This window comes from Novosphingobium sp. B1, from assembly GCF_900176395.1.
Lineage (GTDB): Bacteria > Pseudomonadota > Alphaproteobacteria > Sphingomonadales > Sphingomonadaceae > Novosphingobium.
This window is the reverse complement of sequence record NZ_FWXL01000008.1, coordinates 1-109,720: the sequence shown is the minus strand read 5'-3', so window position 1 is coordinate 109,720 and position 109,720 is coordinate 1. Positions and strand designations below refer to the sequence as shown.

The 109,720-nt window shown below is 62.4% G+C and carries 121 protein-coding genes (1 of these 121 cut by a window edge); 75 read left to right on the top strand and 46 right to left on the bottom strand.

Annotation, left to right across the window (positions count from 1 at the left end):
- Nucleotides 1-923, bottom strand: partial view of an aspartate aminotransferase family protein gene (locus B9A23_RS15130; protein ID WP_084279928.1) — the 5' portion only. The gene continues 271 nt to the left of window position 1, outside the view; only the first 923 of its 1,194 coding nucleotides appear in the window; the start codon lies at nt 921-923; its stop codon lies beyond the left edge, outside the window.
- 171 nt (nt 924-1,094) lie between these two features.
- Complete coding sequence (locus tag B9A23_RS23455; protein ID WP_084279927.1) at nt 1,095-1,895, bottom strand: cold-shock protein; 801 nt, start codon at nt 1,893-1,895, stop codon at nt 1,095-1,097.
- 292 nt (nt 1,896-2,187) lie between these two features.
- Here B9A23_RS23455 and B9A23_RS15120 point away from each other — a divergent pair, with 292 nt between their 5' ends.
- From B9A23_RS15120 to B9A23_RS15110, 3 genes are read left to right on the top strand one after another with little or no spacing between them, the layout of a single operon-like run.
- Nucleotides 2,188-2,622 (top strand): protein tyrosine phosphatase family protein, encoded by a 435-nt coding sequence (locus B9A23_RS15120; protein WP_084279926.1) that lies wholly within the window; start codon nt 2,188-2,190, stop codon nt 2,620-2,622.
- Between the two features lie 19 nt (nt 2,623-2,641).
- The gene (locus B9A23_RS15115) at nt 2,642-3,085 is read left to right on the top strand and encodes a hypothetical protein (protein WP_254895138.1); all 444 of its coding nucleotides are present in this window, start codon (nt 2,642-2,644) and stop codon (nt 3,083-3,085) included.
- Complete coding sequence (locus tag B9A23_RS15110; protein WP_084279924.1) at nt 3,082-3,969, top strand: sterol desaturase family protein; 888 nt, start codon at nt 3,082-3,084, stop codon at nt 3,967-3,969. The genes B9A23_RS15115 and B9A23_RS15110 overlap by 4 nt, the downstream gene beginning before the upstream one ends.
- Before the next feature lie 3 nt (nt 3,970-3,972).
- Here B9A23_RS15110 and B9A23_RS15105 read toward each other — a convergent pair whose 3' ends face one another.
- From B9A23_RS15105 to B9A23_RS15095, 3 genes are read right to left on the bottom strand one after another with little or no spacing between them, the layout of a single operon-like run.
- The gene (locus tag B9A23_RS15105) at nt 3,973-4,785 is read right to left on the bottom strand and encodes a GDSL-type esterase/lipase family protein (RefSeq protein WP_084279923.1); all 813 of its coding nucleotides are present in this window, start codon (nt 4,783-4,785) and stop codon (nt 3,973-3,975) included.
- Complete coding sequence (locus tag B9A23_RS15100) at nt 4,785-5,984, bottom strand: serine palmitoyltransferase (protein WP_084279922.1); 1,200 nt, start codon at nt 5,982-5,984, stop codon at nt 4,785-4,787. Before B9A23_RS15100 ends, B9A23_RS15105 begins: the two co-directional genes overlap by 1 nt.
- Before the next feature lie 5 nt (nt 5,985-5,989).
- Nucleotides 5,990-6,229, bottom strand: coding sequence for an acyl carrier protein (locus tag B9A23_RS15095; RefSeq protein WP_039332481.1), 240 nt, complete (start codon nt 6,227-6,229; stop codon nt 5,990-5,992).
- Nucleotides 6,230-6,457: 228 nt separating this feature from the next.
- Between B9A23_RS15095 and B9A23_RS15090 the strand changes: the two genes are divergently transcribed.
- Nucleotides 6,458-6,994 carry a Pycsar system effector family protein gene (locus B9A23_RS15090; RefSeq protein ID WP_084279986.1) on the top strand — a complete coding sequence of 179 codons (537 nt, stop codon included), beginning with the start codon at nt 6,458-6,460 and terminating at the stop codon, nt 6,992-6,994.
- Between the two features lie 4 nt (nt 6,995-6,998).
- Here B9A23_RS15090 and B9A23_RS15085 read toward each other — a convergent pair whose 3' ends face one another.
- On the bottom strand, nt 6,999-7,361 hold the full coding sequence (locus B9A23_RS15085; RefSeq protein ID WP_084279921.1) for a response regulator: 363 nt from the start codon (nt 7,359-7,361) through the stop codon (nt 6,999-7,001).
- 55 nt (nt 7,362-7,416) lie between these two features.
- Between B9A23_RS15085 and B9A23_RS15080 the strand changes: the two genes are divergently transcribed.
- The 5 genes from B9A23_RS15080 to B9A23_RS15060 are packed head-to-tail and all read left to right on the top strand — an operon-like array spanning nt 7,417 to nt 10,671.
- The gene (locus B9A23_RS15080; RefSeq protein WP_139797501.1) at nt 7,417-7,692 is read left to right on the top strand and encodes a DUF3572 domain-containing protein; all 276 of its coding nucleotides are present in this window, start codon (nt 7,417-7,419) and stop codon (nt 7,690-7,692) included.
- A complete protein-coding gene (locus B9A23_RS15075) occupies nt 7,689-8,321 on the top strand; it encodes a hypothetical protein (RefSeq protein ID WP_084279920.1) in 633 nt (210 codons plus the stop codon). The genes B9A23_RS15080 and B9A23_RS15075 overlap by 4 nt, the downstream gene beginning before the upstream one ends.
- Nucleotides 8,318-8,785, top strand: a complete 468-nt coding sequence (locus B9A23_RS15070) for a RidA family protein (RefSeq protein ID WP_254895137.1) — start codon at nt 8,318-8,320, stop codon at nt 8,783-8,785. The genes B9A23_RS15075 and B9A23_RS15070 overlap by 4 nt, the downstream gene beginning before the upstream one ends.
- Nucleotides 8,757-9,533, top strand: coding sequence for a glycerophosphodiester phosphodiesterase family protein (locus B9A23_RS15065; protein WP_176218014.1), 777 nt, complete (start codon nt 8,757-8,759; stop codon nt 9,531-9,533). The genes B9A23_RS15070 and B9A23_RS15065 overlap by 29 nt, the downstream gene beginning before the upstream one ends.
- A 7-nt stretch (nt 9,534-9,540) precedes the next feature.
- Complete coding sequence (locus B9A23_RS15060; protein WP_084279983.1) at nt 9,541-10,671, top strand: GNAT family N-acetyltransferase; 1,131 nt, start codon at nt 9,541-9,543, stop codon at nt 10,669-10,671.
- Between the two features lie 3 nt (nt 10,672-10,674).
- Here the strand turns inward: B9A23_RS15060 and nusB are convergent, their stop codons facing one another.
- From nusB to hisG, 3 genes are read right to left on the bottom strand one after another with little or no spacing between them, the layout of a single operon-like run.
- Nucleotides 10,675-11,121: a transcription antitermination factor NusB gene (gene nusB, locus B9A23_RS15055; protein WP_084279918.1), complete on the bottom strand. Its 447-nt coding sequence runs from the start codon at nt 11,119-11,121 to the stop codon at nt 10,675-10,677.
- The gene (gene hisD, locus B9A23_RS15050) at nt 11,118-12,407 is read right to left on the bottom strand and encodes a histidinol dehydrogenase (RefSeq protein WP_084279917.1); all 1,290 of its coding nucleotides are present in this window, start codon (nt 12,405-12,407) and stop codon (nt 11,118-11,120) included. Before hisD ends, nusB begins: the two co-directional genes overlap by 4 nt.
- Entirely contained in the window at nt 12,407-13,078 is a 672-nt protein-coding gene (gene hisG, locus B9A23_RS15045) for an ATP phosphoribosyltransferase (protein WP_084279916.1), read from the bottom strand. The genes hisD and hisG overlap by 1 nt, the downstream gene beginning before the upstream one ends.
- 42 nt (nt 13,079-13,120) lie before the next feature.
- Between hisG and B9A23_RS15040 the strand changes: the two genes are divergently transcribed.
- Nucleotides 13,121-14,176, top strand: coding sequence for a DUF2332 domain-containing protein (locus B9A23_RS15040; protein WP_084279915.1), 1,056 nt, complete (start codon nt 13,121-13,123; stop codon nt 14,174-14,176).
- A 50-nt stretch (nt 14,177-14,226) separates the two neighbouring features.
- Nucleotides 14,227-14,946: an extensin-like domain-containing protein gene (locus tag B9A23_RS15035; RefSeq protein ID WP_084279914.1), complete on the top strand. Its 720-nt coding sequence runs from the start codon at nt 14,227-14,229 to the stop codon at nt 14,944-14,946.
- 3 nt (nt 14,947-14,949) lie between these two features.
- Here the strand turns inward: B9A23_RS15035 and B9A23_RS15030 are convergent, their stop codons facing one another.
- From B9A23_RS15030 to B9A23_RS15015, 4 genes are all read right to left on the bottom strand, one after another.
- Nucleotides 14,950-15,855 (bottom strand): alpha/beta fold hydrolase, encoded by a 906-nt coding sequence (locus B9A23_RS15030; RefSeq protein ID WP_084279913.1) that lies wholly within the window; start codon nt 15,853-15,855, stop codon nt 14,950-14,952.
- Nucleotides 15,852-16,670: an SDR family NAD(P)-dependent oxidoreductase gene (locus tag B9A23_RS15025; protein ID WP_084279912.1), complete on the bottom strand. Its 819-nt coding sequence runs from the start codon at nt 16,668-16,670 to the stop codon at nt 15,852-15,854. Before B9A23_RS15025 ends, B9A23_RS15030 begins: the two co-directional genes overlap by 4 nt.
- Nucleotides 16,671-16,779: 109 nt before the next feature.
- Complete coding sequence (locus tag B9A23_RS15020; protein WP_084279911.1) at nt 16,780-18,318, bottom strand: methyl-accepting chemotaxis protein; 1,539 nt, start codon at nt 18,316-18,318, stop codon at nt 16,780-16,782.
- Entirely contained in the window at nt 18,318-18,668 is a 351-nt protein-coding gene (locus B9A23_RS15015; protein ID WP_139797492.1) for a hypothetical protein, read from the bottom strand. Before B9A23_RS15015 ends, B9A23_RS15020 begins: the two co-directional genes overlap by 1 nt.
- A 158-nt stretch (nt 18,669-18,826) precedes the next feature.
- Here B9A23_RS15015 and B9A23_RS15010 point away from each other — a divergent pair, with 158 nt between their 5' ends.
- On the top strand, nt 18,827-19,654 hold the full coding sequence (locus tag B9A23_RS15010; RefSeq protein ID WP_084279909.1) for a 23S rRNA (adenine(2030)-N(6))-methyltransferase RlmJ: 828 nt from the start codon (nt 18,827-18,829) through the stop codon (nt 19,652-19,654).
- A gap of 3 nt (nt 19,655-19,657) precedes the next feature.
- Here the strand turns inward: B9A23_RS15010 and B9A23_RS15005 are convergent, their stop codons facing one another.
- The 3 genes from B9A23_RS15005 to B9A23_RS14995 are packed head-to-tail and all read right to left on the bottom strand — an operon-like array spanning nt 19,658 to nt 21,286.
- Nucleotides 19,658-20,548, bottom strand: coding sequence for a pirin family protein (locus tag B9A23_RS15005; RefSeq protein WP_084279908.1), 891 nt, complete (start codon nt 20,546-20,548; stop codon nt 19,658-19,660).
- Nucleotides 20,545-21,021, bottom strand: a complete 477-nt coding sequence (locus tag B9A23_RS15000) for an NUDIX hydrolase (protein WP_254895136.1) — start codon at nt 21,019-21,021, stop codon at nt 20,545-20,547. The genes B9A23_RS15005 and B9A23_RS15000 overlap by 4 nt, the downstream gene beginning before the upstream one ends.
- Nucleotides 21,014-21,286: a BolA family protein gene (locus tag B9A23_RS14995; RefSeq protein ID WP_084279907.1), complete on the bottom strand. Its 273-nt coding sequence runs from the start codon at nt 21,284-21,286 to the stop codon at nt 21,014-21,016. The genes B9A23_RS15000 and B9A23_RS14995 overlap by 8 nt, the downstream gene beginning before the upstream one ends.
- 40 nt (nt 21,287-21,326) lie before the next feature.
- On the opposite strand from B9A23_RS14995, the gene B9A23_RS14990 reads away from it, so the two are divergent.
- Complete coding sequence (locus B9A23_RS14990) at nt 21,327-21,917, top strand: J domain-containing protein (protein ID WP_084279906.1); 591 nt, start codon at nt 21,327-21,329, stop codon at nt 21,915-21,917.
- Between the two features lie 67 nt (nt 21,918-21,984).
- Here B9A23_RS14990 and B9A23_RS14985 read toward each other — a convergent pair whose 3' ends face one another.
- Nucleotides 21,985-23,589 (bottom strand): phosphoenolpyruvate carboxykinase, encoded by a 1,605-nt coding sequence (locus B9A23_RS14985; RefSeq protein WP_084279905.1) that lies wholly within the window; start codon nt 23,587-23,589, stop codon nt 21,985-21,987.
- A gap of 242 nt (nt 23,590-23,831) precedes the next feature.
- Between B9A23_RS14985 and B9A23_RS14980 the strand changes: the two genes are divergently transcribed.
- The 8 genes from B9A23_RS14980 to B9A23_RS14945 all read left to right on the top strand — a co-directional run bounded on the left by B9A23_RS14980 (nt 23,832) and on the right by B9A23_RS14945 (nt 29,751).
- A complete protein-coding gene (locus B9A23_RS14980) occupies nt 23,832-24,587 on the top strand; it encodes a response regulator transcription factor (protein WP_084279904.1) in 756 nt (251 codons plus the stop codon).
- 25 nt (nt 24,588-24,612) lie between these two features.
- Nucleotides 24,613-26,175 (top strand): sensor histidine kinase, encoded by a 1,563-nt coding sequence (locus tag B9A23_RS14975; protein WP_084279981.1) that lies wholly within the window; start codon nt 24,613-24,615, stop codon nt 26,173-26,175.
- On the top strand, nt 26,172-26,591 hold the full coding sequence (locus tag B9A23_RS14970) for an HPr kinase/phosphorylase (protein ID WP_084279903.1): 420 nt from the start codon (nt 26,172-26,174) through the stop codon (nt 26,589-26,591). The genes B9A23_RS14975 and B9A23_RS14970 overlap by 4 nt, the downstream gene beginning before the upstream one ends.
- Before the next feature lie 82 nt (nt 26,592-26,673).
- On the top strand, nt 26,674-27,591 hold the full coding sequence (gene rapZ / locus B9A23_RS14965; protein WP_084279902.1) for an RNase adapter RapZ: 918 nt from the start codon (nt 26,674-26,676) through the stop codon (nt 27,589-27,591).
- A 151-nt stretch (nt 27,592-27,742) separates the two neighbouring features.
- The gene (locus B9A23_RS14960; RefSeq protein ID WP_084279901.1) at nt 27,743-28,147 is read left to right on the top strand and encodes a PTS sugar transporter subunit IIA; all 405 of its coding nucleotides are present in this window, start codon (nt 27,743-27,745) and stop codon (nt 28,145-28,147) included.
- Nucleotide 28,148: 1 nt separating this feature from the next.
- Entirely contained in the window at nt 28,149-28,445 is a 297-nt protein-coding gene (locus B9A23_RS14955; RefSeq protein WP_084279900.1) for an HPr family phosphocarrier protein, read from the top strand.
- Nucleotides 28,446-28,485: 40 nt separating this feature from the next.
- Nucleotides 28,486-29,292, top strand: coding sequence for a TrmH family RNA methyltransferase (locus tag B9A23_RS14950; RefSeq protein ID WP_084279899.1), 807 nt, complete (start codon nt 28,486-28,488; stop codon nt 29,290-29,292).
- Between the two features lie 51 nt (nt 29,293-29,343).
- Nucleotides 29,344-29,751 (top strand): META domain-containing protein, encoded by a 408-nt coding sequence (locus B9A23_RS14945; protein WP_084279898.1) that lies wholly within the window; start codon nt 29,344-29,346, stop codon nt 29,749-29,751.
- Here the strand turns inward: B9A23_RS14945 and B9A23_RS14940 are convergent, their stop codons facing one another.
- Together B9A23_RS14940 and rmuC are read right to left on the bottom strand one after the other, a co-directional pair.
- A complete protein-coding gene (locus B9A23_RS14940) occupies nt 29,752-30,525 on the bottom strand; it encodes a hypothetical protein (protein ID WP_084279897.1) in 774 nt (257 codons plus the stop codon).
- Nucleotides 30,522-32,036 carry a DNA recombination protein RmuC gene (gene rmuC / locus B9A23_RS14935; protein WP_176218012.1) on the bottom strand — a complete coding sequence of 505 codons (1,515 nt, stop codon included), beginning with the start codon at nt 32,034-32,036 and terminating at the stop codon, nt 30,522-30,524. The genes B9A23_RS14940 and rmuC overlap by 4 nt, the downstream gene beginning before the upstream one ends.
- Before the next feature lie 148 nt (nt 32,037-32,184).
- Between rmuC and B9A23_RS14930 the strand changes: the two genes are divergently transcribed.
- Nucleotides 32,185-32,595: a four-helix bundle copper-binding protein gene (locus B9A23_RS14930; protein WP_084279895.1), complete on the top strand. Its 411-nt coding sequence runs from the start codon at nt 32,185-32,187 to the stop codon at nt 32,593-32,595.
- Between the two features lie 15 nt (nt 32,596-32,610).
- Here the strand turns inward: B9A23_RS14930 and def are convergent, their stop codons facing one another.
- Both def and recR read right to left on the bottom strand, forming a co-directional pair.
- Entirely contained in the window at nt 32,611-33,177 is a 567-nt protein-coding gene (gene def / locus B9A23_RS14925; RefSeq protein ID WP_084279894.1) for a peptide deformylase, read from the bottom strand.
- A 65-nt stretch (nt 33,178-33,242) separates the two neighbouring features.
- On the bottom strand, nt 33,243-33,839 hold the full coding sequence (recR, locus tag B9A23_RS14920) for a recombination mediator RecR (RefSeq protein ID WP_084279893.1): 597 nt from the start codon (nt 33,837-33,839) through the stop codon (nt 33,243-33,245).
- 52 nt (nt 33,840-33,891) lie between these two features.
- On the opposite strand from recR, the gene fmt reads away from it, so the two are divergent.
- The 4 genes from fmt to B9A23_RS14900 all read left to right on the top strand — a co-directional run bounded on the left by fmt (nt 33,892) and on the right by B9A23_RS14900 (nt 39,161).
- Nucleotides 33,892-34,794, top strand: a complete 903-nt coding sequence (gene fmt / locus B9A23_RS14915; protein WP_084279892.1) for a methionyl-tRNA formyltransferase — start codon at nt 33,892-33,894, stop codon at nt 34,792-34,794.
- A complete protein-coding gene (gene truA, locus B9A23_RS14910) occupies nt 34,794-35,546 on the top strand; it encodes a tRNA pseudouridine(38-40) synthase TruA (protein ID WP_084279891.1) in 753 nt (250 codons plus the stop codon). The genes fmt and truA overlap by 1 nt, the downstream gene beginning before the upstream one ends.
- Nucleotides 35,547-35,549: 3 nt before the next feature.
- Entirely contained in the window at nt 35,550-36,659 is a 1,110-nt protein-coding gene (locus B9A23_RS14905; protein WP_084279890.1) for a zinc-binding dehydrogenase, read from the top strand.
- 81 nt (nt 36,660-36,740) lie between these two features.
- Nucleotides 36,741-39,161 carry a putative bifunctional diguanylate cyclase/phosphodiesterase gene (locus tag B9A23_RS14900; RefSeq protein ID WP_084279889.1) on the top strand — a complete coding sequence of 807 codons (2,421 nt, stop codon included), beginning with the start codon at nt 36,741-36,743 and terminating at the stop codon, nt 39,159-39,161.
- A 23-nt stretch (nt 39,162-39,184) separates the two neighbouring features.
- Here B9A23_RS14900 and cobS read toward each other — a convergent pair whose 3' ends face one another.
- On the bottom strand, nt 39,185-40,165 hold the full coding sequence (cobS, locus tag B9A23_RS14895; protein WP_084279888.1) for a cobaltochelatase subunit CobS: 981 nt from the start codon (nt 40,163-40,165) through the stop codon (nt 39,185-39,187).
- Between the two features lie 79 nt (nt 40,166-40,244).
- Between cobS and B9A23_RS14890 the strand changes: the two genes are divergently transcribed.
- The 8 genes from B9A23_RS14890 (at nt 40,245) to B9A23_RS14855 (ending at nt 45,154) form a co-directional block, all read left to right on the top strand.
- Entirely contained in the window at nt 40,245-40,892 is a 648-nt protein-coding gene (locus B9A23_RS14890; protein ID WP_084279887.1) for a glutathione S-transferase family protein, read from the top strand.
- Between the two features lie 177 nt (nt 40,893-41,069).
- Nucleotides 41,070-41,699, top strand: coding sequence for a glutathione S-transferase family protein (locus B9A23_RS14885; RefSeq protein WP_084279886.1), 630 nt, complete (start codon nt 41,070-41,072; stop codon nt 41,697-41,699).
- Nucleotides 41,696-42,184: a VOC family protein gene (locus B9A23_RS14880; RefSeq protein ID WP_084279885.1), complete on the top strand. Its 489-nt coding sequence runs from the start codon at nt 41,696-41,698 to the stop codon at nt 42,182-42,184. The genes B9A23_RS14885 and B9A23_RS14880 overlap by 4 nt, the downstream gene beginning before the upstream one ends.
- A complete protein-coding gene (locus tag B9A23_RS14875) occupies nt 42,184-42,624 on the top strand; it encodes an SRPBCC family protein (protein ID WP_084279980.1) in 441 nt (146 codons plus the stop codon). The genes B9A23_RS14880 and B9A23_RS14875 overlap by 1 nt, the downstream gene beginning before the upstream one ends.
- Before the next feature lie 31 nt (nt 42,625-42,655).
- The gene (locus tag B9A23_RS14870) at nt 42,656-43,618 is read left to right on the top strand and encodes a Crp/Fnr family transcriptional regulator (RefSeq protein WP_084279884.1); all 963 of its coding nucleotides are present in this window, start codon (nt 42,656-42,658) and stop codon (nt 43,616-43,618) included.
- Nucleotides 43,618-44,532: a class II glutamine amidotransferase gene (locus tag B9A23_RS14865; RefSeq protein ID WP_084279883.1), complete on the top strand. Its 915-nt coding sequence runs from the start codon at nt 43,618-43,620 to the stop codon at nt 44,530-44,532. Before B9A23_RS14870 ends, B9A23_RS14865 begins: the two co-directional genes overlap by 1 nt.
- 43 nt (nt 44,533-44,575) lie before the next feature.
- On the top strand, nt 44,576-44,935 hold the full coding sequence (locus B9A23_RS14860) for a hypothetical protein (protein ID WP_084279882.1): 360 nt from the start codon (nt 44,576-44,578) through the stop codon (nt 44,933-44,935).
- 9 nt (nt 44,936-44,944) lie between these two features.
- Entirely contained in the window at nt 44,945-45,154 is a 210-nt protein-coding gene (locus B9A23_RS14855; RefSeq protein ID WP_084279881.1) for a hypothetical protein, read from the top strand.
- On the opposite strand, the gene B9A23_RS14850 is transcribed toward B9A23_RS14855, so the two are convergent.
- From B9A23_RS14850 to B9A23_RS14840, 3 genes are read right to left on the bottom strand one after another with little or no spacing between them, the layout of a single operon-like run.
- Complete coding sequence (locus tag B9A23_RS14850; protein ID WP_084279880.1) at nt 45,155-45,898, bottom strand: SDR family oxidoreductase; 744 nt, start codon at nt 45,896-45,898, stop codon at nt 45,155-45,157. It abuts the gene before it with no gap.
- A gap of 1 nt (nt 45,899) precedes the next feature.
- Nucleotides 45,900-46,352, bottom strand: a complete 453-nt coding sequence (locus B9A23_RS14845; protein ID WP_084279879.1) for a nuclear transport factor 2 family protein — start codon at nt 46,350-46,352, stop codon at nt 45,900-45,902.
- Between the two features lie 13 nt (nt 46,353-46,365).
- On the bottom strand, nt 46,366-46,755 hold the full coding sequence (locus B9A23_RS14840) for a nuclear transport factor 2 family protein (protein ID WP_084279878.1): 390 nt from the start codon (nt 46,753-46,755) through the stop codon (nt 46,366-46,368).
- 88 nt (nt 46,756-46,843) lie between these two features.
- Here B9A23_RS14840 and B9A23_RS14835 point away from each other — a divergent pair, with 88 nt between their 5' ends.
- The 16 genes from B9A23_RS14835 to B9A23_RS14760 all read left to right on the top strand — a co-directional run bounded on the left by B9A23_RS14835 (nt 46,844) and on the right by B9A23_RS14760 (nt 63,554).
- Nucleotides 46,844-47,701 carry a DUF8021 domain-containing protein gene (locus B9A23_RS14835; protein WP_084279877.1) on the top strand — a complete coding sequence of 286 codons (858 nt, stop codon included), beginning with the start codon at nt 46,844-46,846 and terminating at the stop codon, nt 47,699-47,701.
- Nucleotides 47,701-49,881, top strand: a complete 2,181-nt coding sequence (locus B9A23_RS14830) for a PQQ-dependent dehydrogenase, methanol/ethanol family (RefSeq protein WP_084279876.1) — start codon at nt 47,701-47,703, stop codon at nt 49,879-49,881. The genes B9A23_RS14835 and B9A23_RS14830 overlap by 1 nt, the downstream gene beginning before the upstream one ends.
- A gap of 10 nt (nt 49,882-49,891) precedes the next feature.
- The gene (locus B9A23_RS14825) at nt 49,892-50,389 is read left to right on the top strand and encodes a DUF3237 domain-containing protein (protein WP_084279875.1); all 498 of its coding nucleotides are present in this window, start codon (nt 49,892-49,894) and stop codon (nt 50,387-50,389) included.
- Between the two features lie 70 nt (nt 50,390-50,459).
- The gene (locus tag B9A23_RS14820) at nt 50,460-52,046 is read left to right on the top strand and encodes an FAD-binding oxidoreductase (RefSeq protein WP_084279874.1); all 1,587 of its coding nucleotides are present in this window, start codon (nt 50,460-50,462) and stop codon (nt 52,044-52,046) included.
- A gap of 1 nt (nt 52,047) precedes the next feature.
- A complete protein-coding gene (locus B9A23_RS14815; RefSeq protein WP_176218011.1) occupies nt 52,048-52,464 on the top strand; it encodes a c-type cytochrome in 417 nt (138 codons plus the stop codon).
- Nucleotides 52,464-52,835, top strand: coding sequence for a hypothetical protein (locus B9A23_RS14810; RefSeq protein ID WP_084279872.1), 372 nt, complete (start codon nt 52,464-52,466; stop codon nt 52,833-52,835). The genes B9A23_RS14815 and B9A23_RS14810 overlap by 1 nt, the downstream gene beginning before the upstream one ends.
- A gap of 270 nt (nt 52,836-53,105) precedes the next feature.
- Nucleotides 53,106-53,888, top strand: coding sequence for a glutathione S-transferase family protein (locus B9A23_RS14805; protein ID WP_084279871.1), 783 nt, complete (start codon nt 53,106-53,108; stop codon nt 53,886-53,888).
- A complete protein-coding gene (locus B9A23_RS14800) occupies nt 53,885-54,670 on the top strand; it encodes a glutathione S-transferase family protein (RefSeq protein WP_084279870.1) in 786 nt (261 codons plus the stop codon). The genes B9A23_RS14805 and B9A23_RS14800 overlap by 4 nt, the downstream gene beginning before the upstream one ends.
- A 3-nt stretch (nt 54,671-54,673) precedes the next feature.
- Nucleotides 54,674-56,239, top strand: coding sequence for an AMP-binding protein (locus B9A23_RS14795; protein WP_084279869.1), 1,566 nt, complete (start codon nt 54,674-54,676; stop codon nt 56,237-56,239).
- A 33-nt stretch (nt 56,240-56,272) separates the two neighbouring features.
- Nucleotides 56,273-58,381, top strand: coding sequence for a PQQ-dependent dehydrogenase, methanol/ethanol family (locus B9A23_RS14790; protein ID WP_084279868.1), 2,109 nt, complete (start codon nt 56,273-56,275; stop codon nt 58,379-58,381).
- A 45-nt stretch (nt 58,382-58,426) separates the two neighbouring features.
- Nucleotides 58,427-59,851, top strand: a complete 1,425-nt coding sequence (locus B9A23_RS14785; protein WP_084279867.1) for an aldehyde dehydrogenase family protein — start codon at nt 58,427-58,429, stop codon at nt 59,849-59,851.
- A gap of 82 nt (nt 59,852-59,933) precedes the next feature.
- Nucleotides 59,934-60,806, top strand: a complete 873-nt coding sequence (locus tag B9A23_RS14780; RefSeq protein WP_084279866.1) for an amidohydrolase family protein — start codon at nt 59,934-59,936, stop codon at nt 60,804-60,806.
- 22 nt (nt 60,807-60,828) lie between these two features.
- Nucleotides 60,829-61,290, top strand: coding sequence for a protein tyrosine phosphatase family protein (locus B9A23_RS14775; RefSeq protein ID WP_084279865.1), 462 nt, complete (start codon nt 60,829-60,831; stop codon nt 61,288-61,290).
- Entirely contained in the window at nt 61,287-62,036 is a 750-nt protein-coding gene (locus B9A23_RS14770) for an SDR family NAD(P)-dependent oxidoreductase (RefSeq protein WP_084279864.1), read from the top strand. The genes B9A23_RS14775 and B9A23_RS14770 overlap by 4 nt, the downstream gene beginning before the upstream one ends.
- Before the next feature lie 4 nt (nt 62,037-62,040).
- On the top strand, nt 62,041-62,817 hold the full coding sequence (locus B9A23_RS14765; RefSeq protein ID WP_176218010.1) for a glutathione S-transferase family protein: 777 nt from the start codon (nt 62,041-62,043) through the stop codon (nt 62,815-62,817).
- Nucleotides 62,817-63,554 carry an alpha/beta fold hydrolase gene (locus tag B9A23_RS14760; protein WP_084279862.1) on the top strand — a complete coding sequence of 246 codons (738 nt, stop codon included), beginning with the start codon at nt 62,817-62,819 and terminating at the stop codon, nt 63,552-63,554. Before B9A23_RS14765 ends, B9A23_RS14760 begins: the two co-directional genes overlap by 1 nt.
- On the opposite strand, the gene B9A23_RS14755 is transcribed toward B9A23_RS14760, so the two are convergent.
- Complete coding sequence (locus tag B9A23_RS14755) at nt 63,551-63,952, bottom strand: VOC family protein (RefSeq protein WP_084279861.1); 402 nt, start codon at nt 63,950-63,952, stop codon at nt 63,551-63,553. The two genes, B9A23_RS14760 and B9A23_RS14755, sit on opposite strands and share 4 nt — an antisense overlap.
- 75 nt (nt 63,953-64,027) lie before the next feature.
- Nucleotides 64,028-64,882: a formyltetrahydrofolate deformylase gene (purU, locus tag B9A23_RS14750; RefSeq protein ID WP_084279860.1), complete on the bottom strand. Its 855-nt coding sequence runs from the start codon at nt 64,880-64,882 to the stop codon at nt 64,028-64,030.
- Between the two features lie 137 nt (nt 64,883-65,019).
- Here purU and B9A23_RS14745 point away from each other — a divergent pair, with 137 nt between their 5' ends.
- The 3 genes from B9A23_RS14745 to B9A23_RS14735 all read left to right on the top strand — a co-directional run bounded on the left by B9A23_RS14745 (nt 65,020) and on the right by B9A23_RS14735 (nt 68,060).
- Nucleotides 65,020-66,417, top strand: a complete 1,398-nt coding sequence (locus tag B9A23_RS14745) for a vanillate/3-O-methylgallate O-demethylase (protein ID WP_084279859.1) — start codon at nt 65,020-65,022, stop codon at nt 66,415-66,417.
- 80 nt (nt 66,418-66,497) lie between these two features.
- Nucleotides 66,498-67,388, top strand: coding sequence for a methylenetetrahydrofolate reductase (locus B9A23_RS14740; RefSeq protein ID WP_084279858.1), 891 nt, complete (start codon nt 66,498-66,500; stop codon nt 67,386-67,388).
- Nucleotides 67,389-67,391: 3 nt separating this feature from the next.
- The gene (locus tag B9A23_RS14735) at nt 67,392-68,060 is read left to right on the top strand and encodes an alpha/beta fold hydrolase (RefSeq protein ID WP_084279857.1); all 669 of its coding nucleotides are present in this window, start codon (nt 67,392-67,394) and stop codon (nt 68,058-68,060) included.
- A 7-nt stretch (nt 68,061-68,067) separates the two neighbouring features.
- Here the strand turns inward: B9A23_RS14735 and B9A23_RS14730 are convergent, their stop codons facing one another.
- From B9A23_RS14730 to B9A23_RS23330, 6 genes are read right to left on the bottom strand one after another with little or no spacing between them, the layout of a single operon-like run.
- Complete coding sequence (locus B9A23_RS14730) at nt 68,068-68,691, bottom strand: riboflavin synthase (RefSeq protein ID WP_084279856.1); 624 nt, start codon at nt 68,689-68,691, stop codon at nt 68,068-68,070.
- A 12-nt stretch (nt 68,692-68,703) separates the two neighbouring features.
- Nucleotides 68,704-69,696 (bottom strand): bifunctional diaminohydroxyphosphoribosylaminopyrimidine deaminase/5-amino-6-(5-phosphoribosylamino)uracil reductase RibD, encoded by a 993-nt coding sequence (gene ribD / locus B9A23_RS14725; RefSeq protein WP_084279855.1) that lies wholly within the window; start codon nt 69,694-69,696, stop codon nt 68,704-68,706.
- On the bottom strand, nt 69,693-70,184 hold the full coding sequence (locus B9A23_RS14720; RefSeq protein ID WP_084279854.1) for a hypothetical protein: 492 nt from the start codon (nt 70,182-70,184) through the stop codon (nt 69,693-69,695). The genes ribD and B9A23_RS14720 overlap by 4 nt, the downstream gene beginning before the upstream one ends.
- Before the next feature lie 40 nt (nt 70,185-70,224).
- On the bottom strand, nt 70,225-70,995 hold the full coding sequence (locus tag B9A23_RS14715; protein WP_084279853.1) for a M48 family metallopeptidase: 771 nt from the start codon (nt 70,993-70,995) through the stop codon (nt 70,225-70,227).
- Nucleotides 70,988-71,431 carry a YcgN family cysteine cluster protein gene (locus B9A23_RS14710; protein WP_254895135.1) on the bottom strand — a complete coding sequence of 148 codons (444 nt, stop codon included), beginning with the start codon at nt 71,429-71,431 and terminating at the stop codon, nt 70,988-70,990. The genes B9A23_RS14715 and B9A23_RS14710 overlap by 8 nt, the downstream gene beginning before the upstream one ends.
- The gene (locus B9A23_RS23330) at nt 71,428-72,054 is read right to left on the bottom strand and encodes an SCO family protein (RefSeq protein ID WP_084279851.1); all 627 of its coding nucleotides are present in this window, start codon (nt 72,052-72,054) and stop codon (nt 71,428-71,430) included. The genes B9A23_RS14710 and B9A23_RS23330 overlap by 4 nt, the downstream gene beginning before the upstream one ends.
- Before the next feature lie 81 nt (nt 72,055-72,135).
- Between B9A23_RS23330 and B9A23_RS14700 the strand changes: the two genes are divergently transcribed.
- The 5 genes from B9A23_RS14700 to ssb all read left to right on the top strand — a co-directional run bounded on the left by B9A23_RS14700 (nt 72,136) and on the right by ssb (nt 76,251).
- On the top strand, nt 72,136-72,750 hold the full coding sequence (locus tag B9A23_RS14700; protein ID WP_084279979.1) for an ankyrin repeat domain-containing protein: 615 nt from the start codon (nt 72,136-72,138) through the stop codon (nt 72,748-72,750).
- A 10-nt stretch (nt 72,751-72,760) separates the two neighbouring features.
- Nucleotides 72,761-73,414, top strand: a complete 654-nt coding sequence (locus tag B9A23_RS14695) for a COQ9 family protein (RefSeq protein ID WP_176218009.1) — start codon at nt 72,761-72,763, stop codon at nt 73,412-73,414.
- A 68-nt stretch (nt 73,415-73,482) separates the two neighbouring features.
- The gene (locus B9A23_RS14690; protein ID WP_084279849.1) at nt 73,483-73,737 is read left to right on the top strand and encodes a FeoA family protein; all 255 of its coding nucleotides are present in this window, start codon (nt 73,483-73,485) and stop codon (nt 73,735-73,737) included.
- On the top strand, nt 73,734-75,593 hold the full coding sequence (locus B9A23_RS14685; protein ID WP_084279848.1) for a ferrous iron transporter B: 1,860 nt from the start codon (nt 73,734-73,736) through the stop codon (nt 75,591-75,593). Before B9A23_RS14690 ends, B9A23_RS14685 begins: the two co-directional genes overlap by 4 nt.
- 97 nt (nt 75,594-75,690) lie before the next feature.
- On the top strand, nt 75,691-76,251 hold the full coding sequence (gene ssb, locus B9A23_RS14680) for a single-stranded DNA-binding protein (RefSeq protein WP_084279847.1): 561 nt from the start codon (nt 75,691-75,693) through the stop codon (nt 76,249-76,251).
- 249 nt (nt 76,252-76,500) lie between these two features.
- Here the strand turns inward: ssb and B9A23_RS14675 are convergent, their stop codons facing one another.
- Together B9A23_RS14675 and acs are read right to left on the bottom strand one after the other, a co-directional pair.
- The gene (locus tag B9A23_RS14675) at nt 76,501-77,931 is read right to left on the bottom strand and encodes a methyl-accepting chemotaxis protein (RefSeq protein WP_084279846.1); all 1,431 of its coding nucleotides are present in this window, start codon (nt 77,929-77,931) and stop codon (nt 76,501-76,503) included.
- Between the two features lie 201 nt (nt 77,932-78,132).
- Entirely contained in the window at nt 78,133-80,082 is a 1,950-nt protein-coding gene (gene acs / locus B9A23_RS14670) for an acetate--CoA ligase (RefSeq protein ID WP_084279845.1), read from the bottom strand.
- 142 nt (nt 80,083-80,224) lie between these two features.
- Between acs and B9A23_RS14665 the strand changes: the two genes are divergently transcribed.
- From B9A23_RS14665 to B9A23_RS14620, 10 genes are all read left to right on the top strand, one after another.
- Nucleotides 80,225-80,647 carry a DOPA 4,5-dioxygenase family protein gene (locus tag B9A23_RS14665; RefSeq protein WP_254895134.1) on the top strand — a complete coding sequence of 141 codons (423 nt, stop codon included), beginning with the start codon at nt 80,225-80,227 and terminating at the stop codon, nt 80,645-80,647.
- Nucleotides 80,648-80,874: 227 nt separating this feature from the next.
- Nucleotides 80,875-81,597 (top strand): response regulator transcription factor, encoded by a 723-nt coding sequence (locus B9A23_RS14660; RefSeq protein ID WP_084279843.1) that lies wholly within the window; start codon nt 80,875-80,877, stop codon nt 81,595-81,597.
- Entirely contained in the window at nt 81,597-82,916 is a 1,320-nt protein-coding gene (locus B9A23_RS14655) for an ATP-binding protein (RefSeq protein WP_084279842.1), read from the top strand. Before B9A23_RS14660 ends, B9A23_RS14655 begins: the two co-directional genes overlap by 1 nt.
- A 106-nt stretch (nt 82,917-83,022) precedes the next feature.
- Complete coding sequence (locus B9A23_RS14650; RefSeq protein ID WP_084279841.1) at nt 83,023-83,718, top strand: carbonic anhydrase; 696 nt, start codon at nt 83,023-83,025, stop codon at nt 83,716-83,718.
- Nucleotides 83,715-85,244, top strand: coding sequence for a SulP family inorganic anion transporter (locus B9A23_RS14645; protein ID WP_084279840.1), 1,530 nt, complete (start codon nt 83,715-83,717; stop codon nt 85,242-85,244). The genes B9A23_RS14650 and B9A23_RS14645 overlap by 4 nt, the downstream gene beginning before the upstream one ends.
- 280 nt (nt 85,245-85,524) lie before the next feature.
- Nucleotides 85,525-86,364 carry a TorF family putative porin gene (locus B9A23_RS14640; RefSeq protein WP_084279839.1) on the top strand — a complete coding sequence of 280 codons (840 nt, stop codon included), beginning with the start codon at nt 85,525-85,527 and terminating at the stop codon, nt 86,362-86,364.
- A gap of 167 nt (nt 86,365-86,531) precedes the next feature.
- The gene (locus B9A23_RS14635) at nt 86,532-87,068 is read left to right on the top strand and encodes a 2Fe-2S iron-sulfur cluster-binding protein (protein WP_084279838.1); all 537 of its coding nucleotides are present in this window, start codon (nt 86,532-86,534) and stop codon (nt 87,066-87,068) included.
- Nucleotides 87,065-88,045 carry an FAD binding domain-containing protein gene (locus B9A23_RS14630; RefSeq protein WP_084279837.1) on the top strand — a complete coding sequence of 327 codons (981 nt, stop codon included), beginning with the start codon at nt 87,065-87,067 and terminating at the stop codon, nt 88,043-88,045. The genes B9A23_RS14635 and B9A23_RS14630 overlap by 4 nt, the downstream gene beginning before the upstream one ends.
- 3 nt (nt 88,046-88,048) lie before the next feature.
- Nucleotides 88,049-90,283 carry a xanthine dehydrogenase family protein molybdopterin-binding subunit gene (locus B9A23_RS14625; protein WP_084279836.1) on the top strand — a complete coding sequence of 745 codons (2,235 nt, stop codon included), beginning with the start codon at nt 88,049-88,051 and terminating at the stop codon, nt 90,281-90,283.
- A gap of 11 nt (nt 90,284-90,294) precedes the next feature.
- Nucleotides 90,295-91,377 (top strand): catalase family protein, encoded by a 1,083-nt coding sequence (locus tag B9A23_RS14620; RefSeq protein WP_084279835.1) that lies wholly within the window; start codon nt 90,295-90,297, stop codon nt 91,375-91,377.
- Between the two features lie 12 nt (nt 91,378-91,389).
- Here B9A23_RS14620 and B9A23_RS14615 read toward each other — a convergent pair whose 3' ends face one another.
- Nucleotides 91,390-93,660: an FdhF/YdeP family oxidoreductase gene (locus tag B9A23_RS14615; RefSeq protein ID WP_084279978.1), complete on the bottom strand. Its 2,271-nt coding sequence runs from the start codon at nt 93,658-93,660 to the stop codon at nt 91,390-91,392.
- A 617-nt stretch (nt 93,661-94,277) separates the two neighbouring features.
- Here B9A23_RS14615 and B9A23_RS23530 point away from each other — a divergent pair.
- The 3 genes from B9A23_RS23530 to B9A23_RS14600 are packed head-to-tail and all read left to right on the top strand — an operon-like array spanning nt 94,278 to nt 96,575.
- Nucleotides 94,278-94,508, top strand: coding sequence for a ribbon-helix-helix domain-containing protein (locus B9A23_RS23530; RefSeq protein WP_084279834.1), 231 nt, complete (start codon nt 94,278-94,280; stop codon nt 94,506-94,508).
- Nucleotides 94,505-95,671 carry a DNA cytosine methyltransferase gene (locus B9A23_RS14605; RefSeq protein WP_084279833.1) on the top strand — a complete coding sequence of 389 codons (1,167 nt, stop codon included), beginning with the start codon at nt 94,505-94,507 and terminating at the stop codon, nt 95,669-95,671. Before B9A23_RS23530 ends, B9A23_RS14605 begins: the two co-directional genes overlap by 4 nt.
- Nucleotides 95,661-96,575 (top strand): NotI family restriction endonuclease, encoded by a 915-nt coding sequence (locus B9A23_RS14600; protein WP_084279832.1) that lies wholly within the window; start codon nt 95,661-95,663, stop codon nt 96,573-96,575. The genes B9A23_RS14605 and B9A23_RS14600 overlap by 11 nt, the downstream gene beginning before the upstream one ends.
- An 87-nt stretch (nt 96,576-96,662) precedes the next feature.
- On the opposite strand, the gene B9A23_RS14595 is transcribed toward B9A23_RS14600, so the two are convergent.
- On the bottom strand, nt 96,663-97,013 hold the full coding sequence (locus tag B9A23_RS14595) for a hypothetical protein (RefSeq protein ID WP_084279831.1): 351 nt from the start codon (nt 97,011-97,013) through the stop codon (nt 96,663-96,665).
- Nucleotides 97,014-97,088: 75 nt separating this feature from the next.
- Between B9A23_RS14595 and B9A23_RS14590 the strand changes: the two genes are divergently transcribed.
- Genes B9A23_RS14590 through B9A23_RS14580 form a run of 3 tightly spaced genes read left to right on the top strand, consistent with a single transcriptional unit; the run spans nt 97,089 to nt 100,446 of the window.
- Complete coding sequence (locus tag B9A23_RS14590; RefSeq protein ID WP_084279830.1) at nt 97,089-98,660, top strand: recombinase family protein; 1,572 nt, start codon at nt 97,089-97,091, stop codon at nt 98,658-98,660.
- 2 nt (nt 98,661-98,662) lie between these two features.
- Nucleotides 98,663-99,556 (top strand): plasmid partitioning protein RepB C-terminal domain-containing protein, encoded by an 894-nt coding sequence (locus tag B9A23_RS14585; RefSeq protein ID WP_254895133.1) that lies wholly within the window; start codon nt 98,663-98,665, stop codon nt 99,554-99,556.
- A complete protein-coding gene (locus B9A23_RS14580) occupies nt 99,553-100,446 on the top strand; it encodes a plasmid partitioning protein RepB C-terminal domain-containing protein (protein WP_084279828.1) in 894 nt (297 codons plus the stop codon). Before B9A23_RS14585 ends, B9A23_RS14580 begins: the two co-directional genes overlap by 4 nt.
- A 1-nt stretch (nt 100,447) precedes the next feature.
- Here the strand turns inward: B9A23_RS14580 and B9A23_RS14575 are convergent, their stop codons facing one another.
- The 5 genes from B9A23_RS14575 to B9A23_RS14560 all read right to left on the bottom strand — a co-directional run bounded on the left by B9A23_RS14575 (nt 100,448) and on the right by B9A23_RS14560 (nt 105,675).
- A complete protein-coding gene (locus B9A23_RS14575) occupies nt 100,448-101,095 on the bottom strand; it encodes a recombinase family protein (protein WP_254895132.1) in 648 nt (215 codons plus the stop codon).
- Between the two features lie 98 nt (nt 101,096-101,193).
- Nucleotides 101,194-102,153 (bottom strand): hypothetical protein, encoded by a 960-nt coding sequence (locus B9A23_RS22325; RefSeq protein WP_139797490.1) that lies wholly within the window; start codon nt 102,151-102,153, stop codon nt 101,194-101,196.
- Nucleotides 102,154-102,357: 204 nt separating this feature from the next.
- On the bottom strand, nt 102,358-103,479 hold the full coding sequence (locus B9A23_RS22320; RefSeq protein WP_139797489.1) for a hypothetical protein: 1,122 nt from the start codon (nt 103,477-103,479) through the stop codon (nt 102,358-102,360).
- Nucleotides 103,480-103,814: 335 nt separating this feature from the next.
- Nucleotides 103,815-105,227, bottom strand: a complete 1,413-nt coding sequence (locus B9A23_RS22315) for a hypothetical protein (protein ID WP_139797488.1) — start codon at nt 105,225-105,227, stop codon at nt 103,815-103,817.
- Nucleotides 105,228-105,495: 268 nt separating this feature from the next.
- Nucleotides 105,496-105,675: a MerR family transcriptional regulator gene (locus B9A23_RS14560; protein WP_084279824.1), complete on the bottom strand. Its 180-nt coding sequence runs from the start codon at nt 105,673-105,675 to the stop codon at nt 105,496-105,498.
- Between the two features lie 237 nt (nt 105,676-105,912).
- On the opposite strand from B9A23_RS14560, the gene B9A23_RS22310 reads away from it, so the two are divergent.
- Complete coding sequence (locus B9A23_RS22310; protein ID WP_139797487.1) at nt 105,913-106,527, top strand: hypothetical protein; 615 nt, start codon at nt 105,913-105,915, stop codon at nt 106,525-106,527.
- Between the two features lie 367 nt (nt 106,528-106,894).
- On the opposite strand, the gene B9A23_RS14555 is transcribed toward B9A23_RS22310, so the two are convergent.
- The 4 genes from B9A23_RS14555 to B9A23_RS22305 form a co-directional block, all read right to left on the bottom strand.
- Nucleotides 106,895-107,377: a hypothetical protein gene (locus tag B9A23_RS14555; protein WP_139797486.1), complete on the bottom strand. Its 483-nt coding sequence runs from the start codon at nt 107,375-107,377 to the stop codon at nt 106,895-106,897.
- 21 nt (nt 107,378-107,398) lie between these two features.
- The gene (locus tag B9A23_RS14550) at nt 107,399-107,965 is read right to left on the bottom strand and encodes a hypothetical protein (protein WP_084279822.1); all 567 of its coding nucleotides are present in this window, start codon (nt 107,963-107,965) and stop codon (nt 107,399-107,401) included.
- Between the two features lie 178 nt (nt 107,966-108,143).
- Nucleotides 108,144-109,202, bottom strand: a complete 1,059-nt coding sequence (locus B9A23_RS14545) for a hypothetical protein (RefSeq protein WP_084279821.1) — start codon at nt 109,200-109,202, stop codon at nt 108,144-108,146.
- 337 nt (nt 109,203-109,539) lie between these two features.
- Nucleotides 109,540-109,677 carry a DUF3768 domain-containing protein gene (locus B9A23_RS22305; RefSeq protein ID WP_139797485.1) on the bottom strand — a complete coding sequence of 46 codons (138 nt, stop codon included), beginning with the start codon at nt 109,675-109,677 and terminating at the stop codon, nt 109,540-109,542.
- Nucleotides 109,678-109,720 lie beyond the last annotated feature (43 nt).

Genomic DNA, 109,720 nt, shown 5'->3' with positions numbered 1-109,720 from the left:
CGCAGCCGCTCACCCTTGGCGCGCACTTCGCCCAGGAATGCCTCGTTGGCGACAACATCAAGCACGGCCTCGCCGGCCGCCATCGCCAGGGGGTTTCCGCCGTAGGTGCTGCCATGCGTGCCGGCGACCATGCCGCGCGCGGCCTTCTCGGTCGCGAGGCAGGCGCCCATCGGGAAGCCGCCGCCAATGCCCTTGGCCGTGGCCATCACGTCTGGCGTGATGCCGTACTGTTCGTAGGCATAAAGCGTACCCGTGCGCGCGACGCCGCACTGCACCTCGTCGAAGATCAGCACGAGGTCATGCTCGTCGCACAGCGCGCGCAGGCCCTTCAGGAATTCTTCCGAAGCGTCGCGGATGCCGCCTTCGCCCTGGATGGGTTCGACAAGGAATCCGGCGGTATTCGGGCCCATCGCCGCCTTCGCGCCCTCAAGGTCGTCAAAATCGACGTACTTGAAACCTTCCAGCAGTGGCAGGAAGCCCTTGTGCATCTTCTCCTGATTGGAGGCGCTGATCGTTGCCATGGTGCGGCCATGGAAGGCGTTCTTGAAGGTGATCAGCTCATACTTGTGATCGTTGCCGGCTGCCGAGTGATAGGCCCGCGCCGTCTTGATCGCGCACTCGACCGCTTCGGCGCCAGAGTTTGTGAAGAACACGGTATCGGCAAAGGTCAGATCGACCAGCCGCTGGGCAAGGTGTTCACCCTGCGGACTGCCGTAGAGGTTCGACACGTGCATCAGCGTCGCGGCCTGCTTCTGAATCGTGCCGATGAGATGCTCATTCGAGTGGCCGAGCAGGTTCACAGCGATGCCGCTGGCGAAATCGAGGTAGCGCGTGCCGTCCTCGGAAATCAGGTGGCAATGCTCGCCTCGCACCGGACGCACGCCGCACCGGGGGTACACGGGCATCAGCGGGGTGATCGACATAGAGCTCTCCTGTTCAGTCACGAATGTTTCCGGATCACGCAACAATACTGCGTGCGCCAGATAGAAAAAGGGGAATCGACAAACGACAAATGGCGGCCCTTCAGGACCGCCATCTGTGCGCGTATGTGTTGCAGGCTGCCGGTCAGACTACCGGAAGCGTTGCAATCGGGATCAACCCTGAATCGGCACCAGGTTGACCGCCGAGTGCTTGCCTCGTCGATCGACCTCGAGGTCGAATTCCAGCTTGTCGCCTTCGTTCAGTTCGCGCAGGCCCGAGCGCTCCACGGCACTGATGTGCACGAACGCGTCCGGCTGGCCGTCGTCACGCGTGATGAAGCCGAAGCCCTTCATCGCGTTGAAGAACTTGACCGTGCCGGTTGCCTTTTCGCCGGTCAGCTCGCGCTGCGGCGCAGCGGGCTTTGCCGCGACGGGGATGACATCGCCAACGACCTGAAGGTCGGCAGCCGAGATCTTTCCACCACGATCGACGAGGTTGAACTCGAGCGTCTGGCCTTCAGCCAGGCCTTCGAGGCCTGCACGTTCAACTGCGCTGATGTGCACGAAAACATCTTCGCCGCCGTCTTCGCGCGAGATGAAACCGAAGCCCTTCTGGCCATTGAAGAACTTCACGACACCCTTGCCGGTGCCGACAACCTGGGCAGGCATGCCGCCGCCGCGCGGGCCGCCGAAGCCGCCACCGCCGCCGCCACGCGGACCGCCGCTGAAGCCGCCGCGATCACCGCCGCCGAAGCCGCCACGATCGCCACCGCCGAAGCCGCCGCGATCACCGCCGCCAAAGCCGCCGCGTCCGCCGCCGCCACCGAAGCGATCACCGCCTCCGAAGCCGCCGCGGTCACCATAACCGCCGCCGCCACCGAAACCGCCACCGCCGTAGGGATCGAAACCGCCCTCGTCGCCGAATCCGTCGCGCTTGTCTCTGCCGCGACCGCGCCGCCCTCTGTCAAAACCCATAGAAATCAATAGACCTTCAATCCGCCCCAACCTTCCCGGCACCGCAGGCCGGACGCGGGAGCCGGCGGCGCGACGAAGGAATCAGTACCGGACTCAATAGGCCGGACCTCACCTTTGCGCCCAAGACTATAGAGCAAAAACACAAGACCGCTAACGGAATCGACAGGTCAGCCACAATTCGTCCCGAAAACTGTGGCTTTTGTGTCCGTTTTCGCATTAGCGCGGCGCACACTTGCCCGGGGAAGCCGCATTGGGCAGAAGCAATTGCCCGCAGGTTATCAGGACTCGACCGATGTTTCGCAAGATTGACGACAAGACCTTTGCCAGCCCCCAGATCGGCCTAGCCGAAGTGGCCTATGCCAAGGCGCTGGGCATCGGCCTGATCATCAACAACCGCCCGGAAGGCGAGTCCGACGATCAGACGCCCGGCCCGCAGATCGAGGCGGCTGCCAAGGACGCAGGCATGGGCTATGTCGCGATTCCGGTCAGCCATGCGGGGTTCTCGATGCCGCAGGTCGAAGCCATGCAGCAGGCGCTGGCGCAGGCTGGCGATGCACCGGTGCTCGCCTATTGCCGTTCGGGCACGCGCTCGACCCTGCTCTGGGCACTGGCGCAGGCCCGGTCCGGTCTCAATCCCGATGAGATTGCCGAAAGGGCTGCAGGAGCCGGGTACGACATCGCGCCGATCCGCGCCACGGTCGACATGCTGGCCGCGCAGGTCGGCTGAACGCACCTTGGGGGAGGGGGTGAACGCGATACTCGCCAGCGTGCTGGCCAATCCGCAGGCCGCAAAGGCCATGCAACTGCTTGGCTCGCTTATCGCGATCCTCGTGCTGGCGTGGCTGGCTCGCCGGATCGGCCTGGGCGGTGATCCGCGCATCCAGGACGCTGACGAGGCGTGCGCCCTTGCCGAAGACGCGATCTGCGGCTTCGATGCGCGCGATGTGGTCGTTGACCGTGCCGGCATCGGCGCACTTGCTCGCGACACGCTCGGACGCGTCTTGCTGATCCGCCAGCATGGCAGCCACTTTGCCGCGCGCGAACTGACCAGCCATGCCGGCGTTCGCCTCGATGGGCGCTTCCTGACCATCGCCACTGACGATCGCCGCTTTGGCAAGGTCACGCTTGATCTTGGCGATCAGGCGCAAGTCTGGGCTGCCAGCCTGCGCCGTCTCGGAGCCGCGGCATGAAACCGATCGACGTCGTCACTTATGCCGTGCCGTTCTTCGTGGTCATGGTGCTTACGGAGATGATCTGGGCTGCGCGCCGCGCGCCGCAAAAGTACGAACCGCGCGACACGCTCACCAGCCTTGCACTCGGCCTCGGCAGCACTGTTGCCGGCGCGCTCACGGCCGGCACCGTTTTTGCGGCCGCCGTGTGGCTCTACGACCATCGCGTCGCGACTGTGCCATTCGCTTGGGTCGCGTGGATCGGCTGCTTCGTGCTTGATGACTTCAACTATTACTGGGCGCACCGCACCGGACACCGCGTCCGCTGGTTCTGGGCGAGCCACGTCAATCACCATTCAAGCCAGCACTACAACCTGTCGACAGCCCTGCGTCAGACCTGGACCGGCTTCTTTGCGCTGTCGTTCATCTTCCGGATCTGGCCTGCCTTTCTCGGCTTCCATCCGGCGATGCTGGTCACCGTGGGCGGCGCCAACCTGATCTATCAGTTCTGGATCCATACCGAGGCGGTCGGCCGCATGCCGCGCTGGTTCGAGGCGGTGTTCAATACGCCATCGCACCACCGCGTCCACCACGCCACCAATCCGCTCTATCTCGATCGCAACTATGCCGGTGCGCTGATCATCTGGGACCGCCTGTTCGGCACCTTCCAGCGCGAGCGTGACGATCTTGCGATACGCTATGGCATCGTCAAGCAGCTCGGCAGCTTCCACCTCCTGCATGCCGCATTCCACGAATGGCGGGGGATGCTGGCCGATTTCTGGCGCGCGCCGCTGCGCCACAAGCTTTCATACCTGATCCGCGAGCCCGGCTGGAGCCATGACGGCAGCCGCGACGGCTCCGATGCGATCCGCGCCCGCTGGCTCGAACGCCACGGCGCGGATTAGGCCTCAGCGCTTCCTGGGCGCGGCGGCTTTGGGATCAGGCTTCGCCGTGGTCAGCCTCTCCGCCTCGGCGATGGCCGCCTTGGCGATCGGCTCCATCACGGCATAGCCCTTCGCGTTGGGGTGGATCCCATCGGGCGCCAGATCGGGATTGATGCCGCCTTCGGCATTGACCAGCGCTGCATGATAATCGGCGTAGGCCGCGCCGCGCACCCTGGCGTAATCCTTCAGCCAGGCGTTTAGCGCCACGACCTGCCGCGCCGGTGCCAGGGCCGGCTTCCACGGAAACTTTGCGGCGGGCAGAATGCTGCCGATGACCACGGCAATTCCGTTGGCCTTGGCAAGATCCACCATCGCGGCGACATGGTTTGTGTACATCTCCGCGCTGTTGGGTCCGGTATTGCCGGCAAGGTCGTTGGTGCCGATCATGATGTGCACCACCCTTGGCCGCAGACGCACCACGTCCTGATAGAACCGCACCAGAATCTGCGGGCTGGTCTGCCCGCTGATCCCTCGGCCCACCGCACCTGCGACGAACAGCGTAGGTGCAAGCCCGACCCAGTTCTCGGTGATCGAATCGCCGATGAACACCACGCGCGGTGCCTGCGCGAGCTGCTTGTCGGCAGCTGCATAGCGGCATTCCCATGCCCAGTCATATTGCCGGACATAGGGATGCGCAAAGTTCAGCCCGCGCTGGTCGGCAGGGCATGGCTTTTCGATCATGCCTTCGCCCGGCGGCGTCACCACGACAGGTGCGGCATTCTGCGCAAGCGCAGGCATTGCCGCAAAAGCAAGCACACCGGCAATAATCGCCCGCATCAGATGATTCCCACGGCCTTTCCGGCGCGCTCGAACATGCCGATGATCGTCTCGACCTGATCGGCGGAATGTTCGGCGCAGAGCGAGCAACGCAGCAGCGTCATGCCCGCAGGCGTTGCCGGCGGACGCGCGAGGTTGACGTAGAGCCCCTCATGCAGAAGCGCTTCCCACATCGCCGCGCCGCGTTTCAGATCGGGCATGATTACTGCGATGATCGCGCTTTGCGGCTCGCTGGTACCAAGCTGGAAACCCTTGTCCCGCAAGCCCTTGTGCAGCGTCTTGGAGTTTTCCCACAAGTGCGCGCGCTTGTTTCCGGCATGCATCAGCTTGCGGATCGATGTTGCCGCAGTGTGCACCACGCTTGGCGGGAGCGAGGCGGTGAACACATAGGGACGGCACACCAGCCGCATGATCTCGAACTTGGGGTGGTTCGAAACGCAGAAGCCGCCAACCGTGCCGACCGACTTGGAGAAAGTGCCGATCACGAAGTCGACGTCTGCCAGGCAGCCCTGATCCTCGGCCACGCCACGCCCGTTGGGGCCGATGAAGCCCATCGAGTGCGCTTCGTCGACCAGCACCATCGCGCCGTGTTCCTTGGCGATGCGGATCATTTCCTTGAGCGGTGCGATGTCGCCCAGCATCGAATAAACGCCTTCGAGCACGACCAGCTTACCCGCGCCCTCTGGCACGCGCTTGAGGCGCTTTTCCATGGCCTCGATGTCGTTGTGCTTGAACGGCACCACTTCGGCATCGCCCATCTTGCAGCCGTCCCAGATCGAGGCGTGACTGTCGATGTCGAGGATGATGTAGTCACCCTTGCCGGCGATCGTGCTGATGATCCCGAGGTTGGCCTGGTAGCCAGTGGAGAACACCATGGCATGGTCCATGCCATAGAACTCCTTGAGCGCTTCCTCGCACAGCTTGTGTCCGGCGTAAGTGCCGTTGAGAACGCGGCTGCCGGTGGTGCCCGAACCGTAATCGTCCAGCGCCTGCTTGCCCGATGCGATCACATCGGGGTCGAAGGTCATGCCCATGTAGTTGTAGGTGCCGAGCAGGATCGTCTCGCGCCCGTTGCAGACAGCCACGGTGGGGCTGATCACCCGTTCCATGACAAGGTTGAACGGGTCTTCCACGCCACCGGCAAGCAGGGCGCGGCGCTGCTCGATCAGCGGATCGAACTTGCTGAAAAGGTCGGTCATCGGGCTTATCCCTGCAGCTTGGTCACTGCGTCGATCAACTGGCCGTACGTTTCGATCTCGGCCTGCTGGTTCATGCTGATGATGATGTCGAAATCGTCCTCGATCGCGGCGACAAAGTCCATCACAGTCAGGCTGTCCCATTCCAGATCGCCGGCAAAGGTCGTGGCCTCGGTGATCGCGATGCCCTTCTTGTTGAAGGGCTCGATCAGTTCGGCGATCTTTTCGGCAGTTGCAGCGCGATCCATCAATTCTTCTCCAATGGGCAGAGGTCCCAGTGCTCAGGCATGGCCCCTGCCAGACGATTGCGGCGGAAAAGCGGCCTTTGCCCCTGCTTGTCAAGAAGGCTCTCCCTGTGCCATCCCCGTCTTATCGGCAAAAGCCGCCAGCGGGGAGAGGCGATCTTGGGCGATAACGCAGCATCACCGGGGCCAGTGGCACAAGCTTCGCCCGAGATTCCCAAGGCAGCGCCTTCCATGCCGTCGCCTTCCGGATATTCGAACCACGCCATTCACCTCGTCCGCACTTCGCAACAGATCAACCTCACGCTCAGCCAGATGGCCGATGCCAAGGCCTCGATCCTGATGGGGGCGACCTTCCTGGTCTTCACGATATCGCTAGGGCAGGCGAAGAACGGCACGCTGCCATGGTCGCTGGGCGTGCTTGCGCTGTTCGCCTTCATTTCCGCGATGTGCGCGGTCTTTGCCGTACTGCCCTCGATCAGCAGCCCGAAGTCGGCCAGGCTCAATGATGGCAAGGCCAACAAGCTGTTCTTCGGCTACTTCACCCACATGGACGAAGGCGAATGGACCGATTCGATCCTTGATGAACTGCGCGCCGATGAAACCGTGTTCCGCACCATGCTCCACGATATCTACCAGAACGGGCAGGTGCTGCAGCGCAAGAAGTACAAGTACCTGGCCTATGCCTACAAGAGCTTCATGGCCGGCTTGTGCCTGACGGTGGTAACCTTCGCCATAGAGCACGCCCACAGCGTCGCCATGGCGATGTAAGCGTTCAGACCAACGCGTTGACCGCCACCATGAAGGGGCCGATCGATACTGGCTTGGCAAGGTAGCCTTCGGCACCGGCGGCCCGGATCGCTTCCTCGTCGCCCTTACCGGCATAGGCGGTAACGGCGAGGATCGGGATCGCCTTCAGCTCCTCGTCGGCCTTGATCGCCTCGATCAGGTCCATGCCCGAGATGTTGGGCAACTGGATGTCCATGATCACCAGATGCGGCATGAACAGGCGCGTCTTCTCGATCGCCTCCCTGCCGTCGGCCACTGGCTCCACCTCGAAGCCCTTGGCGCGCAACAGGTCGCAGAACAGCTTGCGGTTGAGGTCGTTGTCCTCGACAACCAGAATTCTTCTTGCCACTGACGCGCCTGTTCCCGAAAGCTTGCGCGCGCATCCTTATTGCCAGCAAAGGTCCCTGACAATCATCCGCGAACCTTCCTCCCCCGTCGATCCTTCCGCTTTGGCGTTGCAGGCGCTCGGCTGGGTCCTGTCGGACGGGGACCGCGCCGAACGCTTCCTGGGCCTCACCGGCCTGACGCCCGACGAACTTCGCGCAGGTCTCGGCGATCCGGCCATGCTCGGCGCCGTGCTCGATTTTCTCGCCAACCATGAGGCAGACCTTGTCAACGCGGCCTTCGCTCTCGACATCTCGCCTGAAACCCTGATTGCCGCCCGGAAGGAATTGTCATGAGTAGCCGCCCCCTGATCGTCAGCGATTGCGACGAGGTGCTGCTGCACATGGTCGCGCCTTTCCGCGACTGGCTGGGCGAGGAACAGGGTGTCACCTTCAAGATGGACAGCGCTGATTTCTCGAAGGCCATGCGCTATGCCAAGGATGGGGAGCTGGTGCCGCCGCAGGAAATCTGGAACCTGCTCAACAAGTTCTTCGATACCGAAATGTACCGCCAGCAGGCCATCGCCGGCGCTGTCGCCGGGATCAACGCAGCCGGTCAGGATGCCGATGTCGTCATCCTGACCAACCTCAACGATCACCGTCGCGACATGCGCGCGCGTCAGCTTGCTGATGTCGGCATCAATGCCCGCGTCTTTACCAACCAGGGGCCGAAGGGGCCGGCGCTCAAGGCCATCCTTGATGAATACAACCCCTCGCGCGCCCTGTTCATCGACGACCTGCCGCAGCATCACGATTCGGTCTCGCAACTGACCCCCGACGTGATCCGGCTGCACCTGTGCGGCGAACCGCTGCTAAGCCCGCATATCGACTGCGCTCACAAGGCCGGTCACGCCCACGCCAGGATTGACGACTGGGAAGCGGCGCTGCCATGGATCATGGCCCAAATTCATGGAGAAGACGCGTGACCGATACCGTTGAAGCAAAGCTTGCCGCCCTCGGGCATACGCTGCCGCAGGCCGCCGCGCCTGTCGCCGCCTATGTACCGACCGTGGAGGCAAACGGTCTGCTCCATGTCTCAGGCCAGTTGCCCTTCATCGATGGCAAGCTGGTCACCGGCCGCCTTGGCGAAGACGTCTCGATCGAACAGGGCACCGCTGCCGCACAGGCTTGCGGCCTGATGATCCTCGCCCAGGTCAAGGCTGCGCTGGGTTCGCTCGACCGGGTTGAGCGCGTGGTCAAGCTTGGCGCGTTCATCAGCTCGACCGGCACCTTCACCGATCAGCCCAAGGTCGCCAACGGCGCGTCCGAACTGATGGCGGCGGCCTTCGGCGATGCCGGCAAGCACGCCCGCAGTGCCGTCGGCGTGCCGGTCCTTCCCCTCGGTGCGGCGGTGGAAGTCGATGCTGTCATTGCTGTTCGCCCTGCTTGACCGCTTTCTGGTCCCCGCGCCGCCCGAGGCGCGGGTCGACTGGCTGCGCGGCAAGACCTACGCCCATCGAGGCCTGCACGGCAACGGCATCGTCGAGAACTCGCCCGCAGCCTTTTCGCTGGCCATCGAACGCGGTCTCGGCATCGAGTGCGACGTCCAGCGCACCGCCGATGGGCAGGCAGTGGTCTATCACGATTGGGACCTGGAACGCCTGACGGGGCGCAACGGCGCGGTCATTGATCAGCGCGCCGAAGACCTCGCCCGCGTCCCTCTTAGCGGCAGCACCGATACCATCCCCACTATCCGGCAGTTCCTCGATCAGGTGGCAGGCCGCGCTCCGGTCCTTATCGAGATCAAGTCGAAGCGAGATATCCGCGTGTCGCCCTTGTGCCTCGCCGTGCGCCGGGCTCTCGAGGGCTACCAGGGACAGGTCGCGGTGATGAGCTTCGACCCGCGCGTCAGCCGCTGGTTCGGCCGCTACTCGCCGCGCATCGTGCATGGCCTCGTCGTGACCGAGGAAGGCAAGCGCACCCTGCTCGCCACGCTCCGCCTGCATCTCGCCTTCTGGCAGGCTCGCCCGCAGTTTCTCGCCTGGGACGTGCGCGATCTGCCATCCAAGTTCGTCGCGACCCAGCGCTGGCGCGGCTTCCCTGTGCTGACCTGGACTGTGCGCTCGGCGGAACTTGCGCAACGCGCCGCCGACTGTGCCGATGGACCTATTGCCGAAGGCGCAGGCCTCGCGGCATGACCGTGGCGTGACTCTCACTGCACGCATCCACAAGGCGGTTTCCGAAATCGAGGCCGATGACTGGGACCGGCTGGCCGGATCCGGGAATCCCTTCGTCAGCCATGCCTTCCTCAAGCTGCTGGAAGATTCCCGCTCTGTCGGGGGCCGGTCGGGCTGGTCGCCACTGCCGATCGTGATCGAAGGCGCTGATGGCCGCCCCGCAGCCGCGCTCCCCGCCTATCTCAAGAGCCACAGCCAGGGCGAATACGTGTTCGATCATTCGTGGGCAGATGCCTGGACCAGGGCAGGGGGCAGCTACTATCCCAAACTGCAGATCAGCGCCCCGTTCACCCCCGCTACCGGCCCGCGCCTGCTGCTGGGAGACCGCCCGGATCTTGCCCTGCCGATGCTGCGCGCGGCCGAGCAGTTGTGCGACAGCAATGGCCTGTCCTCGGCCCACGCCACCTTCATCGAACCGGCACAACTGCCGCTGTTCGAAGAGGCTGGCTGGCTGCCCCGCTCGGACATCCAGTTCCATTGGGAAAACCGCGGCTATGCCAGCTTCGATGATTTCCTTGGCGCGCTGAGTTCCGAAAAGCGCAAGAACCTGCGCAAGGAACGCGCCCGCGCGCAGGACGGCGTCGAAATCCGCCAGTTGACCGGCGACATGATCCGGCCCGAACACTGGGATGCGTTCTGGGAATTCTATCAGGATACCGGCGCACGCAAATGGGGCCGTCCCTATCTCACCCGCGCCGCGTTCGACCTGATCGGCGAGCGCATGGCCGACAAGGTCCTGCTCGTGCTTGCGTTCCTCGATGAGGAGCCCGTTGCCGGCGCGCTAAACTTCATCGGCAGCGAGGCGCTCTATGGCCGCTACTGGGGCGCGCTTGTCGAGAAGCCCTTTCTGCACTTCGAATTGTGCTATTATCAGGCCATTGATGCGGCGATTGCGCTTGGCCTTTCTCGCGTCGAGGCGGGGGCGCAAGGCGGACACAAGCTGGCGCGCGGCTATGAGCCGGTCCGCACCTGGTCGGCGCACTATATCTCGGACCCGAACTTCCGCAGCGCCGTCAGCGATTTCCTCGAGGCCGAGCGTGCCGGCGTCGCCCAGGACCAGCTTTATCTCGGCAAGCGCACGCCGTTCAAGAAGGCGTAAGTCTCAGCGCACGTCCTTGGCGACGGCATCCAGCACACCGTTGACGAACTTGGCTTCGCGCTCCTCGAAGAAGGCATGGGCCACGTCGACATATTCGGTGATGACTGTCGCCACCGGCACGTCCTTGCGCGCCAGCAGCTCGTAGGAGCCGGCGCGCAGGATCTGCAGCATGGTCTTGTCGAGCCGCGCCAGCGACCAGCCCTTTGCCAGCTTGGCCGAAAGCAGCAGGTCGATCTCGTTGCGGCGGGCATCGACGCCCTTCACCAGATCGTCGAAGAAGGCGACATCGGCCTTGAGATATTCGACTTCCTCGATCTCCGCGCCCAGCCGGTGCTGGTGGAACTCGTCCAGCAGCAGGTGCAGCGCGGTCTGCTCCATGTCGGCCTGATACAGCGCCTGCACGGCGGCGAGGCGCGAGGCGGCGCGGGCCTTGCCCGAGATCGCGTTCACAGGCCCAGCCTCACTTCGATCGAGCGGGCGTGGGCGGCAAGGCCCTCGGCCTCGGCAAGGGCAATGGCGGCAGGGCCGACGGCGGCAAGCGCGGCGTCAGTCGCCTCGATAAAGCTGGTGCGTTTCATGAAATCCAGAACGGAAAGGCCCGAGGAAAAGCGCGCGCGGCGCCCGGTGGGCAGGACGTGGTTCGGGCCGGCAACGTAATCGCCGACGGCTTCGGGGGTCATGCGGCCAAGGAAGACCGACCCTGCATGGCGGATCTTGTCGAACAGCGCTTGCGGATTGTCAGTGGCGATCTCGACGTGTTCGGCAGCAAGGGCGTTGGCCAGAGCGGGGGCTTCGTCGAGCGAGTCGACAACAATCATCACGCCGTAATCGTCCCAGCTCGCCTTGGCGACCTTGGCGGTTGGCAGCATGGCGATCTCGACGCCGACCATGTCCGCCACCTGATCGGCGAAGGCGGCATCGTCGGTGATCAGGATCGATTGGGCCACGGGATCGTGCTCGGCCTGGCTGAGCAGATCGGCGGCAATCCACTGCGGGTCGTTCTTGGCATCGGCAATCACGAGAATCTCGGAAGGCCCTGCGACCATGTCGATGCCGACAACGCCGAACAACTGGCGCTTGGCTTCGGCAACCCAGGCATTGCCGGGGCCGGTGATGACATCGACCGGCTTGATCCGGCCAGTCCCATAGGCGAGCGCTGCCACGGCTTGCGCGCCGCCAACACGCCAGACTTCGTCTGCGCCGGCAAGGTGTGCGGCAGCCAGCACCAGCGGATTGGCTTCACCCCTGGGCGTCGGTGTCACGACGACGAGGCGTTCCACGCCCGCGACCTTGGCGGGGATGGCATTCATCAGCAGCGACGATGGGTAGGCCGCGCGTCCGCCCGGGACGTAAAGCCCCGCGCCATCGACGGCGCGCCAGCGCGCACCAAGGCGCATGCCGGCCTCGTCGGTATAGTCGCGATCTTCGGGCAGTTGCGCGCGGTGATAGTCGCGGATGCGCTGCGCGGCGAGCTCAAGCGCGGCGCGCAGATCGGGCTTCAGTGCATCGAAGGCTTCACGGCAGGCTTCGGGCGAAATGCGCCAGTCGTCCTCGCCCGGAGTATGCCCGTCGAACTTTGCGGTATATTCGGCGAGCGCCTCATCGCCGCGAATGCGCACGTCGTCGATGATCGTCTGCACATCGCGCGCGACGTTCTCGTCGCTCTCGCGGCGGTCCTTGACGAGGCGCGCGAAAGCCTTGGCAAAGCCCGGATCGCTGGAATTGAGGCGGAGCATCAGGCGGCCTTCCTTTCCGCCACCATCACGCGGAAGGCATCGACCAGCGCGCCAAGGCGGGCGCTGTCGGTCTTCAGGGCCGCGCGGTTGACGATCAGCCGGGCTGAAACCGGCAGGATCTGGCTGGTTTCGACAAGGCCGTTTTCCTTGAGCGTCCGCCCGGTCGAAACCAGATCGACGATACGGCTGGCAAGACCGAGCGAAGGCGCCAGCTCCATCGCGCCGTTCAGCTTCACGACTTCGGCCTGTACGCCCAGCTTCTCGAAGTGGCGGCGCGTCAGGTTCGGATATTTGGTCGCCACCCGCGCATGGCTTTCGCGCGCGTTTGCGCCGCTTTCCACCATGCTCACCGGCTCGGCCACCGAAAGGCGGCAGTGCCCGATGTCGAGATCGACCGGCGCATAGAGATCGGCATAGTCGAATTCGTCGATCACGTCCGATCCCACCACGCCTGCATGGGCCGCGCCATGGGCCACGAATGTTGCCACATCGAATGCGCGGACGCGAATGATCTTCACGTCGTCGCGATTGGTGGCAAAGGACAGTGCGCGCGAGGCCTTGTTAAAGAAATCGGCCTCGGGCACGATCCCGGCCTTCTCGAGCAGAGGCAGGGCCTCGTCGAGGATGCGGCCCTTGGGCAGGGCGAAAACGAGCGGTGCGGCGGTGGACATAACCCGCCGCCCTTATGGCAGCACGGCGCAAAGGGCAACCGAATGAACCCGATCATGGAGATCGAAGAGGTCGCAAAGGCCATAGAATGGCAGGCCGATCATGCCACGAACAATGGTGCACCCTGCACGGGCCGCGTTGTGCGCGCGCAATTGCGGCTGCTCGACGGCGCGACACGGGTCGGCAGGCGAATCGCCGGATGGCCGGGAAGGCCGCTCGAAGACGCGCTGCCGCTGCGGCTGGCCGGTGGTCATCACAACCTCGTGCTTACCGGCACGGACACCCGCCTCGCTTCGGTCTATCGCGGGGAGGTGACCGATCAGGCACAGGTCGATGCGCTGGTGCTCGCGGTGACGCGGGAGCACGATGAGGCGCTGCTGCCGTGGCTCGACGGGCCGCCGCAAACCAACGAGGCGGGGCGTTCGGCCTCGATCATGGCGGCGCTCCTGTGGCTCTCGGCCCGCGTCGGCCCGCGTTTCGAACTCAACGAGCTGGGCGCGAGCGCCGGCGTCAACACGATGATGGAGCGGTTCTTCTTCGACCTTGGCGGGACGACCGCCGGTCCTGCGGCTTCGCCGATGCGGATCGTACCCGAATGGCGTGGGCCGCCGCCGCCGCAGGCTCCGGTTTCCATTGGCGGCATTCAAGGTTGCGACCGTGCACCGATGAACCTGGCCGACCCGGAGCAGGCGCTGCGCCTGAAGTCCTATGTCTGGGCCGAGGTGACCGAGCGGATTGGACGGATCGATGCAGCCATCGCGCTGGCTGCCCAAAAAGCGCCTGACGTGGTGCAGATGGACGCAGGCGACTTCGTTGCCGAGCGGCTGGCCGCGCCGCAGGATGCCGATACGACACGTGTGATCTTCCATTCCATCGTCTGGCAATACCTGCCGGCCGAAACGCGCGCGCGGATCGAGACCCTGATGGCGCAGGCGGGCGCCAAGGCCGATCAGTCGCGGCGGCTGGCGTGGGTGATGCTCGAGACCAACCGGCAAACCTTCCGGCACGAACTGACCGTGCGCCATTGGCCCGGCGGAGAGGAGCTGGTGTTGCTCGGCACCGCTCATGCCCATGGTGCCTGGGTGGAGTGGCTGCCCTAAGGTCTGCCCCGCCTGCAGAAACGATCTCCTCGCCTCTTGGTTGAGCGAAGATGCGCCGCTCTCTCCTTCGCACCGTCATTGTCCTGCTGATCATCGCCTCGGCGGGGCTTGCCGGATGGGAGTGGTTGCAGCGGCATCCCGAGCATGACCCTTGGGCGCCGCTGGCGCTGGTCGACCCGCCTGGTTGGGCGACGGCGATGAAGCTTCAGACGCTGCGGGGTGACCGGGCAGTGTGCCGCGCCTTCCTGGAAAGCAGCGGGATCATGGCCGAGCCCCTGCCGCCGACGGGCGAGGGGCAATGCCTGCGAGGTGACCGGCAGGTTTTGCAAGGTCTGGCACAGGTGAAGGTAAGGTTGGCCCCACGTGGTGCCCAGGCAACCTGCGCCATCGATGCAGGTCTGGCCATGTGGCTGCGGCATGGCATCCAGCCCGCCGCAGAGCGCCTTCTCGGCAGTCCCGTCACCTCGGTCGAGCACTTTGGCACCAACAATTGCCGCCGCATCGGTGGCGGATCCGACGGCAACTGGAGCGAGCACGCCACCGGCAACGCCATCGACATCAGTGCCTTCGTGCTTGCAGACGGCCGCCGCATCTCGGTGCTCAAGGGCTGGGCGTCAGGCGATGAGAAGGCAGCGTTCCTGCATGACGTGCGCGATGCGGCGTGCCAGAGTTTCTCGACCGTGCTCTCACCTGACTACAACGCCGCCCACGCCGATCACTTGCACCTCGATCAGGCGCAGCGATCCGGCGGCTGGGCGGCCTGCCGATGACCTTCAGCCAAGGAAACGGTCGAGCGCGGCGTTGACCGCCTGCGGGGCTTCCCACGGCACGAAGTGCCCGCAATCGTGGACTTTTTCGAGCGTGAGATTGGTGACAAGGCGGTCCATGCCATCAAGGTTGCACGCGGGCAGGGCCATGTCGTCCATCGCCCAGATCACCAGCGTCGGAATCTGCAGGGGCGGCACCTGTGCGTCCTGATAGCCTTCGGGCAGTTCGAACGGCGCATCCATCGGCGGGACGGCCATCGGGATGGCGCGATACCAGTTGAGCATGGCGATGGCGGCATCGGGATTCGACCAGTCCTTGAACAGGGCGGCGCGCTCTTCCTCTTCCATCACCGGCGAGCGGTTCCAGTTGAGCGCCTGCAGCAGCAGCGCGCCAAGTCCGTGTTCGCGCACCATGGCGTCGTTGGCGGGATCGCGGAAGGCGCGCATGTACTGGCTGGCCTCGCGCTGCTGGCGGTCGGTCCAGAGCAGGCGCGGGAAGATCACCGGGTGCGGGGCATTGGCAATGACCGCGCGGGTCACCCGCGTGCCCTGGCCGAGCAGGGCGACGCCCCAGGCAATCGCACCGCCCCAGTCATGGCCGAGCACCGTGAACTTCTCGACGCCGAGCGCATCCGCAAGCTGGAATACATCGCCGATCAGCTTGTCGGGCGTGTAGTTCTCCACGCCCTCGGGCTTGGACGAGCCGCGATAGCCGCGCTGGTCGGGCGCGATGCAGCGGAAGCGGGCGGAAAGATGCGCGATCTGGCGGCGCCAGGTGCGGTGACTTTCCGGGAAGCCGTGGAGGAAGATCAGCGTCGGCGCATCGCGCGGTCCGACATCGAGGACATCGAGTTCGATGCCGCTGGCGAGTTTCACGCGCTGCAAGTCGGCAAAGCCCGGCTGGTCGGTCATTGGCTGGCTCCCTCTTCCATCTTCTGGGCATAGCCCGAAGCGACGACAGCGGCCATCTGATCGTGCAGGGCATCGGGCGTGCGACGCAGTTCGCCGATCTGCAGTTCCATGCCCTCGGCCACGATGATTTCGCGCTCGTCCGCCGCGATGGCTTCGAGCATCCGGGCGACGGCCGCATCTGGGTCGAGCCCGTTCTCGATAGCCTTGTCGCTGACACCCCGCTTCTGGCCATCGGCGGCCAGGGCATTGCGCGAGACATTGGTGCGAATCGATCCGGGCGCGATCACCTGGACCTTGATGCCCAATCCGGCGACCTCGGCGCGCAAGGCGTCGGAATAGCCGAACAGGCCGAACTTTGCCGCGCTGTAGGCCGTGCGCATCGGCGAGCCGACCTTGCCGGCCACGCTGGATATCATCACGAGCCGCCCTGACTTTCGCGCAGCCATGTGCGGCAGCAGCGCCTGCGTAAGTGCGATGGGAGCGAGCAGATCTACCGCGACGATGCGCTCATAGACCGGAAACGCGGTATCGACGGCAAGCGAGCGCTGGGAGATACCCGCGTTGTTGACCAGCACGTCCACACGGCCCTGCCAGTTCCACGCCGCTTCGGCCGCACGGGCGGCGGCGGCGTAGTCGGTCGCCTCGAACGGCAGAACCATGGCCTTGGCGCAACGGCTGGCGATGTCGGCAAGCGCGGCTTCGTTTCGTCCCGAAAGGATCAGTTGCGCGCCCTGGGCGGCAAGGCTTCGCGCCATCGCCGCACCGATGCCCGAGGAAGCCCCGGTGATCCAAACGACCTGTCCAGCAAACGCCATCCAAATGCTCTCCCTGTTGGATCGATTCTTAACCGATCCATTAAGAGCATGGTGTCAGGGATTTGCCGGAGAGGGAAGAGCGGGAAGTACTGGAAGTGCGTTGTCGCGGTCAGGCGACCCGCAGTGCAGGCGATGAACGTTCTGCGCGACCATCGTAGCCGGATGTGCGGAACCTGCTGACGAGGCGGCGCAATTCCTCGGCCGCACGTGCCAGCTCGTGGGCAGCGGCATTGCTCTCCTCGACCATCGCCGCATTCTGCTGGGTCAGGGTATCGAGGTTGGCGAAGGAGCTGCTCACGCGGGAAAGTTCTGCCGATTGCCGCACGGCCGAGTCGGCGATTTCCGACACCGAGCCGCTGACCTGCGAAACGCGGGTCACGATGTCATCGAGGACCGTGCCAGTCTTGCCGACCAGACTGACGCCTTGGGCGACCTGTTCGCTCGATGTCTGGATAAGATGGCGGATGCTGCTGGCCGCATCGGCAGACCTCTGTGCGAGCGCGCGCACTTCGTTGGCGACAACGGCAAAGCCCTTGCCCGCATCGCCTGCACGGGCCGCCTCGACGCCGGCGTTCAGGGCCAGAAGGTTGGTCTGGAAAGCGATTCCGTCGATCAGGGAGATGATCTGGCCAATTTCCTTCGACGAGCGTTCGATCTCGTTCATTGCGGCGACTGCGCTGGAGACGACCGTGCCGCCTGTTTGCGCAAACTGCTGCGCTTCCCCGATCGCTTCGCGGGTATGGCCGGCATTGCGCGCGGTCTGGTCGATTTCTGCGCAAATCTCGTGCGTGACCGATGTGTTCTGTTCAAGAGCGCTGGCCTGCTGTTCGGTGCGCCTTGCCAGATCGTCCGATGCGCTGCGGATTTCCGAAGACCCGCGCGTTATGAGATGGGTGGTGGTCGAAACGGCGCCGACAAGACGGTCGAGATCGGTGGTCGCGGCGTTGAAGCTGTTCTTGAGCTTCGCGTATGCCGGGGGAAAATCTACATCGATCTTGGTGCGCAGGTCGCCGGCTGCCAGTTCCTCCAGCCGCTGTTCCACGGCCGATATCACCAGTTTCTGCTCGTCGGCAGCGCGTTGCCGCTCTGCAGCCGAGGCCTGTTCCATGGCAAGCTTGTGGGCTTCGGCCTCGGCCTGGGCAAGGATCAGGCGTTGCAGCTGGACGCTGAGGAAGACCAGCGCCGCCGTTTCCGCGATCACGACGACAGCGTGCAGGACCACGCGGAGAAAATCGGCACCGTTGTTGTAGACCAGTTCGGGTGCGACGAAGTTGCCGAGCAGGTGATGCACCGCGGTCAGTGCCGCTCCGGTGATGATCGCCCGCCAGTCTGCCAGAACCACGACGATGGCGAGGCACGCGAAGAAGACCATGTGCAGGTCGATCATCCAGCTCGACCCTGCCCACTGATAGAGCAGGATCATCGGAAAGGTCATGACTCCAGCCGCGACGGCGCAGCGTTGCGTCGTGTTACCCTGGCCGTTGAGGGCGACATAGGCAGTGAGCGCGGCGGCAAAGGTGGCCGCAATCGGTGGCATGAAGCCCGATCCGGCCCAGATCTCTCCGATCCACACAATCAGCGCGCCCATGATCGATGCGAACGCCAAGGCACGAAGGCCATTTGCGCGGAGGGCCTGCAACTGATCCATTACTTTTCAATCCTTGGAGAGCCGGTGCACAGGCCAAGCGGAACCGCGATCGCGATCACACCGTGGTGCAGGGAGGCATACAGGGCGCCATCGGGCGCATGGTCGAGGACCATACCGCCAAGCGGGGTGGTTCCGATGATCCGCGCACCATGCCCGGTCGCCCAGCGGGCATAGGAACCCGAGGCGGAGGGCGAGAGGGAAAGCACAGCGAGCGCCGCGCCTTGCTTGGGCGAAAGTGCCGTCGCCGGGAGCAGTGCACAGACGAGCAACAACAGGCTGATGCTGCCGAATCGGCTCTTTCCGCTCTCTTTTGCTTCGGCCTGCATGGCGCAATGATAACGAACGATCATTGCCGCCAAACTATAGGCGGGTCAGGGTAATTGCGTGTTTCTGCAGCGGCCGGTGCCGGTTGGAGGCCGGTCAGAGCTTGGTGGAAGGAGCCTGCCAGCCTATGAGCAGGCACCCCTGCCCATGGGGCCGCAACAAACCGTCAGGATTTTCAAGTACAGTGAATTACCGTCATTCCTTCCATGCAGGCAACAGCGCTGACGTCGTCAAGCACGCGCTTCTGATCGCGCTTGTGCGGGCCCTGCAGCTCAAGGACAGCGCAATGACCCTGATCGATACCCATGCCGGCTGCGGATTGTACGATCTGCGCGGCGATCAGGCGCAACGCACGGGTGAGGCAGTGCAGGGCGTGATGCGGGCCTTTGCCGATACGAACCCGTTGCTGGAAGATTTTCGCACTGCGGTTCAGGCGGTGAACGAGGGAGAGGAGCCAGCGCTCTACCCCGGTTCGCCGCGCTTTCTGGCGCAAATGCTACGGCCTCAGGATCTGCTGATCCTCAACGAGAAGCACCCGGAGGACGCTTATGCCCTGCGCGGGGCGATGCGCGGCACACCGGCGGCCGTGCACGAGCGCGACGCCTACGAGCTTTGGCTGGCGATGGTGCCGACGCGCACCCCGCGCGGGCTGGTGGTGGTCGATCCGCCATACGAGCAGACCGACGAACGTGCGCGGATCACGAAGACCCTTGCCGCCGCGCACCGCAAGTGGTCGCATGGCGTGACGGTGATCTGGTATCCGCTGAAAGACCGCTCTGCGCACGTCCACTGGAAGGATAAACTGCGCAGGCTCGGCATCCCGAAGCTGCTCAACGTGGAGCACTGGCTCTATGATGCCGACCAACCGGGGATCTACAACGGCGCGGGGCTGTTCATTGTGAACCCGCCCTATGCCTTCACGCAAGGCCTGCTGCCCATGCTCGAAGCGCTGCGCGCCGCGCTGGCTCCTGAGGGGCACAGCGGCACGCTGAGCGCCGAGTGGTTGAGCTGAAGCTCAAGGATAGCTTACGGTGGTTGCCACCTTCGGCAGCGGTATGAACTCCTGCTCATCCCCCGGCACTTTGGGGAAGCGGCCCTCCTGCCAGTCGGCCTTGGCTTGGTTGATGCGGTCGCGGCTGGAGCTGACGAAGTTCCACCAGACGTGACGCTTCGTGGCAAAGGCTTCGCCGCCCATCAGCATGACGCGGCCGCCGGTTTCCGATTGCAGCTTGAGGACGGCGCCGGGCGCAAGGACGACGAGGTCGTAGAGGGCCAGGGGATGTCCGTCGATCTGCGCCTCGCCGCCGACGAGCATGACTGCGCGTTCGTCGGCCTCGGCATCGATGGGCAGGCTGCCGCCCGGGGTCAGCAGAATCTCGGCATAGATCGTGGCGGCGTGCTGGGTGGTGGGGGCAGTCTTGCCCCACAGCGTGCCCATGATAACCCGCGCGCTGACGCATACGTCCTCGACCAGCGGCAGGGCGGTTACCTGTTCGAAGGCCGGGGCGATCTCCTCCTGGCCATCGGGCAGGGCGAGCCACGTCTGCATGCCGTAAAGGTGGGGGCCGCCGGGGCGTTCGGTTTCGGGTGAGCGTTCGGAATGGACGATGCCGGTGCCGGCGGTCATCAGGTTGACCTGCCCGGGGCGGATCGTGGCGAAGGAGCCGAGGCTGTCGCGGTGGTCGATCGCGCCTTCGAACAGCCAGGTGACGGTCGCAAGGTTGATGTGCGGGTGCGGGCGCACGTCCATGGCGGTGCCATCGGGCAGGTGGGCAGGGCCGAACTGATCAACAAAGATGAACGGGCCGACCATGGTGCGCAGGCGAGAGGGGATTGCGCGGCGAACCTCGAACGCGCCGAGATCGTGGGCAACAGGGGTGATCGTCTGAATGAAGGGTTCAGTCACGCTTGCGCCTCCAGATCGAGCAGTTCGAGCAGATTCACCGGGAAAACCGGCTCGTGCCATTCTGCCAGTTCCGCGCGGGTAAACCAGCGAAATTCCTTGATAAGTTCGCGCTCAATCGCGGTATGGCCGGAAGTGTCGGGCGTGAAGCTTTGTGTGCGGACGCGGAAGAAGCGCTCGTCCGAAGTGATCGGTTCGCCTTCCAGCGTGAGGTAATCGTCGGCGCGGCGGGCGATTTCGGGGCCGCAAGTCTCGAGCGATAGGCCGGTTTCCTCGAACAGTTCGCGGACGGCGGCCACGGCAAAGTCCTCACCCGGATCGCATTCACCGCCCACGCCGCACCAGAACGGGCGGCGGTCCTTCGGTGCGAAGCGGATCAGGAGCAGGCGGTCTTGCTCATCAAGCAGGAGGATGCGGGCGGCGCGCCTGATGCGGCGTTCATTTACCGCCAGATCACTCCCCCCCAGATCACTCACCGGGCGCGCGGGCCTTGATGGCGAGGGCGTGTACGCGCTGGCCGGGCAGATCGCCGAGCGCCTTGTTGACCATGCGCTGGCGATTGAGGCGCGTCTGGCCCGTAAAGGCAGTGCTCTCGATCTCGACGGTGAAGTGGGATTCGCCGGTGCCGTCATCGCCCATGTGGCCCGAATGCGATGCGCTGTCGTTGATGACGGCAAGGTGCGTGGGGCTGAGGGCTTCGGTCAGGAGTCGTTCGATTTCCTGTGCAACTGGTCCCGTCATGTCTTCCCTTCCAATGCTTGCATCGCCATGTGGGGCGCAAATGCGTAATGACAAGTTTCACGGTCGCGTCCAGGGTTCAGGCCGCGTTTGCAATGCCCCGGGATGCAACGAGCCGGGCGAATTCCGCGCGCCGGGCGTACGCTCGTCAGGCTTCGACGGGCCAGGCGACTATCGCTGGTTTTGCCTTGAACACGTCCGCCAGTTCAACTCGGGATACGATTTCTTTGCCGGCATGACGCCGGACGAGATTTTCAAGGCGCAGTCGCCCATCGCCGGGTGGGAGCGCGAGACACGCGCCTTCCGGCCCGATGCGGGGATCGACCAGGCACCGCGCTGGTCCGACTTCGCCGATCCGTTAGAAGCGATCGCGCAGCGGGCAAAGGCACGGCGGGCGGATCACCAGAAGGCCGCCGATGCGGCGCGGCGCGGCATCAGTCCCGACGAGCGCAAGGCCTACGATGTGCTCAGCCTCGGCTACGATGCTGATCGCCGGCAGCTGCGCAGCCGCTATTCAGAGCTGGTGCGCAAGTACCACCCGGACCGCAATGGCGGCGACCGCACGTTCGAAGGGCGGCTGCAGGAAGTTGTCGAGGCCTACAACCTGCTCAAGAGCAGCGCCCTTTTTGCCTGAAGCGTCTGCCTGAACGAAACGGGGCTCCCGAAGGAGCCCCGCCGCATTTCCATCAGTGTCACCGCGATCAGGCTGTTACCGGCGCCGCGTCGCGAACTGACTGGTCGACATGATCAGCGAACTGCTGGAAGTTGTCGACGAACTTGCGCACCAGTTCCTGCGCGGTCCGATCGTACTCTTCCTGATCGGCCCAGGCACCACGCGGATCGAGCAGGCGGGTTTCCACGCCGGGAACTTCGACCGGCACTTCGAAGCCGAAGTTCGGGTCCTTCTTGAAGGTGGCGTTATTGAGGCTGCCGTCAAGCGCGGCGTTGAGCAGGGCGCGGGTGGCCTTGATCGGCATGCGCTTGATGCCTTCCTGCGTGGCCTTGCCGCCCGACCAGCCGGTGTTGACCAGCCAGCACTTCACGCCGCCCTTGGCGATGCGCTCCTTGAGGAGGTTGCCATAGACCGACGGGTGACGCGGCATGAACGGGGCACCGAAGCAGGTGCTGAACGTGGCTTCCGGCTCGGTCACGCCGATTTCGGTACCGGCAACGCGGGCGGTGTAGCCCGAGAGGAAGTGGTACATCGCCTGATCGGGCGTGAGACGCGCGATCGGAGGCAGGACGCCATAGGCATCAGCGGTAAGGAAGATCAGGTTGGCAGGAACCGGCCCAAGGTTCTTTTCCGAGCAGTTCGGAATGAAGTCGATCGGGTAGGAACCGCGGCTGTTCTCGGCCAGGCGGTTGTCGTCGAGGTCGATCGTGCGGGTGGCAGGATCGATCACCACGTTTTCGAGCACGGTGCCGAAGCGCTTGGTCGTGGCGAAGATTTCCGGCTCGGCTTCGGCCGAAAGGCGGATCATCTTGGCGTAGCAGCCGCCTTCGAAGTTGAACACCGCGGTATCCGACCAGCCATGCTCGTCATCGCCGATCAGCGTGCGCGAGGCGTCAGCCGAAAGCGTGGTCTTGCCGGTGCCCGAGAGGCCGAAGAACACGGCGGTCTTGCCATCGGGGCCGACGTTGGCCGAGCAGTGCATCGGCATCACGCCCTTCACGGGCAGCAGGTAGTTGAGAATGCCGAAGACCGACTTCTTCATCTCGCCGGCATAGGCCGTGCCACCGATCAGGATCAGCTTCTCGGTGAAGTTGACCGCGATGACGGTTTCGCTGCGGCTGCCGTGGCGCTCCGGATCGGCGCGGAAGCTGGGCAGGTCGATGATGGTGTATTCCGGCACGAACGAGGCAAGCTCGTCGGAGGTCGGGCGGACCAGCAGGGTGCGGATGAACAGGTTGTGCCAGGCGAATTCATTGATCACGCGCACGTTGACGCGGTGTTCGGGCTGCGAGCCGCCGAACAGGTCGGCCACATAGAGCCGATCCTTTGCGCCGAGTGCCGCGATGAAATCGGCCTTGAGCGCGGCGAAGTGCTCGGGCGTCATCGCGACGTTGGTCTTGCCCCACCACACGGTGTTCTCGGTCTCGGCATCGCGGACGATGAACTTGTCCTTGGCCGAACGGCCGGTGTGCTTGCCGGTTTCGACCACAAGCGGGCCATCGACGCTGAGCAGGCCTTCACCGTTGCGAACAGCATGCTCGACGAGAGGCGCCGTGCCGAGGTTGGCGAACAGCTCTGCCGGTTCGGGATAGCCCTGGCTGGCGAGGGACACGTTCAGGCTGGTATCGGACACTTGGGGCCTCCCGTTGGTGGCGCTTAAGGCAGAGATTTGCCCGCTTGCGCACGGATTGCGAATACGAATGCGCTGATTCTCGGTCTGCGCATAGTCACCTGCATTTGCTGCGTCAAATGACACGCGGCAACGAAGATTTTTTGCGCACTGGCTTGCATTCCGTGCAACTCAGATTGCTGCAGCGCAGCGCATTTCGCGCTTGAAGTTGCAAGCTTTCCCCAGGGTCGGTATCGCTCGAAACCATGGTCACGCCGCAAACGCCCCGCGCAGAGAGCTTGGATGCACCTCGCACGATCGCGCTGGTCGATGATGACCGCAACATCCTAACAACTGTTTCGATCGCGTTGCAGACCGAAGGCTTTGCAACGCGCCTCTACAACGATGGTGATGTTGCGCTGAAGGCGTTGCTGGACAACCCGCCCGACCTGGCAGTGTGCGACATCAAGATGCCGCGCATGGACGGGCTGGAACTGTTGCATCGCCTGCGCGAGAAAAGCGATCTGCCGGTAATCTTCCTGACCAGCAAGGATGACGAGGCAGATGAAGCGCTCGGTCTGGCGATGGGGGCGGACGATTACATCGCCAAGCCTTTCAGCCAGCGTCTGCTCGTTGCGCGGATAAAGGCAATATTGCGCCGCAGCGAAATCGTTCGGCGCGAGGCGGCGGAACAGGAGCCGGACAGCGAACCCTTACCGGAACCGATCCGGCGTGGACGGCTGGTGATGGACCCGGCGCGCCATGCCGTGGCCTGGGAAGGCCAGCCGGTATCGCTGACGGTGACGGAGTTCCTGATCCTCGAAGCGCTCGCGGTGCGACCGGGGGTGGTCAAGACACGCAACCAGCTGATGGATGCGGCCTACCACGACGATGTCTTCGTCGACGACCGGACGATCGACAGCCACATCAAGCGCCTGCGCCGCAAGTTTCGCGCCGTAGACGCGCAGTTCGATGCGATCGAGACGCTTTACGGGGCAGGCTACAGCTTTGGCGAGGAGTGAGGCGCCGCCGGTCGCTGCCGCGCCGATGCGCCCGCGCGCGAGCAAGCTGCGCAATCTTTGGCGGATCCGCGGCGTATCGCTGACCACGCGCATCCTGTTCGTCAACGTCATCGCGCTTGCGCTGCTGGCGGGCGGCTTCTTCTACCTCGACAGCTATCGCAAGCAGTTGATCGATGAGCGTTTCAAGCTGGCGCGTGCCGAGGTGGAAATTGCCGCCGACGGCCTGGCCAAGGCCGACATGGCCGAGCGCAAGGATCTGCTGGCGCGGATCGGCACCGAACAGGTGCTGCGCCTGAGGCTCTACGATGGCGACAGCCACCTGCTGGCTGACAGCTTCTCGCTGGCGCCCCCATCGTTCCGGCTGATCGATCCCGAAACCGAGCCTTGGTATCAGAAGGCGGCCCGACTGCTTGATCGCGGAGTGGACTTCATCGTCAACGCCCCGCAGATCGAACGCTACAGCGACACAGCCGAGCGGCCTGCCGGCAGCTGGCCCGAAATCCGCGCGGCCCGCGCCTCGCGCAGGACCGAGGTCTATCTGCGCTATGCGCCCGACCGCACACCGGTGATTACCGCCGCGACACCGGTGGGCGACAACGGCGAGATGCTGCTGTCGCTGCGCAATGCGCTCGATATCGCCCAGTCGGTGCGCGATGCCCGCCAGACACTGGTGATCATCATCGGCATCGCACTGCTGCTTTCGGTGCAGCTGTCGCTGTTTCTGGCGCGCACGATCGTGCAGCCGCTGCGGGCGCTGGTGCGGGCGGCAGTCCGCGTCCGCTTGGGTCGGGAGCGCGAAGTGGTGGTGCCGCGCCTGCCCGAAAGGGGCGACGAGATCGGCCTGCTGGCGCGCGCCGTATCCGACATGACGACGGCGCTGCGCCTGCGGATCGACGCTGTCGAGGCGTTCGCCGCCGATGTGGCGCACGAGTTGAAGAACCCGCTCGCGTCGCTGTCCAGCGCGCTCGAGACAATGGACCGGGTCGACGACCCCGCCTTGCGCCGCCAGCTTTCGGATATCGCGGCGCACGATGTCCAGCGCATCGACCGCCTGATTACCGAAATTGCCGATGCCAGCCGCATTGACGCTGAACTGAGCCGCGCGACGTTCGAGGAGGTGGATCTTGCAGCGCTTGTCTCGCAAGTGGTCGGCGCGCGTGGGGCTCGGGCTGGTGCCGGGGTTCCGATCCGCCAGAGCAATGCCGGCAATCGCGTGATCATTGCCGGAGATGCAGCACGGCTTGAAAGGGTGCTCGAGAACCTTCTGGACAATGCCGTCTCCTTCTCGCCGCGAGATGGCCTGGTCGAGGTTTCGGTGTGGGAGGAAGGCGAGGCTGCGCATATTGCCGTGGCCGACCTGGGGCCGGGGGTGCCGCTGGTCGAGCGCGAGAAAGTGTTCGAGCGGTTCCATTCGGTCCGCCCCGAAGCCGAAGCGTTCGGTTCGCACAGCGGCCTGGGCCTCGCAATCGCGCGGACCATTGCCGAGGCGCATGACGGCACGCTGACCATTCATGATCGGCCCGACGGCCGGCCCGGTGCCTATTTCCTGCTGAGCTTGCCGACCGCCGAGGAGGAGCACGACGCATGAGCCGGGCTGCCCAGTTTACCTGCGTTGCGATCGGCGGGCGCGGGCTGCTGATTTCAGGAAAGTCCGGAAGCGGAAAATCGAGCCTGGCGCTGGCATTGATGGACAGGGGCGCGGTGCTGGTCGGCGATGACGGGATCATGCTGGCGACGGAGCAGGGAAGGCTCATGGCAGCGCCACATCCGAACATTGCCGGCAAGCTGGAAGTGCGCAACCTGGGCCTGCTCGACTTTCCGGTTTCGCCCGCCGTGCCCGTAGCGCTGGCAATAGCGCTTGATCCGGAAGCGCCGCGGTTTGTCGAGAAGCCAGGGACAGTGGTGATCGAGGGTATCAGCCTGCCGCAGATCCGTCTCTGGCCGGAAGGTCCGGTGCTGGCGCTCAAGGCCGAACTTGCCCTCGAGCGGTTCGGGGTGAACTGATATACGACCGGCTTCCCGGTTGGGGACAGGTCGTTTGTGCAGCCTTCCCAATCGCGCGCTGAAAGCGCAAAGCTGCCCAACCATGGTGCAAGACTCGCGAGTTCAGCGGATACTCCTCGTCACCGGCCTGCTCGGCGCCGGCAAGACGACGGCGCTGCGCACGCTGGAGGATCTGGGCTGGGAAGCTATCGACAACTTCCCGATCCGCCTGCTCGATCGCCTGCTCGAAACCGAACCGGGCTCTGCGCGGATGGAAGCAGGCACGCCCATGGCGATCGGCTTCGATACACGCACGCGAGGCTTCGATCCGGCCCGGACGATTGCGCTGGTCAAGAAGCTGTCGCAGCGCAAGGACCTGCAGATCACGACGCTGTTTCTCGATTGTGCAGGTGCCGAACTTGAACGCCGCTATAACGAGACGCGCCGCCGCCACCCGATGAGCGAGGACAAGCCAGCCACCACCGGCATCATGGCCGAGCGCGAATTGCTCGAGCCGCTGCGACGCTGGGCCGATCTCGTCATCACGACCACCAGCTTCACCAGCAACGATCTGCAGCAGGCGATTCGCGCCCAGTTCGCCGACGAAACGCCTGCGATGCCGACGCTGACCATAAGCAGCTTCGGCTTTTCGCGCGGGACACCGCCGCTGGCCGACCTGGTGTTCGACATGCGCTTCCTTGCCAATCCGCACTGGGTCGACGATCTGCGCCCGCAGACCGGAAAGGACGCGCCCGTGGGCGACTATATCCGGCAGGACCCTGCGTTCGACGAGGCTTTTGCCCGCATCCGCGATCTCCTGCTGCTGCTGGTTCCGCGCTATCAGGCGCAAGGCAAGGCCTATGTCCACGTCGCCTTCGGCTGCACCGGCGGACGCCACCGTTCGGTGTTCATGGCCGAGCAGATTGCTTCAGTCTTGCGCGACGCCGGTTTTTCACCCACATTGCTGCATCGCAACCTTGCGTCCAGAGCGGCCGACCTGATCGAAGGTCAAAAGCTTTGAGAGCGCGGGACAGAAGAATTTTGGGCGGGGCAGCACTGGAAGCCATGCGTTTTGATTCCCAGTCGTCTTGCGCGCCCTGCAATCCTGCCAATCTTGCGTTCATAGCAGATCGTGCAGTTTGCCCGGCCGCACTTCGGAGCCTGCCCTTTTCATGATCGGTCTTATTCTGGTTACCCACGGCGCTCTCGCCGACGAATTCATCCATGCGATGGAGCATGTCGTCGGACGGCAGAGCGACGTTATCGGCGTGTGCATCGGCCCGAACGATGACATGGAAAAGCGCCGCAAGGAAATTGCCGACGCAATCAAGCGCGTCGACAGCGGCGAAGGCGTCATCATCCTGACCGACCTGTTCGGGGGTACGCCGTCCAACCTTGCGATATCGCTGATGCAGGCCGGGCGCGTCGAGGTCATCGCGGGGATCAATCTGCCCATGCTGATTCGCCTTGCCAAGGCGCGCAACTGCATGGGCGTGAAGGAAGCGACAGCCGCCGCGCGCGATGCGGGGCGGAACTACATAACGATCGCTTCGGAATTCTTAGGGCAGGATGCATGAGATGGCTGAACAGGGTTACGTCACCCGCGAAACGGTAACCATCGTCAACCAGCGCGGGCTCCATGCACGGGCGAGCGCCAAGTTCGTCAACGCAGTTGCCAAGCTGCCTGCGGGGTTTGACGTCACCGTTACCAAGGACGGCACCGACGCCGCAGGGGCCTCGATCCTCGGGCTGATGATGCTCGGCGCTGCCAAGGGCGATACGGTGGACGTAAGCGTGGCGGGGCCTGAAGGCGAAGCTGACGCGATTCTCATGAAGCTGACGGGCCTGATCAAGGACGGCTTCGGAGAGGATTGATCCTCTTGCCGCGTGCTCCGCTCTGGCCCATGGCGGCGGCATGACCCGCAAGATCATCACCGGATATTCCAACCCGACGGTAAAGTTCGTCCGCTCCCTGCGCGAGAAGAAGCACCGGCGGCGTGAGCGCAAGTTTCTTGCGGAGGGATTGCGTCTGCTGACCGATGCGCGAGAGGGCGGCCGCCTTCCCGAAATCCTGCTGATGGCGCAAGGCCGCGAGGGGCATCCGCTGCTCGACGAACTTGAAGCCGATGTCGCCCACGCCGGGGGGGAGATCATCGAACTCCCGCTCGACATTCTGGCAAAGGTCACCGGCAAGGAGAACCCGCAGGCGGTGGCAGGGGTCTTTGCCGAATGGGACACGGCGATCACGCTGATCGATCGCAACGCCGCGCCGATCTGGCTCGTGGCGCACGCCATGCGCGATCCCGGAAACCTCGGCACGATGCTGCGCACGGCCGATGCTGTTGGCGCAGGCGGGCTGATCCTGATCGACGATTGCGTTGATCCCTTTTCGGTTGAAGCGGTCCGCGCCAGCATGGGTGCGATCTTCACCGAGCGGCTGGCGCAGGCGCGGTGGGACGAATTCATCAGCTGGTTGCGGCAGGGGGAAGGGCAACTCGTTGCCGCCTCACTGCGTGAGGCCGTACCCTATCGCGGTGCGCCCTATGCGGCGCCTTGCTTCGTGATGGTCGGCAATGAATCGCGCGGGCTTCCCGAGGATTACGAGATGGCCTGCGACTTGCGCGTGACGATGCCGATGAAGGGGCGGGCGGACAGCCTGAATGCCGCCGTGGCAGGCGCCGTGCTGGCTTACGAAGTGCTTGCGACGATGGATGAAGGATAACGCACTGCCGGGTTAATCCAACGGTCAGTCGTAGGCGCATATGATCATGCGATGCGCGCGATTCCGACCTTGTCCGTCCTTCCAGCCCTGTTGCTTGCAGGATGCGCCGCAGCGCCAGCGGCAGGTTCGGGGCTTGCCGGAACGCAATGGATGATCGTCAAGGTCGATGGCGCAATACCGGCCATGCCGCAAAGAGCCAGCCTCCGTTTCGAGGACGAGCGCCTCAGCGCCAATGTCGGCTGCAACGGTATTGGCGGTGATTATCGCGTCGATGGTAGCCGGCTTGTAGCTGGTCCGCTTATGGCCACGCGAATGTTCTGCGAGGGGCAGGTTTGGCAGCAGGAAGAGGCGGTGAATGCCCTGCTTTCCGCCGCGCCCGAGATCCAGCGCAGCGGCAATGCAATGCGGCTTACCTCGGGCGGCCATTCCCTTGAGCTTGCGCTTGTCGCACGCAGTTGATCAGTCGCCGGCGATGAAGGCCGTGATCAGCCACTCGCCAGCCTTGGGCTCCACGATCAGGCGGTAATCGAGCAGGCTGCGCAATTTGTGGGTTGCGATCCAGCCCCGCGTGCCATCCTTCATGGTAACCCTGGTTGCAGGAGCGCCCGTGTCGAACGCCATCGGATCAATATTCACTATGGTCCAGCCAGCATCACGCACCGGCTTGCCGGCGGGCTTGTCCAACAGGGGCGTGTCGTCTCCAAGCACGACAACGGCGCTGTAGCTGTCTGTGTCTTCGGGGACGTTCCAGAAAACCCAGGGCATCGCTGCCAGACCACCCTGCATCGCGCAGCCCAGCGGCAGGATTGAGGCAAGTTCTTGCCATAGCTGTGTTTCCGGGTCGTTCAGTCGCTTCATCAGTTCGGCAGACCCGCTGCCACCGCCATAGTCGAGCGCAACATCGGGCGCTGCCAGCTTGGCGAGGGCCTGACTGTCACGCGTTAGTATCGCTGAGGCAAGTGCCTTGCGGAACGCGGACCAGCCGGGCTGCTTTGCACACTCATCAAGCGGCGCGTAGCGAGCCTGATCAAGTGACGATGGCGCAGGCAGCGCGGATGCGCTTGCCTCGGGTTCGGGATCTGGCGTCAATTCCGGCGTTGCGACAGGCTGCGGGGGAATTGCCGACGGTTCAGCCGCGCTTGGCGAGGCCTGGGGCTCGCTCCTGCTCCCGCAACCGGTCAGCGCTGCAAGCGCAACCGTCACGGAAAGGGACAGGGCGAGCCTGATCGTCATTCTGCGGCGACATTTCCTTCATCGTTGGCGCTTGCTGCCAGCACGGCGGGTTCAGCATCGGCATAACGCGGTGCCGATTCCACGAGTGGCACTTCCTCCACCTCGCGCTTGCCGATCTCGATGTGCTTGTCCTTGAGGCGCCGACCGGCTGAAAGCACGTTGCGTTCAAAGCTGCCGACGAACTTGTTGTAGTTGCTGACCGCGCTGTCGAGCCCGCTTCCTACGCGCTTCAAATGCTCGGCGGCAACGGCAAGACGGTCGTAAAGTTCGCCGCCCATCTTGCCGATCTCCCGCGCTTCACGGGCAAGGCCGTCCTGCCGCCAGACCTGCGCCACGGTGCGGGCGATGGCGACAAGGTTGGTGGGGCTGGCCAGCAGCACGCGGCGTTCGAAGGCGAAATCCCACAGCGTCGGGTCGCGTTCCAGCGCGGCGGCGATGAAGTGTTCGCCGGGGACGAACATCAGCACATAATCAGGCGCTTCATCGAACTGCGACTGATAGGACTTGGCGCCCAGTGTCTGGATGTGATTGCGCATCGACTGGACGTGCGCGTTGAGAGCGATCTTGCGGGTGTCGTCGTCTTCGGCCTCGAACGCGTCCTGATAGGCGTTCAAGGAAACCTTGGCGTCGATCACCAGCAGCTTGTTGCCGGGCACCCGGACGATCGCGTCGGGGCGCAAGCGACCTTCCTCGGTGTTGACCGAGTGTTCGGTAATGAAATCGGTGTGTTCGGATAAGCCGCACTGTTCGAGAACGTTGCGCAACTGCAGCTCGCCCCAGCGGCCACGGGTCTTGGGACCATTGCGCAAGGAGTTGCCAAGCTGCGCAGCGGCAGCGCGGACAGCTTCCTGCCCATCGCGCATGGACTGGATCAGCCCGGCGAGCTGGCCGAACGAATCCACGCGCTGCTTCTCCAGGCTCTGGACCTGTTCCTCGTAGCTGCGCAGGCGCTGGTCGACCGGGGCAAGCAACGACTTCAGGCGTTCGGCGCTGGTCTTCTCGCTTTCCTCGAAGCGGGCGTGGGCGCGATTGAGGAAGGCTTCCTGCGCCTTTTCGAGCACCTTGCTGCCGGCGTTCTCGAACTCCTTGCGCAGCGCCTCTTGCGCCTCGATCAGCAGTCGCTTCTGTTCGGCAAAGTTTTCGGCGTCGGCTTTGAGGCGTTCCAGGTCGGCGCGCAGAGCCTCCCGCTCGGCACGAACCTGCGCGAGTTCCGCGCGGACCTGATCGGCATCGGCGGCACGCTGGCGGGCAGCGGCAAGGGCCGGGGCAAGTTCATCGCGCTGGCGGCGAATGTCCTGCAACTCGGCAAGTCCGGCTTCGAGCGACTTCGCCCGCTCGGCCGTGGCCGCAAGATCTACCGTCATCGCCTTGACCGTGCCTTCATGTGCCTTGGCTTCGGCATCGCGGCTGTCATGGCGCGAGCGCCATTCGGCCACCGGGCGGGAGCCGAGGAACCAGCCGAGACCCAGCCCGATCAGAAGTGCAACGATGACGAACAGGGCAGAATCCACAAACTTCTCCAACGGGAACGAAATGTGAACCTACCCTCCCAAGTCTGAAGGCGCAACCGTTTCAGCCGGCATGTTCCACAGGCAGGACAGGGCGCGGAACGGAAAGGAGTGCGTCCCGCTAACCCTTTGCGAAGCAAGGAGACCGCTCATGTCGATCGAGAAGATGATTTCCGAACACCCGCAGGTGACTGGCAACTACAACCCATCGCTTGGGATGGCCGTGAAGCATGCGATGTATTGCTCTGCCATCTGCAATTCGTGCGCCGATGCCTGCCTTGCCGAAGCGATGGACATGGAACAGTGCATCCGCACGTGCCTTGATTGCTCCGACGTCTGCGCCGCGACGGGCCGCATCGCCACGCGCCGCACCGGTTCGAACAGGGAACTGATCCGCGCACAGCTTGCCGTGTGCATCAAGGCTTGCGAGATCTGCGAAGCGGAGTGCGCAAAGCATGACCATGCGCATTGCCGCCGGTGCGCACAGATGTGTCGGGAATGCGCCGACGATTGTCGCCGCGCGCTCGAAGACCTTGATCGTGAGGTTCATGAGGCCGCGTGACGCGGCCTCATCGCGTCACGCGACCTTGCGCAGCTTCTCGAGCTTCTTGAGCGCCATGTTGCGCTTGAGGCGGGAGAGGTGGTCGATGAACAGCACGCCTTCGAGGTGGTCCATCTCATGCTGGAGGCAAGTGGCCATCAGGCCGTCCATGTCCTCCTCATGGGTGTTACCCGCGAGGTCCTGCCAGCGCGCGCGAATACGCGAGGGGCGTTCGACTTCGGCGTAGATCTCGGGGACCGAGAGGCAGCCTTCCTGATAGAGCGTGTGCTCTTCCGAAGGATCGAGGATCTCGGGGTTGATGAAGACCCGCGGTTCCTTTTTTGTCGGCTGGTGGTGATGGTGGTGGCCATCATGATCGCAGGCGACAGGCTCGGCGTCTTCGTCATCGGGCTGCAGGTCGATGACCAGCACGCGCAGGGGCACGCCAACCTGAATTGCAGCAAGGCCGATGCCGGGGGCATCGTACATCGTCTCGAACATGTCATCGACAAGCGTCTTGAGCTCGTCGTCGAACGTTTCGACGGGGACGGAGACCTGCTTCAGGCGCGGGTCGGGGACTTCGATGATTTCGCGAATGGCCATGGAGGGCAGATAAGGAATGTGTGCCGGAGTCGCAAGAACAGCATTTCGATCAGTGTGATCGGCGGTCAGGCGACCGGGCGCCTCGCTCGCAGGGCTTGCGCCAAGGTGCCTTCATCAAGGTAGTCCAGTTCGCCACCGACCGGCAGGCCATGCGCGAGTTGCGTGACGCGGACTGGCGCATCCTCCAGCCGTTCGGCGATGTAGTGCGCGGTGGTCTGGCCTTCGAGCGTGGCGTTCATGGCGAGGACGACCTCGTCGATCCCGCCCTGGCCCACGCGGTCGAGCAATTGGCCGATGGTCAGGTCTTCGGGGCGCACGCCTTCGAGCGCCGACAGCCGTCCGCCCAGCACGTGGTACTTGCCGGTGAACAGGCGGGCACGGTCCAGGGCCCAGAGGTCTGCGACTTCCTCGACTACGCAGATCGAACGCGCGTCGCGGCGCGGGTCGGTGCAGATGCCGCAGGGGTTGGTGGTGTCGATATTGCCGCAGATCTCGCATTCGACGAGCAGTTCCTGCACCTGGGTCAAGGCATTGAGCAACTGCGGCAGCGCGGTTTCGCGCCGCTTGATCAGCCACAGCACGGCGCGCCGGGCGGAGCGGGGGCCAAGCCCGGGAAGGCGCGCCAATGCGCCGGAAAGTGCCTCGATCTCTTGCGATGCCATGGCAGCACAGATAGGGCCGGAGCCGACAAACGGAAGGCCTTGCAGACAGCTTATGCGCATCATCTTCATGGGCACGCCCGATTTCGCGGTGCCGACGCTGGACGCACTGGTGGCTGCAGGGCACGCGGTGGTCGCCGCGTACAGCCAGCCACCGCGTCCGGCGGGGCGGGGCAAGAAGCTTCAACCCTCGCCGGTCCATCTGGCAGCCGAGGCGCATGGGATCGAGGTCCGGACGCCGGTTTCGCTGAAAGGGGCAGACGAGCAAGCGGCTCTTGCGGCGCTGGAAGCCGATGTGGCGGTGGTCGCGGCCTATGGACTGATCCTGCCGCAGCCGGTGCTGGATGCGCCGCGCCTCGGGTGCCTGAACGTCCACGGTTCGATCCTGCCGCGCTGGCGCGGGGCCGCGCCGGTGCAGCGGGCGATCCTTGCCGGGGACGCGATGACCGGCGTCACCATCATGCAGATGGAGCGCGGGCTCGATACCGGGCCGATGCTGGCCAAGGTCGAAACGCCTGTCGATGGCAAGACGGCGGGGGAGCTGACCTCGGAGCTGGCCGAGAAGGGCGCAGACCTGATGGTGCGGGTGCTGGCTGATCTTTGGGCCTATCCGCCGGTGGTGCAGCCGGAGGAGGGCGTCACATATGCGCACAAGATCGACAAGGCGGAGAGCCGGTTGGACTTCGCGCGCGACGCTGTGGAGGTCGAGCGGCAGGTGCGGGCCTTTGCGCCAGCGCCGGGGGCATTCCTCGAGCTTGAGGGCGAGCGCTATCGTGTACTGGCGGCGGAAATCGTCGACGTTTCCGGCGATGCTGGCATGACCGTCGACGACGCGCTGACCATTGCCTGCGGTGCGGGAGCGATCAGGCCGACGTTGATCCAGCGCGCAGGCCGTCCGGCGATGGACGCCGCCTCGTTGCTGCGCGGGCGTGCCATTGCGGCGGGGACGCGGCTCTGATGATGCGGTTTGGACTGACCCTTGAATGGAATGGTGGTCCTTACATGGGCTACCAGCGTCAGGCGCACGGCCCATCGGTGCAGCAGGCGGTGGAAGAGGCGATCGAGTCCGTCACCGGAGAGGCGGTCGTGCTCAATGCTGCAGGGCGGACGGATACCGGCGTTCATGCCCTTGGCATGCGGGCGCACTTCGATCTGGCGCGTGAGTTTGATCCGTTCCGCATGATGGAAGCGGTCAATGCACGGCTGCGGCTGGCGGAGCATCCGATTGCGGTGCTCGATTGCATCGAGGTCGATGATGATTGGCATGCGCGGTTTTCGTGCATCGGGCGATCCTATGAATACCGCATCGTCAATCGCCGCGCGCCACTCACGCTGGAACTGGGCCAGGCCTGGCGGATCGCCAAGCCGCTCGATGCAGGCGCAATGCACGAGGCGGCGCAGGCGCTGGTCGGCCATCACGACTTTACCACGTTCCGCTCGGTGCATTGCCAATCGGCCAGTCCGTTGAAGACGCTCGACCGGCTCGACGTGCGGCGCGAGGGCGAGCGGGTGATCATTGAAGCGGCGGCGCGCAGCTTCCTCCACCACCAGGTACGCTCGATGGTCGGCTGCCTCGCGCTGGTGGGGCAGGGGCAATGGGCGGTGGGTCAGGTCGCCGAGGCTCTCGCAGCAAAAGACCGTAGCAAATTAGGACTTAACGCGCCCGCCGAAGGTCTATACTTCGTCTCCGCAACTTATCCCGGAGAGTGAAACATGACCGATCTTCAAGGCCAGCGCATCGTCTCGCAGCTTGATCCCGACGGTACCCTGACCGTCAGCCTTGAAGAGTTTACCCTGCCAGCGCCCGAGGGGCGGCAGGTCGTGGTAAAGGTCGAGGCGACGCCGATCAATCCTTCGGACCTTGGGCTGCTGTTCGGTCCGGCCGACATCGATAATGCCGAGTTCTCGCCCGGGAAGATCGTGGCGAAGATGCCGGAGCCTGCGGTGCGCGCAATGACCGCGCGCCATGGCGCGGCGATGCCGGTGGGCAACGAAGGCGCAGGTACGGTCGTGGCGGCAGGCGATGCGCCTGAAGCGCAGGCCCTGCTCGGCAAGCGCGTTACCTGCTTCCCCGGCGGCATGTATGCAACGCTGGCCGTGGCAGATGCTGCAATGTGCCTTGAATTGCCTGAAGGGGTGACGGCGGAGCAGGGGGCATCCGCCTTCGTCAATCCGCTGACCGCGCTGAGCTTCACCGAGACGATGCGCCACCTTGGGCACAGCGCGCTGGTGCATACGGCGGCAGCTTCGAACCTGGGGCAGATGCTGGTCAAGATTTGCCAGGCCGATGGCATTCCGCTCGTCAACATCGTGCGCAACGATGCGCAGGTGGCGATCCTCAAGGGGATCGGGGCAGAGCACGTGGTCGATAGTTCGAAGGACACGTTCCTCGAGGATCTTGCAGCAGCGATCGGTGCAACCAAGTCGACGATGGCATTCGATGCGATCGGCGGCGGCAAGCTGGTCAGCCAGATCATGACTGTTATGGAGCAGGTCGCCAACACCGGCGCAGCCTACAGCCGCTATGGTTCGAACAGCCCGAAGCATGCCTTCATCTATGGCGCGCTCGACCTCTCGCCGACTGTGCTTACCCGCAACTTCGGCTTCAGCTGGGACGTTTCGGGCTGGCTGCTGACGCCGTGGATGGGCAAGCTTGGATCTGAAGTGGTCGAAAAGATGCGCCGCCGCGTCATGGCGGAACTGACCACGACCTTCGCCAGCAACTACAAGGCCCGGGTGACGCTGGACGAAGCGCTGACCAAGGCGGCTGCGCAGGAATACAATGCCCGACGCACCGGCGAAAAATACCTCATCACGCCCTGATCCGGATTATCGGCGCACTGCGTAAGGTTACATAGCTGCCGTGCCAGCAATCTTGAACGGCTGGTGCCATATCCGGCATTGATGGACAGGTTCAGGGGCAGGATCGGGCTGGACAGGCTGTGGCAGTGGTTGCTGTCGCAGCCGGGCTCCCTGCTGCACTTGCTGCATTATGATCTTGAGCCGGGCGAAGCCGAATGGTTCGCCCGGCGCAAGCTGGAATACATCAATTCTCTCAGCGGCAATCTGTTCGAAGCGCTGCGTATGGCGCTATTGCTGACGATCTGCGCGCCCGGGCTGACATGGCACTTCTATGTCGGCGCGGTACTGCTTCTTGCCCAGATGCGGGTCGGGCTGACCGAGTTGCGACGGAAGGAAGGTTGCGGTCGCTACAAGCCGTCCGAGATGGTCGATATCTGGGCAAAGGGCATCTGGCTTCGCGCGATATTCCTCTCTGCCTTCACCGCGTGCTGCATCGTCGTCGTGCCGCCGGAGCGGATCGGCGCGCTGATCATCTACCTGCTGGTACTGGCGCAACTTGAATTGCTGCTGCAGTTTACCGTGCCCGTTGCGGGCATCATTTCGCAGACGATCACGCTGGGTCTGACGACTGTGGCGCTGCTTTTCCGGCCGGACATGCGGGGAGAGCTGATCGTGCCGATCATGGCGCTGCAACTTCTCGCCCTGCACGTCATGCTGTTCAACCTCCACTACATGTTCGCCACGCGCATCCTGCGCACGCGCCGGTTGAAATCCGCAAACGAGACGATCCAGAATCTTCTGACCGAATACGAAACGCACGCAAGCGACTGGATGCTGGAAACCGATGCGGCCGGACGGATCGCTCTTCCATCGGAACGCATGTGCTCGGCTCTGGAGAGGACTGCAGCGGAGCTTGAAGGAATCAAGCTCGTCAATCTCCTTGTTGCCGGTCCCGAAACCGAGGCAATGCGAAATGCGGCGAGAAGGCTGAAGCCCTTTCACGACCTGGTGGTCCCGGTCGTGATCGATGGCGATCTGCACTGGTGGTCGGTGACCGGGAACCCTCTCTACGAGGAACTCCGTCATACCGGGTTCCGGCTGTTCGTGAGGGACGTGACCGATCGTTACACTGCGGAAAGCCAGGCGCGCTTTCTTGCCGACCACGACAGCCTTACGGCCTTGCCCAATCGCCACAACTTCCAGTCGCGCCTCGAATCCGCGTTGGAGGCCACCGCCCACGAAGGGGCCTTCGCAGTCCTCTATGTGGACCTCGATCACTTCAAGGCGGTGAACGACACTCTGGGGCACCAGTTCGGCGACAGCGTTCTGGTCGAGGCGGCCTGGCGGATCAAGTCGTCGCTGGGCGGCAAGGGCTTCGTGGCCAGGCTGGGAGGCGACGAGTTCGCCTGCATCGTCGACGATTCCATGCAAGCTGAAGATCTCGGGGCGATCGGAAAGGCAATTGTCGATTCGATCAGCGAGGCCATGGAGATCGAACGTCGCACCGTGCGCATCGGAGCGAGCGTTGGCATAGCGATTGCGCCGGAACACGGTGCGGCTTCGGAAGTCCTGCTGCGAAGCGCCGATCTTGCGCTGTACGAGGCGAAATCGCGTGGCCGCGGTTCGACGATCCTTTATGATCCCGCCATGGAGGAGCTCAAGCAGGAGCGGGGGCGGCTAGAGCTGGAACTGCGCAGTGCGCTCGCCAATGGCGAGTTCGAGCTGCACTATCAGCCCCTGCACGAACTGGCCGGTGACCGCATTGCAGGCTTCGAGGCCCTGCTGCGCTGGCGCCACGCCGAGCGCGGCTTGATCCCGCCCGACATCTTCATCCCCATCGCCGAACACACTGGCCTGATCGTGGCGCTGGGTGAATGGGTGTTGCGAGAGGCGCTGGCAGAGGCGGCAACCTGGCCGGAAGACATGACGGTGGCGGTGAATGTGTCTCCAGCGCAAATGGCGGAATTCACCCTGCTCAAGCAGGTAATCGCTGCCCTTTCTGCATCAGGCTTCGACCCTCACCGGCTGGAGCTGGAGATTACCGAGACGATGCTGATGCAGGAGTGCGACGAGCATCTGCAGCAGTTGGAGCGTCTCCACGCCCTTGGCGTTCGCATCGCGCTCGACGATTTCGGCACGGGCTATTCATCGCTGAACTACCTGCGCAGCTTCCCGTTCGACAAGATCAAGATCGACCGATGCTTCATCACCGAGATGAACGCTGGCAGCGAGAGCAGTGCGATCATCGAGGCGGTGCTCGACCTTGCAGGCAAGCTCAACATGCAGACCATTGCAGAGGGCGTCGAGTCAGAAGAACAATTGGCAAGCCTGCGTGCGCTGGGATGCGAGCAGGTGCAAGGCTACCTGATCAGCAAGGCCATTCCGGCTGCCGAACTGCCGATAACGCGGCGTCTCCCGCGAGAGGATTCAAACACTGCTGCGGTCGCAAACCTGGTGCCCGTCCAGGCGCCATCGGCTGACGCTGATCCCGCCCCCGCCGTTCAGGAGGCCCGGCGGGCCTGAGCCCGCCGCAACCGTTACCCCCGTCAGCCGCGGTGGGCGACGCTTTCGGGCAGGTCCTTGCCGAAAACACGCTGATAGTATTCGGCTACCAGCACGCGCTCGGTCTCGTCACACTTGTTGAGGAACGAGAGCCGGAACGAGAAGCCGACGTCGTTGAAGATCTGGCTGTTCTGCGCCCAGCTGATCACCGTACGCGGGCTCATCACGGTCGAGATATCGCCGTTGATGAACCCCTGACGCGTCAGGTTGGCGACGCGGACCATGTCGGCCACGACCTTCTGATCGAGCGCGGGCACCTTCTTGCTTACGATCTCCACCTCGGTGGCATCGGGCAGGTAGTTCAGCGCGACGACGAGGTTCCAGCGGTCCATCTGGCCCTGGTTGATCGCCTGCGTGCCATGATAGAGGCCCGAGGTATCGCCAAGGCCGACTGTGTTGGCCGTGGCGAAGAGGCGGAAATTGGGGTTGGGGCGAATCACGCGGTTCTGGTCGAGCAGCGTGAGCTTGCCTTCGGTTTCCAGCACGCGCTGGATCACGAACATCACGTCGGGACGGCCAGCGTCGTATTCGTCGAACACCAGCGCGGTCGGCGTCTGCAATGCCCAGGGCAGCAGGCCTTCGCGGAATTCGGTGACCTGGAGGCCATCGCGCAGCACGATGGCGTCGCGGCCGACGAGGTCGATGCGGCTGATATGGGCATCGAGGTTGATGCGGATGCACGGCCAGTTGAGGCGGGCGGCAACCTGTTCGATGTGGGTCGACTTGCCGGTGCCGTGATAGCCCTGGACCATCACGCGGCGGTTGTAGGCAAAGCCCGCAAGGATCGCCAGCGTGGTGTCCGGATCGAACACGTAGGTTTCGTCGCGATCAGGCACGCGCTCATCGGCGCGGCTGAACGCGGGGACCTTCATGTCGATGTCGATGCCGAAGGTCTCGCGGACATCGATTTCGGTGTCGGGCGCGGCGAGCAGCGTCGTCGCGTGGCTGTTCGGAAGTTCGCTCATCGCTGCCTCGCCTATACGGGCGGGAGCGGCGCTGCAATAAGGTTTCACGGAACCTGTCCGTTAGAATGGGAGAATTTCGATGAAGCTCTATGGCGCGATGCTTTCGCCTTTCGTGCGCAAGGTGGCGGTTGTCCTTACGGAAAAGGGCATTCACTTCGATCTGGCGCGGGGCGGGCCGGGCAGCAGCGACCCCGAATTCCTCGCCTGCAGCCCCTTGGGCAAGATTCCGGCGATCGACGACGACGGCTTCCGACTGGCCGATTCGACCGCGATCGCGATGTATCTCGACGCACAGTACCCCAAGCCGCGCCTGATCCCGGATGAGGCGAAATTGCGGGGGAAGGCGGTTTTCTGGGACGAGTTTGCCGATACCGTCCTGGGCGCATCGGGCCTGAAGATCTTGTTCAACCGCCTCGTCGGTCCGAAGTTGATCAAGACCGGCGGCGACGAGGCGATCGCGCTGCAGGGCGAGGCGGAGTTGCCGAGATGGATCGACTGGCTGGAAACGTCCGTTCCCGAAGACGGCTGGCTGCTTGGAGAAACGTTCAGCCTGGGCGACATCGCCGTGGCCTCGACCTTCCGCACGCTGGCCTATGTCGGCCATGGTGTCGACGCATCAGCGCGGCCCAGAACGGCAGCGTGGTATGCCCGCGTGGCTGCGCGCCCGGCTTGGGCAGCCGTTGCAGCGCAGGAAGAGCCGATCGCACAGCGCATCATGGCCATGTGAGGCAGGGGTTGGAACCCGGGGCCGGAACCCGGGGCCGGAACCCGGGGTTGATATCGGTCTTTGGCATTCAGCACTCGCTTCGCCGCATGAAGCTTGCAAGCAACCCCGGGACAAGCCGACCCTCTTTCGACCGATCGCGCGAACGGGTGCGGAACGGATTGCCGGGGGAGTCGTCTGATGTCCAAGTTCACGTTCTACACGAATCCGATGTCGCGCGGGCAGATCGCGCGCTGGGCGCTTCACGAGGTCGACGCGACGTATGACACCGTGCTGGTCGATTGGCAGGCCATGCCCGAGGACTTCCTTGCAGCCAATCCGATGGGCAAGGTGCCAACGATCATCCACCATGCCGATGATGGCGCACATGTCGTAACCGAATGCGCCGCCATCTGCCTATACCTAGCCGAGGTCTTTCCGGAATCGGGCCTCGGTCCGCGCGACCATGAACGCGCGGCCTATCTGCGCTGGACGTTCTTTGCAGCGGGCCCTGTGGAACAGGCGGTCACGGCGCGCAGCCTCGGCTTCGAACCCAAGGACCCGCGCCAGCAGGGCATGGCAGGTTTCGGCAGCTACGAGCGGACTGTCGATGCGCTTGCCGGGCACCTTGCGCAAAACGCCTATGTCTGTGGCGACCGTTTCACCATGGCCGATGTCTATATCGGCAGTCACGTCGATTGGGGCGTGGGTTTCAAGTCCCTGCCCGAGCGAGGCGAGTTCACGGCCTACCTCGAACGCGTGAGGGCGCGGCCGGCCTATGCCGAGGCCAAGGCCATCGACATGAAGCTGATCGCGCAGATGCAGTCATGACCCCTGCACCGCTCACGCTGTGCCTGTGGTACAATGGCGATGCGGAGGACGCTGCGACATTCTATGCGCAGACTTTCCCGGACAGCCACGTGAAGGCGGTCCACCGCGCCCCGACCGACTTTCCCGGCGGTTCTGCCGATACGGTACTGACCGTGGATTTCACGGTGATCGGCATACCCTGCATCGGCTTGAACGGCGGCCCGCAGTTTCCGCATAGCGAGGCTTTCTCGTTCCAGGTGGCCACCGAATCGCAGGAGGAGACCGACCGCTACTGGAATGCCATTGTCGGCAATGGCGGAGCGGAGAGCGCCTGCGGGTGGTGCAAGGACAAGTGGGGTCTCAACTGGCAGATCACGCCTCGGGTCCTGACCGAAGGCATGACCGACCCCGATCCGCAAGTCCGCGCCCGCGTGTTCACGGCGATGATGACGATGCACAAGATTGATCATGCCGCAATTGAAGCCGCCATGCGAGGAGTTGGATGATGCAGGAACTTTCCATAAGCCGGTACATCGCTGCCAGCCCCGCCAAGGTGTGGGACATCCTCGCCAACCGGCAGGAGGAGTGGTGGTGCCCCAAGCCGTGGTACATCACCATGGTGGCGCAGGAGCGCAGGCCCGGCGGGCGTGCTGCGATGGTCATGCACGGGCCTGATGGCGAGGAAATGCCGCAGGAAGGCATCTTCCTTGCCTGGGACGAAGGCCGCCGGTTCATCACCACCGATGCGGTAACCCATGAGTTCGAGCCGTCCGGCCCTTTCATGATCGGCATCTGGGAAGTTACGCCCGAAGGCGAGGGCACGCGCTACACCGCCAGCGCGCGGCATTGGACGCAGGAGGCGATGCAGCAACATGCCGAGATGGGCTTCGAAGCCGGCTGGGGTGCCTGTGCCGATCAACTGAAGGCGCTGGCCGAGGCAGATTGACGGAGGGCCGGGGCAAGCGCAATCTCTGCACATGGGAGAGATTGCGCAGGCACCGGCGCAGCTTGCCGGGTTCGATCGCGAGGCGTGGGCGGCACTGCTCGGCAACGCCCTGCCGTTCGCCGCCGCCGCCGGGGACTTGCTGTTCCGGCAGGGTGACACTGCCGATGCCCTCTATCTCGTTGAAGCGGGCATGCTGGAAATTGCCGCTCGCATCCCCGGTGATGAAAATGCCGTCATCTCGCAGATCCGCCCCGGCGAGGTCGTCGGCGAGTTTGCCCTGCTGGATGACGGACCGCGCTCGGCCCGCGTGCGCGCACTGGAAGATACCCGCGGCCTTGCCATTTCCGGGCGGCGCTTTCGCGCGCTGCTTGCCGATGGATCGGCCTGGGCGCTGCAACTCGGGCACGCCCTGCGGCGACTGGTCGCAGCGCGCACCCGCATCACGTTGCAGCGCATCGTGAACGAGGGGCATTTCGATGCCCACGCCCTGCGGCAATTGCACGCTGGCCCACCACCATGCCCGATCAGGCGCGATGCAGCGGCGCTGGCACGTGGTCTGATGCGCCTCAAGGGGTTCGAGGAACTCGCCAGCGCAGGGGACCTGCTCGATGCCCCACGCGGCGCAACGGTGGCTGTGCCCGGCGATCGGCAGGACGGCTTGCACCTCGTCCTGCGTGGTGCGGTGCGCGCAGCCGTCCCGCGCGGTGCCATGGCCGAACAGGTCTTCGTTTTCGGCCCCGGCTGCTTCGTCGGATTGACCGGCCACAGCGATGGCGGTCCTCAACCCCTGATGGTGACGGCGGCGGAACATGCGCTTCTGGTCCATCTGCCCTCGCGCGAACTGGAAGCGCTGGAGGCGGCAAGCCCCGCCTGGCTGCCCGCGCTTCATGCGGCGTTCGGGCGGCAACTGGTGCAGGACCAGCGCAAGGCCAATCGGCATCTCGGTCGGTCGCTGTCGCTGGCGCGCTTCAACCATGCCGGGGAACTGGGCTGATGTGCCGGATACTCAGCTATCTCGGCACACCGGTCCTGCTTGACGACCTGCTCTACGCGCCCGATTCCTCGCTGCTTAACCAGACCATCGGCGCGCAGATGTTGCAGATGCTGAACCTTGCAGGGTTCGGCATGGCGGCGTGGGACGAGGCGAGCCATGCGCCAAACGTGCCGTTCCGCTATCGCACCACCCAAGTCGCGCTGTTCGACCGCAATCTCAAGGCGCTGGCAGGCAAGCTGCGTTCCTCGGCTCTGCTCGCCCACATTCGTGGCGTGCCCTATAATTCCACGGTTCAGATCAACGAGCAGAACTGCCATCCCTTCCGATTCGAAGGCGTGCCCCTGTCGATGGCCCACAACGGCGATCTTGCGGGTTTTCGCGACATGCGCTTCGATCTCGCTCCGCATATCCGGCCCGAATTTGCCCGCCAGATCCAGGGATCGACAGACAGCGAATGGATCTACGCACTGGTCGTCTCGGCGCTGCCGGATCCTGCCGCGATCAACGAGCCGGATGCGATCCTTACCGCGATCCGCCATGCCTTGGGCGTTCTGCGCGAGGCACGGACGCGACATGGCATTACCCGGTCGAGTTCGACGAACCTGATGTTCTGCGATGGCACCAACCTTGCGGCGGTGCGCTTCACTTTCGATTTCGGGCACTTCGATGCAGGCGCGCTGCAGGGCAGTTCGGAGTACCTTTCGATGTGGTACACCTGCGGGCGCGATTATGGCCTGCACGAAGGCGAATGGAAGCTGACCGGGGGTGCCATTGATGCCGACAGCGTGATCGTCGCTTCCGAGCCGCTCACCCGCGATTTCGCAACCTGGATCGAAGTGCCGGAATATTCGGCGCTTCTGGTGCGGAGGGAAGGGGATCGACGGCGCGCGGAAGTACATGCGCTGGAAGTCTGACCTCCACCTGTTAGTCTGCGGGCCTTAACCGAGGGGAAATGCAATGAGCCTGTTCGATTCGATCCTTGGCCAGGTTGCTGGCAACGTCGATGTGAAGAACCTTGCCGCCAAGGTCGGAATTGATCCCGACATGGCCGAAAACGCCATCGCCGCACTTGCTGCCGGGCACCAGTCCAAGGGCGACACGGTCGAGACCGCGGCCGCCAACACCGGGCTCGATGCTTCCAAGCTGCAGGAAATCATCGGCCACATCGGCGGCGAGGGATCGCTCGCCAGCTTTGCCTCCGCCCTGGGCCAGAACCCCGACGCGCTGAGCAAGGTCTCTGCCTTCCTCGACAAGGATGGCGATGGCAACCCGCTCGACGATCTGGCCGGTATGGCCAAGGGCCTGTTCAACCGCTAACGGGCGCGCATGCTCGACGCTGCGCTTTCCCTGCTGATGCTGGCTGCCATCGCCCTTGTCGGCGGAGCCGTGTTCCTCCTGCGTCGGGGTGAGCGCAAGCGACCCGTGCTGATGCTGACGCTTGCCGGGATCATGGTGGTGAACCTGATCATCTGGACCCTGCCTGATCGCACCGGCACCACGCTGGCAGGCGCGGCGCAGGCGGGGCCAGCGCAGTGATCAGCCCAGTTCGATGCACCCGCCATCGACGCAGAGGTCAACGCCATTGATGAAGCTGGCTTCGGCACTGGCGAGGAACAGCACCGCGCGCGCCACTTCATCGGCGCTGCCCATTCGTCCGATGGGGACGACCGACGACAACATGTCGCGCATGCCCTGTATTTCTTCGGGCGAAGCATCGCGCTTGAAGATTTCCGTGTCCGTCGGGCCGGGACTGACCATGTTGACGCGAATGCGGCGTGGCAGCAATTCCTTGCCGACGATCCGCGCCATCGCGCGAAGCCCGGCCTTGGCGGCCGCATAGGCGACGTTGCCCGGCACCGCTGCGGTCGATCCGATCGAGCCGGTGATGACGATGGAACCACCGTCGCGCATCAGCGGCAGCGCCTGCTGGATCGCAAAGAATGCGCCGCGCAAGTTGACGGTTTGGATCTGGTCCCAGAACTCGGGCGTGACGTCAGGCACCATCGCGAAGCCGCCGACCCCGGCGTTGACGAACAGCACGTCGATTCCGCCAAGCGCTTCCTCGATCTCGGCCAGCGCCGCTTCGGTCTGGGAAAGGTCACCCATGTCCGCGCGGATGCACAGCGCGTCGAGTTCCTCGGCCACAGCTCGCAAGGTCTCGGTATTGCGCCCGGTGATGGCGAGCTTGGCGCCCTCGGCTGCGAACATGCGCGCCGCGGCGAGGCCGATCCCGGCGTTGCCGCCCAGGATCGCCACGCACTTGTTGTCGAAGCGCTTCATCTCAGAACATCGAGTTGCTGTTGGCCGACGCTTCCGGCACGGGCGAAAGCACGTCCCAGTGTTCCATCACCCGGCATCCATCGACACGGAAGATGTCGACCACGGCGAAGCCGCGCCTGGCCGCCGCATCGCCGTTTTCCATCCAGCCATGGCTGTGCACCGCGACGAGATTGCCATCGGCAATGATGCGGTGGATGGTCGTCTTCTGTCCGGGATTTTCCGCCACGAACTTCTCGAGGAAGCCGATCGCCGCTTCGCGACCCGTGGCAGCGTAAGGATTGTGCTGGATGTAACCGGGATCGACCCAGCGCTCGAACGAGGAGCGGACCCTCTTCTGGATGTAGAACTCGTCCATGAAATTGCTCACGACCTGTTTCGGGGTCAGCTTGCATTCTTCCGCCTGCGCGGCGGTGGCTGTGAGGGCAATTGCGGTGGCGGTAGCAAGAAGGCGCATCGTGTCTCTCCCGTCAAAACATGCTGCTGGGGTTCACCGGCTTTTCCGGAACGTCCTGTATCACGTCCCAGTGTTCGACGATCAGGCCATCCTCCACCCGGAAGATGTCGACCACTGCAAGGCCGGGGTCGTTCGGCCAGCGCACGACATGGGTGTGCGTGATCACATGATCGCCATCGACGAAACTGCGATGAATGGTCTGCGTGGCATCGGGCGATTCGGCGCGGACCCGGTCGAGAAAACCCTTCAGGGCTTCAACCGATGGTTCCGCAAGCGAGGAATGCTGCACGTATCCCGGAGAGATATAGCGATCGACCGCGCTGCTATCCATCGCGATCAGGACCTTGTGATACATCTCGAGCACGAGATCGTGGTTGGCCTGCTCGGCTGTGCTGCGCACCATGCGTCTCTCCCCTTTATTTATAACAATTGGTAGAGTATGCCTTGGAGCGAGAAGGCCGTCAAAGCCTCAATTTGCCTTGGGAGAATCGATGACCCGCGCCGCGCTCTATGCCGTTCTTGACCGGTTCCTTGCTGCCCTGAACGCGCGCGATCCCCATGCGCTCGACTGGGCGCCCAATGCGTATCACAGCGAAAACAACGTCATGCTGGATATCGGCGATGGCGTGTGGGGCACGATCGACCGGCTGGGCGATTATCAACTGCGCTTCGCCGATGTGAAGACCGGCCAGATCGGGTACTTTGGCACGGTCATCGAACCCATCGAGGAATCGGCCTTCACCCTGCGCCTGCGCGTCACTGAAGAAGGCCAGATCGCCGAGTGCGAGATGCTGATCGTCCGTCAGTCCGACAGCGGCATCAAGTTCGAGAATTGCCGCTACTGGGACAAGCCAATCCTGCACCGCGAGCCGGAGGCGCCAGCGGCCCGCGACGAGATGGTGCGGCTGTCGAACGGCTACTTCGATACGCTCCAGCGCAACGACGGAACCATCCACACGAAGTTCCACCCCGATTGCAATCGCGTGGAAAACGGCGTCCAGACAACACGCAATCCCGAATTTGCCAAGATCGTGCCGGTCTCGGCGCTGAGTTGCGAAGAGCAGTTCCGCATGGGCAACTATCGCTACGACGACGATTTGCGCGCGCGCCGCTTCCCGCTGGTCGACGAGGAACGCGGGCTGGTTCTGGCCTTCGGTTTCATCGACCATTCGGGCCGGTTGCGCGAATATCAGCTGACCGACGGCCGCACCGTGAAAAGCCCGGTCCTGCGTCCGCACAGCTTCTACATCTCTGAACTGTTCAAGATCGATCATGGCATGATCGAACAGATCGAGGCCAACTTCATCACCGTGCCCTACCGCATGCCATCTCCGTGGGACTCGCTGTGATGCGTCAGTTGCTTGCCAGTCTGGTGCTTGGTCTCGCCGCCTGCTCGCTCGGCGGTGCAACGGTTCTGACCCAAGGCGCGGGGCATGAGTGGACAAGTCCTGGCGGCGATGCTGGCAAGACGCATCATTCGCAGCTGACCGCGATCAACGCCGGGAATGTCGACGACCTCGGCCTTGCCTGGGCGGCAGACCTCGACACGTTCCGGGGGCAGGAAGCAACGCCCGTCGTGGTTGATGGCGTGCTCTACACATCCGGTACGGCTGGCCGCGCCTATGCCTTCGATGCGGCTTCGGGCAAGCCGCTCTGGCGGTTCGAGCCTGAAGTCGACATGCAGGTCAACCGCACGGTTTGCTGCGACATGGTCAATCGCGGCGTTGCCGTTGCGCGGGGCAAGGTCTTCGTCGCCAGCCTCGATGGCTGGATATACGCGCTCGATGCGCGGACCGGCGCCGTCGTGTGGAAAAGCGATTTCATCGAGAACCGCGCCAAGGGCGACAACTCGACCGGCGCCCCGGAAGTGGCGGGAGATGTCGTCGTCATCGGCATGGGCGGCGCGGAATATGACGTGCGCGGCTATGTCACCGCGCTGGATCTGGACACGGGCAAGCTGCGCTGGCGCTGGCACGTTGTCCCTCATGACCCGAAGCTCGGTCCGCAGGAAACGCCTGAGCTCGAGGCGGCGCTCAAGACCTGGGATCCGAACAGCCGCTGGGACATCGGCGGCGGGGGTTCTCCGTGGGATGCGATCAACTACGATGCCGAGACTGGCCTCGTTCTTGTCGGCACCGGCAACGGCGGGCCCTATGCCACCTCGAAGCGCTCGCCTTCGGGCGGCGACAATCTCTACCTGGCCAGCCTTGTCGCGCTTGATCCGAAGACGGGGCGGATGAAGTGGCACTACCAGGAAACGCCTGGTGACAACTGGGACTTCACCGCCACCCAGCCGATGATCTTCACGCGCATGGACATCGATGGCGAAAGCCGCCCGGTGGTGCTTCACGCGCCCAAGAACGGCTATCTCTACATCCTTGACCGGCGCGATGGCAGGCTGCTGCGCGCCAATCCCATTGTCCGCACCAACTGGGCCAAGGGCATCGACCCGAAGACCGGCCGCCCTGTGCTCGACCCGGAGGCGGCAGACTACACCACCGGCCCCAAGATCGTGTTCCCGGCCACGACCGGCGCGCGCAACTGGCATCCCGCCAGCTACGATCCGGCAACCGGGCTCTACATCGGCGCAGTGCTGGATATGGGCAACCTGATCTTCATGACGCCGGGGGCCAAGCCGCTGAAGGCGCGCGGGCTGAACAACGATGCTGCGCTGATCTTCACGCCTGATGTCAAGGAAGCGCTGTCAGCATTCCCGCCCGAGTTCGGCGAGGCCGTGCGCAAGTTGCCAGCCTATCAGGAAGCCCTGAAGCAACCCGCCACCGCGCAACTTCGCGCAATCGATCCGCTTACCGGCAAGACCGTCTGGGCGGCGGATACGGCGGGATGGCAGGATCGCGGCGGCGTGCTGACCACGGCCTCGGGCCTGACGATCTACGGGGGCGTCACCGGCAAGCTGTTCGTGCGCGAGACCCGGACGGGGAAGCTCCTCAAGGAGATTGATACCGGAACGCCGATCATGGCGGCGCCGATCACCTACGAGGCCAAGGGCGTGCAATACATTGCCGTCATGGCCGGGTGGGGCGGCGGCGGCTATCCCTTCGTGCCGCGCTATTCGGCTGCCTACACGCGTGGCAACATGAACCGGCTGCTGGTGTTCAGGCTGGGCGGCGGCAAGGTGCCGATGCCGGATCTGCTGCCACCGCTGGAGGTTGCGCCCGAGGCTCCGGCGCAGGCTCCGGGCGTGACGTCAGCGACCATCGCCAGGGGGCAGGGCCTGTTCTTCGGCAACTGCGCCATCTGCCACGCCAACCAGCCGCGCTCGATTACGCCGGACTTGCGCCGCATGCAGCCGGGCACGCACGAGGCGTTCCGTCAGATCGTGCTGGAAGGGCTGCTGACGCCGAACGGCATGCCGCGCTGGGACGATATCCTTTCGCCCGGCGATGCCGATGCAATCCACGCTTACCTGATCGATCTGCAGGCCAAGACCCGCGCCGACGAACTCGCCAAGCAAAAGGCCGGCAAGCCGCTCGACGGGCCGAGCCTGACGATCCTTTCGAACTATTGAGGCGACCCAAATGGATTTTTCCACACTCGACAATCCCCGCCTCGAATTCGCCTTTGCCTGCAGGCTGCGCTTCACTCGCGTACAGATGGTGCCCGACCTGCCATCGGGCGGAATGCGCAGCGCCGTCTATGTAGACGAGGGCGAGTTCGAAGGTCCAAGGCTGAAGGGCAAGGCCGTGCCGAACTCGGGCGGCGATTATGCCTTCTTCCGCCCTGATGACACCGCCGTGTTCGACGCGCGCTACGTGCTCGAAGTCGATGACGGCACGCTGATCTACATGCAGAACAAGGGCTTCCTGTGGGGGCGCGAACCCGGCACGATGGACCGCCTGCGCGCCTGGGCCTTCGCCGGGGGCGAGCCTGTGCCGCATGCCGAGTATTACCTGCGCGCCCAGCCGACTTTCGAGACCAGCAAGGGCAAGCACGACTGGCTGACCCGTCACGTCTTCATCGGCGTGGGAGAGCGCAAGCCCGATGGCAATTACGTGAAGTACTATGCGCTGACGTGATGCTTGACGGCAAGCCGAGCGGCAGCCATAACGATAACAATTGTTATAAATAAAAGTACGGGAGAAACCGGTGAAGCTGCATCTGCCACCGCGCGTCAGTCCGAAACAGTTCCAGGCGGCGATGACCGCATTCGCCGGCGTGGTCGGGAAGGCCTGGGCCATGGATTCCGATGCTGATCGGGATGCCTATGCCGATACCTATGCACCGGGCACGACCGAGGAATGGCCTGCGTCAGCGGCGGTTGCCCCTGCCAGCGTCGAGGAAGTCCGCGCGATCGTTCGTCTTGCCAATGAGCACAAGGTGCCGCTCTGGCCTGTGGCGCGTGGCAAGAACCTCGGTTACGGCACGGCAGCGCCGCGCATGCCGGGCACTGTGGTGCTCGACCTCGGCCGGATGAACAAGGTGCTCGAGCTTGATCACAAGCTTGCCTACTGCGTTGTCGAACCGGGCGTGGGTTTCTTCGATCTCTACGACCAGATCCAGCGCGAGAAGGCGCCGCTGTGGCTGTCGGTCCCTGGCAATGCCTGGGGTTCGGTCCTTGGCAATGCGCTGGAGCACGGCATCGGCTATACCTCGTACGGCCTGCACGCACGCAACCTCTGCGGGATCGAGGCGGTGCTGCCGGACGGCGATCTCGTGCGGACCGGCATGGGCGCGATGAAGGACAATTCTGCCTGGCATCTCTTCCCGATGAGCTACGGCCCGACATGGGATCTGGCGTTCTCGCAATCGAACCTCGGGATAGTGACCAAGGCCGGCGTCTGGCTGCAGCCCGCGCCGGAAACCTCGCTCGAGATCGTCTTTGACATCCACAAGGCCGAAGACATCGGCTGGGTGATCGACACCATCGCGCCGCTCAAGATTTCCGGCCTGATCGACCAGAACGTGTTCATCCCGTCGTGGCTTGGCAAGATGGTGTTGAAGGGGCAGCGCAAGGATTTCTGGGATAAGCCCTCGGCCATTCCCGACTGGCGCGTGGATGAACTGCTGCGCGAGCACAAGCTCGGCTACTGGCAGGTCGCGCTGCGGCTCTACGGCGAGGAAGCCGTGGTCCGGGCGAGGGCTGACGTGGTCAAGGCGGCGATGAAGCGCAATCTTGCAGCGGCACCGGCCGAGCACTGGTGGCGTCAGGGCGATCCGATCGGCCAGTACGAGACGACGATGGGCGTGCCTTCGGCCGTGCCCTTGCAGATGTCGGACTGGATCGGCGGGCGTGGCGCGCACATGGGCTTCTCGCCCGTTGTCCCGGCGACGGGCAGGCATGTGCTCGACCAGATGGCCCGCAGCCGCAAGATCATCGCTGATTTCGATGTCGATTTCTATGCCAGCTTCACCATCGGCGGGCGCTTTGCCAATAACGTCAACATGCTGATGTACGATCGCGATGACGCTGCCCAGGTCGTGAAGATGCGCAAGCTGTTCGATGCCCTGATCTCCGAGACGGCCAAGGCCGGCTACGCCGAATATCGCACGCATCTGGGCTGGATGGATCCCGTCATGGAAACGTTCGATTTCAACGATCATGCGCTGCGCCGCTTCGATGAAAAGGTGAAGTCGGCGCTCGATCCCAATGGCATCATTGCGCCGGGCAAGCAGGGGGTGTGGCCCGCTGCCTACGCCGATCAGCGCGGCAAGGCCTGGAAGGAGGGCCAGTGACATGACGAATGACGTGAGGCGTGTCCTTCTCGGTGTTGCCCTTGTCGCCGTGGGTGCCGCAGCTTATGCCGCGCCTCCTGCAGGCGGGCCGCCCCCGATGCCGCCGTATATGCTGCGCCCGGTTGCACCCCAGGGAGATCGGCTCAAGCCAGGCGGCGACGGGAAGGTGCTGTTCGAGGTGCACTGCGGCTATTGCCACCTCGCTGGCGGCATGGGCACGAACCTGCTGACGAAGCAGCAGATGATGGCCGGCAATTCCCCGGATCAGGGGCTGCTTGCCAACCGCACGGATCTCACGCGCGATTACGTGAAAACCGTGGTGCGCATGGGCAAGGGTGCCATGCCGCAGCAGACGAAGGTTGACCTGACCGATCCCGAACTTGAAGCGGTTGCAATCTATCTCGGAAAGGCCGGGTGATGCGCCTGACCCGACGCACCATGCTCAAGGGCGGCGCGCTGGTCGGATCGGCGGCTGCGAGCCCCGCGATTGCGAGCGCCGCCGTCTTAACTGCGCCCGTTGTCGTCTTCGACAGCCGCATCCCGGAATCTTCGGCCTTTGCCGCCACAGCCTTTGCCGCGCCAGGCATCGACATCGCTTCCGGGCTAGTCAGTGCTCGCAAATCCATCGGAAAGGCGCAGATCGTGGCGGGTCTCACACGCTGGAGCGATTGGACGGTGATACGAGGTCTGCTTGAGGCGCAGGGTTTGCGACTCAAGGAAGAAGTGCGCCAGGCATCGCCGATCTCAGGCCGGACGCATCTTTTCCGCTGGACGATGGCGGCGCGCTGATCCCTCGCGCTTCCCGCCCAGGAGAGAAAGGGGCGCGCCTTCCAGCAAGGCGTGCCCTTTTTGCCACCACACACCGTTGCACGCCGTGAAATCCATCCGGTCACAGCCGTGCACTTTGCGTGATCGCCGCATAGCCGTGCGCCCACAAATATCGAACAGGCGGGCTTGACCCATGCTCTCGGGCATTTAGTATGTGTTACTAACAAATTCCGCACAAAGCGGAATCGGGAGAGAGGCTTTGCAACTTATGGCGCAGCAGACGGGCAGCGAATGGACGCGGTAACTCTCTATCACTGGGAGCCCAACGCCAATTCTGGCAAGCCGATGCTCGCGCTGATGGAAAAGGGCGTGCCGTTTTCCAGCCATTACATCGACATGCTGCAGTTCGATCAGCACAAGCCGGAATATCTCGCGATCAACCCGCAAGGCACGATCCCGGCGATGACGCACAATGCCGATGGTCAAAGGCGCGTGCTGACCGAAAGCACGGCGATCATGGAATACGTCAACGACCGGTTTGACGGGCCTGACCTCATGCCGGCAGATGCGCAGGACCGCTGGCGCGTGCGCTGGTGGATGAAGTTCATGGACCAATGGCTCGGCCCCAGCTTCTCGATGATCGGGTGGAGCGTTTTCGTGGGGCCCATGGTGCGCCAGCGCGATCCCGCCGAACTGGCCGCTGCGATCGACCGCATCCCCCTGCCCGAGCGTCGCGTTGCCTGGCGCAAGGCAATCAATGGTGATTTCTCGGAAAGCGAGATGGCCGAGAGCCGCCGGCGGGTGGGGCTTGGCATTGCCAAGCTTGAAGAGGAACTCGGCAAGCGCCCCTATGTCGGATCGAACCAGTACAGTCTGGCTGACATCAACATCTTCAACAGCACCTATTCGCTGCCGTTGTCGCAGCCCGATCTGGCTGGCAAGGACAAGACGCCGAACATCATGCGCTGGCTCAAGCGGGTCTACATGCGTGATGCGGTCAAGAAGACCTGGGCCATGGGCAAGACGGACCTCGCCAATCGTTATGGGCTGATCATGGCGGAGATCGAGGCATGAGTGCGGTGCTCTACCATGGCGAGCCCAATGGCGCTTCGCTGACCGTGCTGGCCGCGCTGGCGCAATCGGGCCTCGACATCGAATGCCGCAGCATCGACCTTCTGGCGGGCGAACGCCACGCGCTTCCTGACATTGCCGATCCCATCGCGCTCGATCTGTGCATAGAGGGCGAGGGTCCGGTGCTGGTGATCGGTGGCGAGGCGATGACCGAGTCCGTGTTCCTGGCGCAGTATTTTGACGAGGCGGCGGACGGTGCAGGGCTGCAGCCGGCTGACGCCTATGCGCGCTGGGAAATGATGATGTGGTGCCGCCAGATCACTGAGCGCCTCTCGCCCGCCGCCGCGCTGCTGGGCAATCTCGCCACCTCGCAGCACGCTATTGCCGCGATCCCGGCAGATGGCTTCGCGACGCTGTCGGCACGCATTGTATCAGACGACTTGCGTCAGCGCTGGCAGGCGCTGAACGATGATGTCGTCGATGCCGCGCAAGTGGCTGATAGCGAAACCAAGGTCACCGCCGCCGTCGAGCGCTGCGAGAAGCAATTGAGCGATGGCCGTGACTGGCTGATGGGCGTCTTCTCTATCGCCGATCTTGTCACCTATTCATGGCTGGCCGGAATGCAGATCCTGCGACCGGATGCCTTCGCCGCCGCACCCCGCACCACCGCGTGGCTTGCCCGCACAGCAGACCAGCCCTGCGTGACGGCGGCGCTTGGCAGATCGACCGTTTCCGAACCGCTCCGCGCCTGGGCGCCGGGGCCAGAAATCAACCGTTGGGGATAACCAATGCGCGCCATCGACTACTTTGACCGCGGCCATGATCGCGATCCGCAGCGTCTCGCCATCGTCGACACCGAAACCGGCCTCAAGCTGACTTTTGCCGAGACCAAGGCCCTTTCCGAACGCATCGCCGCAGCTCTCCAGAAGGGTGGTTTCGAGAACCAGGATTGCCTGGGCCTCTATGGGCCGAACGATGGCATGCTGCTCGTCGTGTTGCTGGCCATGTGGCGTGCCAACGGCAAGTGGATTCCGGTCAATACCCGCAACGCCATCGACGCCAACGCTGCCTACATCAACTACGTGCGCCTCAAGTGGCTGGTCTATCACTCGTCCAAGGCTGACGAGGTGCAGCAGCTCAAGGACCTGTGCCCCACGCTCCAGCACTTCGTCTGCCTCGACAAGCGCATGGGCGATGACCCGAGCCTTGATGAGTTCATTGCGGGCGTGAGCGAGGCCGATTTCGTCGAGCCCGAGATCGACGCGTTCGGCAACCTGATGGACATGGTCGGCATCTTCCCGACCGGTGGCACAACTGGTCCCTCGAAGGGCGCGAACGTCACCAACCTCGGCTGGGGCACCATGATCGAGACCGCCGCCGACGGCATGGGCGGGCGCACCGATTCTCCCGTGGCGCTGGTCTCTGCGCCGATTACCCACGCTGCGGGGCCGATTGCGCTTTCGACATTGAGCCTTGGTGCCACGCAGGTGATCCTGCCCGGCTTCGATGCCGAGCGCGTGCTGCGCACCATCGCGGAGTACAAGGTCACCCACATGTACCTGCCGCCGACCGCGCTCTACCAGCTGCTCGCATCGCCGGAACTGGGCGACCATGACTACTCGTCCTTGCGCATCTTCATCCTCGTCGGCTCGCCCTGCAGCCCGGAGAAGCTGCGCCAGGCAGTCGAGGTGTTCGGCCCGGCGATGTGTCAGTCCTATGGTCAGGTCGAGTGCCCGATGATCGTGGCATGGTTCCCGCCCGAAGACGTCGCGAGGTTCGCCACCTCCGCGCCTGAAAAGCTGGCGGCCTGCGGCAAGCCGACCCGCTCGATCAAGGTCGCGCTGCTCGACGACGATGGCCGGGAAGTTCCGCTGGGCGAAGCGGGCGAGATCTGCGTGCGGGGCGCGCTGGTCACCCATTCCTATTTCGAGACGCCCGAGGAAACCGCCGAGATCCGCAAGTTCGGCTGGCACCATACCGGTGACGTCGGCAAGTTCGACAAGGACGGCTACCTCTACATCGTCGACCGCAAGAAGGACATGGTCGTCTCCGGCGGCTTCAATGTCTTCACCGCCGAGGTTGAGGCAGCGGTGACGGAACTGGCGCAAGTGCGCGAGGCCTGCGTGTTCGGCATTCCGCACGAGAAGTGGGGCGAGCAGGTCCATGCAGTGGTCGTGGCCGATGGCATCACCGAGGCCGAGATCATTGCCTATGCGAAGGATCGCCTCGGCGGGGTGAAGGCGCCGAAATCTGTCACGTTTATCGACTCGATTCCGCGCACCGCAGCGGGCAAGATGGACAAGAAGGCGCTGCGGGTTCCCTATTGGGGCAACGCCGATCGTATGGTCAACTGATCCGCAAAACGGACAGTCGGGAGAGAGCTGGATATGCGTTTCAAGGTCCTGGGACTGATGGCCGCACTGCTGCCGCTGGCGGCATGCAACATCAAGAGCGACGGCGGCGGTGCTGGCGTCGCCACCGCGGGCGTTACCGATGCGATGATCGCGCAAGTGCCGGAAGGCGAGTGGCTGAGCTATGGCCGCGACTATGGCGAGCAGCGCTTCTCCCCGCTGACGCAGGTGAACGACAGCAACGTCGGCCAGCTCGGCCTCGCCTGGTTCCACGACCTTGAGACCGCACGCGGGCAGGAAGCCACGCCGCTGATGCATGACGGTACGCTCTACATTTCGACCGCGTGGTCGATGGTAAAGGCGTTCGATGCCAAGACCGGCGCGCTCAAGTGGTCCTACGATCCCGGAGTGCCGCGCGAGACGCTGATCCGCGCCTGTTGCGATGCCGTCAACCGCGGCGTGGCGCTCTATGGCGACAAGGTCTTCGTCGGAACGCTGGACGGCCGCCTCGTCGCGCTCGATCAGAAGACCGGCAAGCCCGTGTGGTCGAAGGTCGTGGTGCCCAACCAGCAGGACTATACCATCACCGGAGCGCCGCGCGTGGTGAAAGGCAAGGTCCTGATCGGTAGCGGCGGTTCGGAATACAAGGCGCGCGGATATATCGCGGCCTACGACGTCAACACCGGCAACGAAGTGTGGAAGTTTCACACCGTCCCCGGCAACCCCGCCGATGGCTTCGAGAACAAGGCTATGGAAAACGCCGCCAAGACCTGGGCTGGCGAATGGTGGAAGCTGGGCGGTGGCGGCACCGTGTGGGATTCGATCACTTATGATCCCACCACCAACCTCGTCCTGTTCGGCACCGGCAATGCCGAGCCGTGGAACCCGGCCGCCGCGGGCCGTGAAGGTGACAGCCTCTATACCTCCTCGATTGTTGCGGTGAACGCCGACACTGGCGAATACGCCTGGCACTTCCAGGAAACCCCGGAAGACCGCTGGGACTTCGACTCCGCCCAGCAGATCACTCTGGCTGATCTCAACATCGGCGGACAGCAGCGCCACGTCGTGCTGCACGCGCCCAAGAACGGCCACGTCTACGTGCTCGATGCCAAGACCGGCCAGTTCATCTCGGCAACGCCCTTCGTCATGGTCAACTGGGCGACGGGCATCGATCCCAACACCGGCAAGGCGACGGTTAATCCCGCCGCACGCTATGAAAAGGGCGCGCCCTTCGTCAGTCTTCCGGGTGCAGTCGGCGCGCACTCGTGGCAGCCGCAGAGCTTCAGCCCCAAGACCGGCCTGCTCTATCTGCCGGTGAACAACGCTGCATTCCCCTATGCCGCCGCAAAGGACTGGAAGGCCACCGACATCGGCTTCCAGACCGGGCTTGATGGCTATGTCACGGCGATGCCGGCAGACGCCAAGGCCCGCTCTGCCGCGATGAGCGCAACTACTGGCACACTCGTCGCGTGGGACCCGGTTGCGAAGAAGGCCGCGTGGAAGGTCGAACTGCCCAGCCCGTCAAACGGCGGTATTCTCTCGACCGCTGGCAACCTCGTGTTCCAGGGCACCGCGGGCGGTGACTTCGTTGCCTACAGCGCCGACAAGGGCAAGCAGCTCTGGTCGTTCCCGGCGCAGAGCGGCATCCTTGCCGCGCCGATGACCTATTCGATCGACGGCGAACAGTACGTCGCGGTCATGGTCGGCTGGGGTGGCGTGTGGGATGTTGCCACCGGCGTATTGGCCCACAAGGCCAAGAAGCAGCGCAACATCAGCCGCCTCGTCGTTTTCAAGCTAGGCGGCAAGGCCACGCTGCCCGCCGCACCGCCAATGGCGAAGATGGTGTTGGACCCGCCACCGTTCACCGGCACGGCCGAGCAGGCCAAGGCTGGGGGCGAACTCTATGGCCGTTATTGCAATGTCTGCCACGGCGATGCTGCGGTCGCCGGCGGGGTCAACCCGGACCTGCGCCACTCTGCCGCGCTCAACGCGCCCGAAGCGATCCGCTCGGTCGTGATCGACGGTGCGCTGCAGCACAACGGCATGGTCTCGTTCAAGTCGGCCCTGAAGCCGGAAGATGCGGACAACATTCGCCAGTATCTGATCAAGCGCGCCAACGAGGACAAGGCTCTGGAAGCACGCTGACAAGAATGCTATGACCCATAGCAATCATAACGAGTGGAGAGATTCATGACGCATCTTTATCCCAATCTGATCAATGGCGAACTGGTCACGACCGCAGAGTCGCTCGAAGTCGTAAACCCGGCGAACGAACAAGTCATCGGGCGGGTCCCCGCATGCGGTGCCGAGGAACTCGACCGCGCAGTCGCTGCGGCGCGGGCTGCCTTCAAGACCTGGTCCAAGACCCCGGTCGACGATCGCCGCGCCGTAATCCGCAACATGGCGGCGGCAATCGAGGCGAACTTCGATGAACTCTATCGCCTTCTGACCAGCGAACAGGGCAAGCCGCACCATCAGGCGCAGGGTGAGATTCACGCTTGTGCCGGCATCATCAGCGCCCAGTCGACGCTCACGCTGGAAGAAACCGTCAACGAAGACAGCGACACTCGCTTCAGCCGCACTCGCCGCGTGCCGGTCGGCGTTGTCGCGGGCATCGTTCCGTGGAACTTCCCGCTGCTGATGGCGGTGCAGAAGATTGCGCCCGCGATCCTCACCGGTTGCACCATCGTGCTCAAGCCTTCGCCGTTCACGCCGCTGACCACGCTGAAGTTCGCAGAGCTGATCAAGGACATCGTGCCGGCTGGGGTCGTCAACATCATCACCGGCGAAGATGCGCTCGGCCCGATGATGACCTCGCACCCCGATATCGACAAGATCACTTTCACCGGTTCGACTGCGACCGGCAAGCGCATCATGGAAGGCGCTTCGAAGGACCTCAAGCGCATCACGCTGGAACTGGGCGGCAACGATGCCTCGATCGTCCTGCCCGATGCTGACGTCGAGAAGGTTGCCGAACAGCTCTTCTGGTCAAGCTTCACCAATGCCGGCCAGATCTGCGTCGCGGCCAAGCGTGTCTATATCCACGAGGATATCTACGACGATCTGTCCAAGGCCATCGCCGAATATGCCAAGACCGTGAAGGTCGGTGACGGGTCCGAACAGGGCACTGGCGTCGGTCCGATCCAGAACAAGAAGCAGTTCGAGCGCGTCTGCGAACTGATCCAGGATGCCAAGGAAAATGGCTACAAGTTCCTTGTCGGCGGCGATGTCGATCCTTCGGGTTCGGGCTACTATGTGCCGATCACCATCCTCGACAATCCGCCCGAGGACGCCCGCATCGTGGCGGAAGAGCAGTTCGGCCCGGTCATGCCGCTGATGAAGTTCTCGAGCGATGATGAAGTCATCGCCCGCGCCAACAATTCGGAATACGGCCTTGCTGGCGCAGTCTGGACCAAGGACACCGACCGCGGCGTGAAGATTGCCGAACAGCTCGAAACCGGCACGGTGTGGATCAACGAGTTCCTCCACCTCTCGCCCTTTGCACCATTCGGCGGCCACAAGCAGTCCGGCTTCGGTGCGGAATACGGCATCGAGGGCCTGAAGGAGTTCACCTACAGCCAGGTGATCACCGTCAAGAAGGACGCGCTGGTCTGATCCGCGCCTGAACATCGCAGGAAGCTCTGCCGTTGCGCGGCAGGGCTTCCTCGAAGCTTCTAAGAATTGAAGGAAAAGAACGGTGCCCATCGACCTTTCGAAGATCAAGGCGATCGACGTCCACGTCCATGCCGAGGTCTCGTGCCACGATCCGGAAGATCCGGTCATGGGCCAGTTCTTCGATGCGGCTTCGGCCTACTTCAAGGCTCCGCGCGAACGCCCCAAGATGCCGGAGATTGTCGAGATCTACCGCGAGCAGCAGATCGCCTTCTGCATGTTCACGGTCGATGCCGAATGCGGCATGGGCGCCAAGCGCGTGTCAAACTACGAGGTTGCCGAGATGGCGGCCAAGAACGACGACATCTGCATCGCCTTTGCCTCGATCGACCCGCACAAGGGCAAGTTCGGCGCGCGCGAGGCCCGTGATCTGATCGAGAACTTCGGCGTCAAGGGCTTCAAGTTCCACGGCATCGCCCAGAACTGCCACCCTGCCGATCGCGTCGGCTATCCGATCTACGAAGTCATCGCCGAATATGGCCTGCCCGCGATCTTCCACACCGGACACTCCGGCATGGGCACCGGCATGCGCGGCGGTGGCGGCATGCGCCTGAAATACGGCCAGCCGATGCTGGTCGATGATGTCGCGGTGGATTTCCCCGACATGAAGATCATCCTCGCCCACCCGTCTTGGCCGTGGGTGGATGAAAGCCTGTCGATGGCGCTGCACAAGGACAACGTGTTCATCGATCTGTCCGGCTGGAGCCCGAAGTACTTTGCCCCGCAGATCATCCAGTATGCCAACACGCAGCTCAAGAAGAAGATGCTTTTCGGTTCGGACTTCCCGCTGATCCACCCGCAGAAGTGGATCGATGCCGCGCTGCAGGTCGGCTTCAAGGAAGAGGTGATGCCGGGCATCATGAAGGACAACGCCGCGCGTCTGCTCGGGCTGGTCTGAGCAGAAGGCCTGAGCCTGCCCCATGGCCGATCCTGACGATATTCGAGCCTGGCAGAGGCTCGATGCTGAAGTGACCACGTCGGGTCGGATCGAGGACAAGGACGTCATGCGCCTTGCCGACCTTGGCGTGGCGCATGTCGTCAACCTCGCGCTGGAGACCCATCCCGAGGCGTTGGCCGGGGAAGGGGAGAAGCTGGCCGCGCAAGGTATAGCCTACACCCACATTCCCGTGCCCTTCGATTCACCGGGCGAGGATCACTACGCCGCTTTCTTGAAGGCAGTGGAGCAGGGGCCGAAGCCTGTCCACGTCCACTGCATCATGAACTGGCGCGTCTCGGCATTCTTCTACCGCTACAACCGCACCGTTCGCGGACTGCCCGAGGCAGAGGCGCGCGCCATGATGGAGCGGCAGTGGTCGCCCGAAGGGCACGAAAGCAAGGAAGTCTGTATCTGGGCGCAATTCATCGCAAGGGCGCCAGAGTGACCGATCTTTCGGCCAAGCACATCGTCATCACTGGCGCTTCCACCGGCATCGGGCGCGCCACCGCGTCCGTCTGCACACAAGCCGGCGCCCGTGTCACCCTGATTGCCCGCCGCGCCGATCTGCTCGAACAGGCCGCGCGCGATCTGGGCGGCAGCACCGCCTTTGCCGCGGCTGACGTTGCCGACAAGGCCGCGCTGCATGCCGCGCTGGATCAGGCGGTTGCCGCAAATGGTCCGATCGATGGCCTGTTTCTCAACGCCGGGATCGGCGGCATGTTCGCTCCCGTCGAGCAATACACCGACGAGATGTTCGATGCCGTGATGGCCGTGAACCTCAAGGGCGTGCTCTGGGCGATCCAGCATGTGCTTCCGGCCATGAAAGAGCGCGGGCAGGGCGCAATCCTCGTGACCGGCAGCCTCGCCAGCGAGCGCGGCTTGCCGATGAACGCGGGCTATGTCGCCAGCAAGCATGCGGTCCTCGGCCTGTCGCGCGCGGTAGCGAATGAAGGCGCCGAGTACGGGGTGCGCTGCAACTGCATCGTGCCCGGCCTGATCGAGACACCCATGCTCGATGGCCTGCCGCCCGAAGCCGCCTCGCAGATGGCCAGGGCCGTTCCGCAAGGCCGCACCGGCCAGCCCGAGGAGCTGGCCAAGGTCGCCGCCTTCCTCCTTTCCGACGCTGCCAGCCACGTTACTGCCCAAAGCTGGGCGGTGGATGGTGGCATGCTCGGCACCATGCGAGTCTGATCTTATGGCCCTCAAATACTACCACGCCGAACCGCTGGCGAACTCGCTCAAGTCGATGGTCCCCCTCAAGGAGAAGGGTCTCGCCTACGAGAGTATCTATGTCGACCTGCACAAGTTCGAGCAGCACCAGCCGTGGTTCACCGCGATCAATCCCGAAGGCCAGGTGCCCGTACTCGATCATGACGGCACGATCATCACCCACACCACGGTGATCAACGAATATCTCGAAGACGCATTCCCCGATGCCCAGCCTGCCGATGCGCCCCTGCGCCCGCGCGATCCAGTTGGCGCGGCGCGCATGCGCTACTGGAACAAGTTCATCGACGAGCACGTGATGAACTTCGTCTCGATGCACGGCTGGCACCGCATGGTCGGCGTGATTGCGCGGAATATCGAAAGCGGCGATTTCGAGAAACTGCTCGAAAGCATCCCACTGCCAGACCAGCGCAAGAAGTGGGCGACTGCGCGTTCAGGCTTCTCCGAAGCGGACCTCGCCAATGCCACCGCCAAGATCGAATATGCCCTTGCCAAGGTTGAAGCGCAGCTTGGGCAAACAAAGTGGTTGGCAGGTGACACCTACACTCTTGCCGACATCAACTTTTATTCGCACTGCGGCATGATGGTTGAACGCATGTTTCCCGAAATGGAAGTGGCTAGCCGCTTCCCCCGCCTGTGCGAATGGCGCGATGCCGTCACTGCGCGCCCTGCCGTGGCTGAAGCCCTGAAGAGCGAGGACCGCACGGCTCCGGGCCTGCGCACCTGGTCGGGGCATGTGCGCTGATGGCTGGTTTCGTTCTGATTCATGGTTCCTGGCATGGCGGTTGGTGTTTTGATCCCGTTGCCGAAATTCTGCGCGCCCGTGGCCACACCGTAATCGCGCCAACACTGCCTGGCATGGGCGGAACGGCAGAGGAGATGGCCGCCGTCACTCTTGACGGGTGGGGCGATTTTGCTGCGCAGCATTGCCGCGATCTCAAGGCGCAGGGCATCGGGCCAGTTGTCCTCGGCGGTCACTCGCGCGGCGGCCTCGTCGTCTCCACTGCGGCCGAGCGCGAACCCTCAGCGATGGATGCCATAGTCTATATCTGCGCGATGATGTTGCCATCGGGCATGAGCCGCGCCGAGTTCAAGGAACTCGAAGGTCCGAACCCCGCCTTCGATGCGATCATTTCCAAGGTGCACGGCGGCGTGGCGACGGTTGTCGATGCGGCGAATGCTGCACCCGTCTTTGCGCAAGTTTCGCCTTCGGATCTGGTCGAAGCCGCGATGGCAAGGCTCATGGCCGAACCGCACGCGCCACGCTCGCAGAAGATTGCCGTCACGCCCGAACGCTGGGGCAGCCTGCCGCGCACTTACGTCGAATGCACGCTCGACCGCACGATCCCCATCGAGAGCCAGCGTCGCATGATCGCCATGTCGCCCGGCGCTCACGTGGTCACGCTTGAGGCCGATCACAGCCCCTACCTGTCCAAGCCAGCAGAGCTGGCTAACGCGCTGGAGGCGGCGATCCCCGCCTAATCGGCGAAGAAGTTCAACTCCAGCAGTACGTTGTTCGGGTCTGCGGTAAAGATCTGCCGCAGACCGATAGCTTCGACCACGTTGGTCTGGTAGTCGAGCCCCAGCGCAGCCAGGCGCGCCAGCACTTCATCGTGGCCCGCGCAGTTGAGCGCAACGTGATGGATCGCGCCGGTGAGCGAACCCGGTTGCACCTCGCGGTCATAGGTGCGCGGGCAATCCACCGCGTTGATGTGCACGATGGCCTTGCCGCCGGCATCATGCATCCACTGCGCATTCTGCGGGGTAAGGGGAGGCGGGGCGTCCCGCCGTTCAAGCCCGAGCAGTGCCTTGTAGAATTCGGCCGTCTCGTCGAGCCGGTCGGTAATGATGTTGACGTGATCGAGCGCGTTGACGTGCATCTGTCCTCTCCCGCAGCAAAACGGCGGCAGAAGCATGGTGCTCCTGCCGCCGCCTGAATTCAACGCATCAAGGCGTCAGCTCTTGAACACGACGGTCTTGTTGCCGTTGACCAGTGCGCGATCTTCCAGATGGAGGCGCACCGCTTCGGCCAGCACGCGGCGCTCCACGTCGCGGCCCTTGCGCACCAGGTCTTCCGGGCTGTCGGCGTGGGTCACGGTCTCCACGTCCTGGTGGATGATCGGGCCTTCGTCGAGGTCGGCGGTCACGTAGTGGCCGGTCGCACCGATCATCTTCACGCCGCGCGCATGGGCCTGGTGATAGGGCTTTGCGCCCTTGAAGCTCGGCAGGAACGAGTGGTGGATGTTGATGCAGCGGCCCGCGAGGAAAGCGGTGAGATCATCGGACAGGATCTGCATGTAGCGCGCGAGCACCACCAGCTCCGCGCCCGTCTCGGTGACGATGCGCTTCACTTCGGCTTCCTGCTGCGGCTTGGTCTCCTTGGTGATCGGCAGGTGATAATAGGGCACATCGCCGATCAGCGAGATCGACAGGGCTTCCTTGGGATGGTTGCCGAGAATCGCGACGACCTCCATCGGCAGTTCGCCGATGCGCGTGCGGTAAAGCAGGTCGCCAAGGCAGTGGTCGAACTTGCTGACCATCAGCACGACCTTCCGCTTCACTGCGGTATCGCGCATGTTCCATTCCATGCCGTAATCGTCGGCGACCGGGGCAAATGCTGCACGGAACGCATCGACACCGGCATCGCCCGGATCGAACACCACGCGCATGAAGAACTTGCCGCTCAGCGCGTCATCGAATTGCTGCGCTTCGCGAATGTTGCCGCCAGCGTCATAGAGGTTGCCCGTTACCCGGGCCACGATCCCCGGCTTGTCCTCGCAAGACAGCGTCAGAATCAGCGATGCGCTCATCAAAATCTCTCCCGTCGTTGTCGCGCTAGGGGTGGCGCTCATCAGGCGCAACATTTCCCATTGCGAATCTCGAATGAGATTGTATGTGTTGCATACAAGTTTTTCAACCTGCCATTTCACAAGTCGGGAGAGTTACCATGGCAAAGAACCTCGAAGAGGTAATCCAGCAAGGCGGCAACGTCGTCGAGATGCTGCGCAACTCGCAGCTCGGTGCATATGTCTATCCTGTCGTCGCACCGGAATTCTCGAACTGGCGCAGCGAACAGTGGGCGTGGCAGCACAGCGCCGTCCTGTTCGACCAGTCGCACCACATGGTGAACCTCTACATCCGCGGCAAGGACTCGCTGAAGCTGCTGTCCGACACCATGATCAACAGCCCCAAGGGCTGGACGGTCAACAAGGCCAAGCAGTACGTGCCGACCACGCCTTACGGCCACGTGATCGGTGATGGCATCATCTTCTGGGAAGAAGAAGAATCGTTCACCTACGTTGGCCGCGCTCCGGCTTCGAACTGGCTGCGTTATCACGGTGCGACCGGCGGCTACGACGTCGAGATCGAACTCGATGATCGCTCGCCGATGCGCCCGATGGGCAAGCCCGTCACCCGCAAGGAATGGCGCTTCCAGATCCAGGGCCCGCAGGCTTGGAACGTGATCGAGAAGCTGCACGGCGGTCCGCTCGAACAGCTCAAGTTCTTCAACATGAGCACGATGAACATCGCCGGCAAGACCGTGCGCACGCTGCGCCACGGCATGTCGGGCGCGCCGGGCCTCGAAATCTGGGGTCCCTATGCCGAGCAGGAAGAAATCCGCGCCGCCATTCTGGAAGCTGGCAAGGAATTTGGCCTGATCGCCTGCGGCAGCCGCGCCTACCCCTCGAACACGCTGGAATCCGGCTGGATCCCGTCGCCGCTGCCCGCCATCTACACCGGCGAAAAGCTCAAGGGCTTCCGCGAATGGCTCGCCGCTGACAGCTATGAAGCGACCGGTTCGATCGGCGGCTCGTTCGTCTCCGACAACATCGAGGACTACTACCTCAATCCGTGGGAATTGGGTTACGGCAACTTCGTCAAGTTCGACCATGATTTCCATGGCCGTGAGGCGCTGGAGGCCCTGAACCCGGCCGAGCAGCGCAAGAAGGTGACGCTGGCCTGGAACCCCGAGGACATGGCGAAGATCATGGCCTCGCTGTTCAACCCCGATGGCGACCAGTACAAGTTCTTCGACACCCCGCTCGCGAACTACGCCTCGTCGAACTATGACCGCGTTGTCGATGCAGGCGGCAAGACTGTCGGTTTCTCGATGTTCACCGGCTACTCCTACAACGAGAAGCAGGCGCTCAGCCTCGCCACGATCGATCCGGAAATTCCGGTCGGCACCGAACTCCGCGTGGTGTGGGGTGAAGAGAACGGCGGTACCCGCAAGACCACCGTCGAGCCGCACAAGCAGATCGAGGTCCGCGCGATCGTCTCGCCGGTCCCCTACAGCCGCGTCGCTCGCGAAAACTACGCCGAAGGCTGGCGTACTGCCCGCTAAGGCGAACTGAACAGAACCCCGCCCGGGCCATCGCAAAGGTGGCCGGGCGGGACGTTCCATTTCCACAGAGGATCCCGAACATGGCCAAGGCATCGATCATCCATCCCAACTGGGACAAGACGCCCGACGGGATCACCGATGGTTTCAGCCTCGAGATGACCGCGAAGGATGAAGCCTCGCTGCGCGATGCCTCCCCGCTCATTCCGGCCGAAACCCCGATTGCCGTTACCTTCCTGCCGGGCGAAGATGTCGGCGCCCGCGTAGCGGCGACTATTGCAGTGCGCGAACTCGGCTTTGAGCCGATGCCCCATTTTTCCGCGCGGCGGATCACGTCCGAGGATGATTTCGAAGGTTACCTGCGCGCCGTGGTCGAACAGGCCGGGGTGACGCGCTGCTTCATCGTTGCCGGCGATCCGCCCGAGCCGGTCGGCCCCTATTTCGACACCTCCGCCCTGATCGCGACCGGCGCTTTCGAACGCTCGGGCATCAAGGCCATCGGCATCGGCGGCCACCCGGAAGGGCACCCCAACATGTCCGAGGCCGAATGCTGGGCTGTGCTCGAAAAGAAGGTCGCGGAAATCACCGCCCGCGGCATGGCCCCGCTGATCGTCACCCAGTTCGGCTTCGATCCTGATGCCTTCCTTGCCTGGCTCAAGGAATTGCGCGCGCGCGGCATCGATGCCCCGGTGCGCATCGGCGTGCCAGGGCCCGCCGGGATCAAGCGCCTGCTCGCCTTTGCCGCGCGCTGCGGTGTCGGCGCGTCGACCTCGGTGCTCAAGAAATACGGTATCTCGGTCACGAACCTGCTGGGCACCGCAGGCCCCGACAAGCTGGTCGATGCCTTTGCAAAGGGTTTAGGGCCTGAGCATGGCAAGGTGCGCCTGCACTTCTACCCCTTCGGTGGTCTGACCAAGACGCTCGAATGGATTCACGGTTACAACAGGAAGCACGGCATCGGTCAGGGAGCCTGAGCAATGACCGACTTTGTGCTGGTACACGGTGCATGGGGCGGCAGCTTCGCATGGGACCGGCTTAAGGCCGATCTCGTTGCTGCCGGCCACCGCGTTCTTTCTGCGGAGCTGACCGGGCTGGGCAAGCGCAAGGCTGAATTCCATCCCGGCATCACGCTGACCACGCACATCGATGATGTCTGTGCCCAGATCGCCACTGCCGGCTTCGACCGCTTCGTGCTGGTTGGCCATTCGTGGGGCGGCATGGTCATCACCGGCGTGGCCACGCGCCTCGGCGCGCGGATTGACGCCATCGTCTATGTCGATGCCTTCCTGCCCCAGGACGGCCAATCACTGTGGGACCTGACCGGGCAGTGGGAGCATGATCACTATATCGGCAGCCAGAAGCACAAGCCCGGTGCCGTGTCTCCGCTCCCCGGTCTCGAAAGTCCGGTCCTGTCCGATCACCCGCTGCTGACGCTGGTCGAGGCCGTGCGCTTCACCGGCGAGGAAGCGAAGATCCCCCGCCGCATCTACATATTCGCCAATGGCTGGAGCCCATCACCCTTCGGCAAGTTCGCCGAAGCCGTGCAGGACGATCCGGCGTGGGAATATCACGAGGCCGAAGCCACCCACAACGTGATGGGCGACCAGCCGGCGCAGTTGCTAAAGATCGTGCTCGGCTGCGCCTGAACGCGGCTCAGCCCTGCGAGGCCAGGCTTTGCATCCGCTTGAGATAGCGTGCCAGCACGTCGATCTCGAGGTTCACTTTCGACCCCGGCTCGAGCGCACCCATCGTGGTGACCTGCGCGGTGTGCGGGATGATGTTCAGCGCGAAATGGCACGAGCCGTCGGGCTGGTCGGCAACCTCGTTCACCGTCAGCGAAACACCGTTGACGGTGATCGAGCCCTTGGCCGCGATGTAGGGGGCCAGTTCCTGCGGGGCTGAAATGCCGAACTTCAGCGAGGCGCCATCGGGACAGATGCCGACGACTTCGCCCACCGCATCGACGTGACCGGTCACGATATGCCCGCCCAGCTCATCGCCCAGCTTCAACGCTGGCTCAAGGTTGAGCGGTGCACCGACGGTCCACTGTTCGGGCGCTGTGCGGCTGACGGTCTCGCCCGAGACGTCCACCGCGAACCAGCCTTCTCCGGCGACGCCGCCCTTGTCCACCACGGTCAGGCACACGCCCGAGCAGGCGATCGAGGCACCGATGGCGATCTTGGCCGGGTCCATCGCGCACGAGATCGTGATGTGGCGGTCGCCCTTGTCCTCGATGGCAAGGATGCTGCCGACTTCGGTGACGATCCCGGTGAACATATCAAATCTCCTTCAGCGCGCCCGCTCGTAGACGTCGAGCGCGTCGCTGCCAAGCGTCCGGCGGTCCACGTTCTGCCACCGGCCATGCGCGTGAGCCAGCGACTCCAACCCGATATCGGCGATGCAGGGCAGGCCATCGCCGATGATGATAGGAGCGCGGTAGATCAGCAGTCGGTCGACCAGATCAGCCTTGAGGAAAGCTGCGGCTGTGCGGGCTCCACCTTCCACGAACATGTGCTGGACCTGGCCGAGACCTTCGAAAACCTTCCCCTGACCTTCAAAGACCTCGATCTCGGGAATTGCGACCCAACCTTCAGGCACCTTGCCGCTTGTCAGCGCCATCCGCTGCGGACTGCGATGCTCGAGTCCGGGCAGGCGAACATCGAGTCCGGGCTGGTCGGCACGCAGCGTCCCGCCGCCGACCAGGATCGCATCGGCGCGCGAACGCTCGACATGGCAGTGCGCGCGCGCTTCGGGCCCGGTGATCCACTTGCTGGATCCGTCGGACAGCGCAATCCGCCCGTCCAGCGACGTTGCCAGCTTGAGGGTGATGTGCGGACGGCCAAACCTTGCGCGAGCGAGGTATCCCTGGAGCGAAGCCTGGGCGGCGGGGCAGGGCAGCACATCGGCCGCAATGCCCGCTGCGCGCAAGGCGGCGATACCGCGTCCCGCCGTGCGCGGATCAGGGTCCTCCACCCCGATCACCACGCGGGCCAGACCGCTATCCAGCACCAGCGACGTGCATGACGGTCCGCGCGCGCTGGCATGGGCGCACGGTTCCAGCGTGACGTAGAGAGTGGCGCCATGGGCTGCCGCCCCAGCGATGGCCAGGGCTTCCGCTTCGGCATGGGGGCGGCCACCGGACTGCGTCCAGCCACGCCCGACGACGATGCCGTCCCTGACGATCACCGCGCCAACGGCCGGATTGGGCCTGCTCAATGGCCGCCCGCGCGCCGCAACGGCGGCTGCAGCGTCGAGCCAGCTCAGGTCCTCGGCACGGCTCATTGCTGCTTGCCGGCTGCCTTCTTCATTTCGGCATCATAGACCGGATTGTCGACCATATGCTTGTCGAGCACTTCCTTGCGCGCCGCGTCGATCTTGCGCTTCAGCGCCTCGCGCTCGGCCTTGCCTTCCTCGTAGGCCTTCCTGGTCTCGACCCCGGTGGCATCCCCCACGGCCTTGTACATCTGGCGGACGCGCTCCTGGCTAGCCTCCTCCTCGGCCGCTTCGGCCTTGGCCTTTGCAGTGGCCGCCTTGTTTTCGGCAAGGATCTCGGCGTCGGTGCGGCTTTCCAGAAGGCTCGGGAAATAGGTGATTTCAGGCGGGCGAGGCAGCCCGCGGCCACCTTGCTGGGTCATCACGAAGAAGATCCCGCCTGTGACCATCGCGGCCATGATCAGCCCGACGCGGCGATATTCGCTGGGTGCGCCAATCACTTCCCACAAGTCGACGACCGCGCGGCGAGGGGAGACGTTCCTGAAAAAGCCTTTCATGCCGGCCAAGATAAGGACTGGCGGTGCAAAGCGCTACCCATCACCCGAACAGCACGTAAAGCGAGCGACCATGACGCTTGAGCCAGCGATTGGCGGCATCGATGTCGCCTTCGTACAGGCCGCCGAGGTGGGCGTGGAACGCCGGGCTGTGATCGAAGTGCTTCATGTGCGCCACTTCATGCGCGACGACCGACTGCCGCACGAAGTCCGGCGCCATCACGAGTCGCCAGTTCATGCGGATCGAGCCATCGGCAGCGCAACTTCCCCAGCGCCGCTGCGCGCGCGAAAGCGACAGGCGCGGTACGGCCTCGCCGGCCCTGGCGCAGTAATGGGCAAGATCGTCGGCGCACAGGCGCAGGGCCTCGGCCTCAAGCCAGCGCTGCAACCGGGTGGGCAGGCCTTCGACCGGGCCGCCGATGCGGAGTTCGCCCGCGCAGACTTCCGGCTTGCGCCGTGCCCTCTCCTGCCACTGGATGTGCAGCGTCTCGCCGCGGTAGGGCAGGGACGACTGCGGCTCTATCGCACGGGCTTCGGGCAGGCGGGCAAGCTGGCTGGCAAGCCATTCGGCGCGGTCGCGCGCGAAGGCCTCCGCATCGCCGACGCGGCCCCACGCCGGGATCGATACGCGCGCTTCGCTGCCATCCGGGGCAAGGCGCAGCGTCATCCGCCGCGCATGGCCCAGCTTGCGGATGACCAGCGGCAAGTCGCGCCCGCCCACCGTGATGGAGCGCCGGGCCACCGCACGGGGCGTGGGAGCCTGTTTTGCGCGGGGGTCGGCGCGGCGCAGCCAGTCGAGCACGCCGCTAGCCATCGAAGTGATCCGAAGGCACGATGTGCTCCTCGATCGGCCCGGCAATCGTCTCGCTGACCACCTTGCCGACGACCGACTGCCCGGCGCGGTGCACCGCCTCGCGATCGCCGCTGATCAGATAGTGCCAGTCCGGCAGGGGCTTGCCGTCGGCACGCAGGCGATAGGCGCAGCTATCAGGAAGCCAAGGCAATTCGCGCGCCAGCTTCGGCGTAAGACGCAGGCAATCGGGCACATAGGCGCGGCGATGCTTGTAGTCGCTGCAGCGCGCGCTCTTGAGATCGAGAAGCTTGCAGGCGACATTGGTGTGATAGACTTCGCCGGTGTCGTCGTCTTCCAGCTTGTGCAGGCAGCACTTGCCGCAGCCATCGCACAGCGCTTCCCACTGCTCGCGGCTCAGCGTCTCGACCGGCCGTTCCCAGAAGCGGTCCTGGTTCAACGCACCCACTTGGCAAGTTCTGAGGCGACGGCCTTGCCGTCCTGTTCCGAGGGGAGCAGGGCGATGGCCTCGCCGTTGGGGCCCATGAGGTAGGACGCGCGGCTGTGGTCCATCAGATAGGCGTCGGGCTTGGCACCATCGCGCTTCTGGTAGAATACCGCCCATTTCTTGGCGACATCGGCGATCTGGTCGGGCGTGCCGGTCAGGCCTACCACGTTGGGGCCGAAGTTGGCGGCATACTTGCCCACGACTTCTGCCGTATCGCGCTGCGGATCGATAGTGATGAAGATCGGCACGATCGGACTGCTGTCCGGATGTTCCTTGGCGAACAGGCGCACGCCTTGCGCGATGTTCTGCATGTCGAGCGGGCAGACATCGGGGCAGAAGGTGTAGCCAAAATAAACGATGCGATACTTGCCGGCAAAGTCGCTCCATTTCACAGCCTTGCCGTCCTTGCCGGTCAGCGTGAAGTCACCGCCGATGGCGGCACCTTCCAGCGGCGGCTTCTCCGATGGAGCCCCGCCACACGCGGCGAGTGCGAAAGTGCAGGTTGCGGCAAGCGCGGCGAGGATGGATCTCATGGGGATCGATCTGAAGGTGTGGGCCATGGCGCGGCGGTTCATGCTCTGCTAACCGTGTCCTTGCAAGAGGCGAGTCCGGACAGCCGCTAAATGGCTGATGGGGCACGCAACAGGAGGTTCTCAATGCTGTCGAAAATGCGCACGCCGCTTACCGTTCTGGCCGTGCTGCTGTCCGCTGCCGTGGCAATTCCGGCGCAGGCCCAGTTTTCAGACAGCTACAAGTTCCTTGAATCCGTCCGCAAGAAGGAAGGCGACAAGGTTACCGAGGCCCTGAACGAGCCTGGCACCCAGATCGTCAACACCAAGGACTATACCACCGGGCAGACTGCGCTGCACATCGTCGTGGCGCGTCGCGACCTGACCTGGGTGCAGTTCCTGATTGCCAAGGGCGCCAACGTCAACGCGCGCGACAACCGCGGCGTTACCCCGCTGGTGCAGGCGTCCGAGATGGGCTTCATCGAAGGCGTGGACGAGCTTATCAAATCGGGCGCGCGGATCGACGAGGCCAACAACACTGGCGAAACCCCGCTGATCAGCGCGGTTCACCGCAAGGATCTGGCGCTGGTGCGCATGCTCGTGAAGGCCGGAGCGAACCCGGATCGTCCCGACAATTCCGGCCGCTCGGCGCGCGACTACGCCTCGCTCGACAAGGGCAATCCGGTTCTGGGCGAGCTTGAGAAGGCGGCCAAGGACGCCAAGGCGGCCGGACCCAAGAAGACCTACGGCCCATCGTTCTGACGGGAAGTTGATGATGACCGACGAAACACTTGATGCCTTGCGTCTCCGCCTCGCTCCCGCGATTGCCGATGCCGTGGCGTTCGATGGCTGGAAGCCTGCGGCGGTGGCTTCGGCGGCCGCGATGGGAGGCGTCGATCCGGCGCTGGCCGCCTTCGCATTCGAAGGCGGGGCGATGCAGATGATTTCTGCGTGGATCGCGCGCATCGATGCCGACATGGCTGCGGCGCTGCCGGCCGAGCAGATTGGCAACCTGCCGATCCGCGAGCGGATCCGCCGCCTCGTGCAGTTCCGCCTGGATGCGCTGGTCGGCAAGGAAGAGGCGCTGCGCCGCGCGCTGGCGATCATGGCCATGCCGCAGAACGTGGCGGCGGCCACACGCCTCGGCTGGTCAAGCGCGGACCAGATGTGGCGTCTCGCCGGCGATACCGCGACCGACTACAACCATTACACCAAGCGCCTGACGCTCGGCTCGATCTACGCTGCGACCCTGGCCTACTTCGCGCAGGATACCAGCGACGGCCACGAGGACACTCGCACTTTCCTCGATCGTCGGATCGAGAACGTAATGCAGTTTGAAAAGGCCAAGGCAAAGCTGGTGAAGCCGCGCGAGGAAACCTTTTCGCTGACGCGGATGCTTGGACGGCTGCGCTATCCCGCCACCTGAATTTTGATCCAGCGCAATTCTATTGCGAATGACTTGCAAATGCTGTCGGGCTATGGCAGCGGGAACCTGTGACGCTCGATCAGCTCCCCATCGGCACGCCTGCCCGAATCACTGCGGTCGACTGGACCGTGCTCGTCGCCGAGGAAGGCCAGCGCTTGCGTGCGCTGGGTATTGACGAAGGCGCGCGGCTTACGCTTGCCTACCGCGGCGTGTTCGCGGGCCGCGATCCGCTGGCGGTGGAGATCGGGCGCATGACCGTTGCGATACGCCGTGTCCATGCCCTCGCCATGACGGTCGAGCCGGTTTCCGAAGCCGCCGCATGAGCAAGATGCCGACTGTCGCCGCGCTGGTTGGCAATCCCAACGCAGGCAAGAGCGCGCTGTTCAACGCGCTGACCGGTGCTCGGCAGAAGATCGCCAACTACCCCGGCGTCACCGTCGAACGCAAGGCGGGCCGTCTTGCCCTTCCTTCGGGAGAGCCGGTCGAACTGGTCGACCTGCCAGGCTCATACGGTCTTGAAGCCACGAGCCCCGACGAGGAAGTGACGCGCAAGGTCATCATGGGCGAGCAGGTCGGGCAGGCGAGGCCCGATGTCATCGTGCTGGTGCTCGACAGCTCGAACCTCGAACAGCATCTCGTCTTTGCGCAGGAAGTGCTCGAACTGGGCCGACCCACCGTGGTGGCGCTCAACATGGTCGATCTGGCCGAGCGTGATGGCCTGACTCTTGATCCCGCGGCGCTCGAAGCGGCGCTGGGCGTCCCGGTCATTCCGACCGTTGCCGTGCGCCGCCGCGGCCTGACGGAACTTGCCGCGGCCATTGCCGAGGCGCGCGACAAGCCCGAGCGGGCGCAGGATGCTGCGCGCCCGCATGTGACCTTGCCCGAACGTCGGATGCTGGCGCACCAGATGGCGACCGCGGCGATCCTGTCGGAAACGGCCAGGCACCGCATCCACGCGCGCATGGACAAGCTGCTGCTCCATCCATGGGCGGGGCCGCCGATCCTGTTCGCCTTCCTGTTCATTGTCTTCCAGGCGGTGTTCAGCTGGGCCACGCCTTTTGCCGACGCGATCGACGGTGGCGTTTCGGCGCTGGGCGATCTTGCCAAGGCAACCCTTCCGGCAAGCCTGCTACGCGATCTGCTGACCGATGGCGTGATTGCGGGCGTCGGCTCGGTACTGGTGTTCCTGCCGCAGATCATCATCCTGTTCTTCTTCATCCTGACGATGGAAGCGACCGGCTACATGGCCCGCGCCGCCTTCCTGATGGACCGCATGATGGCGGGCGTCGGCCTGTCGGGGCGCAGCTTCATCCCGCTGCTGTCGAGCTTCGCCTGCGCTATCCCCGGCATCATGGCGACGCGGAGCATTACCGATCCCAAGGACCGGCTGACGACGATCCTGATCGCGCCCATGATGACCTGCTCGGCGCGCTTGCCGGTCTATGCGGTCATCATCGCCGCGTTCATCCCGAACACGAAAGTCGGTCCCGGCATCGGGCTGCAGGGCCTCGTCCTGTTCTGCCTTTACGTGGCGGGGATAATCGGCGCGATGGTCGTGGCGCTGGTGCTGCGCCGGTCGGTGACAAAGGGCGCCGCGTCGGGCTTCATCATGGAATTGCCGAAGTACCAGCTGCCCACGGTCAAGGATCTGGCGCTGGGGCTGTGGCAACGCGCGTGGATATTCCTGCGCCGCGCCGGTACGATGATCTTCACCGTCACGATCGCGCTGTGGATCCTGCTGAACTTCCCGCGTGCAGAACCGGGGCAGGACCAGGTCAACGCCTCGGTTGCGGGCACGCTGGCCAATGGCCTCTCGGTCGTTCTCCAGCCCATCGGCTTCAACCGCGACATGAGCCTGGCGATCATCCCGGCGATGGCCGCGCGCGAGGTTGCGGTCAGCTCGCTCGCGACGACGTACGCCGTGAGCGCAAGCGACGACGAGGACCAGGCTGCCATCGCGCTGGGCGACCAGCTCAAGTCGCGCTGGACCTTGCCGATGGCGCTCGCCTTCCTTGCATGGTTCGTGTTCGCGCCCCAGTGCCTTTCGACCATCGCCGTCGCCCGGCGTGAGACCAACGGCTGGAAATGGCCCTCCTTCATGCTCGCCTACCTTTTTGTGCTGGCCTATGCGGCAGCGGGCATCACGTTCTGGACGGCAACTGCCGCCGGATTGGGCTGAACCGACGCGTTGGTCTGTGGAAACGGTTGCGCGATGACTCGCGCGGCCAAGCCCCCATGCGCTAGGCAATCGGCCAGATCAGAAGGAACGTGATTCGATGGCAGGCAGCGTTAACAAGGTGATCCTTGTGGGGAACCTCGGGGCAGACCCCGAAATCAAGAGCTTCCAGAACGGTGGCCGCATTGCCAACCTGCGCATCGCGACCTCGGAAAGCTGGAAGGACCGCGCCAGCGGCGAGAAGAAGGAGCGCACCGAGTGGCACTCCGTCGTGATCAACTCCGACGGTCTTGTCGGCGTGGTGGAACGTTTCCTGCGCAAGGGTTCGAAGGTTTACATCGAAGGCCAGCTGCGCACCCGCAAGTGGCAGGACCAGTCCGGCAATGACCGCTACACCACCGAAATCTCGGTTGGCGGGATGGGCGGCGTGCTGACCATGCTTGATGGCTCGGGCGGCGCTGGCGGCACCACCGGCGGCATGGGTGGCGGCGGTGGCCGCTCGTCGGGCGGCGGCTGGAACGATGGCGGCTCTTCGGGCGGCTCGGGCGGCTTTGGTGGCGGCTCCTCGCGCGGGGGCGCATCGGGTGGAAGCTCGGGCGGCGGCTGGAATCAGGGCGGCGGCGGCTTCGGCGACGATCTGGACGACGACATCCCGTTCTGAGCAAGGGATGCGACCGTCGTGCAAAAGGCGGCGGTTGCTTCGAACTGCATTCAAACATCACTTATGCTGCCATCTGTCTCCCCTAACCGGCCTCTCGCGCGAACAGTCGAGCGTCAGGCAGGTTAGGGAAGGCATCTAACGATGGCGCTGGGATTCAAGGCACGAATACGATCGTCGCCATCGGTGCCAAAACAGCGCGTTCGGCAACCGCGATCCAGCAGGCGGAAATCCGGAAGATCCTGCCCGGCTTCAGAACTCGTCCCAATCTTCTTCCTTGAGGGCAAGTGCGGCAGAGGGGCGCGGGATTGAGGGGAGCTTGCGCGGCGCGGCGGTGGCGGGCGGTGCATGAAGGCTTGTGAGTGCGGCTACCGGCGCGGAGATGCGGTCCCGGATCGGCACGACCTTGTTCGTGATGTTGAATTCATCAACGAGCCTTGAGAGCTCGGTCGACTGTTCGGCAAGCTGTCGTGCTGCGGCGGTACTTTCCTCGACCATCGCGGCATTCTGCTGCGTTGCCCGGTCCATTTCGCTGACAGCGGCGCGCACATGCTCAAGCGCGTCGGACTGCGATGATGCCGTGTCCGCGATCTCCTGAACGGAGCCGGCAATCCGGTTGATGCTCTGCACGATGGTCTTGAGCGCGCCGCCGGTCGCGTCCACCAGATTGACACCATCCTTGACCTGCATCGTGCTGGCTTCGATCAGGCCGCGAATTTGCGTGGCGGCGTCTGCGGAACGCTGGGCGAGGGCACGCACTTCGGTAGCGACAACCGCAAAGCCCTTGCCGCTTTCACCTGCCCGCGCAGCCTCGACACCGGCATTGAGCGCCAGCAGGTTGGTCTGGAAGGCGATGCCATCGATGACCGAGATAATCTGGGCGATCTGGTCGGAGGAACTCTGGATTGCCGTCATCGCGATCACGGCCCTGGCGACGACATCGCTCCCCTGGCGGGCTTCGGCCTGAACGTCCTGCACGGCAGATGCGGCAGCCTGCGCCGCTGCCGAATTGCGATGCACCGTTGTGGCGACTTCGGTCAGGCTCGCCGAACTTTCCTCGAGTGCTGCTGCCTGCTGTTCCGTGCGGACGGAGAGATCGTTCGAGGCCGAGCGTATCTCTGCTGATCCGCCAAGAATGTCCCCCGCGGCCGACGAGACGCTCTGCATGGCGCGTTCAAGCGCGGCGGCGGCGAGATTGAAGTTCTCGCGAAGAGCCTGGTACTCAGGTCGAAAGTCTTGCGTCAGTCGCACGGTCAGATCGTTCCGGGCCAGCTTTTGCAGGCTCTCGCCCATCGCGCTCACGACCGCTTCCTGCTCGATGGTGGCTTGCTGCAGTTCGCTTGCCTGCTGGCGGAAAGTGGCCATGGCACGGGTCAGCCGGCCCACGCAGTCCTCGAATTCGGTGTGCTCCACGGGCGATTCGAGGTCACCTGCCGCGAGCGCTTCCATGCGCAGGACTGTCGCGACGTAAGGGTCGCAGATCTTGACGCCGGCGAACTTGATCATCGCCACCGAGGCGAAACTGATCGCCACGATGAGGGCTGACACGGCATGCGAGGTGACGACATCTTCGACGACGAGCACGACTGGCAGCGAAGCGGCAATGGCCATCGCCGTCTGCATCCAGAACAGGACCTGGAATTTGGTGCGGATCGGCGCAACCTTCTCGAACCAGCGCAACATCGGGCAACTCCACCTTGTCGACAGGTGCGAACGCTGCCGGATGCAGGGCTCGATAAGGTGCCAATACTCCTGCGCTGGTGACCGTACGGTAAGCTTGCCTTGCGGGTGGCAACCGAGTGAGAGGTTAAGATCGCGTTAGCTACGCACCTGCCCGTTGGTGCAGGGTGAGGACATGGCGCGCATGTCCCCACCCAGCCGTTTTCAAGCCCGCTCGAGCTGTGGGCGGTTGGCGACGAGGTTGTCGACCACGCTGGGGTCGGCGAGCGTCGAGGTGTCGCCAAGGTTCGACATGTCGTTCTCGCCGATCTTTCGCAGGATGCGGCGCATGATCTTGCCCGAACGCGTCTTGGGCAGGCCGGGAGCGAACTGGATCACGTCGGGCGTGGCGATCGGGCCGATTTCGTGGCGGACCCATTGGATCAGCTCGCGACGCAGGGCCTCGTCGGGCTCGACCTCGGCATTGCAGGTGACAAAGGCGTAGATGCCCTGGCCCTTGATATCGTGCGGCATGCCGACGACTGCTGCTTCGGCAACTTTGGGGTGAGCCACCAAAGCGCTCTCGATCTCGGCCGTGCCCATGCGGTGGCCCGAGACGTTGATGACGTCGTCGATGCGGCCGGTGATCCAGTAATAGCCGTCGTCATCGCGGCGGCAGCCGTCGCCGGTGAAGTAAAGGCCCTTGAAGGTGCTGAAGTAGGTCTGGAAGAAGCGCTCATGATCGCCCCAGACCGTGCGCATCTGGCCGGGCCACGAGTCGGTAATGACGAGGCAACCATCTGTCGCTCCTTCAAGGAAGTTGCCCTCATTGTCGACGAGCGCAGGCTTCACGCCAAAGAACGGACGGCTGGCCGAGCCGGGCTTCAGCGGGGTTGCGCCAGGAAGCGGCGTGATCATCGCGCCACCGGTCTCCGTCTGCCACCAGGTATCGACGATGGGGCAGCGGCTGTCGCCCACGACCTTGTGATACCATTCCCACGCTTCGGGATTGATCGGTTCGCCCACCGAGCCAAGCAGGCGCAGCGAGGCGCGGCTGGTCTTCTTCACCCAATCGTCGCCTTCGCGCATCAGGGCGCGCAGGGCAGTGGGGGCGCCGTAGAAGATCTCGACCTTGAACTTGTCGACCACCTGCCAGAAGCGGCTGGGATCGGGGAAGTTGGGCACGCCTTCGAACATGACGGTGGTCGCGCCGTTGGCGAGCGGTCCGTAAACGACATACGAGTGTCCGGTCACCCAGCCGATGTCGGCCGCGCACCAGTAGATCTGGCCAGGCCGGTAATCGAACACATACTGGTGGGTCATCGAGGCCCAGACCGAATAGCCGCCGGTGGTATGCAGCACTCCCTTGGGCTTGCCGGTAGAGCCTGAGGTGTAGAGGATGAACAGCGGGTCTTCCGCATTCATTTCCTCGGGCACGCAATCGTCGCTCTGTGCGGCGACCCCCATGGCCCAATCCACGTCGCGGCCAGGCACCATCGGCACATCCGCGCCGGTATGGCGCAGGACGATGACGCTTTCGACACCGGGACACTGTTTCAGGGCCTCGTCGACGTTGGCCTTGAGCGGGACCTTCTTGCCGCCGCGCAGGCCCTCGTCCGAAGTGAGGACGATGCGGCTGTCGCAATCGACGATGCGCCCGGCAAGCGCATCCGGGCTGAAGCCTGCAAAGACGATCGAGTGGATCGCGCCGATGCGGGCGCAGGCGAGCATGGCGACGGCGGCCTCGGGCACCATCGGCAGGTAGATCGTCACGCGCTCGCCGCGCTTGACCCCTTGCGCCTTGAGCAGATTGGCAAAGCGGCAAACCTGCTCGTGCAGTTCGCGATAGGTGATCTCGCGGTGCGGTGTCGCCGGGCTGTCGGGCTCCCACAGGATTGCGATCTGGTGACCACGTTCGGCCAGATGGCGATCGAGGCAGTTTGCCGCCAGGTTGAGCGTGCCGTCCTCGAACCAGCGGATGCCGAAGTCGGCCTCGTCGTAGGAGGTGTTCTTGACCTTGGTGAAGGGCCTGATCCAGTCGAGCCGCTTGCCGTGTTCGGCCCAGAACGCCTCTGGATCCTCAACCGACTGCCGGTACATCTCGAAATAGCGTGTCTCGTCCACAAGGGCATTCTCGGCCCACTCGGCGGGGACGGGATAGACGGCTTCGGCCATTTCGGCTCTCCTCACTTCTGGAACGGATCAATCGGTCCGCTTTATGCGCCAGCATTACCTTTTCGGGGCAATTCTCGCGCTTGGACATTAGTCGAAGAGAGGTATGCGCCCGCCCCCTGCACGAAGGCAATGCCATTATCGCATGCGACTGCAGCAGTTGACGCCGTTTTTGCCGGACGGCGCGTTTCCCGCTAGGCTGGACACCAGCAATTGGAGGATCGGGCGACGCATGCAGGATTTCACGGATTACCACGCACATCTCTATTTCGACGCCAACGAGGCCGAGGAAGCCGGCCACCTTTGCCAGGCCATTCGCGATGATCTCGGGCTGGCGATCGGACGTATTCATCCCAACCCCGTCGGCCCGCATCCTCGCGGATCGTGCCAGATCACGGTTCCGACGGCGATGCTGGGCAAGGCACTTGACTGGCTGCTGCACAGGCGCGGGCGTTTTACCGTATTCTGTCACGGCAACAGCGGCAACGATCTTGCCGATCATACCAGGCATGTCTTCTGGCTGGGGGACGCCGAGAAGCTTGACCTGAGGCAATTTGGACCAGTTTGATCACAAAATGCGTTTCAGCAATATTTTGTCGCATCCCGGCCCGCAGTCCGCAAAACCTTAGTTTCAGCTAGGACTTACGGCGAGCTTCGGGGGCGTTGCCAGTTGCGGATCGCCGACGCCGCACGGACGCGCCCGTTGGCAAGCCCCAGATAAGTGTCTTGTCAACCTTGGCACCGAGCGCTCCGCTGCTATCGTGGGGGTTCGCTGCCGCAACCGCCCGGAACCCCATGCAAGCTCCATCGATCGTACTGGTAGAAGACGACGGCCCGCTGCGTACGCTTACGGCACGGGCCTTGCGCGAAAACGGTTACAACGTGCGCACTGCCGCAACTGGTGCCGAAATGTGGGTCGCGCTCGAAAGCGAGCCTGCCGACCTCGTCGTGCTCGACATCATGTTGCCGGGCACAAGCGGCATCGAACTGTTCCGCCGCCTTCGCCGGCAAAGCGACGTGCCGATCATCTTCGTTTCTGCACGTGGGTCCGAGGAGGATCGCGTGCTCGGCCTTGAGCTCGGCGCCGACGATTATCTGCCCAAGCCGTTCAGCACGCGTGAGCTGGTCGCCCGCATCGGTGCGGTGCTGCGGCGGGGAACCAACCAGGTCACCGACACGGCAGGCGATGCCGGATCGCGCAGCGGCGATATCCATTTCGATGGCTGGACCGTGTCGATGGCGCGGCGCGAACTCCACTCGCCAAGCGGTGCCATGGTCGACCTGACAGGAGCGGAATTCGATCTTCTCGCCACCTTCATCGGCCAGCCGCAGCGCGTGCTCGGTCGCGAGCGATTGATCGAACTCTCGCGCACGCGCCTGGGTGACAGTTCAGACCGCAGCGTCGATGTCCTCGTCAGCCGTCTGCGACGCAAGCTGTCCGCCGCCGGGGGCAACGCGCCGATCGTCACGGTCCGGGGCGTAGGGTACATGTTCAAGGCCGAAGTGCAGCGTCCCTGATGAAGTGGCGCCGCTTTGGCCTGCCCGAGCGGCTATTGGCGATTCTCCTGCTCGTCGCAGGGGTCGATTTCATTGCGAACACCGTCCTGTTCGATCGCGCCAGCCGTTTTGCGGTCCGCGAAGATGATGCCTCGCGCGTGGCCGAACATCTGGTGATCGCCAGTCGCGCGGTCGAGCGTATCTCGCCGCCCGAGCGGGTTCGTGTCGCGCGGGCGCTCAGCACTCCGCGTTTCTCGATGAAATGGGAAAAGGCGGGGGGCGGGCGCCCTGCCGGGCCTGTCGCCTTGTCGACCATGCGCATGCAGGTCATCAAGATCGCTCCGGAACTGGCCAGCGCCGATCTGCAGTTGTCGCTGCGCGGGATGGGGGGGGAGGGCAACATCACCGGCTCCATGGTGCTTGACGATGGCAGCCTGCTTGTCTTCCAGACTTACGCGAGCGATGCCTGGACGCTCAACGCCGGCCGCGTAGCAACGCTCATGCTGCCGACTCTGGTTCTGGTCCTTCTGGCCTGGGTGCTTTTCCGCGCAACGCTGGTGCCGCTGCGCACTCTGGTGCAGGCCAGCCGAACCGTAGGGGCAGGGCCTCCCCAGCCGCTTGCCGAACAGGGCACCGACGAAGTGCGCGAACTTATCCATGCCTTCAACGAGATGCAGCAGCGCATCCACGAATCCATGACCAATCGTACCCAGTCGATGCTGGCCATCGGGCACGATTTGCGCACCCCGCTGGCGCGAATGCAGTTGCGGCTGGAGAATTGCGATCTGGACGAGCAGACGCGCAAGGACATGGGCGGCGACCTGCAGGAGATGGGGCACATGCTCGAATCGTTGCAGGCGTTCGTCGAATCCGGCGGCTCGCGTCTTCCGGCCGAGCGGATCGACGTGGCCGTGATGGCCCAGACGCTTGTCGATACGGCGGCAGACAATGGCAGCGACGCCACGTTCTTCGGGCTGGAAAGCCTCGAGATCATGGCGCGCCCTGTCTCGTTGCGTAGGGCCTTGTCCAATCTCATCGAAAATGCGCTGCACTATGCCGGCAATGTCCGCGTGACTGTACGGCGCGAAGGAACCGATGCCGAACTGGTGATCGAGGATGACGGCCCGGGCATCCCCGACGACCGGCTGGACGAGGCTCTGCAGCCTTTCGTCCGGCTCAATGTCGCTCGCTCGCGCGATACGCCCGGCATGGGCCTGGGCCTGGCGATCGTCCGCCGCGCCGTTCAGCTTGACAATGGCACCATGCACTTGCGCAACAAGCCGACCGGAGGCCTTGTCGCCACCTTGCGTTTCGCGATCGCGATGAAACGAAGCCATTGAAACACTTCGTTACATTCGCGCTAGCAAGCGGAAAGACGCGAAACATACTTTCGTAAAGCTTGGCCCGAGATCCCTCGCGGGCGACTATTGCGAAAGGTTCCGTGCCATGAACGAACTCATCGGCCGCGTCTTCAGCTTCGAGAAGACCGTTTTCCCCGACAGCCGTGAACTGTTCGGCAAGCTTGTCAGTGAAGGGCAGAGCCCCAAGGCGCTGATGATCTCCTGCGCAGATTCGCGCATCGTGCCAGAGCAGATCATGCAGGCTCAGCCCGGCGAGCTGTTCGTGTGCCGCAACGCCGGCAACATGGTTCCGCCCTTCGCGACGATGAACGGCGGAGTGACCTCGACCGTCGAATATGCGGTCATGGCACTGGGCGTGCGCGACATCATCGTCTGCGGCCATTCCGACTGCGGTGCGATGAAGGCGCTTTCGGCGCCGGACCTGCCGGAAGGCATGCCCAACGTTGCCGCATGGCTGCTTCACGGCGCTGCGGCCAAGAGCGTTGTCTCCAGCATTTCGCCGGATCTCGACATGAACGACCGCGTGCGGGCCGTGAGCCTGCAGAACGTGATCGTGCAGATCGACCACCTGCGCACGCACCCCTCGGTGGCAACCGCGATTGCCCGTGGCGAAATGGCCCTGCACGGCTGGTTCGTCGACATCAGCGCCGGGGTCGTGCTTGGCCTTGACGGCGAGAGCGGCGAATTCGTGCCCCTGCGCGAGGACAAGCCCTTGCCTGTCGCCCTACCTGCGCGGTCGCGACAGGTTCTCGACGCTTACACCGCCGAGGCAGCAGAATGACAAGCGGGACGGCCCAGGCGGAGGGCAGCGGGCCGTTCCGCTTCCTGATGCGAGACTTCACCGCATCGATCGTGGTGTTCCTTGTGGCGATGCCCCTGTGCATGGGCATCGCCATCGCTTCCGGCGTGCCGCCTGAAAAGGGCCTGGTGACCGGCATCATCGGCGGGCTCGTGGTCGGCCTGCTGGCCGGCTCGCCGCTCCAGGTCAGCGGCCCGGCTGCCGGGCTTGCGGTCATCGTGTTTGAGTTCGTCAGGGACAACGGCCTGTCCGCGCTCGGCCCGGTGCTGGTGCTTGCCGGTGCCTTGCAGTTCGTGGCCGGGGTCGCCCGGCTTGGCGGCGTGTTCCGGGCGATCTCACCAGCGGTGGTCCACGGCATGCTGGCTGGGATCGGCGCCCTGATCGTGATCGGACAGTTCCACATCCTGTTCGACGCCAAGCCGCAATCGAACGGTATCGACAACCTGGCGATGATGCCCGCGCGCGTGCTTGGTCTGACGCCCTTCGATCTGCGTTCCACCGAACTTGCGTTGATGCTCGGTCTCCTCACGATCGCCACGATGCTCGTCTGGGAAAAGGCCAAGCCCAAGAGCCTTGGCCTGCTGCCCGGCGCGCTCCTTGGCGTGCTTGCCGCAACCGGCGTTGCCTGGGGGCTGGACCTCGAAGTCGCGCGCATCAGCGTGCCGGATTCGATCGGCGCTGCCTTTGCCCTGCCCGATGGCAATTTCCTCCGCCCGCTGGCCAATGGCTCGCTGATCGTCTCGGCCATCGCCATCGCCTTCATCGCCAGCGCCGAGACGCTGCTTTCGGCCGCCGCGGTCGACCGGATGCACGATGGCGTCCGCACCGATTACAACAAGGAGCTTCGCGCGCAGGGCGTGGGCAACCTGCTGTGCGGCGTGGTCAATGCCCTGCCGATGACCGGCGTGATCGTGCGCAGTTCGGCCAACGTCCAGGCCGGCGCGATGACCCGCTGGTCTGCCGTCATGCATGGTGCCTGGATCCTGGGCTTTGTCGCGCTTCTGCCGTTCATCCTGCGGGAAGTGCCGATGGCGGCTCTGGGTGGCGTCCTGGTCGTGACCGGTTGGAAGCTCGTCAGCCTCAAGCATGTGCGTCACCTCTTCAAGGTTCACGGCTACATGCCGGCGCTGATTTGGACGGCGACCTTCGTGCTTGTGGTGACGACCGATCTCCTGACCGGCGTGCTGACCGGCCTTGCGCTGTCTGCTCTTGAACTTCTGCCTCACGTTCGCAACCTGCGCTTCCGCGTCGGCGAGAAGGCGGTGGGCGAGACGGTGAAGCTCGAACTTGAAGGCGCTGCCACCTTCATTGGTCTGGCACGCCTGACCAATGCCCTGGAACAGGTCCCGCCGAGCAAGCCGGTCCACGTGGATCTCGATCGCGTGCACGCCATCGATCACACCACGGCCGAGATGCTGACCGAATGGGTTTCGCGTCGCAAGCTGCGTGGCGAGGAAGTGCGCCTGACGGGACCGGAACCGATCATGCGGTCGCTGGCCCTGGCCTGATCCTTTTCCGTGCGAGGCTCCGGCCGTGCACGGTTCAGACCCGGTTGGCGCAAGTGTACCCCCTCCCATGCGCGCTCCCCGGAAAGTGGGCCCGACCGGAAGGTTGGGTCCACTTTTGTTGGCCATTCGGTCGCAATCGGGTCCCCGATTATATTTTTCTTGCAGTGCAGCAAAGCGGCGTGTAATTCTTTGAACTCTGCAGTGACGGTCCTCCGCTTGAGAAGCGATCGCTCGGCAGACGCAGGTGGAACGCGATAAACCTTTTCAGGGAGCGTTCCGTATGAAGATCCGTCTTGCCGCAGCCGTGGCACCTGTCGCCTTTGCTCTGCTGGCGACCCCCGCTTTCGCTCAGGAAGAAACCAAGCCCATCACCGTGTCGGGCAGCGCTGCGCTCGTGTCCGACTATCGCTTCCGCGGCGTCTCGCAGTCGGACCGCGCCATGGCCGTGCAGGCTGGCGCCACGATCGCGCATGAAAGCGGACTCTATGTCGGCACCTGGGCATCCAACCTGTCGGGCTGGGGCACATTTGGCGGCTCAAACACCGAGCTCGATCTTATCGGCGGTTACAAGAAGGACTTCAACGGCGTCACGCTCGACGTTGGCCTGACCTGGTACATGTATCCGGGCGGCGCCGACAAGACAGACTTTGCAGAGCCTTACGTGAAGGTTTCGGGCACTGCCGGCCCCGTCAGCCTCCTTGCCGGCGTCGCCTATGCGCCCAAGCAGGAAGCGCTCGGCAAGTGGTACAATTCGGGCGCGGCCTATGCCACCGGCGTTCCCAACAATCCCGGCGCAAAGGATGACAACCTCTACATCTGGACCGACATGTCCACCGGCATCCCCGACACCGGCCTGACCCTGCACGCGCACGTCGGCTACTCGGACGGCAACCCGGGCCTCGGCCCCAATGGCACCAGCGTCGCTCCCACGGGCAAGTACCTCGATTGGAACATCGGCGCCGACTACGCGATCGGCCCGGTCGTCCTGGGCGTCAGCTATATCGATACCGACATCAGCAAGGCTGAATCGGCCTACCTGCTGCCCAACTTCTCCTCGACCAAGGATGGCTCGCCCATCTCGGGCGCGGCTGTCGTGGTTTCGGGAACGATCGCGTTCTGATCTGACCTGATCCGGCAATCTTCGATGGCCCCTCTCCTTTCGCAGGAGGGGGGCCATCTGCGTTCTGGGCAATACGCAAATCTAAAAGGCGCCGTGCTGGATCAATGCGCGGAGTTGGGCGTTCCTGTCGGGAATCTTAACCCAAGACAACAAGGCGCCTTCTCGCAATGGCTGCAACGACCCTGACTGCCCGCGTCAACGGCGCGGACCGCCCGCTGCCGGCTGACGCCCGCCGCACCCTGCTCGACTGGCTGCGTGAAGACCTCGGTCTCACCGGGACCAAGAAGGGTTGCGATCATGGCCAATGCGGTGCCTGTACGGTGATCGTCGATGGCAGGCGGATCAATTCCTGCCTGTCGCTCGCGCACCTGCACGAAGGCGATACGATCGAAACCATCGAATCGATAGGCACAGCCGACGCGCTTGCCCCCCTTCAGAAGGCCTTCGTTGCGCACGACGGTTTTCAGTGCGGGTATTGCACACCGGGCCAGATCTGTTCGGCAAAGGCGATGATGCAGGAGTTCGCCGAAGGCTGGGCCAGCGCCGTGAGCGAAGATGTCGCCGCCCGGCCGGAATTCTCCACTGACGAGTTGCGCGAGCGCATGAGCGGCAATTTGTGCCGTTGCGGTGCTTACTCGAACATCATCGCCGCGATCGAGGAGGTGATGGCGACCCAGGCGCAGCCGGGGAGGGCCGGGGCATGAAGCCTTTCGTTCTCGATCATGCAGATTCGCCCGATGCGGCTCTCGCCGCGCTCGACGCAGGAGCCACGGCAATTGCCGGCGGCACCAATCTCGTCGATCTCATGAAGCTGGAGCTGGCTACTCCTGAAAAGCTTGTATCGATCCGGCGAACCGGGCTGGATGAAATCAGCGCCGATGGCGACGGCCTGATGATCGGCGCTCTTGTTTCGAATGCCGATTGTGCTGCCCATCGCCGCGTGCGCGAAGGGTGGCCGCTTCTGGCCAAGGCCATTCTCGCCGGTGCCAGCCCGCAATTGCGCAACCGTGCAACGACCGGTGGCAACCTTTGCCAGCGGACACGCTGCGGCTATTTCTACGATAGCACCCAGGCCTGCAACAAGCGTGAGCCGGGCTCCGGCTGCGCGGCGCGCGAAGGGTTCAATCGCATTCATGCGGTACTGGGAACAAGCGACCAGTGCATCGCCACATACCCCGGTGACATGGCCGTTGCGATGCTTGCGCTCGATGCTGTGGTGATGACCGAAGGCCCCTATGGGCCGCGCCGCATTCCGCTTGCCATGTTCCATCGCATGCCGGGTGACGAGCCGTCGCGCGACAATGTACTTGAAGCCGGAGAACTGATTACGGCCGTGCGCCTGCCCGCTCCCACCGGAGGCGTGCAAGTCTATCGCAAGGTACGCGATCGCGCTTCCTACGCCTTCGCTCTGGTCTCGGTTGCCGTCGACCTTGCCATGGAAGAGGGCAGGATCGCCCGCTGTGCACTGGCCTTCGGCAGCCTCGGCACCGTTCCGTGGCGGGACCGCGCCGTGGAAAACGTGCTGATCGGTGAGAAGCCCACGCCTGCCCTGTTTGCGCAGGCGGCCGAAGTCCTCCTCAAGGATGCCCAGGGCTTTGGCGAGAACGATTTCAAGATTCCGCTGGCAGCGCGCGCCCTGGCCGCCACGCTCCACGAAGCAACACAGACCGGAAAGGCCTGAACCATGGCACTGCCTCTGGCCGACCTTTATAACACCCCCGACGAGCGCAACCTGCTTGACACCATGAAGCAAGGCGTGATCGGCAAGCCGCTCGATCGCCCGGAAGGCCCACTAAAGGTGAGTGGCACGGCGACCTATTCCGCCGAATGGAAGCGGTCAGATTGCGCTGAAGGTTTTCTCGTCCTGGCGGATATCGCGCAAGGAACCGTCAAGGCCATCCATGCGGACAAGGTCCTGGCCATGCCGGGCGTCGTTGCGGTGCTCTCGGACGAGGCGATGATCCGCCGCTCGACGCAAGGCACCGCTGGCGAGGCTCCTGCGCAGGATGTGCACACAGTCGACTATTTCGGCCAGCCCGTCGCGCTCGTCGTGGCGGAGACCTTCGAACAGGCGCGCGAGGCTGCGCAAGCTCTGGAAATCGAATACGACGCCGCAGCGGAGCCTGTACCACTCGATCCGCAAAGCCCCGACGCCAAGATCGAGGAGCCTTCGGACAGCAAGCCGGTCAAAGGCGGCGATCTCGACAAGGCCATGCGCGAGGCGGATTACGCGATCGATGTGGAGTACGACACACCGGGCCATGCCAGCGCCGCGATGGAGCCTCATGCCACCATCGCCGAATGGGACGGCGACAGGCTGACCTTGCGGGGCAGCTATCAGATGCTTGCCTTCAACGTGAAGGAAATGGCCGATTGCCTGTCGATCTCGCCCAAGCATGTGCGCATCCTCGCGCCTTATGTCGGAGGTGGGTTCGGCTCGAAGCTCGGCATAACCCACGAAGCCGTCGCGGCAGCGATCGCTTCGAAGCAGCTTGATCGGCCCGTCCGGGTGGTAATGACCCGCCAGCAGGTTTTCCAGACCGTGATGCGCCGCTCCGAAACCCGGCAGCGCGTGCGCCTTGCTGCCGATGCGGCTGGCAAGCTGGTTGGCCTTGGCCACGAAGCGCGCGTCTCCAACCTGCCGGACGAAGATTTCGCCGAACCAGTGACCCAGGCGACCGAGTTCCTTTACGGCGGCGAAAACCGCCTGCTGAAAGTTGAAGTTGCGCGCATCAGCCGGATGACCGCCGGATCGGTGCGTGCACCGGGCGAGGCTGTCGGAATGCAGGTGCTCGAAGCGGCGATGGACGAACTGGCGCAGAAGATCGGGATGGACCCGATCGAACTGCGCAAGCGCAACCTTCCTGTGAAAGTGCCGGTCGAAGGCACGCCCTACTCGTCGCGGAAGCTGGTCGAAGCGCTCGAGCAGGGCGCCGAGAGCTTTGGCTGGGACAAGTGCAAGACCGAGCCGTGCCAGACCCGCAACGGCGACTGGTGGATCGGCATGGGCGTGGCAAGCGCCGCGCGCGTCAACGTCATGATCCCTGCCAAGGCACGCGTGACATTGAAGGCGGACGGGACTGCTCTGGTCGAGACGGACCAGACCGACATCGGCACCGGCTCCTATGCGATCCTGGGCCAGATCGCCGGGGAGATGCTCGGGCTGCCGATGGACAAGGTCGATGTCGTTCTGGGTGACAGCGAATTGCCGCCCGGAGCAGGATCTGGCGGAAGCTTTGGGGCGATCTCGACAGGATCGGCCGTGATGCGCGCCTGCGAGGCCATTCGCGACAAGCTTGCCAAGGCGATGGGTTGCAAGGCCGAAGAGCTTGAGCTGCAGGACGGCTCCGCACGTCACGGTGATGCCCGCCAATCGCTAGGCGAACTGACCGGCGGCAAGGATATCGTCGAAGTCGGATCGATCAAGCCCGGCAAGACCTTCAAGGATTACTCGCAGGCCAGTTATGGCGCGTTCTTTGCCGAAGTCGGCGTACACGCCTTTACCGGCGAAGTCCGCGTCCGGCGCATGACCGGGGCCTTCGGTTTCGGCCGTGTGCTCAACGCCAAGACGGCCCGGTCGCAATGCCTTGGCGGGATGGTGTGGGGGATCGGCAGCGCGCTGACCGAGGAGCTTGCCTTCGATGTACGCGACGGTCACCTCGTCAACCACGACCTCGCCGAGTATCACGTACCGGTCCACGCCGACGTGCCTGCGCTCGAGGTGATCCTGCTCGAGGAACGCGATGCCGCGGCAAGCCCGCTTCAGGCCAAGGGTGTGGGCGAACTGGGGATCTGCGGAGCGGCAGGTGCAGTGGCCAACGCGGTCTATAATGCCTGCGGCGTCCGGGTCCGCAGCTTTCCGCTGACCCTGGACAAGATCATCCCCCATCTGCCCGACCCTTTCGCTTCTCCTGCCTGAAAGAACACGCCATGCTTCAATCCCCGCTGCGCTACAGCCCGAGCCTGGAACAGCCGCAGGCTGACGAGGCTGAGACCGACGCCAGCCTTGAAAAGTCCTTCGACTACATCCTCAAGACTACCGCCGAGGATTATGGACGCGCCGTTCGTGCGGTTCACGCCAAGGCCCATGGTCTGTTCGAGGGAACCTTCACCGTCGATGGGGACCTTCCTCCCGAACTGGCGCAGGGCCTGTTCGCTCGGGAAGGCGCCTACCCGGCCGTCTTTCGCATATCGACCAATCCGGGCGACATTCTCGACGACAATGTCGTTCTGCCTCGCGGAATTGCCCTCAAGGTCGAGGGCGTGACCGGCGAGCGCGAGCCGGGCGCTGAAGGGGATGGTCAGGACTTCCTGATGGTCAACGCCCCCGTGTTCGCCGCGCCCACTGCCGACAAGTTTGCCGGAAAGCTCAAGCTGCTCGCAGCGACGACCGATCGCGCCGAAGGGGCCAAGGTCGCCCTGTCTACCGTGCTTGGTTACATCAACGGGGCGCTGGGCAAGGTCGGGCTCGAATCGAAGGCGCTGGCCGGCATGGGTGGTCTGCCGCAGGTTCATCCCCTGGGTGAAACCTATTTCAGCACGGTGCCTTTCCGCTACGGGGATCACGTTGCCAAGTTCCGCCTCCGTCCGCTGTCGCCCTCGCTCACCGCGTTGACGGACACCGTGATCGATACCTCGGGGCGGCCCGATGGTCTGCGCGAGACAATCCGGGAAGACGCGGCGAGCCTCACCGGCGAGTGGGCGTTCGAGGTGCAGTTGCTGCGTGATCTGGAAAAGCAGCCGATCGAGGATGCCAGCGTCGAATGGAAGGAGGAAGATTCCCCCTTCGTCCAAGTGGCGACCTTGCGCGTGGAGCCACAGGACACCTGGGCCGAAGACAAGGTGCGCAGGATCGACGAGACGCTGCACTTTTCGCCCTGGAACGCCCTGGCTGCGCATAAACCGCTTGGCGGGATCAATCGCGCGCGTCGCCGTGCCTACAAGCATTCGTCCGATTTCCGCGTGCGCGTGAACGGGTGCCCGTTCAGCGCTGCGGATGAAGCAGCCGAATAGACCTGCCGCCGGTCAGAATTCGATCCTGACCGGTATCCCCTTGCTGGCCGGAGTATCCGAAAGCCTGTCACGCAGGGACAGCGGCACCAGCGGGTTGAGTTCGGGGAAATAGCCGGCCACGCAGCCAGCGGGAAGGTCGTAGGCCACGACCATCAGCCCAGCCACCGCGCGGCGCTGCTCTTCGTCCATCGCGGTTACCAGCGTGATCCGCTGGCCAGCCTTCAGCCCCTGACGCTCGATTTCGTCAGGCGACATGAGCGCGATCGTGCGCTCTCCCGAAAGCCCGCGCAGCCGGTCCGAATGGCCATAGATAGTGGTGTTGAACTGATCGTTGGAGCGTAACGTGATCAGCCGCAGCGCATCGCCTTCCGGGCCAGCGTTGAGCACTGATGGCGTCGTGAATTCAGCCTTGCCGGATTGCGTATGCCAGATGCGTTTCCGGGCATCGTTGCCGCGGTAGAATCCCCCGGGCGCGTGCATGCGCCGATCCATGTCGAAGAACTGTTCGGGGTAGGTCCGCGCAATCAGATCGCGGATTGCGGCATAGTCGCCGCGCCACTCATCCCATTTCCACATGGCATTCTGCGGCAAGGCGGCCTTGGCAATCTCGCACAGGATGGCGGTCTCGCTCATGAGGTGCTCGCTGGCGGGCTTGCGCTTGCCTTTCGAGCTATAGACGTGACTGAAGCTGTCCTCGACGCTGACGAACTGGTTGCCGGTGGCCTGCATGTCTTCTTCCGAACGAACAAGGCAGGGCAGGATCCAGCTCTCACGACCGGGCAGCAGGTGGGTATGGTTGAGGCGGGTGGCGATGTGGACGGTCAGCGCCATCTTCCGCCACGCTTCATGGACGCGGTCGTGGTCAGGCACGGCCATGGCAAGGTTGCCGCCAAGGCCGAGATATGCGGTATTCGTCCCCGCAATCAGCGCCTCGAGAAAGGCATGGGTATTGTGCCCATCGGCTTGCGGCGTTTCCAGGCCCAGCACCTCGCGATACTTCTCGACCGGCGCCAGTTCGACCTTTTCGGTGATGCCGACGGTGCGCTGGCCCTGCACGTTGGAGTGGCCACGAATGGGTGAACACCCGCTGCCGGGCCGCCCGATGTTGCCGCCAAGCAGCAGCAGGTTGACCAGCAGCCCGATCGCCTCGCTGCCGTGAACCTGCTGTGTCAGGCCCATGCCATAGATGCCGATTACGGCTTTCGCCTCTGCATAGACGTCGCCGGCGGCTTCCATTTCTGCGCGAGTGACGCCGCTGGCCTGCTCCAGCGCTGGCCATTCCGTTGCCGCGATCTTGGCCACGAAGGCTTCAAGGCCGCTTGTGTGCTCGTCCAGAAACCTGTGATCGAGAATGCCATCTTCCCGCTCTGCTCGCGCCAGAACGTGCTTGCACACCCCCATCAGGGCGGCAATGTCGCCGCCGGGCCGAACCTGCAGATAGAGATGGCTGAGGCGCGTTGCCTTGCGTGTTACCATCTCGACCGGGCTCTGCGGGTTCACGAACTCCACCAGGCCCGCTTCCTTCAGCGGATTGAACGTCACGATCTTGCACCCGCGCTTTACCGCTTCCTGCAGGGGATGGAGGATGCGCGGCGAATTGGTTCCGGGGTTCTGGCCGAGGTAGAAGATCGCATCGCACTGCTCGAAATCCTCGATCTGGCAGGTGCCGACCGGCGATCCGATCACCTTCTTCAACCCGACCGAAGTGGTTTCGTGGCACATGTTCGAACTGTCGGGCAGATTGTTGTGGCCCAGCATTCGCGCAAAGGCGGCAAAGAGATAGCTCGGCTCCAATGCTGCCTTGCCGCTGGCGTAGAACGTCATTCGCTCTGGTTCGGTCGCCGCGAGTTTCGCGCCGATGGCGGCGAACGCCTCGTTCCAGGTCGTACGCAGATAGCGATCGCTTGCCGGATCGTAGCGCAGCGGCTCGGTCAGGCGGCCTTCCTTTTCCAGGTCATGCGCGCTCCAGCCCCTGAGATCGGTGACTGTGTGCTTCTCGAAGAAGTCGGGCGTGGCGCGGGCACTGGTCAGGTCCCACAGCGTCGCCTTGGCACCATTCTCGCAGAATTCGAACGCGGCAGGGGTAGGCGGCTTGATCCACGCGCAGGATGTGCAGGCGGTGCCGTCAGGCTTGTTCAGCTGGTGCAGGGTTTCGATCGCACCGGGGCCTGCGCGCTGGGAAAGCTCGGTTCGCGCAATGCCTTCGAGTGATCCCCATCCGCCGGCCGGCTCGGGCACTTCGATGGCGGCGGCCTGTGCGACCGGATCGGGGGTTTTCGTCATCTGCATTGCGTCCTTCGCGTGGAGCCAGGGCCAAAAGGCCTTCCGGCTGATCAAACGCGCCTGCGCCAGCGAAGCTCCCGAATTTGCCGAAGGGGAATGCGCCGATCTTCTTTGCCCGTGGCTAAAAGCCCATCGAGCCAGCAACCGTCGATTGCGGCGAAACGGCAGTGAACTTCATCGGGAAGAAAAAGCCGTTGCGAGGGTGTAAACCGAACCTTGATCGCAGCCACCAGATCCTGAACCGGCCCCGATCTCCGCAACCCTGCTAAAGGGCGAGGCCCATGGCCGCACCCACAGCGCTGCGTCACGGTAATGAACGCAACGGCCGGGGCCGAGGGCTTGGATTAATGCTGGCCGCTGAGCGCGCGGTGGCGGAGACGGAGGGATGCAATAGCATATATTTATAAACGAAAATTTGTGACGTTCCCATGGATGCCATAAGATTTGCCATAGTTTTGACTGCGGCACGTTCCGAACGAGGGCGCACCTTGGTCAACTGTTCGCATGGAGGGTTCAACAGTTCGCCGCATGTGGAGCAATATTTCCTCGACGTAGCGGATGACCTTAAGGTGTGCCTCTTGACGAACGAATCGGGAACGTGCAGTGGTTGATGCAGAGTGCTGCACAGTGCCGCAGGGAGGCTTACCGTGACCCCGTCAAAGAACAGGTTGACCGTCAATCTAACGGATGAGGAAGCAAGCCAACTCGCGAGACTGGCCGAGAAAACCAAGGTGTCGAAAGCTTGGCTAGGTCGCCGAGCCATCTGTTCCTTGCTTGAGCGGGCTCAGACTGATGGAAATCAGGTTCCTTTGCCGTTCGCCAGCGCAGTCGTGGGGAGGGGGCAATGAGCAAGGCGCTGACTGCAATCGACCTCTTTTGTGGCGCCGGAGGACTTTCGGAAGGGTTTCGCCAAGCGGGTTTCCATGTACTGGCTGGTCAGGACTACGACGTGAAGGCCGGTGCCACATTCGCGGCTACGCACCCCGAGGCAACGTTCATCGGCGGACCTATTCAAGACGTGACACCTGAGCAGCTTCTGAAGGCTGCGGGTGTGAAAAAGGGTGAGATCGACGTCATTGTCGGTGGCCCTCCTTGCCAAGGCTATTCGGTTTATAACCACCAGCGGGGCGAGAATGACCCACGCGCAAGCCTATTCCGGGAATACTTGCGGATCGTCCAAGGTGTGCAGCCGCGATGGCTTGTCATGGAGAACGTGACTGGCATCACCTCCGTGGCGGGTGGCAACATTGTTCGCGAGATTTTCGAGGGCATGGCAAGCCTAGGATATCGCGTTGATATGAAGGTTTTGCGCGCCGAGGAATACGGGGTGCCACAAGAGAGAAGGCGTGTGTTCTTCATTGCGACCCGAACAGGAGCGCCAATTCTTTTCCCCAAACCGACGCACGGGCCAGAACTTGAACCCTTCGTAACTGTGTGGGATGCGATTTCCGATTTGCCTGTCCTGAAAAACGGTGATCGGGATGCAGGACCGCAACCTTATGCGACGAAGGCGCAGAATGGCTATCAGGCTATCTTGAGGGGGGACTGCAGCCGCGTCGCCAATCACTCGGCTTCTCGGCTTTCGCGGATTAATGAAGAGCGTATGCGGCATATTCCGCCGGGCGGGTCTTGGCGCGACATCCCACGCGAACTGCTCCCCGCCGGAATGCTTAAGGCAAAGCGCAGTGACCATACGAAGCGCTATGGTCGCCCGCGAAAGACAGACTTGGCCTGCACGATCCTGACCAAGTGCGACGTCCACTGGGGCGCCTATATTCATCCGGTGCAAGATCGTGCTTTGACCGTGCGGGAAGCCGCGCGGCTGCAGTCCTTCCCTGACTTCTTCGAATTCAAGGGAAGCAAGACAGAACAATACGTGCAGGTTGGTAACGCGGTGCCGCCAATTTTGGGCAGGCGGGTTGCCGAAGCTCTTGTCCTCGCCGATAGCATGAGCATTGAGTCTGCGGCGCGCGATTCAGGTTCAGGCGGGGAGTTAGCGATTGCCGTGTAATCCAGAGACGATCATCGGCGAAGTGTTGGGGCGACGGGCTGTAAAAGGCGCAGACCCTTCGGCTTCTAACTTCGAGTGCCCCTTCATAAAGTCTCGATGCCCCAAGCGCAGCACGCAACTTCCGGATGAGCCTTATCCAGTTTGCACACTCTGGCGTCGGTCGAAGGGCGAACCCAATCCCAATCAGGATTTGATTTTCGTTTGCCCGAAGCGGTTCTACGCCGTCGACTTCCTCACCGAGGTCATCGAACATTGCTGGCCGGGCGAGAAGCCCAAGAATCCACAAGTTGCGCCCGAGGTCAAAATGGCGGGCTTCGGCAATGTCGATTTTGTGATTGCAGACGTTCAAGATGACGGCGAGGTCGAGCAGTTTCTATCGGTTGAACTGCAGGCCATAGACATCACTGGCTCTGCTTTTCCTGCTTATCAGGCCGTTCGCGCCGGGGCAGACCTCGAGCGTCGTCCAACCTACGGGCTCAATTGGGATAACGTCTACAAACGGTACGTGACGCAGCTCATTCGCAAAGGTTACTTCCACCATCATTGGAAGTCCAAAATAGTCGCGGTGATCCCTGAACAGGTCTACCAATACATCACGAGCCGCGCGGATTTCATCCGTTCGGCTGATGTGAAGAGCGCTCAGGTCAACATCATTTTCATGACCTACCGACTTGAAGCTGACCCGACCAAGCCGGGAGAATTTCGGCCCGCCTTGGTTACCGTTGAGGGCACAAGCCACTCCAGCTTGCAGAATGCGATCCTATACAAGGAGGCCCCAAAACGGGATGCATTCACGTCGCAAATCAAGCGCTCCCTTGTGCGCGCCGTCAATCTTGCCGACCTAATTGCGACCGGGGAGATTCCGGAGTTCGAGGATCACGGCAACGAGATGACGCAGGAATAGTATGGGCTAGCTGAATGGGGTGCCGGGGAACTCCTTGAGCATGTCGGCAGCCCGAACTCGCTCTGCGCCACCTCCGATCGACCTGGGTCAAATCACTTGATCGAGCGCAGCCATCGTTTCGGTCAAGAGTCGGCGCAAGGAAAATAGGCTGGCACCGAGCGACATTTCAGGTCGTTCGGCCAGCAACATCATTGCTTTTAGAACAGCATTCGATTCCCTCGCGAGTAAAATGAGATGAACTCCGTTTGGAGAGTTTGCTCCGCTCAGCCAGTTCTTCGCTGTACGCTGACTGACCCCAGTCCATTGCATAATTATCTTGGCGCTGTTGCGTGCCGATCCAAACTCCACCTTTAACGCCGACGAAATCACCTGCGCGAACTCGGTGTCGGTCAGAGTGTCCCGGCCGACTGGAAATGAATTGCCCTTCTTTGAAAACATCTTGCCGCTCCTTTGCTGTTACGGAGCACCAGCAGCGCAACAAGAAGGCGAGCGATCAATACCAAGGTGTAGCGGATGGTCATCGAGTGGCGGACAGGAAGCGACGGCGATGCCGGGGATCAGCATCCAAAGCGGGCTGCTGAATACGTTCGTATGTCGACCGAGCATCAGAAGTACTCCACTGACAACCAGTCCGCAGAAATTCGGGCTTACGCAGAACGGCGTGGCTTCGAGATCGTCCGCACTTATGCGGACGAAGGGAAAAGCGGCCTGCGCGTTGATGGGCGCGAATCTTTTCAGCGACTTCTAGCGGACATTCAGAACGGAAGCGCCGATTTCGAGGCAATCCTCGTCTATGACGTAAGCCGTTGGGGCCGATTCCAAGACCCCAATGAAGCCTCACACTACGTGTGGCTATGCAAGAGTGCTGGGATCAATGTCCATTTCTGCGCAGAGCAGGTTGAGAATGACGGCTCGATGGGGTCGTCCATTGTCACGACTGTCAAGCAGGTGATGGCTGGCGAATACAGCCGCGAGCTTTCGGTCAAGGTGTTCAAGGGCCAGTGCCGCCTTATCAGCCTTGGCTATCGTCAAGGCGGGGCGCCCGGTTTCGGGTTGCGCCGTATGCTAATCGACGAGAACGGGAACCACAAAGGCGTATTGGATCGCGGTGAGCATAAGAGCATCGCTACGGACCGCGTGGTGCTGGTGCCGGGGCCGCAGCAGGAAGTCGAGACCGTCCGCGAGATATATCGCCAGTTCGTCGAGGACGGATCCACTGAACGTCAGATCGCGGAGTGGCTTAATGCCGAAGGCATTTTGTCCGATCTTGATCGAAGGTGGACTCGTGGAGCCGTCCATCAGCTTCTCATAAACGACAAGTACGCGGGCCATAATGTCTGGGGTCGCACGTCCTATAAGTTAAAAACCAGACACGTACGCAATGCCCCTTCGGAATGGATCAGGCATAACGGCGCGTTTTCTGCGCTCGTGCCCCAGGCGCTGTTCAATCAGGCCAGTCTCATTATCGAGCAACGCTCCAAACGCCTTACCGACGAGGAGATGCTGGTGCTTCTCGCCGACATGCTCAAGCACAACGGCTATCTCTCAGGTCTCATCATCGACGAGTTTGACCATGGCCCATCCAGCAGCGCGTACCAATCGCGGTTCGGTAGCCTGCTCCGCGCATACTCGTTGGTCGGGTATGTTCCTGATCATGACTATCGATATGTCGATATCAACCGCGCCCTGCGCCGACTGCATCCCTCGATAGTCAAATCCATCATTGATGGCATCAACGCTGTGGGCGGCACTGCCGTACAGATTCTCGAAAATGATACTCTGCTGGTCAATGACGAGATCACCGTCTCTGTCGTGATTGCTCGATGCACACTGACGCGTGGTGGCAGCCGACGTTGGAAGATCCGTCTGGATGAGAGCCTACGTCCAGACCTTACCATCTGCGCCAGAATGGACGATGAGAATATGTTTGCCCTTGATTACTATGTCCTGCCGCGCATGACCCTCTCAGAAGGTGTGTTGCGGCTGGCCGATCATAACGGTCTATCTCTTGACGCTTTCCGCTTTGAATCACTCGACGGTTTGTTTGATTTGGCGAAACGCGCTCAGCTTCGGAAGGCGGCCTAACCGTGGCACTTCCTGCCCAGCGCGTAGAGATGATCCCGGTCAGCCGGATCACCATCGTCAACCCGCGCCTGCGCAGCAAAAAAGTGTTCAAAGGCATCGTCGAAAATATCGCAGAAATTGGGCTCAAGCGACCCATCACTGTCACCTCGCGGCAAGGTGCGGATGGCCCCCTTTACGATCTTGTCTGCGGACAAGGCCGGCTCGAGGCTTTCCGAGAACTTGGCCAGACGGAAGTGCCCGCGCTCATTGTTAGCGCTGATCCCGAGGACTGTCTTGTCGCCAGCCTCGTAGAAAACTGTGCCCGCCGACAGCACCAGGCAGTGGACCTGTTGCAGGACATCGTCGGTATGCGCGAACGCGGATACTCCGATCAAGAAATTGCGGAGCGCACCGGCCTGTCAGCAAATTACGTCTATAGCGTGGGGAGGTTGCTTGAACGGGGCGAGCGGCGGCTCGTCGCTGCCGTGGAGGCAGGCTATCTGCCCATCTCCGTCGCCCTTGAAATCTGCGAATCCGACGATCAGGGCGTGCAGGCCGCCCTGCATAAGGCCTATGAGGACAAACTTTTGCGCGGGCGTGCGCTCATTGCGGCGCGCCGCTTGGTGGAGGTCCGCAAAAGGTCGGGCAAAGCCGCCAATCTCACACGTCTGGTCAGTAAGGATAGCGCAGCGACCCCGGAGGGTTTGGTCAAAGCCTTTCAGGAGGACACGGAGCGCAAACGATTGATGATCCGCAAGACCGAGGCAACCCGTAATCGACTGGTCTTCATTGTTGAGGCACTCGGGCAGCTGTCCAATGACGAATCCTTTATCGCGCTGCTCGAAGATGAGGGGCTCGCCTCGATGCCCAGCCGTCTCGCTGAACGGATTCAGAATGTCAGGATCGCACCGCAATGACAGGCAAAGACCGGGATCGAAAAGTCAGACTTGCCTTTGAGCAAACTAGCCTGCGCATCCCCCTCGCTGACATCGAACCGTTGCGGGCCGTGACACCGGCGGTCAGGAGATCGGTCAAATACGGACAGATCGCAGCGTCCATTCGTGAAGTCGGCATTATCGAACCGCCAGTGGTGGTCAGGATCACAGGCCGCAAGGATCGGTATCGCTTGCTGGACGGGCACATCCGAATCGATATCCTAGCAGAGCGTGGCGACAAGGACGTCGTGTGCCTTGTCGCGACCGACGACGAAGCCATTACATACAACAAGCGTATCAGTAGGATGGCCATCGTTCAGGAACACAAAATGATCTTGAAGGCCCTCGAAAAGGGCGTGTCTGAAGAACGATTAGCGCGTGCGCTCAACGTCAACATATCCAGCATCCGAAACAAACGCCGCCTGCTCGACGGCATCTGCGAAGAGGTCGTGAAGCTCCTTCAAGATCGCATGGTGCCTATCAACACGTTCACCGAACTCAAGAAGTTGCGTCCCATGCGTCAGATCGAGGCGGCTGAAGCGATGATCGCGATGAATCGCTACTCGTGGCCTTATGCAAAATCGCTTGTGGCAGCGACACCGCAGCACCAGCTTGTCAGCGAGAAGCGCAAGGCCGTGCGTGGCCTAAGCGACGAACAGCTCGACCATATGGAGCGCGAGGCAACCAACATCGACCGCGAGTTCCGTATGATCGAACAGAGCTACGGCAGCGATCATCTCGACCTTGTCCTGGCAACCGGATATCTTTGCCGTCTGATCGACAACGTACGCGTTGTCCATTATCTGGCCCGGCATCATCCTGAATTGCTGTCGGAGTTTCAGCGCCTCGTGCAAATGCGAGATGCTGCGTGAGCTACCGACTCTTCTCGTCGGTCGGGAGGCATCGAATTGGATCAACCCCAAGGCGTTGAACCGCCGAACGGCTGACACCGTACTCTTTTGCCAACTGCCCGAGCGATGCACCTTCGCTTCTCCGTTGTCGGACGGTGGCTTGCTGCTCGTCTGTCAGTGATTGCGGACGCCCAAGCTTCTTGCCTTGAGCTTTTGCACGCGAGAGTCCCGCCTGAGTTCTCTCCACGAGTAAATCGCGCTCGAACTCTGCCACAGCAGCGATTACCGCCATAGTCATTTTGCCTGCCGCGCTAGTCAGGTCTACGCCGCCAAGCGCCAAGCAATGAACGCGCACTTTCATCTCGGCGAGCTGTTCAACTGAGGCGCGTACATCCATCGCATTGCGCCCAAGCCGGTCAAGTTTTGTTACGACCAGTATGTCTTCCCAGTCGAGTTGATGGACAAGGCTACGAAAGCCTTCCCTCTCCATGGCTGGAGTAGAACCAGAAACTGTTTCGGAAATGATGTGTCTTGGCTCGGGCTGAAAGCCAGCGTTTTTGATTTCCAGAACTTGGTTGTCGTGGGTTTGGTCTGCCGTGCTAACGCGGCAATATGCAAATACTCGTGGCATAACACACCTGTATTGAAAACGTGTGTCGAAATTTAGCATGTATTGAAATTGGCACAAGGCTATATTTCGATACAGTGGGTGCGGATGTATCGAAACCGCTCGTTTTTAGTACAGTGTATTTTAAACGACGAATCTCATTAGAGATATTTTCTCATGTCGACGCTTCCGGGTGTGAATTTGCCAGAACAAACGTCCGTGAAAAACACTACAAAATCATGGTTCAAATCCGAAAAGGGTTTTGGTGAATTCTGAATAGGTTGAAGCGTAAGCTTCTCTTGATGGCTAAAGTCTTGAAGAATAGCTTCGGCCAAATCTGTATATTCACCAAAATTGCTTCCCAGACTATAAGTCATATAAGAACGATTATCGCAATCTAACAAATCGGCATAAATATTATCTACGATATATCTCCCTAAATCCGGAACATCGACTGTAGAAAATCTTAGAGCAACCTTCTTGGATCGGAAGAATCCTCCAAATCCGAGGAAGGATGGATCATCGAAAGAAGTTTGCTTTGGCAATTGCCGATAATGAGCACGGGAATAATCATCTATACTATAATGCATAGATTTCGGCCAAAACTCTAAATCTAAATCGCTTTTATTTTCCAAAGACGTTGTTAAGAATGACCGATCGGGAAAGAAGGTTACGGAAAAAACATCATTAGAGCCGAGATTGCATGATTTTATAATCGATTGTGTTGAAGAACCATTCTTTTGATAAAAAACGTAACGCACCTCTATATTCTGGTTTTTTCCTGAAAAGACCCTGAATTTACTGCCTGCGGAGGCTAGGGTTAGAGGTAGGAGCTTATTCTTCTCGAAATACGAACGAGCCACTGGATGTGTGTTTTCGAGCGAAACGTTAGTTGAACTTAGTTCGATGAGGCAGACGTCTTGTCTGTTACTCCGCTGATTGCGGGCATAATAACCGATTGAGCCCGGCGCATTATATGCAGCAGGTGTAAGAGTAAGGCTGCCCTCTGAGACCGACACGGTCACGTCGGTGTCAGGCAGCGTGATCGTTGCCTGCGCGAAGGCATTAGGTGCATGAGCGAGCATCAACCAGGCAAAGAGCTTTTGCAATCCATTTCCCATTTGCCGCATTCCGAACGACTGTCACTCTAAAGCTTTGGTGATTGGCGAGCTTCGATCTTGTTCGAACAGATAATCGCGCTCCCCGGCCATAATCGCAGCTTGGTAAAAACCTTTTTTGGAGAGAAGATGGCGAGCAGTTTGGACAAGCCAATTCGATCTAGCTCGCAATATTGACCTTGCTAGCACGCTCGACTCCCCTCTGTCTCATTGCTTGGAGCAGCCCCAAAGAGTGCTGTTGATACCGCCGAGGGCTGTTTCACCGCGATTATAGTAGCATATCCAGCGTTGTAAGCTGCCAGCGCCAATACTGTGAGTTTCACCTTCCCGCACGTATGTTGCGGTGGTCTTGCAAATATTTTTTACGACATCGTAGGTTCGGCGAGTATAGCTGCCAATTGTTTCTACGTTGCCATATTCATCGCGCAATTCAGCAGTTTCACGATCTCGGCCAGCAGCGGCCGTAAAAAGACAATTGCTTGGTGAGGGCTTATATCTCCCTTCCATTTTTGAGTATTTTAGCCCTTTGTCGACGTGAACGCCTGCGGCTCGATCAATAGCAACTTGTTGAGCAGCTCTGCGCTTCTCTGCGGCTTCAGCGTCGCGCTTTTGAGCTAAGTATGTTGCTTCGCTTCTCGGCGCTCGGCAGTCACCCCAATAGTCATGGAAGATGACGCATTGCAGCTTTCCGGACTGGTCATAGCGACCAACCATCCAGCCGACCTGACCGCCGTTAAAGGTATAGCGCACGCGGTAATCAATGCCATCTTGACTCGAAATGCGGCTAGCCTCGCTTGCACTGCCTGTGTCAAGTTTATTGGCATACCACCAGAGCGCATCTTGACGCAGGACCTCCTTGAGCTGTCCGGTAATCGCTAAGGGCGCAGGTGTTGTGGCTTCAGTTGCTACATAAGATCGCGTGCCCTTAACGGATACTTCGGTGGCCGAAATCTTCCCACACACGCGGGCGGTAATCTGCCCCTGCAATCGGCCACCGCGGATCGTTACGTCTGCCCCAACCATCGTATATCCACGCGGCTGCTCAATCCAGCGCAAGGGTTTCAGTAAAAAATCGTCGCCAGTCTTTGACAACAGAGTAAAAGTGAAGCGACCGCGCGGAACTTGACCGCCACCAAACCGAAATTCGCCTTGCGTACCATTGCGCAAATCTGGGAGCATGATCTCGACAGCTGTGGGGCCTTGCCCACACACATAGCTACCACGGAAGAGCAAAGCCGCCGACTGTGCATGTGCCGGCTCGCCACCGACAGAGGCTACTACAAAAGCTGATGCAGTTAGAGACCACCGCCAAGCAGGACTATCAAGCATGTCATCACCTAGATTTGCGGCAAACAATGGCAAGCCGTTTATGATAAGGCAAGGGCTTCACACTGTCACTTGACAAATAGTATATTTTCACACGTTGTGGCGATTTGCCACCTTGACCATTGAGCATTAAAACATCGGTCGCGCGTTATAGGCGCACCCAATTTTGGTCTTCGCATAAGTCGCGCTGCATGTTCGCTCACCGACTTTGATCTGTTTATTGGCAGATAACAGATTCCGCGATTGAAAAGTATCGTGCAAGTTATGACGTATTTTTCTCATAACGCAAAGAAAAGTGGGCGTGGTTGGTAATCACCAACCACGCCCCAACGTGCCGCTTATAGGGTGCGTCCGATTACCGGCACTTGAAAATCATTACGATTCAGAGCCTTGTTGACCTCATTCCAGAAAGAAGGAATCGCGTCGGGGTGGAGCACCCGAGATTGCGAAGGCACGTTTGACTTACAAGTTTGCCGAACCAGCTTGATCAAGTCGGACTTGATCGCTTTGCACTCGCCCCCTGCAAAAAGAATGTCATCGATGTTGAGCATTGAGCGGATTTGGGCCAGCCGCAGGTAGTTGATGAAGCGCTCACCCTTTTCCGTCTGGTTCATGAAGCCAGGCTTGTCGTCGTGAGGCGGCACCCAATTCATCGTCTTGTGAGGCTGCTTGAACAGATACGCACAAACTCGCGCAAGATTGAGTTCCGTCGCCGCCACTCGCCGGATGTTGATTTGTGGCGCATCCGTAAAGTTTGGCGCAAACTTATTCATGTGCCGCTTTGCAACCTCCTTGGCTTTGGTAACAATATTTGGACCAAACGTGATGGCATGGCCATGCCACTGAAGATGACGACCCCCGTCAGCATGGCGATGGCTCTTGAACGAGGCAATCTCGGAAGAACCAATGAAGTTGCCTCCCATGGCCCGAAGGGTTCGTTGTGCCCTTTGATGCGAAAGCGTAATGTCCACGAACGGTGCCACTGTAGAAGTGCCGAAGTCACCGTCGATGGTGGTGATCATGGCAAACTCCCAGTCGGGATGCGCTTTTGCAATTGCGTAGAGCGAGCGACCGGTATGTTGCCACCCCAAGGTCAGCACAGCAGGATTCAGAATGTTGGGTGAGTTTGTCGCAACACCCTCTAAGAGAAGTTTGACTTTTTCCTTGTACTTTTCGTCGAGCTTGCGCCTTGCAACCGCAATCATGCACTTATGAGAAAAACTGGCACTCCATTTGCTGTGAAGCGTCTCTACGTCGTCGAGAGTGTTGCAAGCCCAAAGAGAATTGATGGCCTTCTTGTTGAGATGATTGTCCCTCTCTCCTAATTCACATGCGTCAATTGGCGGAAAGTGACGTCCGGAGACTCTGGGGCGAAGTTTTTGCTGGAATGGAGAACTGGCAACCCTTTTTGCCTTGGCAGCACTCGCTTTACGGAAACGGTATCGCTTGGCCGAAGCCTTGGCAGTTTTCTGCTTAAGTTTTCGCTTGTAGGTGTCCGCGGCAAGACGCTCGAGAGCTGAGCGTCCCTCACTCATCCCCGGTTCCTGTTTGTCGATGTCTATTTCGTCAAGATCGTCGAAGTTCCAGGCGTCATCGATATCTTTCGAGGCGGACCTTTGCTTTTCAGGGTCTTCGTCATCTAGATCACTAAGACTCCAGGCATCGTTGATATCCTTTGAGACAAACTCCTGCTTTTCAGTCGAGCGCTTGGCACGAAGGGTTGGGCGAGATCCATTATCAAGTTTTCGCATAGTCAAGTTCCTTTGTGTTTCGCAATTCCTGAAGTGAATCAGAAATTAAAAATAAAACCTTGCCGGGTATCTGTGCGATTGGTCGATATGGGCATCGGAAGGTCTGATTAAATGCCAATAACGGGCAGATATACCTGCGTAGTGTACACTACGATAAGAGTGACAGGGCCATACAAGGCCTTGCTGTTCATCTGTTCATGGAATTTATCGCGCTACCCGGTGTCTTAATCCGCTTTGTCGATAAGCGACGCTAAGACAAATGCGAGAATTACGCAGCGATTTCTTCGGCAAAGCGCTTGAGACTTTCGTAAGGGATGACCGTAATGCGTCCCAATTTTCGGCGCTCAAGAACTCCTTCACGAAGGTACTGGAAGAGTTTGGTTCGCTGGCAGCCAAGCATGTTGCAAGCATCGTGAGTGTTTACCAATAACGGCTTCTTATCAATCATTTAAAATACTCCTGATCACCAGGCCAAGCTAGCCTTCTGGTGCCGAAACAGGTTTACCGAAGCGCGAATTGGTCTGGGCAAGATTGCTCAATTGAGCAACTTAGTGTCTATGGGGTTCGCTCGCGGTATTGTTCGATAGGGCACGCGCGTTACCCAACTCGACACTTAAGTTGCTCGGGTGGGCACCTTATGTGCACACATCTCTGAAATGCGAATCACGGGGAAAGGAGTGACTGCATGCTAGATCAGCCGACAGGTAAAGCCGAAGCCAAGAGTAAGCGGACTCCTGCCAAGCGCGCTGGCCGAGGGCCAAGAAACACCAACAATGCGCAGGTCCGCCGCAAAAAGAGCAGAATCACTCGTGAACACAAAGAGTGGGAGCAATTCGTCGAGATGGTCCGTGAACGACTACGGGCATTCCATGATCTTCCAAATGATCTTAAAAGGTCGCCATACCACGCGCCATCAAATATCATCAGACGGAGCGCTTATGAGTTTTATCTCCTGTCAAGGCAGACACTTAAGCCTCGACTATTAGAGGAGGCAATCGACGATATTCGTGTCGCTCATATTGGCGAAGACCGCGCGCGGACACTTAGGAAGGACATAAAGAAAGATCCGTTTTATTGGATATTGATGGGTCTCCACTTCGATTGTCCGGAAGCCACCCTGCGGAAATCTGAAGTTACCAGGTTTGCACAACACCTGAACTATGCACGGCGCCATGACATCCCACCGGAATTTCTGGTTGGCTTCCTGATGCAGACAGGAAGCAATGCGGAAGTTTATCGTCGGGCCTTAAACCCCGATATGAGAGAGCAATGGTTCCTAGAAAAAGCAAATGGCAAATAGGACCAGCCAGAAGTCGAAAAAATAGCGTCTCATAAGCTTAGCTAATCAGCTGAATTCTCAACTTGCAGTAGTCACGCTATTGTTTATTGCACGGCTATCTCAAATCGGTCTTACGCGCACTGGGAACGCTCTAAAATGGCCTGGCAGCCTATTGATAACGCACCGCGAAATGGAAAAATTATTAGGGTTCGGGATGAGGAACGGTTAACAGCGTTCTGGGCGAGATACTGGACGCGTGAGAGCTTAAAAGAGTGGGGTGATGACTACAGGCCTGGCTGGTATGAACATCATCCAAACGCAGAGTATGAGGATGGCGACGAGGTCTATCCGATCGCATGGGATGATGAGTAGATCTGAAATACGTATTTCACTGCTTGCGCCTCAACCTAGCCTTGTTCTCGGCAAGAATGTCAGCATATGGCCGGTCATCGATCTTGAACCGACCAATTAATTCACGGCTTGTCATTGTGCTGCCTTCCAGCGTGGTGGGCAGATCTTCCAATGACACGCTGTAGCCATTAGCGTTCAAGGTCACGCGAAAGTAAAATCGCTCCATAGTGACGCGATAACCGTTGCCATTTTTTCCCGGCTTTATCAGATTGTATGAGGCGGCGCACACAACATAGTCAGGTCCGATGACGGCTGGACTCGAAATGCCGACGTCGCCGTATTTTCCGTCATTACCAATAATGACGCGAGCGAATGGATAGTTCTGCGACCAGTTTCCAATAGCTTCGGCTGCATTCTTGCGCAATCGGCTATCAAGACAAAGCCGAGAGGCATCTATAGTACTCATTGAGCTTTGCGCTAACATGCCTGCGGCGATAGCCGTCAACTTTATCAGAGACATTGTGCCTCCTCCTATTTCGATTCAGTTCGAATGTGGCGCATAGAGATCTTCATCACTCGACGGCTGTTTTGCCTCTTCGACATCGTCGCCAGCGCGTTTGGCTTTCTCGGCATCAGCGAGCGCTTCTGCATTAGCTGCCGCGGCATCTTCTGCTGAGCCTATCTGACTTTCTTCAAGTGAAGCGGTGCCTTCAGCGCTCACTTGACCATCAGCTTTTTCAACTGCTGGCAAAGCGCTGTTCTCGATTTGGTGATCAACTTCTTGCCCGTTAAAAAGCACACCCTCAAAGACACTCGCTGGATCAACCGCAATCGAAAATGAGGCTGTCTCCGGTTCTTGCGTTGGTTCGGCAAAATTGATCGACCAGCGCAGGTGGGGAATTGTGACGATGTCCTGTCCGGCCTGCGCTGAACTGCCATCGATCTGCATGCTGCCTGCACAGACGATCTGCGTATAAGGCGATGTCGCACTTTCTTTGTAGACCCCCACCTCGCCAAAAGAGGTACGAGCTCTTTCAAATGCTTCGACGAGGTTTACACCGAAGAATGCAGCCTTCCACACGCCGTCTTGGTTGGCTTTGAGCATCATGTTGCGGGCTTCCTTGCCGACAACATCTTGGACGTCGGCTCGTTTGCATGCCGCGATTGCCTGACTGGTCAGATCGTCACCTTGAGGGGTACAGCTAGCGGTTGTAACGGCAAGAGCGGTTAGGACTAGCGTTCGTGTCATGGATGGCCTCACGAATAATGGTTCGTGTCAGTACTGATTAGATGATGCAGCTATGGAAGGTGACGCCACTGACATCGACCACACCCGGGGAAATTTGCGAAAGATTGAATGACATATCCGGCTGCGGTTCGGCCTTGGAACCTTTCGAGGATTCCTTGACTCCCGTTATTGCTATCCGTCCAGCAGCACGGTCAAAAGTAAATGTGCCCGAAGTACTGCTTCCGCCATCTTCAGACCTGTAGGCGTAGAAATAGTCATACACCCCGGTCTTTTGACCATCCAAGTTGGTGCCGCCAAAGCTAAGTACGGTGCCGCCACTGCTAGAACTGCAAAACTCGCCAACCTTGCCCGTTCCATCAGTGATGGCGATATCAGTCGAGCCAGGCCGACCTGTAATGAATTCGGTCAATTCCCTCAGTACCTGCTCCGAAGATAGCGTGGAGCCGTCTTCGCTCGACGGAAAGTCATCGGTAGAGCCTGATGCTGATGTGGGCTGGCCCGAGTCCAGAACCGAAAAGAGAACAAAACCGACAAAGCAACAGGCGATGACCTTGCCAAGCAAAGGCATATCGCTCCACCAGCCACCAAGTGTCGGGCTGATCGGCCGATGCTCGCTTCTCTGTCGCGACGCGAACGACCTGTCGTCGTAGCTGGTAGCACGGTCGTAAGTTTGACCGCCGTCTTCGCTATACTCACTCTGCTTCGCGACGATAACCTCTTGGTGCGCTGCATTCGCAGATGGTGCCGATTTTTCGATCGGCCGACTGGTCTGAGACGCTGCCATGGCGAGGCGTTCGATTGAGGGCGCCGCAATCGCTCGCCTTACTTCATCAAGCACATCTTCAAACTGGCGAGCTTGGCCTTTCGAGAAGGCAACAATGCATCCGTTGGAATTGTCTCCAGATAGCGTCAGAATGATCCGGCCATGCGCCATTAGTCCAGGCCGGACAAACTCCACGGACTTTATGCTGGAAAATGGGATCAGTCGCTCTGCCGATGGTCCATCGGCAATCATGCCCGGCTTGCGCCTCGTGATGACGAGGTGATGCTCGAATAGTTCGATGGCAGCGTTTTTGCCGTAAGCGCGGATGCTCATGCGCCCTCTCCTTCCAAAGAAGAAAAGGTCGAGAGGTTCGAAACCAAATGGACGAAAGAAAAAGTGTGCCGCCGGTTCAAGCGTACCTCCAAACGAAGCGGAGGCACCGACCGAAGCCGGGCGCTGATAACCCTGCGCACGCACAAGGCGTCGCCGCCTTTAGGCGAGCCTTGGACATGCGCGGCGACCACCCGGCCGAGTGATCTCGACCAGCGCGTGCAGCAAGAGGTTATCAGGCCTCCCCAGCGGGACTGACCGCTGGTGCTGCTGCTATGCGGGTATAGCCTGCCACGATCAAGGCAGGACACTGTGAAAGTTGCGTTCATCTTGGGTGTACCTACCAATCCGACGCCAGCATCACCGTGAGAACACGGCGCGTGACTTCGGCATTGGCGGGATCGTCGGAACCGTATTTGTGATTCTTGTCGTAATAGATCCTATGCAGGTCGGATCGGCTATGCCGTTGTTCCGTCAAACCTCACGGAGAACGCTACATGCAGAACTCGTCGTCAGATTAC

Excerpts from the sequence above, each read along its gene's own strand:
- B9A23_RS14850 (WP_084279880.1), bottom strand. The coding sequence starts at position 45,898 with ATGAAGCGCTTCGACAACAAGTGCGTGGCGATCCTGGGCGGCAACGCC.
- recR (WP_084279893.1), bottom strand. The coding sequence starts at position 33,839 with ATGGCATCGCAAGAGATCGAGGCACTTTCCGGCGCATTGGCGCGCCTT.
- B9A23_RS14580 (WP_084279828.1), top strand. The coding sequence starts at position 99,553 with ATGACAGGCAAAGACCGGGATCGAAAAGTCAGACTTGCCTTTGAGCAA.
- B9A23_RS14790 (WP_084279868.1), top strand. The coding sequence starts at position 56,273 with ATGCGTTTCAAGGTCCTGGGACTGATGGCCGCACTGCTGCCGCTGGCG.
- B9A23_RS14880 (WP_084279885.1), top strand. The coding sequence starts at position 41,696 with ATGACCCCTGCACCGCTCACGCTGTGCCTGTGGTACAATGGCGATGCG.
- B9A23_RS14730 (WP_084279856.1), bottom strand. The coding sequence starts at position 68,691 with ATGTTCACCGGGATCGTCACCGAAGTCGGCAGCATCCTTGCCATCGAG.
- B9A23_RS14860 (WP_084279882.1), top strand. The coding sequence starts at position 44,576 with ATGAGCCTGTTCGATTCGATCCTTGGCCAGGTTGCTGGCAACGTCGAT.
- B9A23_RS14720 (WP_084279854.1), bottom strand. The coding sequence starts at position 70,184 with ATGAAAGGCTTTTTCAGGAACGTCTCCCCTCGCCGCGCGGTCGTCGAC.
- B9A23_RS14560 (WP_084279824.1), bottom strand. The coding sequence starts at position 105,675 with ATGATTGATAAGAAGCCGTTATTGGTAAACACTCACGATGCTTGCAAC.
- B9A23_RS14795 (WP_084279869.1), top strand. The coding sequence starts at position 54,674 with ATGCGCGCCATCGACTACTTTGACCGCGGCCATGATCGCGATCCGCAG.
- B9A23_RS14620 (WP_084279835.1), top strand. The coding sequence starts at position 90,295 with ATGCTTCAATCCCCGCTGCGCTACAGCCCGAGCCTGGAACAGCCGCAG.
- B9A23_RS14630 (WP_084279837.1), top strand. The coding sequence starts at position 87,065 with ATGAAGCCTTTCGTTCTCGATCATGCAGATTCGCCCGATGCGGCTCTC.
- B9A23_RS14590 (WP_084279830.1), top strand. The coding sequence starts at position 97,089 with ATGGTCATCGAGTGGCGGACAGGAAGCGACGGCGATGCCGGGGATCAG.
- B9A23_RS14840 (WP_084279878.1), bottom strand. The coding sequence starts at position 46,755 with ATGGTGCGCAGCACAGCCGAGCAGGCCAACCACGATCTCGTGCTCGAG.
- hisG (WP_084279916.1), bottom strand. The coding sequence starts at position 13,078 with ATGTCCACCGCCGCACCGCTCGTTTTCGCCCTGCCCAAGGGCCGCATC.
- B9A23_RS15090 (WP_084279986.1), top strand. The coding sequence starts at position 6,458 with ATGCCGTCGCCTTCCGGATATTCGAACCACGCCATTCACCTCGTCCGC.
- cobS (WP_084279888.1), bottom strand. The coding sequence starts at position 40,165 with ATGAGCGAACTTCCGAACAGCCACGCGACGACGCTGCTCGCCGCGCCC.
- B9A23_RS15040 (WP_084279915.1), top strand. The coding sequence starts at position 13,121 with ATGAACCCGATCATGGAGATCGAAGAGGTCGCAAAGGCCATAGAATGG.
- B9A23_RS14755 (WP_084279861.1), bottom strand. The coding sequence starts at position 63,952 with ATGCACGTCAACGCGCTCGATCACGTCAACATCATTACCGACCGGCTC.
- B9A23_RS14930 (WP_084279895.1), top strand. The coding sequence starts at position 32,185 with ATGTCGATCGAGAAGATGATTTCCGAACACCCGCAGGTGACTGGCAAC.
- B9A23_RS15015 (WP_139797492.1), bottom strand. The coding sequence starts at position 18,668 with ATGATCGTTCGTTATCATTGCGCCATGCAGGCCGAAGCAAAAGAGAGC.
- B9A23_RS14660 (WP_084279843.1), top strand. The coding sequence starts at position 80,875 with ATGCAAGCTCCATCGATCGTACTGGTAGAAGACGACGGCCCGCTGCGT.
- B9A23_RS15095 (WP_039332481.1), bottom strand. The coding sequence starts at position 6,229 with ATGGATCGCGCTGCAACTGCCGAAAAGATCGCCGAACTGATCGAGCCC.
- B9A23_RS22325 (WP_139797490.1), bottom strand. The coding sequence starts at position 102,153 with ATGGGAAATGGATTGCAAAAGCTCTTTGCCTGGTTGATGCTCGCTCAT.
- B9A23_RS14695 (WP_176218009.1), top strand. The coding sequence starts at position 72,761 with ATGATGACCGACGAAACACTTGATGCCTTGCGTCTCCGCCTCGCTCCC.
- B9A23_RS14575 (WP_254895132.1), bottom strand. The coding sequence starts at position 101,095 with ATGCTAAATTTCGACACACGTTTTCAATACAGGTGTGTTATGCCACGA.
- B9A23_RS14635 (WP_084279838.1), top strand. The coding sequence starts at position 86,532 with ATGGCTGCAACGACCCTGACTGCCCGCGTCAACGGCGCGGACCGCCCG.
- B9A23_RS14830 (WP_084279876.1), top strand. The coding sequence starts at position 47,701 with ATGCGTCAGTTGCTTGCCAGTCTGGTGCTTGGTCTCGCCGCCTGCTCG.
- B9A23_RS14940 (WP_084279897.1), bottom strand. The coding sequence starts at position 30,525 with ATGACGATCAGGCTCGCCCTGTCCCTTTCCGTGACGGTTGCGCTTGCA.
- B9A23_RS15065 (WP_176218014.1), top strand. The coding sequence starts at position 8,757 with ATGCTGTCATTGCTGTTCGCCCTGCTTGACCGCTTTCTGGTCCCCGCG.
- acs (WP_084279845.1), bottom strand. The coding sequence starts at position 80,082 with ATGGCCGAAGCCGTCTATCCCGTCCCCGCCGAGTGGGCCGAGAATGCC.
- B9A23_RS14715 (WP_084279853.1), bottom strand. The coding sequence starts at position 70,995 with ATGGCTAGCGGCGTGCTCGACTGGCTGCGCCGCGCCGACCCCCGCGCA.
- B9A23_RS15035 (WP_084279914.1), top strand. The coding sequence starts at position 14,227 with ATGCGCCGCTCTCTCCTTCGCACCGTCATTGTCCTGCTGATCATCGCC.
- B9A23_RS14545 (WP_084279821.1), bottom strand. The coding sequence starts at position 109,202 with ATGAGCATCCGCGCTTACGGCAAAAACGCTGCCATCGAACTATTCGAG.
- B9A23_RS14815 (WP_176218011.1), top strand. The coding sequence starts at position 52,048 with ATGACGAATGACGTGAGGCGTGTCCTTCTCGGTGTTGCCCTTGTCGCC.
- B9A23_RS14785 (WP_084279867.1), top strand. The coding sequence starts at position 58,427 with ATGACGCATCTTTATCCCAATCTGATCAATGGCGAACTGGTCACGACC.
- purU (WP_084279860.1), bottom strand. The coding sequence starts at position 64,882 with ATGAGCGCATCGCTGATTCTGACGCTGTCTTGCGAGGACAAGCCGGGG.
- B9A23_RS14805 (WP_084279871.1), top strand. The coding sequence starts at position 53,106 with ATGGACGCGGTAACTCTCTATCACTGGGAGCCCAACGCCAATTCTGGC.
- B9A23_RS14775 (WP_084279865.1), top strand. The coding sequence starts at position 60,829 with ATGGCCGATCCTGACGATATTCGAGCCTGGCAGAGGCTCGATGCTGAA.
- B9A23_RS23455 (WP_084279927.1), bottom strand. The coding sequence starts at position 1,895 with ATGGGTTTTGACAGAGGGCGGCGCGGTCGCGGCAGAGACAAGCGCGAC.
- B9A23_RS14650 (WP_084279841.1), top strand. The coding sequence starts at position 83,023 with ATGAACGAACTCATCGGCCGCGTCTTCAGCTTCGAGAAGACCGTTTTC.
- B9A23_RS14675 (WP_084279846.1), bottom strand. The coding sequence starts at position 77,931 with ATGTTGCGCTGGTTCGAGAAGGTTGCGCCGATCCGCACCAAATTCCAG.
- B9A23_RS14905 (WP_084279890.1), top strand. The coding sequence starts at position 35,550 with ATGACCGATCTTCAAGGCCAGCGCATCGTCTCGCAGCTTGATCCCGAC.
- ssb (WP_084279847.1), top strand. The coding sequence starts at position 75,691 with ATGGCAGGCAGCGTTAACAAGGTGATCCTTGTGGGGAACCTCGGGGCA.
- B9A23_RS14810 (WP_084279872.1), top strand. The coding sequence starts at position 52,464 with ATGCGCCTGACCCGACGCACCATGCTCAAGGGCGGCGCGCTGGTCGGA.
- B9A23_RS22315 (WP_139797488.1), bottom strand. The coding sequence starts at position 105,227 with ATGCGAAAACTTGATAATGGATCTCGCCCAACCCTTCGTGCCAAGCGC.
- B9A23_RS15025 (WP_084279912.1), bottom strand. The coding sequence starts at position 16,670 with ATGGCGTTTGCTGGACAGGTCGTTTGGATCACCGGGGCTTCCTCGGGC.
- B9A23_RS14865 (WP_084279883.1), top strand. The coding sequence starts at position 43,618 with ATGTGCCGGATACTCAGCTATCTCGGCACACCGGTCCTGCTTGACGAC.
- B9A23_RS14700 (WP_084279979.1), top strand. The coding sequence starts at position 72,136 with ATGCTGTCGAAAATGCGCACGCCGCTTACCGTTCTGGCCGTGCTGCTG.
- B9A23_RS14735 (WP_084279857.1), top strand. The coding sequence starts at position 67,392 with ATGACCGACTTTGTGCTGGTACACGGTGCATGGGGCGGCAGCTTCGCA.
- B9A23_RS14760 (WP_084279862.1), top strand. The coding sequence starts at position 62,817 with ATGGCTGGTTTCGTTCTGATTCATGGTTCCTGGCATGGCGGTTGGTGT.
- fmt (WP_084279892.1), top strand. The coding sequence starts at position 33,892 with ATGCGCATCATCTTCATGGGCACGCCCGATTTCGCGGTGCCGACGCTG.
- B9A23_RS15120 (WP_084279926.1), top strand. The coding sequence starts at position 2,188 with ATGTTTCGCAAGATTGACGACAAGACCTTTGCCAGCCCCCAGATCGGC.
- B9A23_RS14875 (WP_084279980.1), top strand. The coding sequence starts at position 42,184 with ATGCAGGAACTTTCCATAAGCCGGTACATCGCTGCCAGCCCCGCCAAG.
- B9A23_RS14890 (WP_084279887.1), top strand. The coding sequence starts at position 40,245 with ATGAAGCTCTATGGCGCGATGCTTTCGCCTTTCGTGCGCAAGGTGGCG.
- B9A23_RS14765 (WP_176218010.1), top strand. The coding sequence starts at position 62,041 with ATGGCCCTCAAATACTACCACGCCGAACCGCTGGCGAACTCGCTCAAG.
- B9A23_RS14950 (WP_084279899.1), top strand. The coding sequence starts at position 28,486 with ATGACCCGCAAGATCATCACCGGATATTCCAACCCGACGGTAAAGTTC.
- B9A23_RS14555 (WP_139797486.1), bottom strand. The coding sequence starts at position 107,377 with ATGTCTCTGATAAAGTTGACGGCTATCGCCGCAGGCATGTTAGCGCAA.
- B9A23_RS15030 (WP_084279913.1), bottom strand. The coding sequence starts at position 15,855 with ATGACCGACCAGCCGGGCTTTGCCGACTTGCAGCGCGTGAAACTCGCC.
- B9A23_RS14615 (WP_084279978.1), bottom strand. The coding sequence starts at position 93,660 with ATGACGAAAACCCCCGATCCGGTCGCACAGGCCGCCGCCATCGAAGTG.
- B9A23_RS14955 (WP_084279900.1), top strand. The coding sequence starts at position 28,149 with ATGGCTGAACAGGGTTACGTCACCCGCGAAACGGTAACCATCGTCAAC.
- B9A23_RS14980 (WP_084279904.1), top strand. The coding sequence starts at position 23,832 with ATGGTCACGCCGCAAACGCCCCGCGCAGAGAGCTTGGATGCACCTCGC.
- B9A23_RS14640 (WP_084279839.1), top strand. The coding sequence starts at position 85,525 with ATGAAGATCCGTCTTGCCGCAGCCGTGGCACCTGTCGCCTTTGCTCTG.
- B9A23_RS15110 (WP_084279924.1), top strand. The coding sequence starts at position 3,082 with ATGAAACCGATCGACGTCGTCACTTATGCCGTGCCGTTCTTCGTGGTC.
- B9A23_RS14855 (WP_084279881.1), top strand. The coding sequence starts at position 44,945 with ATGCTCGACGCTGCGCTTTCCCTGCTGATGCTGGCTGCCATCGCCCTT.
- B9A23_RS14845 (WP_084279879.1), bottom strand. The coding sequence starts at position 46,352 with ATGCGCCTTCTTGCTACCGCCACCGCAATTGCCCTCACAGCCACCGCC.
- B9A23_RS14960 (WP_084279901.1), top strand. The coding sequence starts at position 27,743 with ATGATCGGTCTTATTCTGGTTACCCACGGCGCTCTCGCCGACGAATTC.
- B9A23_RS22310 (WP_139797487.1), top strand. The coding sequence starts at position 105,913 with ATGCTAGATCAGCCGACAGGTAAAGCCGAAGCCAAGAGTAAGCGGACT.
- B9A23_RS14800 (WP_084279870.1), top strand. The coding sequence starts at position 53,885 with ATGAGTGCGGTGCTCTACCATGGCGAGCCCAATGGCGCTTCGCTGACC.
- B9A23_RS14945 (WP_084279898.1), top strand. The coding sequence starts at position 29,344 with ATGCGCGCGATTCCGACCTTGTCCGTCCTTCCAGCCCTGTTGCTTGCA.
- B9A23_RS14605 (WP_084279833.1), top strand. The coding sequence starts at position 94,505 with ATGAGCAAGGCGCTGACTGCAATCGACCTCTTTTGTGGCGCCGGAGGA.
- B9A23_RS14685 (WP_084279848.1), top strand. The coding sequence starts at position 73,734 with ATGAGCAAGATGCCGACTGTCGCCGCGCTGGTTGGCAATCCCAACGCA.
- B9A23_RS14995 (WP_084279907.1), bottom strand. The coding sequence starts at position 21,286 with ATGACGGGACCAGTTGCACAGGAAATCGAACGACTCCTGACCGAAGCC.
- B9A23_RS14595 (WP_084279831.1), bottom strand. The coding sequence starts at position 97,013 with ATGTTTTCAAAGAAGGGCAATTCATTTCCAGTCGGCCGGGACACTCTG.
- B9A23_RS14665 (WP_254895134.1), top strand. The coding sequence starts at position 80,225 with ATGCGACTGCAGCAGTTGACGCCGTTTTTGCCGGACGGCGCGTTTCCC.
- B9A23_RS15020 (WP_084279911.1), bottom strand. The coding sequence starts at position 18,318 with ATGGATCAGTTGCAGGCCCTCCGCGCAAATGGCCTTCGTGCCTTGGCG.
- B9A23_RS14870 (WP_084279884.1), top strand. The coding sequence starts at position 42,656 with ATGGGAGAGATTGCGCAGGCACCGGCGCAGCTTGCCGGGTTCGATCGC.
- truA (WP_084279891.1), top strand. The coding sequence starts at position 34,794 with ATGATGCGGTTTGGACTGACCCTTGAATGGAATGGTGGTCCTTACATG.
- B9A23_RS15075 (WP_084279920.1), top strand. The coding sequence starts at position 7,689 with ATGAGTAGCCGCCCCCTGATCGTCAGCGATTGCGACGAGGTGCTGCTG.
- rapZ (WP_084279902.1), top strand. The coding sequence starts at position 26,674 with ATGGTGCAAGACTCGCGAGTTCAGCGGATACTCCTCGTCACCGGCCTG.
- B9A23_RS14885 (WP_084279886.1), top strand. The coding sequence starts at position 41,070 with ATGTCCAAGTTCACGTTCTACACGAATCCGATGTCGCGCGGGCAGATC.
- B9A23_RS14655 (WP_084279842.1), top strand. The coding sequence starts at position 81,597 with ATGAAGTGGCGCCGCTTTGGCCTGCCCGAGCGGCTATTGGCGATTCTC.
- B9A23_RS14625 (WP_084279836.1), top strand. The coding sequence starts at position 88,049 with ATGGCACTGCCTCTGGCCGACCTTTATAACACCCCCGACGAGCGCAAC.
- B9A23_RS14825 (WP_084279875.1), top strand. The coding sequence starts at position 49,892 with ATGGATTTTTCCACACTCGACAATCCCCGCCTCGAATTCGCCTTTGCC.
- B9A23_RS22320 (WP_139797489.1), bottom strand. The coding sequence starts at position 103,479 with ATGCTTGATAGTCCTGCTTGGCGGTGGTCTCTAACTGCATCAGCTTTT.
- B9A23_RS14645 (WP_084279840.1), top strand. The coding sequence starts at position 83,715 with ATGACAAGCGGGACGGCCCAGGCGGAGGGCAGCGGGCCGTTCCGCTTC.
- B9A23_RS14740 (WP_084279858.1), top strand. The coding sequence starts at position 66,498 with ATGGCCAAGGCATCGATCATCCATCCCAACTGGGACAAGACGCCCGAC.
- B9A23_RS14975 (WP_084279981.1), top strand. The coding sequence starts at position 24,613 with ATGCGCCCGCGCGCGAGCAAGCTGCGCAATCTTTGGCGGATCCGCGGC.
- B9A23_RS15100 (WP_084279922.1), bottom strand. The coding sequence starts at position 5,984 with ATGACCGACCTTTTCAGCAAGTTCGATCCGCTGATCGAGCAGCGCCGC.
- B9A23_RS14745 (WP_084279859.1), top strand. The coding sequence starts at position 65,020 with ATGGCAAAGAACCTCGAAGAGGTAATCCAGCAAGGCGGCAACGTCGTC.
- ribD (WP_084279855.1), bottom strand. The coding sequence starts at position 69,696 with ATGAGCCGTGCCGAGGACCTGAGCTGGCTCGACGCTGCAGCCGCCGTT.
- hisD (WP_084279917.1), bottom strand. The coding sequence starts at position 12,407 with ATGCTCCGCCTCAATTCCAGCGATCCGGGCTTTGCCAAGGCTTTCGCG.
- B9A23_RS14550 (WP_084279822.1), bottom strand. The coding sequence starts at position 107,965 with ATGATGCTCAAAGCCAACCAAGACGGCGTGTGGAAGGCTGCATTCTTC.
- B9A23_RS23330 (WP_084279851.1), bottom strand. The coding sequence starts at position 72,054 with ATGAACCGCCGCGCCATGGCCCACACCTTCAGATCGATCCCCATGAGA.
- B9A23_RS14900 (WP_084279889.1), top strand. The coding sequence starts at position 36,741 with ATGGACAGGTTCAGGGGCAGGATCGGGCTGGACAGGCTGTGGCAGTGG.
- B9A23_RS14990 (WP_084279906.1), top strand. The coding sequence starts at position 21,327 with ATGCGTAATGACAAGTTTCACGGTCGCGTCCAGGGTTCAGGCCGCGTT.
- B9A23_RS14970 (WP_084279903.1), top strand. The coding sequence starts at position 26,172 with ATGAGCCGGGCTGCCCAGTTTACCTGCGTTGCGATCGGCGGGCGCGGG.
- B9A23_RS14835 (WP_084279877.1), top strand. The coding sequence starts at position 46,844 with ATGACCCGCGCCGCGCTCTATGCCGTTCTTGACCGGTTCCTTGCTGCC.
- def (WP_084279894.1), bottom strand. The coding sequence starts at position 33,177 with ATGGCCATTCGCGAAATCATCGAAGTCCCCGACCCGCGCCTGAAGCAG.
- B9A23_RS15105 (WP_084279923.1), bottom strand. The coding sequence starts at position 4,785 with ATGCGGGCGATTATTGCCGGTGTGCTTGCTTTTGCGGCAATGCCTGCG.